101 protein-coding genes, 1 tRNA gene and 1 pseudogene are annotated in these 115343 nt (G+C 62.1%); 52 read left to right on the forward strand and 51 right to left on the reverse strand.

Annotation, left to right across the window (positions count from 1 at the left end; genetic code table 11):
* On the reverse strand, positions 1–235 hold a 235-nt coding region (locus tag MKZ40_RS07420; RefSeq protein WP_282627825.1), incomplete at its 3' end, for a transposase.
* Positions 236–363: 128 nt separating this feature from the next.
* Here MKZ40_RS07420 and MKZ40_RS07425 point away from each other — a divergent pair.
* Complete coding sequence (locus tag MKZ40_RS07425; protein ID WP_282627826.1) at positions 364–1329, forward strand: GGDEF domain-containing protein; 966 nt, start codon at positions 364–366, stop codon at positions 1327–1329.
* 78 nt (positions 1330–1407) lie between these two features.
* Here MKZ40_RS07425 and MKZ40_RS07430 read toward each other — a convergent pair whose 3' ends face one another.
* Positions 1408–2319 (reverse strand): LysR substrate-binding domain-containing protein, encoded by a 912-nt coding sequence (locus MKZ40_RS07430; RefSeq protein WP_175090090.1) that lies wholly within the window; start codon positions 2317–2319, stop codon positions 1408–1410.
* 331 nt (positions 2320–2650) lie between these two features.
* On the opposite strand from MKZ40_RS07430, the gene MKZ40_RS07435 reads away from it, so the two are divergent.
* From MKZ40_RS07435 to MKZ40_RS07455, 5 genes and pseudogenes are all read left to right on the forward strand, one after another.
* Positions 2651–3634 carry a DMT family transporter gene (locus MKZ40_RS07435; protein ID WP_175090091.1) on the forward strand — a complete coding sequence of 328 codons (984 nt, stop codon included), beginning with the start codon at positions 2651–2653 and terminating at the stop codon, positions 3632–3634.
* A gap of 302 nt (positions 3635–3936) precedes the next feature.
* Entirely contained in the window at positions 3937–4992 is a 1056-nt protein-coding gene (locus tag MKZ40_RS07440; protein ID WP_175090153.1) for a helix-turn-helix domain-containing protein, read from the forward strand.
* Between the two features lie 205 nt (positions 4993–5197).
* Positions 5198–5821, forward strand: a pseudogene (locus tag MKZ40_RS07445) (trimeric intracellular cation channel family protein); the annotation flags it as partial.
* Between the two features lie 443 nt (positions 5822–6264).
* A complete protein-coding gene (locus tag MKZ40_RS07450; RefSeq protein WP_175090093.1) occupies positions 6265–7155 on the forward strand; it encodes a LysR family transcriptional regulator in 891 nt (296 codons plus the stop codon).
* 248 nt (positions 7156–7403) lie between these two features.
* A complete protein-coding gene (locus tag MKZ40_RS07455; protein ID WP_175090094.1) occupies positions 7404–8822 on the forward strand; it encodes a nuclease-related domain-containing protein in 1419 nt (472 codons plus the stop codon).
* Between the two features lie 123 nt (positions 8823–8945).
* Here MKZ40_RS07455 and MKZ40_RS07460 read toward each other — a convergent pair whose 3' ends face one another.
* From MKZ40_RS07460 to trxA, 3 genes are all read right to left on the reverse strand, one after another.
* Complete coding sequence (locus MKZ40_RS07460; protein WP_175090095.1) at positions 8946–9929, reverse strand: alpha/beta fold hydrolase; 984 nt, start codon at positions 9927–9929, stop codon at positions 8946–8948.
* 231 nt (positions 9930–10160) lie between these two features.
* The gene (locus MKZ40_RS07465) at positions 10161–11279 is read right to left on the reverse strand and encodes an L-dopachrome tautomerase-related protein (RefSeq protein WP_175090096.1); all 1119 of its coding nucleotides are present in this window, start codon (positions 11277–11279) and stop codon (positions 10161–10163) included.
* Positions 11280–11482: 203 nt separating this feature from the next.
* Complete coding sequence (gene trxA, locus MKZ40_RS07470) at positions 11483–11806, reverse strand: thioredoxin (RefSeq protein ID WP_054557199.1); 324 nt, start codon at positions 11804–11806, stop codon at positions 11483–11485.
* A gap of 501 nt (positions 11807–12307) precedes the next feature.
* Here trxA and MKZ40_RS07475 point away from each other — a divergent pair.
* The 4 genes from MKZ40_RS07475 (at position 12308) to chrA (ending at position 16720) form a co-directional block, all read left to right on the forward strand.
* Complete coding sequence (locus MKZ40_RS07475) at positions 12308–12658, forward strand: metalloregulator ArsR/SmtB family transcription factor (protein ID WP_342357201.1); 351 nt, start codon at positions 12308–12310, stop codon at positions 12656–12658.
* Between the two features lie 114 nt (positions 12659–12772).
* Positions 12773–13822: an ArsJ-associated glyceraldehyde-3-phosphate dehydrogenase gene (locus tag MKZ40_RS07480; RefSeq protein WP_175090154.1), complete on the forward strand. Its 1050-nt coding sequence runs from the start codon at positions 12773–12775 to the stop codon at positions 13820–13822.
* Between the two features lies 1 nt (position 13823).
* The gene (gene arsJ, locus MKZ40_RS07485; RefSeq protein ID WP_175090097.1) at positions 13824–15143 is read left to right on the forward strand and encodes an organoarsenical effux MFS transporter ArsJ; all 1320 of its coding nucleotides are present in this window, start codon (positions 13824–13826) and stop codon (positions 15141–15143) included.
* Positions 15144–15457: 314 nt separating this feature from the next.
* A complete protein-coding gene (gene chrA, locus MKZ40_RS07490) occupies positions 15458–16720 on the forward strand; it encodes a chromate efflux transporter (RefSeq protein WP_175090098.1) in 1263 nt (420 codons plus the stop codon).
* A gap of 117 nt (positions 16721–16837) precedes the next feature.
* On the opposite strand, the gene MKZ40_RS07495 is transcribed toward chrA, so the two are convergent.
* The 7 genes from MKZ40_RS07495 to MKZ40_RS07525 all read right to left on the reverse strand — a co-directional run bounded on the left by MKZ40_RS07495 (position 16838) and on the right by MKZ40_RS07525 (position 23923).
* A complete protein-coding gene (locus MKZ40_RS07495) occupies positions 16838–18043 on the reverse strand; it encodes a GAK system CofD-like protein (RefSeq protein ID WP_175090099.1) in 1206 nt (401 codons plus the stop codon).
* Positions 18044–18242: 199 nt separating this feature from the next.
* Positions 18243–18917 (reverse strand): HAD family phosphatase, encoded by a 675-nt coding sequence (locus MKZ40_RS07500; protein WP_175090100.1) that lies wholly within the window; start codon positions 18915–18917, stop codon positions 18243–18245.
* Positions 18910–20097: an ABC transporter ATP-binding protein gene (locus MKZ40_RS07505; protein WP_175090101.1), complete on the reverse strand. Its 1188-nt coding sequence runs from the start codon at positions 20095–20097 to the stop codon at positions 18910–18912. Before MKZ40_RS07505 ends, MKZ40_RS07500 begins: the two co-directional genes overlap by 8 nt.
* Entirely contained in the window at positions 20097–21077 is a 981-nt protein-coding gene (locus tag MKZ40_RS07510) for an ABC transporter permease (RefSeq protein ID WP_217485891.1), read from the reverse strand. Before MKZ40_RS07510 ends, MKZ40_RS07505 begins: the two co-directional genes overlap by 1 nt.
* Complete coding sequence (locus MKZ40_RS07515) at positions 21061–21909, reverse strand: ABC transporter permease subunit (protein WP_175090102.1); 849 nt, start codon at positions 21907–21909, stop codon at positions 21061–21063. The genes MKZ40_RS07510 and MKZ40_RS07515 overlap by 17 nt, the downstream gene beginning before the upstream one ends.
* Positions 21909–22742, reverse strand: a complete 834-nt coding sequence (locus MKZ40_RS07520; RefSeq protein WP_175090103.1) for an alkaline phosphatase family protein — start codon at positions 22740–22742, stop codon at positions 21909–21911. The genes MKZ40_RS07515 and MKZ40_RS07520 overlap by 1 nt, the downstream gene beginning before the upstream one ends.
* A 92-nt stretch (positions 22743–22834) precedes the next feature.
* Positions 22835–23923, reverse strand: a complete 1089-nt coding sequence (locus MKZ40_RS07525; protein ID WP_254627134.1) for an extracellular solute-binding protein — start codon at positions 23921–23923, stop codon at positions 22835–22837.
* A 659-nt stretch (positions 23924–24582) separates the two neighbouring features.
* Between MKZ40_RS07525 and MKZ40_RS07530 the strand changes: the two genes are divergently transcribed.
* The gene (locus MKZ40_RS07530) at positions 24583–25353 is read left to right on the forward strand and encodes a UTRA domain-containing protein (RefSeq protein WP_175090104.1); all 771 of its coding nucleotides are present in this window, start codon (positions 24583–24585) and stop codon (positions 25351–25353) included.
* A gap of 151 nt (positions 25354–25504) precedes the next feature.
* Here the strand turns inward: MKZ40_RS07530 and MKZ40_RS07535 are convergent, their stop codons facing one another.
* The gene (locus MKZ40_RS07535; RefSeq protein ID WP_175090105.1) at positions 25505–26062 is read right to left on the reverse strand and encodes an NYN domain-containing protein; all 558 of its coding nucleotides are present in this window, start codon (positions 26060–26062) and stop codon (positions 25505–25507) included.
* Between the two features lie 205 nt (positions 26063–26267).
* Entirely contained in the window at positions 26268–26456 is a 189-nt protein-coding gene (locus MKZ40_RS07540) for a hypothetical protein (RefSeq protein WP_175090106.1), read from the reverse strand.
* 331 nt (positions 26457–26787) lie between these two features.
* Here MKZ40_RS07540 and MKZ40_RS07545 point away from each other — a divergent pair, with 331 nt between their 5' ends.
* From MKZ40_RS07545 to MKZ40_RS07555, 3 genes are all read left to right on the forward strand, one after another.
* Positions 26788–27873, forward strand: coding sequence for an NAD(P)-dependent alcohol dehydrogenase (locus tag MKZ40_RS07545; RefSeq protein WP_052384834.1), 1086 nt, complete (start codon positions 26788–26790; stop codon positions 27871–27873).
* 148 nt (positions 27874–28021) lie between these two features.
* A complete protein-coding gene (locus MKZ40_RS07550) occupies positions 28022–28885 on the forward strand; it encodes a PA4780 family RIO1-like protein kinase (RefSeq protein ID WP_175090107.1) in 864 nt (287 codons plus the stop codon).
* Between the two features lie 406 nt (positions 28886–29291).
* The gene (locus MKZ40_RS07555) at positions 29292–29627 is read left to right on the forward strand and encodes a metalloregulator ArsR/SmtB family transcription factor (protein ID WP_277876256.1); all 336 of its coding nucleotides are present in this window, start codon (positions 29292–29294) and stop codon (positions 29625–29627) included.
* Positions 29628–29716: 89 nt separating this feature from the next.
* On the opposite strand, the gene MKZ40_RS07560 is transcribed toward MKZ40_RS07555, so the two are convergent.
* From MKZ40_RS07560 to MKZ40_RS07575, 4 genes are all read right to left on the reverse strand, one after another.
* Positions 29717–30217 (reverse strand): DUF1456 family protein, encoded by a 501-nt coding sequence (locus MKZ40_RS07560; protein WP_153635950.1) that lies wholly within the window; start codon positions 30215–30217, stop codon positions 29717–29719.
* A gap of 107 nt (positions 30218–30324) precedes the next feature.
* The gene (locus MKZ40_RS07565; RefSeq protein WP_153635949.1) at positions 30325–31089 is read right to left on the reverse strand and encodes a YiiX/YebB-like N1pC/P60 family cysteine hydrolase; all 765 of its coding nucleotides are present in this window, start codon (positions 31087–31089) and stop codon (positions 30325–30327) included.
* A gap of 87 nt (positions 31090–31176) precedes the next feature.
* Complete coding sequence (locus MKZ40_RS07570) at positions 31177–32283, reverse strand: endonuclease/exonuclease/phosphatase family protein (protein WP_153635948.1); 1107 nt, start codon at positions 32281–32283, stop codon at positions 31177–31179.
* Between the two features lie 95 nt (positions 32284–32378).
* Entirely contained in the window at positions 32379–33308 is a 930-nt protein-coding gene (locus MKZ40_RS07575; protein ID WP_153635947.1) for a DMT family transporter, read from the reverse strand.
* Between the two features lie 372 nt (positions 33309–33680).
* Between MKZ40_RS07575 and MKZ40_RS07580 the strand changes: the two genes are divergently transcribed.
* Positions 33681–34547 carry a cation diffusion facilitator family transporter gene (locus MKZ40_RS07580; protein WP_225346721.1) on the forward strand — a complete coding sequence of 289 codons (867 nt, stop codon included), beginning with the start codon at positions 33681–33683 and terminating at the stop codon, positions 34545–34547.
* Positions 34548–34777: 230 nt separating this feature from the next.
* Here the strand turns inward: MKZ40_RS07580 and MKZ40_RS07585 are convergent, their stop codons facing one another.
* Positions 34778–36160, reverse strand: coding sequence for an NAD-dependent succinate-semialdehyde dehydrogenase (locus tag MKZ40_RS07585; RefSeq protein ID WP_153635945.1), 1383 nt, complete (start codon positions 36158–36160; stop codon positions 34778–34780).
* A gap of 345 nt (positions 36161–36505) precedes the next feature.
* On the opposite strand from MKZ40_RS07585, the gene MKZ40_RS07590 reads away from it, so the two are divergent.
* Genes MKZ40_RS07590 through MKZ40_RS07600 form a run of 3 tightly spaced genes read left to right on the forward strand, consistent with a single transcriptional unit; the run spans position 36506 to position 37634 of the window.
* Positions 36506–36946 (forward strand): low molecular weight phosphotyrosine protein phosphatase, encoded by a 441-nt coding sequence (locus tag MKZ40_RS07590; protein WP_153635944.1) that lies wholly within the window; start codon positions 36506–36508, stop codon positions 36944–36946.
* Between the two features lie 52 nt (positions 36947–36998).
* Positions 36999–37277: a hypothetical protein gene (locus tag MKZ40_RS07595; RefSeq protein WP_153635943.1), complete on the forward strand. Its 279-nt coding sequence runs from the start codon at positions 36999–37001 to the stop codon at positions 37275–37277.
* Positions 37278–37634, forward strand: coding sequence for a hypothetical protein (locus tag MKZ40_RS07600; RefSeq protein WP_153635942.1), 357 nt, complete (start codon positions 37278–37280; stop codon positions 37632–37634).
* 231 nt (positions 37635–37865) lie between these two features.
* Here MKZ40_RS07600 and MKZ40_RS07605 read toward each other — a convergent pair whose 3' ends face one another.
* Positions 37866–41147 (reverse strand): EAL domain-containing protein, encoded by a 3282-nt coding sequence (locus MKZ40_RS07605; protein ID WP_172978681.1) that lies wholly within the window; start codon positions 41145–41147, stop codon positions 37866–37868.
* A 213-nt stretch (positions 41148–41360) separates the two neighbouring features.
* Between MKZ40_RS07605 and MKZ40_RS07610 the strand changes: the two genes are divergently transcribed.
* The 6 genes from MKZ40_RS07610 to MKZ40_RS07635 all read left to right on the forward strand — a co-directional run bounded on the left by MKZ40_RS07610 (position 41361) and on the right by MKZ40_RS07635 (position 47008).
* On the forward strand, positions 41361–41882 hold the full coding sequence (locus MKZ40_RS07610; RefSeq protein ID WP_153635940.1) for a CidA/LrgA family protein: 522 nt from the start codon (positions 41361–41363) through the stop codon (positions 41880–41882).
* Positions 41879–42607, forward strand: a complete 729-nt coding sequence (locus MKZ40_RS07615) for an LrgB family protein (protein WP_153635939.1) — start codon at positions 41879–41881, stop codon at positions 42605–42607. The genes MKZ40_RS07610 and MKZ40_RS07615 overlap by 4 nt, the downstream gene beginning before the upstream one ends.
* A gap of 312 nt (positions 42608–42919) precedes the next feature.
* Complete coding sequence (locus tag MKZ40_RS07620; protein ID WP_153635938.1) at positions 42920–43795, forward strand: hypothetical protein; 876 nt, start codon at positions 42920–42922, stop codon at positions 43793–43795.
* 137 nt (positions 43796–43932) lie between these two features.
* Positions 43933–44595, forward strand: a complete 663-nt coding sequence (locus tag MKZ40_RS07625; protein ID WP_107334631.1) for a response regulator — start codon at positions 43933–43935, stop codon at positions 44593–44595.
* Positions 44592–46010, forward strand: a complete 1419-nt coding sequence (locus tag MKZ40_RS07630; RefSeq protein ID WP_153635937.1) for an ATP-binding protein — start codon at positions 44592–44594, stop codon at positions 46008–46010. Before MKZ40_RS07625 ends, MKZ40_RS07630 begins: the two co-directional genes overlap by 4 nt.
* Positions 46011–46234: 224 nt before the next feature.
* Entirely contained in the window at positions 46235–47008 is a 774-nt protein-coding gene (locus MKZ40_RS07635; protein ID WP_175090108.1) for a 3-hydroxybutyrate dehydrogenase, read from the forward strand.
* Positions 47009–47159: 151 nt separating this feature from the next.
* On the opposite strand, the gene MKZ40_RS07640 is transcribed toward MKZ40_RS07635, so the two are convergent.
* From MKZ40_RS07640 to MKZ40_RS07660, 5 genes are all read right to left on the reverse strand, one after another.
* Positions 47160–47696, reverse strand: coding sequence for a response regulator transcription factor (locus tag MKZ40_RS07640; RefSeq protein ID WP_043336058.1), 537 nt, complete (start codon positions 47694–47696; stop codon positions 47160–47162).
* A gap of 32 nt (positions 47697–47728) precedes the next feature.
* Entirely contained in the window at positions 47729–49000 is a 1272-nt protein-coding gene (locus tag MKZ40_RS07645) for an ATP-binding protein (RefSeq protein WP_153635935.1), read from the reverse strand.
* Between the two features lie 155 nt (positions 49001–49155).
* On the reverse strand, positions 49156–50703 hold the full coding sequence (locus tag MKZ40_RS07650; protein ID WP_175090109.1) for a DASH family cryptochrome: 1548 nt from the start codon (positions 50701–50703) through the stop codon (positions 49156–49158).
* Entirely contained in the window at positions 50690–50857 is a 168-nt protein-coding gene (locus MKZ40_RS07655) for a DUF2256 domain-containing protein (protein WP_084589600.1), read from the reverse strand. Before MKZ40_RS07655 ends, MKZ40_RS07650 begins: the two co-directional genes overlap by 14 nt.
* Before the next feature lie 114 nt (positions 50858–50971).
* A complete protein-coding gene (locus tag MKZ40_RS07660; protein WP_175090110.1) occupies positions 50972–51490 on the reverse strand; it encodes a MarR family winged helix-turn-helix transcriptional regulator in 519 nt (172 codons plus the stop codon).
* A 247-nt stretch (positions 51491–51737) separates the two neighbouring features.
* Here MKZ40_RS07660 and hmgA point away from each other — a divergent pair, with 247 nt between their 5' ends.
* The 3 genes from hmgA (at position 51738) to maiA (ending at position 54991) form a co-directional block, all read left to right on the forward strand.
* Positions 51738–53066, forward strand: coding sequence for a homogentisate 1,2-dioxygenase (gene hmgA, locus MKZ40_RS07665; RefSeq protein WP_153635931.1), 1329 nt, complete (start codon positions 51738–51740; stop codon positions 53064–53066).
* 109 nt (positions 53067–53175) lie between these two features.
* The gene (locus tag MKZ40_RS07670; protein WP_175090111.1) at positions 53176–54195 is read left to right on the forward strand and encodes a fumarylacetoacetate hydrolase family protein; all 1020 of its coding nucleotides are present in this window, start codon (positions 53176–53178) and stop codon (positions 54193–54195) included.
* 145 nt (positions 54196–54340) lie between these two features.
* On the forward strand, positions 54341–54991 hold the full coding sequence (maiA, locus tag MKZ40_RS07675; RefSeq protein WP_175090157.1) for a maleylacetoacetate isomerase: 651 nt from the start codon (positions 54341–54343) through the stop codon (positions 54989–54991).
* Between the two features lie 90 nt (positions 54992–55081).
* Here the strand turns inward: maiA and MKZ40_RS07680 are convergent, their stop codons facing one another.
* Positions 55082–55831 (reverse strand): cation diffusion facilitator family transporter, encoded by a 750-nt coding sequence (locus MKZ40_RS07680; protein WP_153635929.1) that lies wholly within the window; start codon positions 55829–55831, stop codon positions 55082–55084.
* A 184-nt stretch (positions 55832–56015) separates the two neighbouring features.
* On the opposite strand from MKZ40_RS07680, the gene MKZ40_RS07685 reads away from it, so the two are divergent.
* The 5 genes from MKZ40_RS07685 to MKZ40_RS07705 all read left to right on the forward strand — a co-directional run bounded on the left by MKZ40_RS07685 (position 56016) and on the right by MKZ40_RS07705 (position 62865).
* Positions 56016–56411: a helix-turn-helix domain-containing protein gene (locus tag MKZ40_RS07685; RefSeq protein ID WP_175090112.1), complete on the forward strand. Its 396-nt coding sequence runs from the start codon at positions 56016–56018 to the stop codon at positions 56409–56411.
* A 168-nt stretch (positions 56412–56579) separates the two neighbouring features.
* The gene (locus MKZ40_RS07690) at positions 56580–58169 is read left to right on the forward strand and encodes a peptide chain release factor 3 (RefSeq protein ID WP_175090113.1); all 1590 of its coding nucleotides are present in this window, start codon (positions 56580–56582) and stop codon (positions 58167–58169) included.
* A 388-nt stretch (positions 58170–58557) separates the two neighbouring features.
* Positions 58558–59040: a large conductance mechanosensitive channel protein MscL gene (mscL, locus tag MKZ40_RS07695; protein WP_175090114.1), complete on the forward strand. Its 483-nt coding sequence runs from the start codon at positions 58558–58560 to the stop codon at positions 59038–59040.
* Positions 59041–59179: 139 nt separating this feature from the next.
* Positions 59180–59947, forward strand: coding sequence for a TatD family hydrolase (locus MKZ40_RS07700; protein ID WP_175090115.1), 768 nt, complete (start codon positions 59180–59182; stop codon positions 59945–59947).
* Positions 59948–60021: 74 nt separating this feature from the next.
* Positions 60022–62865, forward strand: coding sequence for an EAL domain-containing protein (locus tag MKZ40_RS07705; RefSeq protein ID WP_175090116.1), 2844 nt, complete (start codon positions 60022–60024; stop codon positions 62863–62865).
* Positions 62866–62988: 123 nt separating this feature from the next.
* Here MKZ40_RS07705 and MKZ40_RS07710 read toward each other — a convergent pair whose 3' ends face one another.
* Positions 62989–64110 carry a folate-binding protein gene (locus MKZ40_RS07710; protein ID WP_254627135.1) on the reverse strand — a complete coding sequence of 374 codons (1122 nt, stop codon included), beginning with the start codon at positions 64108–64110 and terminating at the stop codon, positions 62989–62991.
* Between the two features lie 284 nt (positions 64111–64394).
* On the opposite strand from MKZ40_RS07710, the gene MKZ40_RS07715 reads away from it, so the two are divergent.
* From MKZ40_RS07715 to MKZ40_RS07750, 8 genes are all read left to right on the forward strand, one after another.
* Positions 64395–64586: a hypothetical protein gene (locus MKZ40_RS07715; protein WP_153635924.1), complete on the forward strand. Its 192-nt coding sequence runs from the start codon at positions 64395–64397 to the stop codon at positions 64584–64586.
* Between the two features lie 87 nt (positions 64587–64673).
* Positions 64674–65108 (forward strand): OsmC family protein, encoded by a 435-nt coding sequence (locus tag MKZ40_RS07720; protein WP_175090117.1) that lies wholly within the window; start codon positions 64674–64676, stop codon positions 65106–65108.
* 66 nt (positions 65109–65174) lie between these two features.
* Positions 65175–67202: an excinuclease ABC subunit UvrB gene (gene uvrB / locus MKZ40_RS07725; RefSeq protein WP_175090118.1), complete on the forward strand. Its 2028-nt coding sequence runs from the start codon at positions 65175–65177 to the stop codon at positions 67200–67202.
* A gap of 687 nt (positions 67203–67889) precedes the next feature.
* Positions 67890–68993 (forward strand): branched-chain amino acid ABC transporter substrate-binding protein, encoded by a 1104-nt coding sequence (locus MKZ40_RS07730; protein WP_153635921.1) that lies wholly within the window; start codon positions 67890–67892, stop codon positions 68991–68993.
* A 293-nt stretch (positions 68994–69286) separates the two neighbouring features.
* Complete coding sequence (gene livH, locus MKZ40_RS07735) at positions 69287–70207, forward strand: high-affinity branched-chain amino acid ABC transporter permease LivH (RefSeq protein WP_043336883.1); 921 nt, start codon at positions 69287–69289, stop codon at positions 70205–70207.
* The gene (gene livM, locus MKZ40_RS07740) at positions 70207–71532 is read left to right on the forward strand and encodes a high-affinity branched-chain amino acid ABC transporter permease LivM (RefSeq protein WP_153635920.1); all 1326 of its coding nucleotides are present in this window, start codon (positions 70207–70209) and stop codon (positions 71530–71532) included. Before livH ends, livM begins: the two co-directional genes overlap by 1 nt.
* Positions 71533–71644: 112 nt before the next feature.
* Positions 71645–72400 carry a high-affinity branched-chain amino acid ABC transporter ATP-binding protein LivG gene (gene livG, locus MKZ40_RS07745; RefSeq protein ID WP_263643040.1) on the forward strand — a complete coding sequence of 252 codons (756 nt, stop codon included), beginning with the start codon at positions 71645–71647 and terminating at the stop codon, positions 72398–72400.
* A 74-nt stretch (positions 72401–72474) separates the two neighbouring features.
* Positions 72475–73176 carry an ABC transporter ATP-binding protein gene (locus tag MKZ40_RS07750; protein WP_043336899.1) on the forward strand — a complete coding sequence of 234 codons (702 nt, stop codon included), beginning with the start codon at positions 72475–72477 and terminating at the stop codon, positions 73174–73176.
* Positions 73177–73332: 156 nt separating this feature from the next.
* Here MKZ40_RS07750 and MKZ40_RS07755 read toward each other — a convergent pair whose 3' ends face one another.
* Together MKZ40_RS07755 and MKZ40_RS07760 are read right to left on the reverse strand one after the other, a co-directional pair.
* On the reverse strand, positions 73333–73692 hold the full coding sequence (locus tag MKZ40_RS07755; RefSeq protein ID WP_175090119.1) for a hypothetical protein: 360 nt from the start codon (positions 73690–73692) through the stop codon (positions 73333–73335).
* A gap of 219 nt (positions 73693–73911) precedes the next feature.
* Positions 73912–74880 carry an N-acetylmuramoyl-L-alanine amidase gene (locus MKZ40_RS07760; protein ID WP_225346717.1) on the reverse strand — a complete coding sequence of 323 codons (969 nt, stop codon included), beginning with the start codon at positions 74878–74880 and terminating at the stop codon, positions 73912–73914.
* A gap of 348 nt (positions 74881–75228) precedes the next feature.
* Here MKZ40_RS07760 and MKZ40_RS07765 point away from each other — a divergent pair, with 348 nt between their 5' ends.
* The 4 genes from MKZ40_RS07765 to MKZ40_RS07780 all read left to right on the forward strand — a co-directional run bounded on the left by MKZ40_RS07765 (position 75229) and on the right by MKZ40_RS07780 (position 80518).
* The gene (locus MKZ40_RS07765) at positions 75229–76734 is read left to right on the forward strand and encodes a fumarate hydratase (protein WP_153635918.1); all 1506 of its coding nucleotides are present in this window, start codon (positions 75229–75231) and stop codon (positions 76732–76734) included.
* A 168-nt stretch (positions 76735–76902) separates the two neighbouring features.
* Positions 76903–78330 carry a cardiolipin synthase gene (gene cls / locus MKZ40_RS07770; protein ID WP_153635917.1) on the forward strand — a complete coding sequence of 476 codons (1428 nt, stop codon included), beginning with the start codon at positions 76903–76905 and terminating at the stop codon, positions 78328–78330.
* Between the two features lie 215 nt (positions 78331–78545).
* Positions 78546–79796, forward strand: coding sequence for an S-methyl-5-thioribose kinase (gene mtnK / locus MKZ40_RS07775; RefSeq protein ID WP_153635916.1), 1251 nt, complete (start codon positions 78546–78548; stop codon positions 79794–79796).
* A gap of 182 nt (positions 79797–79978) precedes the next feature.
* Complete coding sequence (locus tag MKZ40_RS07780; protein WP_153635915.1) at positions 79979–80518, forward strand: YaeQ family protein; 540 nt, start codon at positions 79979–79981, stop codon at positions 80516–80518.
* Between the two features lie 105 nt (positions 80519–80623).
* Here MKZ40_RS07780 and MKZ40_RS07785 read toward each other — a convergent pair whose 3' ends face one another.
* A complete protein-coding gene (locus MKZ40_RS07785; protein WP_172978678.1) occupies positions 80624–81715 on the reverse strand; it encodes a GGDEF domain-containing protein in 1092 nt (363 codons plus the stop codon).
* A 280-nt stretch (positions 81716–81995) separates the two neighbouring features.
* Positions 81996–82265, reverse strand: a complete 270-nt coding sequence (locus MKZ40_RS07790; protein WP_153635913.1) for a hypothetical protein — start codon at positions 82263–82265, stop codon at positions 81996–81998.
* A gap of 243 nt (positions 82266–82508) precedes the next feature.
* On the opposite strand from MKZ40_RS07790, the gene MKZ40_RS07795 reads away from it, so the two are divergent.
* Together MKZ40_RS07795 and MKZ40_RS07800 are read left to right on the forward strand one after the other, a co-directional pair.
* Positions 82509–82585 (forward strand) — tRNA-Pro (locus tag MKZ40_RS07795).
* A 503-nt stretch (positions 82586–83088) separates the two neighbouring features.
* Positions 83089–83400, forward strand: a complete 312-nt coding sequence (locus MKZ40_RS07800) for a hypothetical protein (protein WP_175090120.1) — start codon at positions 83089–83091, stop codon at positions 83398–83400.
* Positions 83401–83692: 292 nt separating this feature from the next.
* Here MKZ40_RS07800 and MKZ40_RS07805 read toward each other — a convergent pair whose 3' ends face one another.
* From MKZ40_RS07805 to arfB, 4 genes are all read right to left on the reverse strand, one after another.
* Positions 83693–83995, reverse strand: a complete 303-nt coding sequence (locus MKZ40_RS07805; protein ID WP_153635911.1) for a hypothetical protein — start codon at positions 83993–83995, stop codon at positions 83693–83695.
* A gap of 105 nt (positions 83996–84100) precedes the next feature.
* The gene (locus MKZ40_RS07810; RefSeq protein WP_153635910.1) at positions 84101–84403 is read right to left on the reverse strand and encodes a winged helix-turn-helix domain-containing protein; all 303 of its coding nucleotides are present in this window, start codon (positions 84401–84403) and stop codon (positions 84101–84103) included.
* A 41-nt stretch (positions 84404–84444) separates the two neighbouring features.
* Positions 84445–85152, reverse strand: a complete 708-nt coding sequence (locus MKZ40_RS07815; RefSeq protein WP_153635909.1) for an SIMPL domain-containing protein — start codon at positions 85150–85152, stop codon at positions 84445–84447.
* Between the two features lie 58 nt (positions 85153–85210).
* Positions 85211–85624 carry an alternative ribosome rescue aminoacyl-tRNA hydrolase ArfB gene (gene arfB, locus MKZ40_RS07820; protein WP_153635908.1) on the reverse strand — a complete coding sequence of 138 codons (414 nt, stop codon included), beginning with the start codon at positions 85622–85624 and terminating at the stop codon, positions 85211–85213.
* A gap of 401 nt (positions 85625–86025) precedes the next feature.
* Here arfB and MKZ40_RS07825 point away from each other — a divergent pair, with 401 nt between their 5' ends.
* Positions 86026–86952 (forward strand): LysR family transcriptional regulator, encoded by a 927-nt coding sequence (locus MKZ40_RS07825; protein ID WP_153635907.1) that lies wholly within the window; start codon positions 86026–86028, stop codon positions 86950–86952.
* A gap of 9 nt (positions 86953–86961) precedes the next feature.
* On the opposite strand, the gene MKZ40_RS07830 is transcribed toward MKZ40_RS07825, so the two are convergent.
* The 11 genes from MKZ40_RS07830 to MKZ40_RS07880 form a co-directional block, all read right to left on the reverse strand.
* Positions 86962–87849 carry an NAD-binding protein gene (locus tag MKZ40_RS07830; protein ID WP_175090121.1) on the reverse strand — a complete coding sequence of 296 codons (888 nt, stop codon included), beginning with the start codon at positions 87847–87849 and terminating at the stop codon, positions 86962–86964.
* Positions 87850–87932: 83 nt separating this feature from the next.
* Positions 87933–89096, reverse strand: coding sequence for a M20 aminoacylase family protein (locus MKZ40_RS07835; protein ID WP_175090122.1), 1164 nt, complete (start codon positions 89094–89096; stop codon positions 87933–87935).
* A gap of 96 nt (positions 89097–89192) precedes the next feature.
* Complete coding sequence (locus MKZ40_RS07840) at positions 89193–90488, reverse strand: DUF3100 domain-containing protein (RefSeq protein ID WP_175090123.1); 1296 nt, start codon at positions 90486–90488, stop codon at positions 89193–89195.
* A 270-nt stretch (positions 90489–90758) separates the two neighbouring features.
* Positions 90759–92033 (reverse strand): AGE family epimerase/isomerase, encoded by a 1275-nt coding sequence (locus MKZ40_RS07845; protein WP_348686676.1) that lies wholly within the window; start codon positions 92031–92033, stop codon positions 90759–90761.
* On the reverse strand, positions 92033–93376 hold the full coding sequence (locus MKZ40_RS07850; RefSeq protein ID WP_175090124.1) for a trehalase family glycosidase: 1344 nt from the start codon (positions 93374–93376) through the stop codon (positions 92033–92035). Before MKZ40_RS07850 ends, MKZ40_RS07845 begins: the two co-directional genes overlap by 1 nt.
* A gap of 205 nt (positions 93377–93581) precedes the next feature.
* Positions 93582–94616, reverse strand: coding sequence for an ABC transporter ATP-binding protein (locus MKZ40_RS07855; RefSeq protein WP_175090125.1), 1035 nt, complete (start codon positions 94614–94616; stop codon positions 93582–93584).
* 101 nt (positions 94617–94717) lie between these two features.
* Entirely contained in the window at positions 94718–95635 is a 918-nt protein-coding gene (locus MKZ40_RS07860; protein WP_205741727.1) for a carbohydrate ABC transporter permease, read from the reverse strand.
* Entirely contained in the window at positions 95635–96483 is an 849-nt protein-coding gene (locus MKZ40_RS07865) for a sugar ABC transporter permease (RefSeq protein ID WP_043334942.1), read from the reverse strand. Before MKZ40_RS07865 ends, MKZ40_RS07860 begins: the two co-directional genes overlap by 1 nt.
* A gap of 205 nt (positions 96484–96688) precedes the next feature.
* Complete coding sequence (locus MKZ40_RS07870) at positions 96689–97957, reverse strand: ABC transporter substrate-binding protein (protein ID WP_131432165.1); 1269 nt, start codon at positions 97955–97957, stop codon at positions 96689–96691.
* A gap of 85 nt (positions 97958–98042) precedes the next feature.
* On the reverse strand, positions 98043–99044 hold the full coding sequence (locus MKZ40_RS07875) for a substrate-binding domain-containing protein (RefSeq protein WP_175090126.1): 1002 nt from the start codon (positions 99042–99044) through the stop codon (positions 98043–98045).
* Positions 99045–99456: 412 nt separating this feature from the next.
* Positions 99457–100848 carry a sugar porter family MFS transporter gene (locus tag MKZ40_RS07880; protein WP_131432163.1) on the reverse strand — a complete coding sequence of 464 codons (1392 nt, stop codon included), beginning with the start codon at positions 100846–100848 and terminating at the stop codon, positions 99457–99459.
* A gap of 325 nt (positions 100849–101173) precedes the next feature.
* Here MKZ40_RS07880 and MKZ40_RS07885 point away from each other — a divergent pair, with 325 nt between their 5' ends.
* From MKZ40_RS07885 to sulP, 3 genes are all read left to right on the forward strand, one after another.
* The gene (locus MKZ40_RS07885; RefSeq protein ID WP_131432162.1) at positions 101174–102064 is read left to right on the forward strand and encodes an MBL fold metallo-hydrolase; all 891 of its coding nucleotides are present in this window, start codon (positions 101174–101176) and stop codon (positions 102062–102064) included.
* A 154-nt stretch (positions 102065–102218) separates the two neighbouring features.
* Positions 102219–103526 (forward strand): FAD/NAD(P)-binding oxidoreductase, encoded by a 1308-nt coding sequence (locus MKZ40_RS07890; RefSeq protein ID WP_217485893.1) that lies wholly within the window; start codon positions 102219–102221, stop codon positions 103524–103526.
* A 22-nt stretch (positions 103527–103548) separates the two neighbouring features.
* Positions 103549–105345 (forward strand): sulfate permease, encoded by a 1797-nt coding sequence (gene sulP / locus MKZ40_RS07895; protein WP_175090128.1) that lies wholly within the window; start codon positions 103549–103551, stop codon positions 105343–105345.
* A gap of 113 nt (positions 105346–105458) precedes the next feature.
* On the opposite strand, the gene MKZ40_RS07900 is transcribed toward sulP, so the two are convergent.
* The 4 genes from MKZ40_RS07900 to speB all read right to left on the reverse strand — a co-directional run bounded on the left by MKZ40_RS07900 (position 105459) and on the right by speB (position 111358).
* Complete coding sequence (locus MKZ40_RS07900; RefSeq protein WP_175090129.1) at positions 105459–106910, reverse strand: aldehyde dehydrogenase family protein; 1452 nt, start codon at positions 106908–106910, stop codon at positions 105459–105461.
* A gap of 94 nt (positions 106911–107004) precedes the next feature.
* Positions 107005–108657, reverse strand: coding sequence for a 5-guanidino-2-oxopentanoate decarboxylase (locus MKZ40_RS07905; protein ID WP_175090130.1), 1653 nt, complete (start codon positions 108655–108657; stop codon positions 107005–107007).
* Between the two features lie 123 nt (positions 108658–108780).
* A complete protein-coding gene (locus MKZ40_RS07910) occupies positions 108781–110097 on the reverse strand; it encodes a YjiH family protein (RefSeq protein WP_175090131.1) in 1317 nt (438 codons plus the stop codon).
* A 310-nt stretch (positions 110098–110407) separates the two neighbouring features.
* Entirely contained in the window at positions 110408–111358 is a 951-nt protein-coding gene (gene speB, locus MKZ40_RS07915; protein WP_175090132.1) for an agmatinase, read from the reverse strand.
* 411 nt (positions 111359–111769) lie between these two features.
* On the opposite strand from speB, the gene MKZ40_RS07920 reads away from it, so the two are divergent.
* Positions 111770–113425: a sigma 54-interacting transcriptional regulator gene (locus tag MKZ40_RS07920; protein ID WP_254627140.1), complete on the forward strand. Its 1656-nt coding sequence runs from the start codon at positions 111770–111772 to the stop codon at positions 113423–113425.
* A 76-nt stretch (positions 113426–113501) separates the two neighbouring features.
* Here MKZ40_RS07920 and MKZ40_RS07925 read toward each other — a convergent pair whose 3' ends face one another.
* Positions 113502–114587, reverse strand: coding sequence for a hypothetical protein (locus MKZ40_RS07925; protein ID WP_175090133.1), 1086 nt, complete (start codon positions 114585–114587; stop codon positions 113502–113504).
* A gap of 157 nt (positions 114588–114744) precedes the next feature.
* Between MKZ40_RS07925 and MKZ40_RS07930 the strand changes: the two genes are divergently transcribed.
* Positions 114745–115248, forward strand: coding sequence for an OsmC family protein (locus MKZ40_RS07930; protein ID WP_153635887.1), 504 nt, complete (start codon positions 114745–114747; stop codon positions 115246–115248).
* The last annotated feature ends 95 nt before the right edge of the window (positions 115249–115343 follow it).

Here is a 115343-nt window from a genome sequence, read left to right on the forward strand (position 1 = left end):
CTCGCCGCAGCTTGCGCTTCAGTTCCTGGATCTCACGCTGTTCCGGCGTCAGAGCCTCACCTTTCAGCGGCGCCTTGCCTGCCCGCTCAGCGCGAAGCCTGCGAACCCAATACTCCATGGTGGATTTTCCAACCCCCATGGCCTCACACGCCGCCTTCAGCGTGTAGCCCTGGTCGACCACGAGCTGGGCCGCTTCCAAGCGAAATTCCGGGCTAAAAGTTCTCTTCTTCGTCATCATCTGCACCTGATTGTCTCTGTGAGCCATCATACACTCAAAGTCAGGTGGCCAGATTCACTGTGCCACTACAAGCCATCGTCATTCGCGTCGGGGTCATGACACCCATCACCTTGTTCGGCCTATACGTGCTCAAGCGTGGCGTTTCACCGATTATGCGTGAGATGTTGATGACTGGGCTCATCTGCCTCGCGATGATTTTGACTGCCTTGTTGCTTCAGGTGTCAGCCTCTGCGCATTCCTTCCTCGACCTGTTCGCACTCGGTCTTATCGTGCTGGTGGGCAATGTCCTGTTTCAGCTGCGCTTCTGGTATGCCCTGTGCTCCTCGATCTTTCATTTCAGCGTGATGCTGTATCTGGTTACCACGCATCCCACGCCTTCCGATTCGGCGGGCTTGATGGCCTTCATGGTGTTCTTTTCCATTACTCTGTTTTCGATCATTGCCAATCTACGCAGCGAAAAGGCCGAGCGTCTTGCCTACCTGTTGCTGCTACGCGAGCAGCTCAGGGTCGAGGAGTTCACTGAAAAGAGTGAAGAGTTTCGGCGTCTGGCATCGATCGACCCCTTGACCGAAGTCTATAACCGGCGTCACTTCGACAGTCTCGTGAACTCCCTGCCCGGCAAGCAGGCCGGCAGTCGACTCCAGTGCGCTGTGGCCATGATCGATGTCGACCATTTCAAGGCCTACAACGACCACTACGGCCACGTGAAAGGGGACCAGTGCCTCAAGCGTATCGCGACGGCCATCTCTGAAAGTGTGCACCCTGATGTCGATATCGTGGCGCGTTTCGGGGGTGAGGAGTTCGTGGTGCTACTTCCATTTTGTACATCGCAGCAGGCACTGGCTCGCGCAGAAGAGATTTGCCGCCATGTTCGCGACCTGGCGCTTTCGCACGCGGGGAATTCACGCCACGATATTGCCACCGTCAGTATCGGGGTTTCTGCCACAGGCACCGGCCAGAACTGCAGCTTCGAGACCATCCTGAAGCAGGCGGATGAGGCGCTTTATCGTGCCAAGGCCTCGGGGCGAGATCGCTGCGAGCTGTTTGCTCAGCAGAATCAGCAAGCGCTGGGCCGAGCCTTCGCCGGCTAGCGTCGTGGTGATGTGGTGATGTCGTTGTGTCGTTGTGTCGTTGTGGAGTCTGGGTCGAGCGCCCAAGGGGGTGTTCGCTCACGTCTTGTGTGACAGCCCCAGCTGCTGGCGAAGCCACGGCAGCATGATCTGCTCTGCCTGATGCGCCCGTGCGCCGGGGTAGACCAGATGGAATCCCTGGCCCTGATCCGGCAGGCCACACAGGGTGACCAGTTGCCCCTTCGCGATGCCTTCCGCCGCCATCAGGCGCGGTGTCAGCGCGATACCCTGATCCGCCAGAGCGGCATCGATCGCGAGACTGGTGTGATTGACCCAGAGGCGATCGGCCTTCTCCAGGCCCGAGAAGTGCGCCGCAAAGGTATGCCACCCCTGATGGCTGTCCTCGATCAATACGCACCCGCGCATATCGAGCCTATCCAGTCGCTCGCCCAGCTGTTCCCGATAGCCGGGACTGCAAACGGCGATACGCTCAAGCCCCGTCAACCATATTGCCTTGAGTCCGGCGTCATGCTGGCCATAGCCCTGGCGGATGGCGAGATCGACCCCGTCCTGATGCAGATTCGAAAGGCCCTCGCTTGCATGTACCCGCAGTTGCCATTCGGGATGTGCGTGGCGAAAGCTTGCCAGACGGGGCATCAGCCACTTGGCGGCAAAGGAGGGGGGGACGCTCAATGACAGGGTGGTGTCAGCGGGGTCATGGATGACATCGCGCACGGCCTTATCGATATTGCCCAGCGCCAGGGCGATCTGCTCATGGAAGCGCTGGCCCGCGTGAGTCAATGCCAGACCACGCGGGAGACGATGGAAAAGCTTTATCCCGAGCTGTGTTTCCAGCTCGCGTACACGCTGCGCCACGGCGCTCTGGGTGAGCGACAGCTCTTGCGCCGCGCGGCGAAAGTTGAGATGGCGCGCTGCTGCATCAAAGGCCGGCAGCGCGCCCAGGCGCAGTTTCGTGTTCAGGTTCTTGCTCATGTTCAGGGGCGTGCTCATGTTCAGGCTCATGTTAAGCGCCATGGGCGCTTGGCCGGCCGAGGGCGACGATACCCCTTCGGCACCAGCACGCTATCCGAGCGTGAAGCCGGCGCACCACGAGTGTCGCCTAATGAGATGAGAGTGAAGATTTTCTACACGGTAATGCAAATAATGCACGCTTGTCGCGACGCGGAGCACAGCCGAACATGGCGCTATCGGCCAAACATGGTGCCGCCGGCCAAACATGGTGCCGCCGGCCTCACATGACGCTATCGCCCCCCACATGGCGCTATCGCCAGGGGTGCCATGTGGTTGGCTCCCCAAGTATCCTCGCCACAAGGAGTCCCCCATGCCTCGCTCACGATTCTCGGCACATCTTGCCTTTCTGGCGCTCGGTATCATCTGGGGCAGCAACTTCCTGTTCATGAAATGGGCAGCGGAGTGGATCACCCCGGGTCAGGTGACACTGCTGCGTGTCGTGGCAGGCTTCATCCCCTTGGCCCTTTATGCTGCCTGCCAAGGCGTCCTGCACCGGGCGCACTGGCGCCATCTACATCACTTCGTTGTCATGGCGCTGTTGGCGACGGCGCTGTACTACCTGGCATTCGCCTATGGCAGTTCGGTATTGCTGTCGAGTGTCGCGGGCATGCTCAGCGGCGCCATTCCGCTCTTCACCTTCGTGGCGGCGGCCCTGTTCCTGCGCAACGAGCCGATCAATGCACGTTCGATCACCGCCACCTTGCTCGGCATCATCGGTATCGCGTTGATTGCCCGCCCATGGCAGGGGCTGCAGGCGGATGTCTCGTTGGCGGGCGTGGCTGCCATGCTTGGCGGCGCGTTGTGTGTCGGCTTGTCATTCGTCTATGCCAAGCGCTTCGTGATGCCGTTGGCGATCCCTTCGCTGGCCCTGGCTACTTATCAGACTGGGATAGCCACTCTGCTGCTGCTCGCTGTCATTGATCTTGAGGGTATCCTGGCGCTGAGCAACGACGGCGTTGCCTTGACCGGGCTGGTAATCGGCCTCGGGGTGTTGGGAACCGGCGTGGCCTATGTGCTTTATTACTTCATCGTCGGCGAACTTGGCGCCATCAAGGCCTCTGGTGTAACCTACCTGCCTCCGGTGGTCGCCGTCATCATCGGTGTGCTGCTGATAGGAGAGCCCATCCGCGGACTCGACCTGCTGGCAATGGCGATCATTCTGGTGGGCGTCATCCTGTTGCAATCCGCGCGACAGATGCAGGAGGTAGCGCCTCCCAATCCAGATGACTTCGAAACTGAACAGGTATTGCCACGTTCAGGTGGCCTCGAGACCTCGAATCACTCGGCGCGATGATCAACACCTGGGATCACGATTGAGGCCGCAGCAGAGAAGCACGGCTGAGCATCGCAACTGCATTTCGCGATAGTGACGGGGAATGATCGAACGCCTGTTGCTGCACCCTGCCTGTGAGCGGGGTACAGCATCATGTTTCATCCGGTGTGACCTGTCTCAACCCTGTGCCACTTACCTCGAATGCATGACACGGGTAAGGTTGAGGAAAATGGCCACAGGTTGATGAAATTTGCCTCATGTCTGAACCGCAGTCCGCCCCCTCTGAATCCTCCGGGCTTTCAGAACAGCCCGCGCCATTCCTCATGCTTCCTCGAGCGTCGGCGTCGGAGTCTCTCTCTGCGCCGTATCCGCGCCCGGATTCACCGCCGCTGCTGGCGCCGGGGGCCGCCGAGCACACGCTGAATGTCTGGTTGGTGCCGCGCTTCTCGATGTTGACGTTGTTTTGTCTGCTGGAACCGCTACGGGTCGCCAATCGCTTCGGACGGCCGCTGTTCGCCTGGCGCCTGCTGTCCAGTGATGGCGAGGCTGTCGTGGCCAGCAATGGCGTACGCATCGACGTCGATGGTGCCTTGTCGTCTCTGGTCGATGAGCCGTCGTCGGGTGGCCAGGGTGGGGCGCAGACGCGCTTGATGGTGGTGTCATCCTACGGGCCGGAAGTCAGCGTCGGCAGCCAGGCGCGTGGCGTGATTCGTCATCTGGCAGCCCACGGCGCCTGGTTGGGAGGCTTGGACACCGCTCCCTTCATTCTGGCGCGCGCCGGGGTGCTCGCCGGTCATCGGGTCGCCCTGCATTGGGAGAGCGTGCCGGCCTTTCGCGAGGAATTTCCTCAACTCGAGATCAGTCAGGCCGACTATGAATGGCAGGGCGAGCGGCTGACGGGGTCTGGCGGCGCGGCCAGTATCGACATGATGCTGGCGTGGATCGAGTTTCTGTACGGGCCGTCGCTGGCGGACGCCGTCGGGTGGCAGCTGGTGCATCAGCGCGGACATCTGGCCACGCCTGCTGCGGTCAGCACTCGAGACGATTCGCTGCCACGTAGTGTGGTCAAGGCGCTGGCCGTGATGGAGGCCAATCTTGCCCAGGTGCTCTCGATCCCCGACATCTGCCGTCTGGTCGGCCAATCCCAGCGCCAGTTGACGCGTCTGTTCATGGCGCATTTTGAGGAAACGCCCAAGCAGCGCTATCTCGGCATGCGCCTGGATCATGCGCGGTGTGTATTGGCCGACAGCAGTCGCAGCGTTTCCCAGGCGGCCCTCGGCGTCGGGTTCGCGCATCTGGCGCACTTCTCGCGTGCCTATCGTCAGCGATTCGGGGAGCCGCCCAGCGCGACCGCCCGCCGTGGTCAGGTCTCGCCCTGAAGCGGCCCACCATCCTGCGCTCCCTGAAGGTGGCGCGGATGACATGAGGGCGCAAAAAAAGCCGCCAAAGGGAGTATGATCGCGCCGCTGCGCCGAAACGCCATCGCAGCAGACGACTTGGCAGAAGAGGCCATCACGGTTCGCGACAAGCATATACGCCATTGTTTCATGCGCACGCCAGCGCACTGCAGGAGGCTTCACGAGAATGAACTGGATAACCTGGCTCGACCTGGCCGGTGTGATGATCTTTGCCCTGACCGGTGTCGTCGTGGCGTGCCGTTCACGCATGGACCCGATCGGCATGCTGGTACTGGGTGCCGTGACCGGTATCGGCGGTGGTACGCTGCGTGATCTCGTGCTGGGGATCGGCCCGGTGTTCTGGGTCGAGCAGCCGATCTATCTGTGGGTCATCCTGTTGACGGTGCTGGTGGCGACGCTCGGCTTTCATTATATCCATCGCCTGACGCGGGTTTTCCTACCGGTCACCGATGCCTTCGGGTTGGCGCTGTTTACGGTGTTGGGCGCACACAAGGCGCGCATGCTGGGCGTGGATGGCATCGTGGCCGTCCTGATGGGCACCATGAGCGGCGTGGCGGGTGGCATGATCCGCGATGTGCTCGCACGTCGTGTACCGATGGTGCTGCGTCAGGAAATCTATGCCTCCGCGTCGCTGGCGGGTGGCATTCTCTATATCGCGCTTCTCGAGGCTGGCGTTGGCCTGGCGTGGGCCACCGGCGCTGCCATCGTGCTGATACTGGCGATTCGCCTGCCGGCGATCTATTGGCATTTGACCTTGCCGACCTTTGCCTGGGTGATCATTTCGCCTCCTCCACTGGCTTCGCAGCCCGCAGGTCATGGGCATGGCCCATCCTTATCGGGAGGAGAGGGCAATGGCTCGGCATCTGAGGATAGGGTCGATGGTACGGCGGCTGAGAAAGGTGGGAATTCGCACGCACCAATCGAGGACAAGCCTTCTCGGTGCTCGGAATTCGCGACGACGCTGGGCGGCTCGATCGGCACCAGCGATGTTCCCCCTTCTGATCAGTTGGAGACGCCTCCTGCGCCACCTTCATTGCCGCGGCGCACGCCCAAGGCACGCGTCAGGATGTTGCGCCCCGGAGAGCGTCGGCGTGGCGGGTTCTAGGCGATCCTTTTGCTGGGTGATTTTATCGGCAAGCAATATTGCAAAAGCGATCCTGATGCGGATGATTATTGTGATTTCTGCAAAGATGCATGGGACCATGCATCTTGCACTTTCAAGGAGATCACAGCATGCGCAGCCGTTCGGATGACCTCGAGTTGCTACTGGCCGTGGTGGATAGCGGGGGCTTCAGCGCCGCCGCCAATCGGTTGAACATTCCGGTGGCCAAGGTATCGCGGGCCATCCAGCGCCTGGAGGGTGAGCTGGAAACGCCGCTGCTGAATCGCACCACACGCAGCGTGGCACTGACCGATGAGGGGCGCGGCTTCGTCGAGCGCGTGCGCGAGGGCTTGTTGCTGCTCGGCAGTGCCGAAGAGGCTCTGTTGCAGCAGCGCGATCAGCCCAGCGGGCGGCTGCGCGTCGATGCCGCGAGCCCCTTCGTGCTGCATCAACTGGTGCCGCTGGTCGCGGAGTTCTCCCGTTGCTATCCCGGCATCGCGCTGGAGCTGTCAGCGGCCGATGACATCATCAATCTGCTGGAACAGCGTACCGATGTGGCCATCCGCATCGGCGAGCTGGATGACTCCACGCTGCACGCCAAGGTACTGGGCCGCTCCACGCTGCATCTGGTCGCAAGCCCTGCCTATCTGGCCGAGCATGGCGTGCCGTCCAGTGTCGCGGCGCTGCAGGCCCATCAGCTGCTGGGGTTCCTGCCCCCCAGTCGTCTCAATCGCTGGCCGCTCAAGGGTGCCGCACAGGGCTTCGACACGACCCCTCATCTGCCGACCACCAGTGGCGAAGTCATGCGTCAGCTGTGCCTGGCGGGACATGGTATCGCCCTGATCTCGCGCTTCATGCTGGGCAATGATCTCAAGACCGGCGCTCTGGTGGAAGTGTTGCCCGGGCAGGTCCAGAGTCCCAATCCCCGCGAGCAGATCCAGGCGGTCTATTACCGCAACAGCACGCTGTCGCCACGCATCAGCGCCTTCGTCGAGTTTCTCGCCACCCGCCTGACGCTGTGAGTGGCTGATGTCTGGCGCCCCAGACTTGCCCTGACAACAGCGGATAAAGGGGCGCTGATTTGTCCTGGCACAGAGTTTTAACGATTATCCCGCACCTGAAGCATGGCAGTGAAGTCGGGCTGATTTAAATAAAGTTTATAATCTCTTGATGAAATCTGTTTATTGACGCATGTTGCATGGCGTATTTTACGGGCAATAGCGATATATTGGGCTGAGAAGGATGTAATCAGCGCTTCAGGGACGAGCAGATGATAGCCAAGGAAAAAGAGGCCTACAGTGGCGACGATGAGCGCGCCAGATATGGTCACCGCCAGGAAGAGGATGTGGCCTTCCATCTACGGCGTGCCTTCGGGGACGACCCCGAGGTCGTGATCTTCAATGATCTGCGACTGAAACATGGTGAAGAGAATGCCCAGATCGATCATCTGGTCATGCATCCCTTCGGCTTCATCATCATCGAGTCGAAAAGCATCACTGGTGAAGTCAGGGTCAATGCGGCAGGTGAATGGCAGCGCAGCTATCGGGGCAATTGGTCTGGGCTCAAGTCACCACTGCGTCAGGCGGAATTGCAGCAGGATATTCTCAAGCGCCTGTTGATCGAGCATCGCGCTCGTTTGATGAACAAGACCCTGGGGCTGCAAGGCGGCTTTGCCGGTCGACAATGGAAAGTGCTGTGCGCCGTCTCAAGCAATGCCATCGTGCACCGTGACGATATGGCCAAGGGGGTCTCGGCTCAGGTGGTGAAGCCGGAGTTTCTCCACGAGCAGGTCAGTGGTCTGATCGGGGCGCGCTCGATGGTCAAGCGTGCCTTGCTGTTCGATACGCGTCCGGAGTTCACCAAGGATGAGCTTGAACGTGTCAGCGAGTTCCTGCTCAAGCAGGACGCTCGTTCGCGTCGCGCGCATGCCGTCGAGAGCGTTCGTCGCGAGGTGAGCCGTCGCCCGCAGCCGGCAGCGAAGACACCAGACGCCGCTGACAGTACCGCGAGTCGATGGGCGGTCAATGAGGGTAGTATCCGCGAATCTGACAGCAAAGCCCTCGCCAACAAAGACCTCGCTAACAAAGATCTCGGTAACAACGGCGCGGGCTACAGTACTCATGGCGGCAATGGCATTGGCGACAATTTTCTTGGCAGCAATGGGCGTGGCGAACAGGAGCGCGGCCGCCAGGAACGCTGTAAAAAGAGGCAGGGAGGCGATTCGAATGCAGTGGCAGTTGCCATCCCCGCTGCTGCGGCAGTCAATGAGGTGAAGGCAAGCGCCGAGAGCGTCGCTCTGCCCAAAGCCGAATCCGGAGCCGAAACATCAGCGCCGTCAGCCGAGGCACCTGTCGGGTCGCCAATGCCTGAAGCGTGTCTGGCCTCGCCACAGTTGAGCGAGCATCTCGACAGAATCACCGCACGCCTGAAGGCTTCCGCCACCACGCAAGCGCCACCGGAAGTGCGAGTCCAGTGCCAGAAATGTCAGGAAAAAGATGCACTGCTGGGGCGTTACGGCCCCTACGGCTATTACGTCAAATGTCGGGTCTGCAACGCCAATACATCACTCAAGCAGGGCTGTCCGGCCTGCGAGCATCACAGCGTACGCCTGAGCAAGTCCGGGGCGGTCTACTCGGGGCAATGCCCGCAATGTGAGCACGAGTTCGTGATATTCCGACAGCCCGATTGATGTGGTGTCTTGCAGACAGACAGCGACAGTACGACAACGGCAGAATGACGACGACAGCATGACAGCGGCAGCCCTCGGGCTGCCGTCTTGCGTATTGCGGCCATGGAACTCGCATTGGCGGCTTCATTCCTTCCGAGCGGCTGCTGCCTGGCGTTCCAGCCAGTCGATCATCAGCGGCCAGTGGCTGTCTCGATGCTGGCGGCGAAAGAACCCCATATGCCCGATGGGCCCCGTAGCGTGTTGGCGTGGGTCGATCTGATGGCGCTCCAATGTGGCTTGCGTGAAATAGCCGGTCAGCAGATCAATGCCGGGGGCCGTCGCCCAAGGGTCATCGTCAAAGCCCAATACCAGCAACGGCTGGGTGACTCTGGCGAAACGGCGCTCGGCCTGCATGGAAGGATCATCGAAGAAGTAGCGTGGCAGGCTGGTCCAGCGACTCCACTCAAGGGCGACGCCGCGGGGCAGGTTCTCGCCGATGCCGAGTCGCCGCCCCGGCACATAGCCCAGGGTGCGCGATGTCAGTGGACCGATCACCTTGAGCAGGGCCGTGACCCGAAGGCGCTCGCCAAGCGGCTTGATGAAATGCAGGCAGCCTGCGTGGGAGGCCACCAGCGCCGCGGCACTCAGCAGGCGGCTCGAGTCACTCAGGCCCACGGCGTGACCACCGATGCTGTGGCCCACTGCCAGAAGCGGCAACTCTGGCCAGCGCTGTGCGGCCCAGCGGGTCACGCCCTCGACATCCTGATCGATCCAGGTGGACATGCTGGCGGCGAAGCCACGCAGTGTGGGAGGCGCCGAGCGGCCGATGCCGCGATAGTCGTAGCGCACCACTTGGAAGCCGCGGCTGGCCAGCGCCTGCGCGAAGGCGCGATAGATGGACTGCGGCACGCCAGTGGCGGGGTGGAGAAGGACGACGCCCTTTACGCTGGCGCGATGCAGGTCAGGCTCATGCACGCTCGCCGCGAGGCGATAGCCGTCTGCCGCCGCAATCTCGTACTCGTGTTCACCATTTGAGCGGGCGGGGTGTTGTGCCGTGTCGTGATTCTGTGGCGCTGTTGAAAGCGCACTGGCAGTAGCGGGGCAGGTATCCGGCAAGCGTTCGGTCATGGCGATCTGGTCTCTTTTTTATTTTGGGCTGGGCTTGTCATTAGGCTGTCTTGACACGCTGCTGGTCAGTGCAAATTCAAACGTTTGTTTGTCGTCAGTATTGTTCAGTCCTCCTGCAAGTGTCCAGCAGGGTTTCAACAGGATGAGAAACGACAACGCCCGCATTCCTGACCAAGGAATGCGGGCGTTGTCGTTCAGAGGGTCGACTCGATGGACCTCTTTATAGCCGTCTCAATTATCGACCGGCCAGACCTTGAAGATACGGTATGGCGCCTGGCCGCTGTCCTTGCCGTCATTGAAGGGCGGCGTGCTGTCGAGCTGGTTGACGGTGACATAGAGCCAGCCGTCGGCTGCCATGCGCACGCCATCCGGCCAGTCGAGACGCTCATCGCGCACCAGCGGCGTCAGTTTGCCATCGGCGCCCAGTACATCCAGCCCATGCTGATTGAGGTTGGTGAAGTAGTGGATGCCCCCGGCGGTATCCGCGCCATCGGAAACGGGCTTGTCGCCGACGCGCGTGATGGCAGCGGCGATGGTGGCGTGATCGGCGCCTTCGCGCAGCAGTCTGGCCGGTACGCTATACCAGCTGTGGCCGGTCATGGCGCCGAAGAAGATTGTCTCGCCATCACCGGACAGCGTGATCGGGTCGACGCCGACCTTGGCAGGCTTGCCATTGAACTGGATGTCCTTGCCATTGATCTTGAGCTTGGCACCGGGTTCTGCCTCAAGCGCCGGATGCTCGCCGAAGCGGGTGGCCTCGCCGCTCTCCAGGTCAACGGTGATCAAGCCCGGATTGGCGATGTCTGCCAGATAGGCCACGCCACGGCTGCGGTCCACCGCCAGGTCCTGCACGAAGCTACCCTCGGGGGCGATATTCGCCGGCAAAGTCAGCTTGGTGATCAGCTTGCCCGAGGCAATATCGAAGCCCCACAGGCGGGTCTTGCCCAGATGCAGCCCCATGTCGGTGATCCAAAGCCCGCCTTGGCCATCCTGGTAGATGCCCAGCGGGGAATCGATGTTGGCGTCGCTGTAGCGGCCAGCATGCGTCTGCAAGGCGGGGGAGGGCCAGGCGCGGTAGCTGTTCTGGCCGGTGATCTCGACCAGCTGCACATCGTGGTCCCCATCCATCGGGTGGATGGTGGCGAAGACCTGTCCATTGGGCGTCACTGCCACATTGCCGGGGCGAATCTGCATGACGGCGACAGAGCGCATCTCACCGTAGGCAGGCCCGGCCTTGAGCGCTGAGGTGGTGGCCGGCAGCGTCGTATGGCCGTTGGCACAGCCCGTCAGCAGGCCAGTAAGCAGGGCGATCATGCCCAGATGTCGGGGCGAACGGACGGGGTCGGGCATCAATGTTTCCTTGTCGTGATAATGCTGGTGTTACTGTCGCGATGAGCGATATCTTGAAGTCAGGGATTTCTCGATGACGATAATTTCCTGAAAAATCATGGGTATAGAGTAACCTAAAGCACCGTGCAGACCAAAAAAACGCCCTCATGGAGGGCGTTTTTTTCATTGCAGCGTCTGTGCCTTGCGGCCAGCGGCCGATTCGATCAGGCGTGACGCGAGATCATGGCATCGAAGTTTTCCTTCGGCTGGACACCGGTCAGGGCTTCGAGCTTCTCGCCGGACTTGAACAGCGCGATGGTTGGCAGTCCGCGGACGCCATTCTGGGCGGCGAGGTCCGGTGCATCATCGACATTGATGGCAACGACCTTGAGAGCATCACCCTGTTCTTCGGCGATGGATTCGACGATCGGGTCGAGCATCTTGCACGGGCCGCACCACGGTGCCCAGAACTTGACCAGTACCGGCTGCTCGCTCTCGATGACTTCCTGGGTGTAGTTGCTATCGACGACTTGTGCGAAATCCGCCATTTGTCTCTCCTGTGCATCACGAGGGATGCGTGATTCAAAAGGGCACTTGGTGTGCTTGATGGGCACACACTAACGCTGCTCGACTTTTGTTCGCAAGCGCATTCGCTTTTGAGGCCAGGCAACATATGCGTGCCGTTTGCGCAACAGTGGCGAGGGTGTGGCCACCTATCCGCTGCTACACCGAGCCAAGCGACACTCTGAACGTGCTTCATTCGCCCTCCATTTACCCTTCACTCGCTGTCCATCGCTGCCATTGATTCACGCACCGGCTGTCATCCAACTTTCATGCATGTGTCACTTGATATATGGAAAAACATATATATGATATTTCATATATCACCGCGCTTCAGCCGGCTGGCAGGCAACCTGCCTTGCCATGCGTCAGGTGCCGGTGAGAGGGAATCGGGAGGGGATCAAGATGGCTCAGGCATACGCGAGGACATCGCCATGAAACCGTCAACCCATGACGCTATTGATGGGGTGGGCGGCATGGCGGCCTGCCTGACACCTTTGCAGGTCTTCAAGTGCCTTGCCGAGGATACTCGCCTGACCGTCGTGCAGCTGTTGGCTCAGATGGAAGAGTTGTGTGTCTGCGAGCTCATCTGGCTGTTGGAACAGCGCGCCATGCCCATCTCCCAACCCAAGGTCTCGCGGCATCTCGCCCAGCTGAGAGATGCTGGCCTGCTGACCAGTCAGCGGCGTGGCCAGTGGGTGCACTACCGCCTGGCACCTGATCTACCGGCCTGGTGCCATCAGATTCTCGCGACTCTCTGTCAGGCCAACGCCCGCGAGGTGTCGCGCTGGGTGGCGTGGCTGGAGACGATGCCCAACCGCCCTGTGCGCTGCTGCTGAGCGCACAGGGCGAAGAACGTTAGCCGAATCCTTTCGAACACTCTCAAGGAAATGCCCATGTGTCCTGCTCATAGCGCTCCGTCCTATTCCTCGTCCATCACCGTGCCGGAGGGCATGCCGGCCCTGCGCGTCGGCATCAACGGTTTCGGACGCATCGGTCGTCTCGCGCTGCGCGCGCTGTGGAAGCTGCGCGAGGATATCGCGCTGGACGTGGTGCGTATCAATGACCCGGGTGGCGATGCCGCGACCTTCGCTCATCTGCTGGAATTCGATTCCGTGCATGGCCAGTGGTCGTCGGGTGCCGGTATCACCAGTGACGCGGACTCCATCACCCTCGATGGTCAGCGCACGGCATTCTCAAGCCAGCGTGAGATCGGTGACACCGACTGGTCAGGCTGCGATGTGGTGATCGAGGCCTCCGGCAAGAAGAAGAGCACCGAGGTGCTGAACGCCTATCTCGAGCAGGGCGTCACGCGGGTCGTGGTCTCCGCGCCGGTAAAGGAAGAGGGCGTGCTCAACATCGTCATGGGCGTCAACGACCACCTCTACAACGCCGAACAGCATCGCATCGTGACGGCGGCCAGCTGCACCACCAACTGCCTGGCACCGGTGATCAAGGTGATTCAGGCGCAGTTCGGCATTCGTCATGGCTCCATGACCACCGTGCACGACATCACCAATACCCAGACGATTCTGGATGCGCCGCACAAGGACCTGCGCCGCGCGCGGGCCTGCGGCATGAGCCTGATTCCGACGACCACCGGTTCCGCCAAGGCGATCAGTGCCATCTTCCCGGAACTGGAAGGCCGCTTGAACGGCCACGCCATTCGCGTGCCGCTGGCCAATGCCTCGCTGACCGACATGGTGTTCGAGCTCAACCGCGAAGTGACGGTGGATGAGGTCAATCAGGCGCTGCAGTGCGCGGCAGAAGGCGAACTGGCCGGCGTGCTGGGCTACGAGACACGTCCGCTGGTGTCGATCGATTTCCGTACCGATTCCCGCTCCAGCATCATCGATGCGCCCTCGACCATGGTGGTCGCGGGTACCCAGCTCAAGCTGTACGCCTGGTATGACAACGAGTGGGGCTATGCCAATCGCACCGCAGAGCTGGCGCTGAAAGTGGGTCTGGGTGATCTGGCCGACGCCAGTACACGGGAGCGCTGACATGCTTGCCCGCCTGCGAGAGCTGCCCCATGAGGTGCGCCAGTACCTGCTGGTGACGGGGAATTACTGGGCCTTCACGCTGACGGATGGCGCACTGCGCATGCTGGTGGTGCTGCATTTCCATTCGCTGGGCTATTCGGCGCTGGATATCGCGCTGCTGTTCCTGTTCTACGAAGCCTTCGGTGTCGTCACCAACCTGGTCGGCGGTTGGCTGGGGGCAAGGCTTGGCCTCAATCGCACCATGAATGCCGGGCTTGCGATGCAGCTGGTGGCGCTCGGCATGCTGTTGGTGCCGGAGCCCATGCTGACGGTGATCTGGGTGATGATCGCCCAGGCGCTGTCGGGCATCGCCAAGGATCTCAACAAGATGAGCGCCAAGAGCGCCATCAAGGTGCTGGTGCCGAAGGGGCAGCAGGCGGCGCAGTCGCAGAGCTCGCTGTATCGCTGGGTCGCGCTGCTGACCGGTTCCAAGAATGCTCTCAAGGGTCTGGGCTTCTTCCTCGGTGGCGCGGCGCTCAGCCTCATCGGCTTCCAGGGCACGGTGTTGGCCATGTGGCTGATGCTGGCTGTGGTGCTGGTGCTGTCCCTGCGCAAGCTCTCGGCATCACTGGGGCAGAGCAAGGCCAGCCGCAAGCCGGCGTTTCGTGAGATGTTCTCGACCTCGCGAGCGGTCAATGTGCTGTCGGCGGCGCGCATGTGTCTGTTCGCTGCACGCGATGTCTGGTTCGTGGTCGCCTTGCCGGTCTATCTGGCCGAGGTACATGGCTGGAACTTCTGGACAGTCGGTATCCTGATGGCCGCGTGGGTGATCGGTTACGGCGGGGTGCAGACCCAGGCCCCGCGCATCACCGGGCCGATCGCGCGTCGCTTGCACGGTGATGCAGGCGTGCGCTGGATGACCGTGCTGCTGGCTGGTGTGCTGGCCTTGTTGCCCGCGCTGATGGCGAGCATGTCGCTGGATGTGCAGCAGGGAGTCGACAGGACTGCGGCCATCCTGCTGGGGCTGGCACCTCTCGAGTGGCTGATCATCGGCCTGCTGGTGTTCGGCGTCATCTTTGCGGTCAATTCCAGTTGGCACAGCTACCTGATCGTGCGCTTCGCGCGCAGTGAAGGCGTGTCGATGGATGTCGGCTTCTATTACATGGCCAACGCCATGGGGCGCCTGCTGGGCACCTTGCTGTCCGGCTGGCTCTATCAGGCCTATGGGCTGGAAGCCTGCCTGTGGTGGTCGGCGGCGCTGGTGGCGGCGAGCGCCGTGATGGCCATCGCACTGCCCCCTGACACGCAGCATGCCTCCACTCAGAAGACGTCGGCTACCTGATGCGCCATGACTAAAGGCGCCTTGCGCTTGATGACCCGGTGCCATAAGGCGTGTTGCTGACGCCTGAGCCAGTATGCAGAAAGCACTCCTACAGGAAGCCCTCCCCATTGATGGGAAGGGCTTCCTGTCATCTGGCGGCGATAGTCTGGTGGGTGATGCAAGGGGCGAGAATCAGGACATTGCGCATTCACCTGATGTCACCGTAGCGTCAGCAAGTGAAGAATCTTTGTATATCTCTCACATAAGTCCCTGATATAAGCTCCTGGCTGGATTTCCGGTCGTTAGCCTTTTCTTTCCGTTCCAAGAGAAACGTCATGTCACATCCGGATGAAACTGCAAGGCGTGAGCGCGACCCTGCGACGCCTGATGCCCCGCTTGCGAGCGACAAGACGCGGCGCAGTGAAGTGCTGCGCACCTTCTTCACGCTGGGACTGACCAGCTTCGGCGGCCCGATTGCCCACCTCGGATACTTCCACGATGAGCTGGTACGCAGGCGAGGCTGGTTGAGTGACAAGGCCTACGCTGAGCTGGTCGCGCTCTGTCAGTTTCTGCCGGGGCCGGCCAGCAGTCAGGTCGGGTTCGCGCTGGGCATGGTGCGTGGCGGTGGCGTGATGGGTGGGCTGCTGGCATGGATCGGCTTCACCTTGCCGTCTGCGCTGGCGTTGCTGGTATTGGCACTGGTGGCCGGCAGCCTCGAAGGGCCGCTGGCCTCCGGGGTGATCCACGGCTTGAAGCTGGTAGCGGTGGCCGTCGTCGCCCAGGCGATCTGGGGCATGGCACGCAAGCTGTGCCCGGATTTGCGGCGTACCTGTCTGGCGCTGTTGGCCATGCTGGGCCTGGCGCTGGCACAGAGCGCCTGGACCCAGGTCGGGGTGATCGCGATGGGCGCAGTGCTCGGCAGCCTGCTGTGTCGTGATGACAAGGCAGCATCCGTGCGCCAGCAAGCCCAGGCCGCGGGGCTGTCACTGCCGGTCTCGCCGCGCCTGGCGCGCTACTGCCTGATCGCGTTCTTCGTGTTGTTGATCGGCCTGCCGCTGGTGGCCTCCGGCAGTCTGGTCGATATCTTCTACCGTGCCGGGGCGCTGGTGTTCGGGGGCGGGCATGTGGTGCTGCCGCTATTGGAGGCCTCTACCGTCGAGACGGGGCATATCGCGGCCGATACCTTCCTCACCGGCTATGGCGCCGCCCAGGCGGTGCCGGGGCCGCTGTTCACCTTTGCCGCCTGGCTGGGGGCTGGCATGGCGCAGGTGGACGGCGGTTCGGCACTGCTCGGTGCCGTCATTGCGCTGTTGAGCATCTTCCTGCCGGGGATTCTGCTGCTGATCGGTGTGGCGCCTTTGTGGGGGCGTCTGCGTGCACGTGCCGGGGCGCGCGCTGCGCTCGCCGGCGCCAATGCAGCCGTGGTGGGCGTGCTGGGCATGGCGCTCTATGACCCGCTGTGGACCACCAGCGTGCTGAGCCGTATGGACATGGTGATCGCGCTGGCCGCCTTCATCGCTCTGACGCGTTTTTCGCTGGCACCCTGGAAGCTGGTGCTGGGGATGGTGATCCTCGGCGCCCTTCGTGGCGTGATCTAAGTCTCGACGTCGTATCTGGCAAAAGAACGCCCCCGTCTGCTGTTGGCAGGCGGGGGCGTTCTTGTCTGCAGAGCAGTTCATGCATAGCAACTCATGCCGAGCGTCTCGCGGTTGGTGTCACACCAGCGACAACAGCGCGGTGACCAGCAGCTCGTTGTCGTAGTAGGGTGCGCTCTGCTCGCTGATCAAACGGGTGTCGATCACGGTGATGCCCATGCGCTCGAGCGCCTCGATGCAGGGGCCGCCGGGATAGTCACCGCGCTGGCTGTCGAGGAGCACGATGTTGAGCAGGTTCTCGGTGGGGCAGTCTTCCATGCGGCCGGTCAGGTCGGCACACAGGGTGTCGAGCAACACGCTGACCAGCTCATCCATGCGTTTGCCGGTCTGCTCCGGGTCCGGGCAGCAGTTGGGGATGTAGACCTTGGGGCAGGGGTTGGCCAGCACTGCGCGCCCGACGCCCTTGGGCAGCAGATTGGCGAGCACGCTGGAGTAGAAGCTACCGGGAGGGAAGCAGATCAGTTCGGCCGACTCGATCAACTGGCGATTGTTGGCGTGCAGCTCCGGCACCACGGGCACATGCTGGTCGCCCTCTGTCGCGGCCAGGCGCATGCGCGCGATGGGCGAATCGAGAGGGGCGACTTCCTTGCCGGTGATGCGGTGCTGACCGATGATCTCGCGGCCATCTTCCAGCGTTGCCGCCAGATGGAAATCGGCATTGACCACGGCGCGCACCGTACCGCGCACGTGTACCAGCTTGGAGAACAGGAAGATGATCTGATCCAGCTGCTGGTGATGGTTCAGATAGCCACCGGCAATGATCAGGTTGCCGATGCTGGCGCCGCGCAGATCGAAGCCTTCCGGCATGGCGTCGATGAGAAAGCCCAGCTGATGGCAGATCAGGGTGCGCATCGGTTCCGCGACCGCCATGGTCAACGGATGACGTCCGGCTGCCAGCTCGCGCAGCGTGGCGTGCAGCATCTCCGGGCGCGCTTCACGCGGCAGGCGGTGGGTAAACAGGCGATAGATGTCGGGATGGCCCAGGACACTGTCATCGGCCAGCGCCATCAGGCGTGAACGCAGGTCGCCGATGGCGGGCATCGAGAAGGCGTCGCGCAGTTTGGCTGAGCTGCCACCGGAGTCGAACGGCGTCACCAGATGGATGCTGTGGTGGGTATAGCGGGTCAGGGTGCGCGAGACCCCGGTCAGTGCGGTGCCGCCACTGAAGAACAGCACGCGCGGGCCGACTTCGGGGGCTTTCAGATAGCGCCTGACGCGCATGGGATCGGGTACACGTGCGATCCGACTGACCCTGACCTTGGCCATTGCATGGCTTCCTTTATGCTTGCATTTTTGGCATAGAGTGCCTTTTTTTACGCCCAGCGTCGCCTATTATGCACTTTCTCTCAATTCCAGCGCAGGGACTCTCGATTCCCGTCCAGTCTCTCAATTCCAGCGCAGGAGCTCTCGATTCCAGCCCAGCGTCTCTTGCTGCCAGCCTCTCTCATTACCAACCCGGTTTCCTTCATTGCCAACGTAGTGTCTGCCAGGCGCGCTGTTGCGCCAGGTTGGCAAGGGTCGGGTCCGGGTGGACGGCGAAGGGGTGATCGACGAATTCCAGCAAGGCCAGATCATTGCGTGAATCCGAGTAGCCCCAGCTGGGCACTCCAGTGCTGTGGCTGGCGTGTTGCCGTTGCCATGCCTTGAGTGCCGCGAGCTTGCCCTCGCGGAAGGTCCGAATGCCACAGGCCCGCCCGTTGTAGCAGCCTTGCTCGGTCTCAAGGGCCGTGGCCAGGGCCGCGTCCAGCGCCAGGCGCTCGGCGAGGGGGGCGACCAGATGCGCTGTCGAGGCCGAGATGATCACGACCTGATGATTCTGAGCGCGGTGCCAATGGATCCGCTCCAGCCCCTCACGATACAGGCGTGGCATCAGCTCGGCATCGAGAAAGCGTGCCACCTCGGCATCGACCTCACTGACGGCCCGCCCTGCCAGCGGGGCCAGCAGGTGAGTCAGGTGGGTCTCCATGTCGAGCTCACCTGCCACGTAGTCTTGCATCTGTTGTGCCCAGATCGCGAGATATTTCTCGCCATCGACGATCCAGCCCCTCGCGATCAACCAGTCGGTCCAAAGCCCCGTGGCATCGCCCTCGAGCAAGGTGTCGTCAAGATCGAAGATGGCAAGCCCTGTGATGTCAGTCATGGGACACCTGCGTCGTGGTGGCGGTCTCGTTACCGCCCAGCGCCTGAACCTCATCCAGATCGGCGTGCAGTATCACGCGCAGATGGCGCGGCAGTAGCTGCCGAGCACTGCGATTGAGGACATCGACATTCAGGCGCAGTCCCTGACAGTCCACCTCGTAGCGCACGATATTGCCGAGCAGCTGGTGGCGGCGGATCACGCCCGGGCAGCCGGGGCCGGCATTGTCCGGCAAGGGTTGGGTCGGGAAGTTGGCATATTCATCCTGCTGTCCCTGGGGGCTGGTGTCCGGTTGCAGGTACAGCGCTTCCGGACGCACTGCCACGCGCGGGCTGTCGCTTTCGTAGCCGAGCAGCGGGCGCGCCAGCTCGCGACCGATCAGATTGTAATGCCCCATGAAACCTGCCGCCGTGGCATCCACCGGGCGGGTATACAGCGATTCGGCATTGCCCTGCTGCAGGATGCGCCCCTGATGCATCAGGAAGATGCGGTCCGACAGCAGCAGTGCCTCTTCCTGATCGTGGGTCACGAACAGGGTGGTCAGGCCGAGGCTCTTCTGGATATCGCGGATCTGATCACGCAGATGGCGGCGGATACGCGCATCGAGTGCCGACAGCGGCTCATCCAGCAGCAGGATCTGCGGTTCGACCACCAGCGCGCGTGCCAGCGCCACACGCTGACGCTGGCCGCCGGACAACTGGTGCGGGAAGCGTTGCGCCTGATCGGTCAGCTCCACCAGTCTGAGCACCTCGCTGACACGCCGCTCGCGTTCTTCCGGGCGTACCTTCTTCATGCGCAGGCCGAAGGCCACGTTGTCCGCCACCCGCATGTTGGGGAACAGGGCATAGTGCTGGAAGACCATGCCGATGCCGCGACGCTGCGGCGGCAGTGGCGTGATGTCGTGACCATCGACGATGATCTTGCCGGCATCGACATCATTGAGACCGGCGATGGCGCGCAGCAGAGTCGACTTGCCGCAGCCGGAAGGGCCGAGCAGGGTGATGAATTCTCCGCGCGCGATCTCGGCCTCTATCTCGGCGAACACCTGGGTCTTGCCGAAGCTCTTGGCCAGGCCATTGAGCTTTAGGTAGTGCTGGTCGGCGGCACGTTCGCGCAGGGCGCTGGTCAGAAGGCCGCCGGCGCTCTGGCTATCGAATGTGGTGGCGGTGTCGATGGCAAGCATCAGCGGTCCCCTCGGGGTGCGGAGTCTGACGACTGGTGAGTGGTGTGGCGCGGCTCGGGGTCGGCGCTCGGCAGCGGGCCGGGCAAGCCGTCGGTAATGGCGGTGGTCAGCGCCTCATCGGGGTCATCCGCGGGCATCTCCTGCTCGGCGGGCTGACGATTGCCGAGCCAGGTCAGGATCAGGGTGAACACGAACAGGGTGATGACCAGGGCGCTGGTGAAATGGCCGCTGGCGCCGCGGATATTGTTCAGATAGACCTGCAGGGTTTCGAATCGGGTGCCGACCAGCATGTTGGCGAACACGAATTCGCCGGCCAGGAACGAGAAGGCCAGGAAGACGGCAATCTGGATACCGACGCGAATATTGGGCAGTACGACCAGGAAGAACGCCTTGAGCGGACTTGCCCCCAGCAGTTGAGCGGCCTCCATCAGGGAGGCTACATCCAGTGCACGCAGGCTGTTGGCCAAGGCGCGGTACATGAAGGGCAGCACGATGGTGAAGTAGGTGGGTATCAGGATCCACGGCGTACCGACGATGGCCAGCGGGCCGCCTGCGTAGAGCTGCAGAAGGCCGACCGATGACACGATGGGCGGCACGGCAAAGGGTAGCAGGATCAGCCCATTCATCACGCTGTCCAGGCGCGGATAGCGTGTGTGGGCGAGAAATACCACCGGCACGATCAGCAGCAACGACAGTGCCAGCGCGCCGACGGCGACCAGCAGCGAGCGCCCGAACGCCGCCAGAAAACGCGGTGTGGTCCAGAGTTCCAGAAACCATTTCACGGTCAGGGCGTCGGGAGTCAGGCTGGCGCCCCAGCGTGTCGCCAGGGCGTAGAACAGCGTCGCGATCAGCGGCAGTGCCAGCAGCGCGAAGATACTGGTGACGATGAAGGTGTAGAGATTCACGCGGCGCAGGCGTGCCATCAGGCTGGGCAGCAAGGGCTTGCCGTGGCGATAGGGCAGTTCAGCGGGAAGTGACATGGTAGCTCCTGCGCATGAGCCATTGCTGAATCAGCGTGACGATGATGAGAATGACGACCAGCACCAGTGCCAGTGCGCTGGCCAGTTCCGGCTGCAGGAACAGGTCGCCGGAGACCAGGTTGGCGATGCGGATGGTCATCAGGTTGTAGCTGGTGTTCACCAGCGCATAGACGGTGGCGTAGGCGCCCATGGCATTGGCGAACAGCACGGTGAGCGTGCCCGCCAGTGACGGCCACAGCACCGGCAGGCCGATGTGCTGCCAGTAGGCGAGGCGATTGGCGCCCAGCAGGCTGGCGGCTTCACGCCACTCCGTCTTCAGGGTGCTGAAGGCGGGATACAGCAACAGGATGCCCAGCGGAATCTGGAACCAGATGTAGATGACGATCAGGCCGGTGCGCGAGTAGAGATTGAAGTCCTCGAGCAGGCCGAAGCGCTCCAGCATCAGGGTCAGCATGCCGTTGGCGCCCATCAGGATGATGAAAGCGAAGGCCAGCGGGACACCGGCGAAGTTGCTGGTCATGTTGGTGAAGGCGATCATCATGCGCGTCAGACGCGGGCCGCAGCGTTGCATGCTGTGACAGGTCACGGCGGCGATCGCCAGCCCCAGCACGCTGGACATGAAGGAGATCTCGAGGCTGCGCCAGATGGCCTGCCGGAAGAAGGCCGAAGAGGCGATCTCGTGAAAGTTGGCCAGCCCCCAGCCAGTAGGGGTCTTGAAGGCGCTGATCATCACCCACACCAGCGGCGCGATCTGGAAGGCGCCGAAGATCAGTGCAAACGGCAACAGCCACATGACGGGGCTGGTCAGGCGGCGCTTGAAGGCGGCAGACATCACTTGAGGCCTCGCGTGGCAGCATGGCTCGCCAGCAGCGACGGATTGCTCGCCTTGCTGTGCTCGAGTCCCAGCAGTGTGGCCAGGGTGCCGCAGAGCTCGCGTTGCTTGAGATCCGTCGCGGTGGCGTTGGCGAAGGCGGTGCCGAAGGTCCACAGCGGCACGCGACGCTCCTCTTCCAGCAGGCCGGAATGTGAGCGGTCGGCATTCATGCCGTGATCGGCGGTGACCATCACCTGATAGCCGGCTTCCAGCCATGCCGGCAGGTAGTCGGCCAGGGCGACGTCGGCATGCCGCGCGGCGTTGCGGTACTGCGGCGTGTCGCCGCCATGACGATGGCCGGCATCGTCGATGTTCATGCTATGCACCAGCAGGAGATCCGGGTCGTGACGCAGGCGCAGCATTTCGGCGTCACTGAACAGATGGTCATCCGGATAATGATCCTGCCAGTAGAAGATGCCCGCCTGGATGGCGGATTCCGGGTTGTCGAGCCAGCGATGGCGGGCCGGCACGAAGGGGGCCGCGACATAGAGTTCGCTGACCCAGTGATAGGCGGCAGCAGCCGTGCGCTTGCCCTGCTGGCTGGCAAGGTCGAACAGGCTGATGCCGCGTGAGCGGCGCACGATACCGTTGTTGACGATACCTGAGTCGACAGGCAGGTCGCCGGTCAGCAGGCATTCATAGAGCGGGCGCGACATGGCCGGCAGCTCGCAGTCCAGTGATTGATACTGGCCACGGCCGGCCTCTACCAGGGCACTCAGATAGCCCATGGCATGATGACCCACGGCATGGTTGAGGCCGTCGAGCACGACAAGAATGACACGCTGAGACATGGTGACTCCGTGAAGCTCAAGACGGCACCGCAAAGGCGATGCCGTCTGTCAGGATGGTGCGCGCTCTGCTCGCGTGAAGCAGAGGCCGGGGATCACTGCTGGTGGATCAGTACCTGGGACTGCCACTGACGCGGCAGCTGTTTGGCACTGGCTTCCCAGCCCGCGAAGTCCTGAACCGGACGAGCATTGGCGTACTGCTCGTTGGGCAGCAGCTTGGCGGCGATATCCTCAGGCAGGGTGAGGTGCTCGGCGCGGATCGGACGGGCATAGCCCTTGGCCAGATTCAGCTGACCGGCATCGGAGAGGATGTACTCACGGGCCAGCTTGGCGGCATTCGGGTGCGCGGCATGCTTGTTGATGATGGTGGCGTAGCCGGAGGTGACGGAGGCATCAGACGGAATGACGACCTCGAAGGTGTCGCGGTTGATCTGATCGCGATAGTTCAGGGCATTGAAGTCCCACAGCAGGGCGACTTCGACTTCGCCTTTCTCCAGGTTGGCGATGCTCGGCTCTGCCAGTGACAGACGGCCCTGGCGCGCCAGTTCCGCGAAGACTTCCAGGCCCGGTGTCAGGTCGGATTCCTTGCCGCCATTGGCGAAGGCAGCGGCCAGAATGGCGTTGTTGGCCTGGGAGGCCTTGCCCACGGCGCCGACGGACACCTTGTAGTCACCCTCGGCGAGATCTGAGAAGGAGGTCGGGCGCTCATCTTCGCTGACCAGCGTCTTGTTGATCATGAAGGAAATGGTGCCGGTGTAGCCCAGTACCCAGTGGCCATCCTTGTCTTTGGCCCACTCCGGGATCTGATCCCAGGTCGTGGTCTTGTAGGCTTGGGTCACGCCTTGCTGCACCGCGATCGGACCGAAGGCGAAGCCCACGTCACCGATATCGGCGGTGGCGTTCTCACCCTCGGCCTTGAACTTGGCAACTTCCTCGGCGGAGCTCATGTCGGTATCGCTATGCGCGATGGAATACTTCGACTCGAGGTCTGCCCAGGTGTCCTTCCAGTTGGCCCAGCTGTCCGGCATGCCGACGCTATCGACACGGCCTTCGGACTGAGCGGCCTCGAGAAGGTCAGCCGGCATGTCGGCGGCACTGACGGAGGCACTGCCCAACAGGGCGGCCATGCAGGTGGAAACCAGCAGGCCGGTGGAGCGGGATGAGGTAGTGGCAATCGACTTCAAGGAGATTTCCCCAGTAGGTGATGAACAATCGCTGCGCTGAAGGTAAGGCGTGACGGGTATCAGACACTCCATCGACACGCTGAGAGCACGTCCGGGTGCTCAGGTCATTGCTCAGGCCAGTTCTTGGATCATTGATCAGACCAGTGCTCTGCCAAGTGCTCAGGCAAATGCAAGTGCCGAGATAGCCGAAACTGTGTGGTCTAGTTCAGTCCGAAAGACACGATCGACTCTAGCGCTCGCCTGTGACAGTTGCGTGTCGTCAACATGTCGTTGTCATGGCATGGGTGAGGGCTCTGCCTCTGCATCCTTCATACCTTCTCCGTGCCTTCTTCATGCCTTGCCGCGGGCCCCGGTCCTCGCTATCTTCCACAGCCATAAGTCTGCAAAGCAGGGCGTGCAAGACATGAGTCAGCGCGTGATGACTGAGCTGGCGTGGCAGCCAAATCTGCGCTGTCACCGAGTTGTCACGCCAATGCCACTATTCTCCTCATGCGTGTCTCGACAAGCGTGTCTTGAAAAGACGCACTGAGCTTTGCGAGTCATCTGAACTAGACCACAGAAATCGCCTCTCTCTGACCCTTTCCATCCTGGACGCCCTGGATGTCATGCAAGTGACTCGCCAGAAATTGCTGTCTTTCATTATCTTTCAGGAACTTCGCATGCCTTCATCTTCGCTTGAGCCCCAGAGTGACGCTGCTTCATCAGCAACTCCTGACGCGGATGTCCCCGTGGCAGGGCTCAAGGGCAAGCTGCTGAACCATCTTGAGGCAGCGCCGCTACGCGCCTCACAGCGCCTGCCCTCCGAACGCGAGATGATCGAACGCTTTGCCACGACGCGGGTCACCCTGCGCGACACCCTGCTGCAGCTGGAGGCGGAGGGGCGTATCTATCGTGAGAATCGGCGGGGCTGGTTCGTCTCGCCGCCACGACTGCGCTATGACTTGCTGGCGTGCCTGCCATTTCGCGACATGGTCGAGTCACAGCAGCGGGTGGCCAGCACCGAGGTACTGGCGGCAGGAGAGGTCGCTGCCAACGCGGTGATCGCGCGGCGACTGGGGATTGCGGAGGGCTCAGTGGTCTATCGCATCACTCGCGTGCGGCGTATCGACGGGCGGCGCGTGCTGCATGTCTGCCATCACCTGCGACGTGACTGCTTCCCTGACATCCTCGATTTCGATCTCGGAGCCCACTCCCTGACCGACCTCTATCGACGCGAATACGCCATTCGTGTCAGCCGCGTCAGCTTCGAGCTGGCCTCCACGGTGTTCGACGTTGAGGCCGCCGCCGCACTGAACGCCGCGCAAGGCAGCCCCGCGCAGCGCATCACTCGCATCAACTTCGATCAAAATGGCCGCGCGGTGGACTGCGATGATGAACACTGGCGCCACGACGCCATTGAATTGACGTTGAGTGCCGCACCACAGAGCTAGTCGGCAAGTTCGCGGTAAAGCCTGAATGTCTGGCAGGCCGCTAGTGGCCCAGACGAAAACACCCGCACATCCTCTTGATTAGTGGAGGGCGTGCGGGTGTTTCTTGTGCGATGGGCAGGATTCGGACGCGGTTGAGACGCGATCGATCGTATCAGCGCATCAGCAGGCTTTCATCGATTTCGCGGAAGTGATGGGCGCTTTTCATCAGGGCAAGGGCGGTGAGGGCTTCGACGCCATAGACGCGGGTGGTGATGGCGTGGCGGGTGGCGACATGATCCAGCAGCAGGGCGAAGTCGCCATCGCCGGAGGCGAGGATGATTTCATCGACCTCGGGGGCGGCTTCCATCACGTCGATGGTGATGCCGACATCCCAGTCGCCCTTGGCCGAGCCGTCGCCGCGCTGGATGAAGGGCTTGAGTTTGACCGTGAAGCCTATCTCGCGCAGGCGCTGCTGGAATTGCTGCTGCTTGGGGTCGCCACGGTCGATCGCGTAGGCGTAGGCATGCTGGATCGAGCCGAGGCGCTCGAGCTCTGCCCACAGGCGACGATAATCGAACTGCCGGCCGAAGGTATCGCGGGTGGTGTAGTAGATGTTCTGCACATCAATGAAGACGGCCAGGTGTGTGCGTGCCCCATCCGCGTCGCGAGTGCCATGCACGCTGTGCTGGCGGGAGTCGAGGGAGCTGTCGCGCGAAGTAGAGGCTGGCATGGGCGTCGCCGTGGCGGGAGGGGCAAGGGCAGGCAAGAGGTGATTTTCCTCTCCCCAGAAAGATGCCGGCCGCTACCTGATGATGCAGGGCAGCGGCTGGAGGTCTAGCGATGAACAACGCTCTCACCAGTCAGTGACTCGATGGCAGGCGCCAGTTGAGAGAGGCGAGCAGCGCGTTCGGGCACCAAGGCTTGATGGGCAAGCTTCAGCTCTTGGCAGCAGGGTTTGACGGCTTGGTCGGCTTGACGCCAATGACCTGGCCGCTGACACCGGATTCAATCACATCCACCTTGCCACCACGGTCCAAGAAGGCCTGCATCTGAGCTTCAAGCGAGGCTGAGGTTTCGACAGCAGCCGGTGCTTTTTTCTTTGCAGTAGTACGAGTATTCGCCATGCGGGACTCCGTTCCAAGACGTGAGGGGTGAAGGTGCAGGATAACACAGTGGCAACTTTGCTGCTTGATGGCGTCAATTTGGAATCAGAAGCCTGATGTTTCGCGCCGCTTTCTCTTGTGTCTGCAAGTCTCGCGCAGCTTGGTGGGTCGCTGTTGCGATCTGACCAACACAGTGATGCAGGGCAGCCAAGCCATTGAAAAGTCGGGCTGTCGGCAAGAGGTACTTGGGCATGATCGCGATTGCCGCATGGCATGCGAATCCCTTTCACGGGCGCTGAATCATCTTTGATGGTCACGCCAACCGACGCTCAGCCAAGCAAGGAGAGACTCCATGACTAGCCCTTCCAACGGTGATTTTGACGGCCAGACTCGCGCTTATGCCGTGGCATCCGAAACGGCAGACCTGGCGCCCTGGAACTTCGAGCGTCGCCAGCCGCGTCCGGACGATGTGGCCATCGAGATTCTCTACTGCGGTGTCTGTCACTCGGATCTGCACGTCGGCCGCAATGACTGGGGCTTTTCTCAGTATCCGCTGGTCCCGGGGCACGAGATCGTGGGGCGGGTGACCCAGGTTGGCAATGACGTCAGTCAGTACAAGGTGGGCGACATGGTCGGCGTTGGCTGCATGGTGGATTCCTGCCGCGAATGCAGCGCCTGTCAGAAGGGGCTCGAGCAATACTGCCTCGACGGCATGACCATGACCTACGGCAGCCCGGACCGTCACGACGGCAGCCTCACCCAGGGCGGCTATTCCGACAAGATCGTCGTCAGCGAACGCTTCGTGGTCTCCATCCCGGACAAGCTCGACCCGGCTGTGGCAGCGCCGCTGCTGTGCGCGGGTGTCACGACCTATTCGCCGCTGCGTCACTATGGCGTGAAGTCCGGCGACAAGGTCGGGGTGATCGGTATGGGCGGCCTGGGCCATATGGGCATCAAGTTCGCCAAGGCGATGGGCTGTGAAGTGACGCTCTTCACCCGCAGCGAGAGCAAGGTCGAGGAAGCGCGCGAAAATGGTGTCGATCATGTGATCGTCTCGACGGATGACGAGCAGATGGCGGCCGCCACCGAAACCTTCGATTTCCTGCTCGACACGGTGCCGGTGCCGCATGACCTCAACCCTTACCTCAATACCCTGAAGTACGACGGCACGCATATCCTCGTCGGCCTGGTGCAGGAAGTGGACCCGGCGCTGCAGGGTGGCAATCTGGTGATGAAGCGTCGCGTGCTGGCCGGCTCGCTGATCGGCGGCATGCCCGAGACCCAGGAAGTGCTCGACTACTGCGCCGAGCACGACATTGGCTGCGATATCGAGATGATCGACATCGACACCATCAATGATGCCTGGAAGCGCATGCAGGAAGGCAAGGTCAAGTATCGTTTCGTGATTGACATGCAGAGCCTCAAGAACGCCCAATAAGCGCTGACGCTGCTGCCGATCAGGCAGTCTGTCAGTGAATGCTGAACCCCCCGCCAATGACGCATTGGCGGGGGTTTTGTCGTAAGGTATGTCACAAAATTGCTACAGGGTGATTCCCGATGTATCGCAAAACGCGTATAAGAACGCGATGAAAACGCCAAAGAGAATCCAGCCGCTCATAGATGACGGCCTGGTCGATGAAGTGCTTCGCCCCTTGATGAGTGGCAAGGAAGCCTCGGTCTACGTCGTGCGCTGCGGAGACGAGATCCGCTGTGCCAAGGTCTACAAGGATGCTGCCCAGCGCAGCTTCAAGCAGGCCGTGCTCTATCAGGAAGGCCGCAAGGTGCGCAACAGTCGCCGTCAGCGGGCGATGGAGAAGGGCTCCGGCTTCGGACGCAACCAGCAGGAAGCCGCCTGGCAGAATGCCGAGGTCGATGCGCTGTATCGTCTGGCCGATGCCGGTGTGCGCGTGCCGCAACCGTTCGGCTGCTTCGATGGCGTGCTGCTGATGGAGCTGGTCACCGATGACGACGGCAATGTGGCGCCGCGCCTGAATGATGTCTCGATGTCCGCCGAGCAGGCGCGGGAAGACCATGCGCTGATGATGCAGTACATCGTGCGCATGCTGCATGCCGGCCTGGTGCATGGCGACCTGTCCGAGTTCAACGTGCTGGTCGATGACTATGGCCCAGTGATCATTGATCTGCCGCAGGCGGTCGATGCTGCGGCCAACAATAATGCCAAGAGCATGTTGGCGCGTGATGTCGCCAATATCACCGCCTACTACGCGATGTTCGCGCCTGAACTGGCACAGACACGCTACGCCGATGAGATCTGGGCATTGTTTGAGGCCGGTGATATGGACCCGGATGTCGAGCTGACGGGCCTTTATGAGGACGACGCCGAAGCGCCGGACGTGGATGCGCTGCTCGAGAACATCATGGCGGCCATGGAAGAAGAGCAGGAGCGCAAGGCGCGCCAGAAGAGCGCCGAAGAGGGCGATGATGACTAGCGAGAGTTGCTAGCCGCTAGCTGCTGACCGGATCTCGGGTTGTTGCAGGCAGCTCTTGGAAAGAGCTCTCGAGTGGCGAGCAAATGGTGCCTCGCAACAGCATGTGCTGCTGGACCCTCTTGCACGCGCGGGAGGGGGGCGATGATTCAGGCTTGGCAAGCGATTCGATCGCTACCGGTCGCAACCCTTCGATACCGCCATCGCGAGGTGTCAAAAGGCGACGCAGCAATGCCGCCAGTGGGATGACCAGACCGATGAGCTGGCTTGCAGGGATATCGAAGGCCCGTGCAATGAGGCTACTGCCGTGTCCTGTGGGCGCGCCTTGAACGAAATTCGCACTCGCTTGCAGCTGTGGTTGGCGGCACGCTCACATCATTTAATCAGGTGGAATTCTGCATTGTCTCTTCTGACCCCCACACGTCTTTTCAAATGCCTCAGCGACGATACACGCCTTGTGCTGATGTTGCTTGTCCATGCAGAAGGCGAGCTTTGCGTATGCGAGATGACCTACGTGTTGCAGGAGTCGCAGCCCAAGGTGTCACGCCATCTGGCCCAGTTGCGCAATTGCGGTCTGCTGCTGGATCGCCGTCAGGGGCAATGGGTCTATTATCGTCTGATGCCTGACCTTCCGTCTTGGGTATTGCCGGTGCTGGTCGCGGCTGCGGAAGGGAGCAAGCACCGCATGGCGCCGTTGCTGGCGCGCCTGGCCACCATGGATGGGCGTCCCAACCGCGAATGCTGAGCTGCCGCTGGTGCCTCCATTGCCGTCATACAACAACGCCGCCCCGGAATCCGGGGCGGCGTTGTTGTTGAGAGCATATCAATGCCTGATCAGGCCGGATCGACGGCGTGCTGCTCGGTCTCGGGGTCATGGCGACGATGGTGCAGTTCGATGCCCTTGAGCAGATTGCGCAGGATCTGGTCCTTGCACTCGCGGTAGTGGCGATGGTCGGGCTTGCGGAAGAAGGCAGACAGCTCGGACTTGGTGATCAGCTCGAAACCGGCCAGTGCCAGCAGCTCTAGCATGTCGTCATCCTTGAGCTCGAAGGCAATCTTGAGCTTGCGCAGAATCACGTTGTTGTCGAGACGCTTTTCAGGCGCCGGCTGGGCGCCTTCGCGCTTGCCACGACGCACGTTGATCAGGCCATTGAGGAACCTGGCCAGGTCGATGTCCTTGATGCGCTGCTGAGCCTCATCATCATCGCGCTTGAGCCAATCGCTGATCTGGGCGCGTGAGACCTCGTGGTCCGCGGCAGCGAAGGTGTTGATCATGTCGGTGTCGGAGAGATTCAGCGCGTAGCGCAGGCGACGGATGATGTCGTTATTGGTCACGGGCGTGGTTCCGGTCGTGAAGAGTGTCAGAGGGCAGCAGGCGGCACAGGAGAGCTGATGCACAGGTGCCGGCCAGCAAGGCCGCGGATGGCGCGCAGCATACCAGATCAGGCGGGCGGTTCGCTCCACTGCAGGCGATGGGGATCGAATCCGGCGCATAGGGTCGGCTTGATGATGTCGAAGTAGGGCGAGATATCGAAGTCGCAGGGCGCAAACAGGCTGTGATGGCGGATATGCAGTAACTCCTCATAGCAGTGCAGGCATGCCGGGTCGCTGGAGGGCAGGACGTCACTGTCTGGCAGGATGGGGTAGCGCACGGCCTGGAAGGCCTCGGCGATCAGCGATGAGCAGATCGCGCGGGTCGGGTCGCCGCTGCCCAGTGCCAGCATGCGGCGCCGATAGCGGCTTGGCACCGGCGGCGTACGAATCAGATAGCGAGCCAGATCGACGATGTTGCGCAGGTCATATTGATGGCCCAGGCGCGCCTCGGCGTGGGCGATCAATGCGCTGATCTCCTCCTCCGTGAGTCCGACTGGGCGGCAGATACGCGTGTGCTGATGCCAGTAATGGTTGAGGGGTACGCGGCGCACCCCAGCGGTAACGTCCGCTTCCAGCAGGCAGTCGCCCCTGACCGGGTGACCTCTGCTGTCCAGTGGCGTGCGCACGCAGAGCGCAGCGTGAGACCAGGTCGACTGGGTGAGGTAGCGAATGGCGGTGCTGATACGCGAGGAGCCCTCGACCAGCAGGACATCGCCGCGCCGCAGGGTGGCAGCCAGCTTTTCCGGTGATGACGTGGAGCGATGCGCCGGCAGCTTGCCCGGCGCCGTAAGATGACGCGCCAGCCGCGTGCCCAGCCAGTCCAGTCCTCGCATGCCTGCCTCCCGTATGGCTCAACCCTCATCAGCCAGTCTGAGACCTTTTGGAGAATTCAGCCAAATGCCACCTCAGGCATGTCGTGCTCAGTGCCCCGGCTTCGGCACGTCCTGCTGGCTGACATTCTCATCGTTGGCGGTCTCGCTGGCCTCGGCCTGGTCGTCGGCGTCCGGCTCCGGGGCATCGAGCGTCTCGCCGGTGTCCTGGGCAGGTGTCAGTGCCAGTTCGGTGAGCAGCGGGAAGTGATCGGAGCCGAAGGCTTCCATGCGCGCCACGCGCACCACACTGAAGTGCTCGCTATGGAAGAGGTGATCCAGCGGCCAGCGCAGCAGGGGAATGTTGGCGTGGAAGGTATTGAACATGCCACGGCCGACGCGGGGGTCCAGTAGGCCGGACAGCTTGCGGAACAGGCGCGTGGTGCGAGACCAGGCCACGTCGTTGAGGTCACCGGTCACGATCACCGGCTGCTGGCTGTCGGCGACGCTGCGCGCCACGATGATCAGTTCGGCATCCCGCTCGGATGACTCGTCATTCTCGGTCGGGCTGGGCGGCGCCGGATGCAGGAAGTGCACTCGCACGCGGTCACCGCTGGCCAGTTCCAGTTGCGCATGCATCGACGGCACATCCTCTTCGACCAGGAAGTCGATGCTGGCGTCATGCAGTGGCAGGCGCGAATAGACATGCATGCCGTAGAGGTTGTCCAGCGGGCATTTGAGGGTATGCGTATAGCCGTATTGCTCGCTATCCGCCTCGAGCACGTCGAGTCGCTGCTGCCACCAGTCATCGGATTCCAGCGTCACCAGCACGTCGGGCTGTTCGCGTTCGATGATGGCCAGCAGCTTGTCACTGTCGTGGTTGCTGGTCAGGACGTTGGCGGTGAGCAGACGGACCTGGCGCTGCCGGTCATGCTGTCTGGTGCGCGCGGACTCGCAGGGAAAGAGGCGGGTATAGGGCACGATCCAGTGTGCCTGATAGACAAGACCGGCCACGGCGATCACGGCCAGTGACACCCTGAGCCCGAAGGCAAGCTCGGACACCGCGAGGTCGGCGATCAACAACATCGCCCACAATGCGGCCAGCTGCAGACGGGGGAAATCCATGATGCGTACCGACCAATGGCGAATACGCGTCAGTGGCAGCAGGGTGAAGGCTGCCATCAGCAGCGTCAGTACGCCGAGTAGCGTGGGGATCATGGTGGCTCCGGTGGCAGAGAATGGGGCGGGAAGTCGAACGCTCAAGCGTCAGACATGGTGGCGACATGCTTGACACTCAAGTCAGGACGCTTTTCTCACGAGGCAGCCCGCCGCTGACGGCACAGGCGTGAGATCCATTGCCAGCGATTGATCAACAGGGCGGTGAAGATGAGGCCGCAGCCGGTCATCTGGATCAGGGTCATGCGCTCACCGAACCAGGCGGCCGACATCAGGGCGGCCCAGACCGCTTCCAGCATCAGGATGACCGAGGCGTGGCTGGGCGTGGTCAGGCCCTGTGCGTAGATCTGCAGGAAGAAACGCAGCGTGCTGGCGATCAGGGTACTGGCCAGGAACCAGCTCAGGATGTCGAGACTGATGCCGGCGGGCCAGCTCTCGCTGAGCGCCGAGAGTATCAGGCAGGTGACGCCGGTGGTCATCAGCTGGATGGCCGTCAGCGGCAGAGCCGGGATATTGCGCACCAGGCGTGAATTGAAGTTGAACACCAGTGCGAACAGGCAGGCGGCGCCGAAGATGAGCCACTGGGCGGGCTCGATGGTGAAGCCATCGGTCGCGCCGGGCTGGCCCATGCCGAGCAGGGCGAAACCGAGCAGGGCGGTGGGCAGTGCGATCCAGGTGCTCATCGGCGGCCTGTCCTTGAACAACAGTCGCGCGAGTACCGGCACCATCAGGATGCCGAAGCTGTTGATGAAGGCGATCACGCCCAGTTGATCAGATAGTGCGACCCCTAGCGACCAGCAGGCCATGGCACCCCCGAACAGGACACCGACGCCGCTTGCGCGCAGCTTGCGCGCGGTGGACAGTTGGCCCAGTGAGCGCGCATCGAAGATGGCCAGAATGAGCCCCGCAAGCAGGAAGCGACTGCCGATGAACAGCAGAGGGGGCATGCCGGCCATCGCCTCCTTGGAGAAGATCCAGCCTGCGGCGGCGATGATGGTGACCAGCAGGAGCAGCAGATCGGCCTTGAAAGGCGAGCGGGAGGGGGTCGTCTCGGAGGAGAGGCTCATGGGGAGGGCGGGAATCCTTTATTCGTTGCTTCGCAAGTGATAACTATCCTATCAAGCTGGTGAAGTGGCTGCTGGCCTTTATCGGAACGCGAAAATCCGCCAATGCGTCTTGAAAGCCGCGCGACTTTCGACGTTACGCTGCGCATCATGCAGACACGTTTCTTTTTTCATTAGATGGCCGGAGGTTGAATGGCATCGACACCACAAGATGAGGTTCGCGATCCCTCGCATGAGTCTTCCGGGCAGCACGCACACGATCATTCTCATGGCTCCGACCCTTCAGGCAGGCACTCACATGAGCATTCACACGGGCATTCGCACAGCCACTCACATGATCATTCACACGGGCACCAGCATGATCATGCGCCTGAGGTGACCGCCGACAGCGAGCGACGCGTCAAGCTGGCCATGTATCTGACGGGCGGCTTCATGCTGGCGGAGGTGGTCGGCGGGCTGGTCGCGGGCTCACTGGCCCTCTTGGCGGATGCCGGGCACATGCTCAGTGATACCGTGTCGCTGGCATTGGCCTGGGGCGCGTTTCGCCTCGGGCATCGGGCGGCGACCCGCAAGCTGACCTTCGGCTATGCACGCTTTCAGGTGCTGGCCGCGTTCGTCAATGGCCTGACCCTGCTGGTGATCGGGGCGGCGATCGTGGTGGCCGCCATCAAGCGGCTCTGGCTGCCCTCCGAAGTACTGGCGGGGCCGATGCTGGCGATCGCCGTGCTCGGACTTGTCGTCAATATCGCGGCATTTCGTATCCTGCATCAAGGCGATCAGGACAACCTCAATCTACGCGGCGCGGTACTGCACGTGATGGGGGACCTGCTCGGCTCGGTGGCGGCCATCGTCGCCTCGCTGATCATCATGACCACCGGCTGGAATCAGGCTGACCCGCTGTTGTCAGTGCTCGCGGCGGTGCTGATATTGCGCGGTGCCTGGTCGTTGGTGAAGCGTTCGGCGCACACCTTGCTGGAAGGCACGCCGGAGCAGCTCGATCACGCCGATATCCAGGCAGGCGTTCTGGCGCTTGAGGGCGTGGAGAGCGTACATGACCTGCATCTCTGGGGGCTGACGCCTCAGTCGCCGATTGCCAGCCTGCATGTCGTCGTGGCCGCCACCAGCGTACCCGGCGATGTGCTGGAGCGCGTCCAGGCCTATCTGCGCGACGGCCATGACATCTCGCATGTCACAGTTCAGCTGGAAGGCGAGGCATGCCTGCAGGGCTGCGTGACGCGCTGATGTGATGTGTGCGATCAGCGCGCTGGTTGAGGGAGGGGGATCTCGCAAGGCAAAGCATGCGAATCCCTGACGCAAAACGCCCCGCTGAGAAGCGGGGCGTTGTTCGTTGCCGCGAATGGTCTGGAGTGAATCATCCGCTGCAGTCTCTTCAGTTGTTCAGTCTCTTCATCTGTTCAGCGTCGCTGGCGTCACGTTACGCCTTGACGTGCAACGTCCCAGTGCTCAACGGCTCAGTGCTCAGCGACATAGACGGTGCGGATATTCATGAAGGCACCGAAGCCATATTCGCTCTGCTCACGACCATAGCCACTGCCTTTGACGCCACCGAAGGGCAGCTGGGCGAAGGGCGTGGTCGGGCGATTGACGAAGCTCATGCCGGCCTGCAGCTGACGAGAGACGCGTTCACCCCGTTCGTCGTCTTTGGCCACCACGGTGCTGCCCAGGCCATAGGGGCAGTCGTTGGCAAGCTCGATGGCATGCGCTTCGTTGTCCGCAACCACCACTGAAGCGACCGGACCGAACAGTTCTTCATTGAAGGCCGGATTGCCTTGGGTGACATTGGTCAGCACGGTCGGCGGATACCAAGCACCGTCGCGATCCGGAATCTCACCACCGCACTCAAGCTTGGCGCCTGCCTTGATGGCGCGCTGGACCTGGTCATGCAGGTCATCGCGCAGGTCCTTGCGAGACATCGGGCCGATATCGACCCCTTCGCTCATCGGGTCGTCCATGCGCATGTCCTTGACCTTCTCGATTAGACGCTTGGAGAAGTCCTCGGCGAGGGACTTGTCGACGATCAGGCGCTTGGACGCGGCGCAGCTCTGGCCTGTGTTGTCGAAACGCCCGGCGATGGCGAGATCCACCGCACGCTCGATGTCGGCATCATCCAGCACGATCAGCGGATCGATACCGCCCAGCTCCAGCACGCTTGGCTTGAGCGCCGCGCCTGTCTGCTCGGCGACCTTGCGACCTGCCTCTTCACTGCCGGTCAGGGTGACGCCCTGCACGACAGGGTCATTGATGATGTCTTCGATCATCTCCGAACCCACCGGCAACCAGGTGAAGATACCCTCTTCAAAGTCGGCCTTGTGGAACAGCTGGGTGATCAGATCGGCGCAGCCCGGGACATTGGAGGCGTGCTTCATCAGGCAGACATTGCCGCCCGCCAGGGCCGGAGCCGCGAAACGGATTACCTGATAGAGCGGATAGTTCCACGGCATCACGCCGAGGACGGCGCCGATGGGGTCCTTGACGATCTTGGCACGCACGGCACCATCGACATCACGCTGCTCGGTTTCCATCAGCTTGGGCAGATTGTCGGCATAGAAGCGCGCGATGCTGGAGGAAATCTGCGTCTCGCTGATGCCCTGATCATAGGGCTTGCCCATCTCATGGGCGATCTGCGTGGCGATTTCCTTCTGATGCTCATCGATCAGGTCCGCCAGAACGGTGAGGCGCTGCGCACGATCCTGCACGGTGGTCTGGCTGAAGCTCGAGTACGCCTTACGCGTCTGCTCCAGTTTCTGCTGAACCTCTTCCTTGCTCAGCGTGGCGTATTCCTTGAGAACCTTGTCATTGGCCGGGTTGGATGCGGTCAGTGTCTTGTTGCTCATCTTGCCTCCCTAGTGGGTGCTGGTTCAGCAAGTGACTGAATGGGGATCGCGAGGGATCGAGATCGGCCCTTGAGGCAGTCACTCCATTGGCTACACATCAGGACTTGGCGATATTGCCTGAGGTCTTCAAGGGGCAGGGGCTATTGCGTCGGGTCACCTCAGTGTTGCCATATGAGCACGCTGCTGGCCCTTGAAACGCCACAGGTTGCGTCAATCGCGCCTCGCAAGCCTGCCGCGCTGGCTGCCAGCATGCGACAATGAACATTTGGTGCCGGGCGCGGGAAAGCGTCTCCAGTGCCGGGCCATCGACATGAGTGCAAGCGTCACAAGGAAGAGGAAGTCAGCGTGTTCAACAATATTCTGGTGGTGTGTACCGGCAATATCTGTCGCAGTCCGGTCGGCGAGTCACTGTTGAAACAGGCGTTGCCTGGCAAGATAGTGCACTCGGCGGGCGTGGGCGCATTGGTCGATCACCCGGTCGAGCCCACGGCAGCACGCTTCGCCGTCGAGTCGGGGCTCAAGGTAGGTGAGCATCGTGCGCGCCAGGTGTCGGTCGAGATGCTGACGGCTGCAGACCTGATTCTGGTCATGAGCGATGGCCATCGTCGCGCCATCAACCAGATGGCGCCGCAGGTCAGTGGCAAGACGATGCTGTTCGGTCGCTGGCTGGCTGGCGGCCAGGGAGAAGAGATCCCTGATCCCTATCGTAAGAGCGAAGAGGCCTTCCGCCATGCGCACCAGAAGCTGGTGGAAGCGGCTGCGCTATGGGTCAAGAAACTGATGTAATCAATATTCTGTTTTTAAAAATATTTTATGGATTTTCCCCGCCGAGCATCGCGTGGAGCAGCTGGGCTGGTGTCGCTCCGCCAGTGGTCTGGATCGCAGGCTGCTGCAGGATAGCCCAGTGGTGCAGGCCGATCTTGACGTGCAGCGCCAACGGGTCAGCGCGCTGCAAGCCGAGCAGGCGACCGGTCAGCCGGAGGCGGCATTCGCCGGCAAGGTGAACTCACTCAATCCTGCCTTGAGAGAAGGGGGCTGGGTCGGTGAGGGGGAGTGGGTGATGACGTTGTGCAATCCCTGGCAGCTAACCCTGACGACCTGGGTGGAAGAGGAATAGGTGCTGCGTGTCGATGAAGGTGCCACTGCCTGGTTCTATCCGCTGGCGCCGGTAGGCAAGCCGCTGGAAATGCGCGTGGTCAGCGTCGAACCTCAGGCAGTGGCAGTGCTTGAGCAGCCGGAAATGGCCGCGCCCTACGGAGGGGAGTTGAAGGTTCGCGAGGGCGAGGAAGGGCAGCTGGAACTGATGCGCAGCCTCTATCGGGTCACGCTTGAGCCAGTGGACTTCTCACAGGCGCTGACACTCTCGATGCCTGACCGGCGCGGCATGGTCAACGTCGAGACTGAGCCGCGCAGCCTGTTGAGCCGAACCTGGCGTGAAGTGGTGGGGGTCTGGCGTCGCGAAATCGGTTTCTGATACCGCTATCTTTTCTACATACTGCATTATGGAATTGAGCGCAGAAGCCCAGCCTTCGAGTGGCGTTTGCCGCTCAGAAGCTGGGCTTCTCTGGTCTGGCTCTGGAGAGCGGACTTGTGGAGGCAGGGCTTTTGAGGACAGGGCTTATGGAGAGCGCTGTTAGAAAGAGGGCTTTGTGTGGTATTGAGGAGATACCGCGCTCTACTCTATGGCGCGCTCCACCTTGAATCGTCAAGACCCTGATTTAGCCGCTTTAGGAGCAATAGGCTGCGCCACTCGAGCGTCATTGACCCGTGAGATCGGGCTGGAGTCCGTGCCGCCGGTATGTCCTTTGCCGTGGCCGTCATCGGTATTGGAGTAGATGGCGATTGTCTCGAGTGGCTCTGGCATGCCCAGCGCATAGCCCTGCACATAGTCGGCACCGATGGTGGCGACGGAGGCGAGCACTTGCGCACTCCCCACGAATTCCGCCACGGTCTTCATGCCCATCTCACGCGCGACCTCGGCAATGGCGCGGGCGATGGAGTAGGAGACGCGGTTGGTGTCCATGTCGCGAATGAAGGCGCCATCGATCTTCAGGAAGTCGACGGGCAGGTTTTTCAGGTAGCCGAAGGACGACACGCCACTCCCGAAGTCATCCAGCGCGAAGGAGCAGCCGAGTGCGCCGAGTGCCTCGAAGAAGGCGCGAGCGTCGCCCAGCCGCGTGATGGCGACGGACTCGGTGATCTCGAAACACAGCTTGTCACCCGGGATGCCGCTGTCGCGGACCATGGTGACCAGCAGGTCACGGAAGCTCGGGCTGCTGATGGAGTGCCCAGAGAGATTGAGAGACACCATGGTCAGTCGCTGGGCATGCGCAGGGTGCGCTGCCAGCCAGCTCAGATATTGGCGAATGACATGTTCATCGATGGCGGCTGACAGGCCATAACGCTCCGCCGCAGGCAGGAAGGCGCCCGGCGCAATGATGGTGCCGTCCCGGCCTTTCAAGCGCACCAGCACTTCGTAGTGTAGTTCGCAGTTCAGCTCGCAGTGCGGGTCGTTGCCAAGCTCTGAGTTGTCAGCTTGTGCAGTGGCGAGAGTGCTGACAATCGGCTGTTGGTAAAGCACCAGGCGCTGTTCTTCGATGGCCGCGGTGATTTCTGTCAGCCAGTGCATTTCCTGCATGCGCCGAGCTACCTCGTCACCAGATTCACTGTGGCGATGAATGCGGTTACGCCCGGCATCTTTGGCTTCATAACAGGCAGCATCGGCGGCACTCAGCAGTTGGTGCGGGTCGTTGTGATTGCTGTCGATGCTCACCAGGCCAATGCTGGTACTGATGGTGAACAGCTTGTCTTCCCACATGAATCGGAAGTTGGTGACGGACTGACGCATCTCTTCGAGCAGTGCCTCGGCGGTGTCCAGCGACATGTTGGGCATCAGCAAACCGAATTCATCCCCTCCCAAGCGCGCGAGACGGTCCGGCTTGCGCAAGCCGGCGGCAATCACGTCGACCAGCTGGATCAATAGCGCATCGCCGGCCGAGTGGCCACAGGTGTCATTGACCACCTTGAACTGGTCCAGATCGATGTAGGCGAGACAATGCAGTGCGCGAGTGGCGCGTGCATCATCGCAGAGTGTCGTCAGTTCACGTTTGAAGGCGCCGCGATTGAGCAATCCCGTCAGGCTGTCGTGGTTGGCCTCGTGGGCCATGCGCTGCGACATGGTGTGATTGAGCGTATTGTCGATCAGCGCCAGCAGCGTATAGCCCTCCTGGTCTGGCGTCGCCTCAACCGCAGAAACACTGATCTCGGCATGCACCGAGTTGCCGGAGGCGTGGATGAAGCGGCATTGCTGGGTAAAGAAGTCCTTGCGCTGCTCGATCAGAGCCTGATGTTGCTGCAGGAAGCTTTCCAGGTCCTCCGGCTCGATCAGTTCGCGAATGACACTCTGGGACAAGGTGGCGGCGGTGTAGCCCAGGATGCTCTCGAGTCGTTGGTTGACGCGCAACAGCTGGCCACTGGTGCTCAGGTGCGCCATGCCGACAGCAGAGTGCTCGAAGGTGGCGCGGTAGCGTCGTTCGTTGGCCCGCAGGCGCTTCTGAGAGGCTTGTTGCTCGAATTCGGTCATGAGCTGTGAGACGTGATCCGCCACGGAGGCAAGAAACGCCCGCTCATCATCTGCCCATTCGCGCGGGGCATTGCTTTCTGTACAGCAGATGACGGCCACCACCTGACCTGCCACACGGATCGGGCTGTCGATGATGGCCTTAACGCTGCAGCGGAAGGTCCCATCAAACAGCAACTCCTGATTGGCCTTGGTCACATCGGACAACGCGAGAGCACGCCCGGCATCCAGGGCTTCGAAATAGACCCGGTTCTGGGTGCGGGTAAGGCGAGTGGGGACTGTGCTATGCGTCGCATCGTGCGGCGGGGGGATCCACGCATCATGGACATGGGCAAGCGACAGGCAGTCGCGGTCTTCATTCATGTACCAGAAGCTGACCTTGCGTATCTGCAGGCCCTTGGCGATTTGCTCACATAGCCACGGCAGCAGGCCATCCAGTTGCGTGCTGTCATCGTGGCGGGTGTTGCCGAGCTCGATCAAGGCCGCCTGTTGGCGTTCATAGCGGCGCAGCTTGTCAGCCTGGGCCTCCTTGGCCAGATGCTGCTGATGGATGTCCAGTAATGAGCCAATGAAGCGGTAGGGCTCGCCGTCTCTGACCTCGAATTGAGCGCGTAGCTCAAACCAGCGATGGTCTCCCTGCTGAGTGCGAATCAGCAGCTCGCAATTGAAAGGCGTTCCGCTCAGTCGCTTGGCGTTGACCAAGGCCTTGAAGTCGTCACGCATGTCGGGTGCGACTCTCTCATGCAATGCTTCGAGCCCGGTGTCGAGTGTTCCGGCTTCATACCCCAATTGGTTTTCCAGGCGGGTAGAGATGGTCAGTCTCTCGTTGCCTGTTTTCCATTCGATGATGCCATCGGAGATGCTGCGCAATATCCAGCTGGCGCGCGACTGACTGTCTGCGAACTCTGCATTGAGGTAGCTTTGATTGACTTGGCGTTTCAGCGCCTCGGTCGCCAGGGTCGCGAGCTTGTCCAACCGGATGAGGACTTCCGGGCTGGGCAACTGTTGACGCGGTGCAGTGTCCGCCAGGCTCATGCAGCCGATTATCTCGCCATTGTCTGCCTTGAGGGGCAAGCCGATGTAATAACGAATGCCGTCGGCAAGGACCGAACTGCAACCGGCGAATTCGGGTTGTCGACGGGCGTCACACGTGATGAGAGGACTGGCTTGCAGTACCGCCACGCCACACAGCGCATTGCTAATAAGGACGGACTCATGCGCGTTGTCATTCAGACTCAACCAGCGCTTGAGCTGCTCGCCGTCACGCAGGTTGATCATCCCCATAGGAGCGCCAGCAAGGTCCGCAGCCAGCTCAAGAATCATCAGGGCCTGATGATCCTCTTCATGCCGCAATGTCTTGATCCAATTGGGAATAACGGAAGTATCAAGCCCGAGAGAGTCTGGCATCGTGTCGCAGCCTTCCCTGTCTGTAACGGTGTAGGAGGGGTCGAAATCGCAGACTACCACAGTAGAGCGTTGCCAAACCGTTGTTGGCGTCTTGAACATTGAGGGCAGTAAGGACGCCAGGGCAGAGAGGGGAGGTCGTCAAGGATGGCTGTGACATAATTGTCAGTATGGCAGCCTGACGGGCTGACACGGTCAAGAGGAGTATGAAAGGAAATGGCGTTGATCAAGGGGTTCTGCATCCTTCTGCTTTGCCAGTTTCTCGGCGAGGTGACGGGGCGTGCGTTGTTGTTGCCGGTGCCAGGGCCAGTACTGGGAATGCTTTTCCTGCTGCTGGGGTTGATGTTGCGAGGGCGGCTGCGCAAACGGTTGTTGCCTGCCCCGGACAGAGAAGGGGAAGGAGTGCTGCGCGTTGACGAGAGTGCGGATCGAGACTTCGGTCAACGTCAGCTGGCCCGTGCGCTACTGCGGGAACGCGTGCCGGCCAGTCTCAGGCTTGCCAGCAATGGCCTGCTCTCGCATCTGTCGCTGCTGTTCGTGCCTGCGGGCGTTGGCGTCATGGTCCATTTCGAGCTCATCGCACGCGATCTCACCGCCATCGCCATCACGCTGGTCGCGTCGATCGCGGTCACCCAGTTCGTCACGGCCTGGCTGTTGCAGCGTCTGATCGATCGAGGCTCTGCTACGCCGAGCGGCCCAGGGGGCAAGTCACCCAACGGTGATGAGGTGTCCTCATGAATCTGGCCCCGCTTGACGCCCTGTGGGTGTACCTGAGCGCTTCTCCGTTATTGCATCTGCTGCTGACGCTGGTGGCCTTTCTGCTGGCGACGGCGATCAATCGTCTGGCACGGGGCGCATCGCTGGCGCACCCGGTACTGGTCTCCATCGCGCTGATCATCGGGTTTCTGTGGCTGACAGACACCGACTATCCCACCTACTTTGAAGGGGCCCAGTTCATCCACTTCCTGCTCGGGCCGGCCACCGTCGCGTTGGCGGTACCGTTGTTTGACCATCTCGATCGGGTCAAGCAGATGCTGTGGCCACTGCTGACGGCCTGTTGCGTCGGCATCGTCACTGCCGTGACCACTACTCTGGGGCTGTCACTGTCGCTGGGAGCACACACCCAGGTGGCCTTGAGCCTGGCGCCCAAATCCGTCACATCACCGATCGCGATGGGGATCGCCGAAAAATTGGGCGGTATCCCCTCGCTGACGGCAGGGCTGGTGCTGCTGACCGGCACCCTCGGCTGTGTGGTAGGCCCCGTTGTCATGCGACTGGCAGGGGCGCGAGACGATACCGTCAAGGGCTTCACCATGGGCTTGTCGGCGCATGGCATCGGTACTGCGTTCTGCTTCTCGTCGGTGAGCACTCTGGCGGGTGCCTTCGCTGGCATGTCGATGGGGCTGACCGGTCTGCTGACCGCCTTCATCGTGCCGCCTATCGTCAGGCTGTTCGGCTTCTGAGCATCAGGGGTATTGGTGGAGAGTCGAGCTGGAGGCGAGCAAGAAGCAGGAAGGCCAGCGTTATCGTGGCATCGTCTTGTGAGAGCTTAAGTTTGCGTTAAGCGCAGCCATTCATGCTGGTGATCACTCCATGGTTAAGCTCAGCGCTTGCGTGTTGGCCATGGGAATCGTCAGCACGTCTTGTGGAAATGTCACCTCGTTGCCACATGTCTGTCAGTGAGCTGATCGATCATGCTCCTATGCAGGTCCACAAGGCGTGTCATCCACTCGCGCCTCTGTGTCTGGCAATGCCTCGACCCAAGGAAAGCCCTCATGTTCATTTCTCTTGCACGCACAGTTCTTGAACGCACTGGTCTTGCCCACACCGCTGCAAAGCTCAAGCCCGCTAGCCTAGCCGGGCATCGTGTCCTGGTCGAGGCGCCGATGGCCTCCAGTTGTCGAGAACTCTGTTGGCAGCTGGCGGCGGCAGGGGCTGCATTGATTCTGGTCGAGCGAGAGGGGGATGACCTTGCCTTGCTGTGCAGGTTGTTGCCCACCCCGAGTGGCCAGCAACACCGCCGCCTGTCACTGACGCACGCAGATGTGAGGGGTGACGCGCTATGCACGCAACTGCACAACATCCCGGCTTCGGAGCGCCCCGATACCTTGCTAAGCCTGCCGGGCGATGGCCGCTGGCATCTGGAGAGTGGCCGCGCCTGGCATGTGCTCGAGCGTGGGGGGTGGCCGGCCGAGGTGCGCGCCAAGGTACTGGAGTGTCTTGAGCTTCATGGCTCGGCGGATAGCCGACGCCCGCTGCTGGAGTTGATCGTGCAGGCAGACGGCGACTTTTTCGTTCCGCTGCCGACAGCGAAGCACTCACGTATCCGCTTGCATACCCCGGCGCTGATCACTGGTGAAGAGGACCCTCTTTTGATGCGCCTGGCGCGTCATCAGGGCAATCATCCTGTCAGTGTGGCGCGTCAGGCGCGCGCGCTGATCTTCCGACTGCGTCTGGCGCGAGCCGGGCACCCGCTCGCGTATGGCTGGTTGATGGCGGGTGAGGCGTTGCGGCGTGTCATCGGAGGACCGCGCCGCATGCTGGAGCGTGGCGCGCTCGGGCTGCGTGAGCAGAGGATGCTGCTGACGGCGCGTCTGGCCAGGTGGCGCCATGCTCGACACCCGGGGCGTCGTGCACGCAGCGGTGTGTGATGGCTGGCTGATCCATCGACACAGGCGATGTGCTATCCCGAGGTTTGCTTCCAACGTCCGTCACCTTTCGGTGGCGGACGTCTTGTCTCATGTCCTGATATGACATGGCAGAATCAGAACGATTTCAAGGAGTCCAGATGCGAGTTCTGCTCGTCGAAGATGATCCGTTGTTGGGGGAGGGGGTCAACCATACCCTGCGCCGCGAAGGCATGAGCACTGAATGGTTGAAGGAGGGCGCCAACGTTGCCGCCACGCTCAAGCATTCGCCCTTTGATGTGCTGGTGCTGGACCTTGGCCTGCCGGATCTCGACGGTCTGCAGGTCTTGAGTCACCTGCGCCGTCAGGGCCAGACGTTACCGGTATTGATCCTGACGGCACGTGATGACATCAGCGACCGGGTACGTGGTCTGGACGGCGGCGCGGACGACTATCTGGTCAAGCCGTTCGACATTGCCGAGCTGGTGGCGCGTCTGCGTGCGTTGGTCAGGCGCCATGCCGGGCAGGCCAGCGGTTGCCTGCAGCTGGGGCCGTTGCGCATTGATCAAGCTGGCCGCACTGTCACGCTCTCCGGTAGTGAGGTCGCGCTGGGACGGCGCGAGTTTGATCTGCTGGAGTTCCTGCTGCTGCACCCCAGCCGTGTCTTCAGCCGAGATCAGCTCGTCGAGCAGCTCTATGGCTGGGATGGCGATGTCGAGAGCAATGTCATCGAGGTACATGTGCACCATCTGCGCCGCAAGTTCGGCACCGGGGTGGTCAAGACCGTGCGCGGCGTGGGCTATCGGCTGGGGGAACTCACGTGAAATCCATCCGCAGTTTCCTGCGGCGCAACCTGATTGGTGGCGTCGTGATCGTGCTGGGGACGGCCGCTGCCTGGAGCTACTTCGACTCCCGCGAGCAGATTGATGAGCTGTTCGACGCTGAGCTGGCCCAGAATGCACGCATGCTGGGGCGGCTCTATCAGTCTCAATTGGCGTCGTTGACACCGGCCGCGCGTCAGGAAAAGTTGCAGCAGATGACATCGGGCCAGTTCAGCCTGCGTCCACCCTCCTTGAGCTTTGCCGATGGTCACGAGAAATCCCCGCTGGGGCATGTCTATGAAGACAAACTGATCTTCCAGATGTGGGATGCGCTGGGCCAGCCGTTGCTTGGCCTCTCTTCACCCTCTGTGGCGCTGGATTACCTGCCGGTGCCTGGCTATGGCATGCAGCATGACAATCATCATGACTGGTTCACCTTCACGCTGTATTTCCCCGAGAGTGGCATCTGGGTCACGGCGGCCCAGCGTGAAGATGTGCGCGATGAACTGACCGGCCAGATTGCGTTGCACAACGTGCTGGCGCTGGTGGTCGGGTTGCTCGTGATCGCCTTGCTGATCGGTGTGGCGGTCTCGCGGGGTTTTCGTCCCGTATTGCGCATCAGTCATCAGATCACGGCCCGTCAACCCGGGTACCTCGAGCCGCTGGATGCCAGCGAGGCACCTGACGAGATACGCGGCATGGTGGATGCCCTCAATGGGCTGCTGGTGCGCCTGGCGGACACCCTTGACAAGGAGCGGCGCTTCACGGCCAATGCGGCCCATGAATTGCGGACTCCCCTAGCGGGCATCAAGGTGCATGCCCAGAATCTGGAGGCCGATGCCAGGGATGAGGCCTCGCGGCGCTCGGCACGCATGATCGTGGATGGCGTCAATCGCATGACACGGGTAGTGGAGCAGCTGTTGACCCTGTCACGACTGGAAAGCGGGGCAGAGGCACCGCGTCGCTCCGTCGATCTCGCCCAGCTGACCAATGAGCTGGCGCGGGATCTGGGCCCCATGGCACGCCAGCGAGGCATCAAGCTGCATATCGAGGTTGAACCTGGCGCGCAGCTGGTCAGTCATGAGAACGGCCTCTACGTGCTGCTGCGCAATCTGCTCGATAATGCGCTGCGCTATACGCCAGAAGGCGGAGAGGTGCGCCTGGATATCCGCCGCGACGATGCTGGATGGCGCATGGAAGTGGCCGATACGGGCCCCGGAATCCCGCTGCGTGAACGCGAGCGCGTCTTTGAACGCTTCGTGCGTCTGGCCGGCCAGAAGACTCAAGGTTCCGGGCTGGGCCTATCCATCGTGCGCGAGCTCGCCGAACGTCTAGGCGCAGCGCTGGCGCTGAAGGAGAGCCCCTTGGGAACGCCCCAGGCCCCGGGGCTGCTGGTGCAGGTTCGCTTCCTGTCATAGCAGGTTCGCTTCTCGTCGTGAATAGCGCCTGTCGGCCGGGTTGCGTCAGCGGAGGTCAATGATTGCGTCGAATGCATCATGCGGCTGTGATGCTGGCTGGCGCTCGATAATGCCAGCGCGGAGTGCAACTCGGCGATGGTCGGGTGGTAAAGACGGCTAGATTAGCGCTATCTTCATTATATGTTGCAGAGCAGCATGACATTACCCTCTGTCAGGAGATTCGCATGAGTGAACAACAATCTTCCCCTGCCCGTGTTGCACTGGTGACCGGTACCGCCAGCGGTATCGGCGCCGCCATCATGCAAGCGATGTGCGATGCCGGGCATCAGGTGCTGGCGGTCGATTTCAGTGATGAGGGGGCAGAGGTCGCCGACAAGGCAGGGGCTGCCTTCTTCAAGGCCGACCTGACGGATGCTGAGCAGTGTCGCGCGGCGGTAGAAGAAGCCGTGTCCCGTTTCGGGCGCCTCGATATCCTGGTTAACAATGCCGGCATCCAGCATGTCGAGCGTATCAAGGACTTCCCCGAAGCCAAGTGGAATCAGATCATCGCCTTGATGCTGAGTGCGCCATTCACGCTGATCCAGGCGGCCTGGCCGCACATGGAGAAGAATGGGTATGGGCGCATCGTCAATATGGCGTCCATTCACGCCCATGTCGCGTCCCCGGGCAAGGCGGCCTACGTCAGTGCCAAGCATGGTTTGATGGGTCTGACCAGAACTGCTGCGCTAGAGGGTGGGGAAAGTGGCATTACCGCCAATGCCATCTGCCCGGCCTATGTACGCACGCCGCTGGTCGACAAGCAGATCGCCGAACAGGCCAAGCTCAATGACATGCCAGAAGATGAAGTGATCGAGAAGGTCATGCTCAAGGGAGCAGCGATCAAGCAAATGATCGACCCCTCCGAAGTGGCGGACATGGCGGTGTGGCTTGCCTCCGACAAGGCAGGTTCAGTGACCGGCTCCAGCTTCAACATGGACCTGGGGTGGACGGCGCAATAACGGCTTATCATTGAGATCCGACGCATTACAGTCAGTGCAGTGACTCGAAGCCCTCACCATCGAATCGCGCTTGCGAGCGAGGATGGTGAGGGCTTTTGCTTGGTCGTCAGCAAATTGTCGCCTAGGTGCAGGCCAGGGCAGCGGCGCTATCTCAGCGCTTGACCGGGCGCTTCTGCAGCTTGCGTTGCAGGGTGCGACGGTGCATTCCCAGGGCGCGGGCTGTGGAGGAAATGTTGCCATCGTGCTCGTTGAGCACCTTCTGGATGTGCTCCCAGGTCAGGCGGTTGACCGACGGCGGGTTGTCGGAAATCTCGGCGGCCGGGTCACCGCCTTCGCGGTTGAATGCGTTGAGAATCTCGTCGGCATCGGCGGGCTTGCACAGGTAGTTGACCGCGCCGAGCTTGATGGCTTCCACCGCGGTGGCGATGCTGGAATAACCGGTCAGCACCACGATACGCGTGTCAGGCAGCAGAGCGATCAGCTCGGGCAGCAGCTTGAGGCCAGAGCTCTGCTCCAGCTTCAGGTCGAGCGTGATCAGCTCCGGGCGGTGGCTGCGCGCCACGCTGAGTGCCTGGGCCTCATCGCGGGCCACTTCCACTTCATAGCCGCGACGCGTCATGGCGCGCGCGGTGACCTGGCAGAAGAATTCATCATCGTCGATGATCAGCAGTCGGGTTGCATCGCTCATCAGGGTTCTCGCTTGGGCGGTCTTTGCCGCCATCATGTCAGATGAAGGGGGAGGCGCACTTCCGTCAAGGTGCCGCCATCTTCGTGGTTGTACAGACTGACGCCGCCACCGAACCGATTGATGGTGGCATGCGTGAGGAACAGGCCGATGCCCATGCCCTTGGATTTGGTGGAGATGAAGGTCTCACCCAGTTGATCCGCCACCGCCATGGGCACACCTTCGCCATGATCGCGGATGTCGATCAGCACTTCCTGATCGCGTTGCTCCAGGGTGATCTCGATATCATCCGGGCAGGCGTCGGCGGCATTGTTGAGCAGGTTCATCAGCGCCTGCTCAAGCGTGGTGTCCACCAGCATGGAGGCCTGTTCAGCGCCGGGCGTCACCTCGACGCTATGCTGCACGTCCGGGCGCACTACCAGCCAGCGCTGCACGATTTCTTCCAGCCACTGGGCAGCATTGATGGGTTGAGGCTGCTCCATGCGGCGGCGGTCGGCCGCGGCCACCATCGCCTGCAGGCGTTGCTTGCAGGTGTCGACCTGGCTGCGCAGCAGGGCAAGATCATCCTCTAGCTGAGGGTTGTTCCTGTCCTTGGCATCCTCGCGCATCTCGCTCAACAGCACCGCCATGGTGGAGAGCGGGGTGCCCAGCTCATGCGCGGTGCCGGCGGCCTGGCTGGCCACTGCCAATACCTGCTCGCTACGCAGGGCGGCCTCACGCGTGGTGGACAGCGCCTGCTCCCGGGTGCGCAGCGCATGGGCCATCTTGTAGATGAAGTAGGTCACCAGAGACGCCGACAGGCCGAAGTTCAGCCACATGCCGATGACATGTAGGCTGATGCGTCCGCCCAGCTCATAGGTCGCCAGCTGCGGCACCGGCTCATAGAACACCATCAGGAAGCTGTAACAGCCCATGCCTACTGCAGCAATCACCCAGGCATAGCGCCACGGGAGCGTTGCGGCCGCCATGGTCACCGGCACCAGATAATAGGGCACGAAGGGGTTGGTGGAGCCGCCGGTATGAAAGAACAGCATCGTCAGACCGGCAATATCCACCAGCAGGTGAATCAGGTTCTCGGTGTCGGTGACAGGGTGAGATTGCCCGAGACGCCACCAGGTCGCGACATTGACCAGCCCCATCGCGATGATGATCGAGATGACGGGCAGCACGTTGAGCTGAAAGCCGATGATCTCGATCCCGAAGATGATCAGGATGAGAAAGCCGGTCCAGGTGATGCCGCGCGCGATGGTCAGACGAATGAGATTGCGGTGCGGCGTGGACAGTGGTGGCGGTAGCGGCTGATTCATGACAACTCCTGCGAGGAATGCGGCCATGATAGTGAATAAGGCGCATAAAGTGCAGCCCTGACGGACAGTTAGCGCCAAGGCGCCAGGGGATTCCCTGGGTCGCCTCCTCTGCGTCGTGACCGCTTGGTGGTGCTCTCTTCGGGATTCAATGGTTGTCAGCCCCGCTCGAAGGAGCCACTCGGCCAGGGCGTCACGCGTGTCGGTGTGATGTCGGTCAGGTGGGCCTTCCAATCCTCGACATGCGTGATTGGCTGGCGCGGATAGTGAGCCGTTGTTCTGTCGCGTCCGGCGCTGCTTGACCAGGCGAGCCAGGGCGCATGGCGCTGCATGCCGGCGGGCAGTGTCGCAAGTTCAGGTATCCAGCGGCTGACGTAATGGCCGAGAGGGTCATGCTGGCGTGCCTGCTTCATCATGTTGAAGTGGCGATCCCCGCGTGGGTCACGCCCGATACCCGCCAGATAGCGCCAGTTGCCCCAGTTGGAGGCGACGTCGTGATCCAGTAGCTGATGTTCGAACCAGGCCGCTCCCTGGCGCCAGTCCACGCCAAGGTCCTTGACCAGAAAGCTCGCCACGTTCTGGCGCATGCGGTTGCTCAGCCAGCCGGTAGCCGCCAGTTCGCGCATGCCGGCATCGACCCATGGCACCCCGGTCATTCCGGTCTGCCAGCGTTCAAGCGCTTCCGACCCCAGCTCATGGCCGTACGATTGAGCCCCGTCGTGGCTTGGAGACTCGCTCGTGAAGGTGTGTCTGCCCAGCCGCCGTGCATCCCAGTGGAAATATTCGCGCCATAAAAGCTCGACACGGATCCAGTCGCTGTCCTTGAAGGCAGCCTGCGGATGCGCGCAGTGCTCGGGCAGTGTGGTCTGAAAGCTGTGCAGTGCATCCAGTATCCGCCGCGGCGACAGGCAGCCCAGTGCCAGCCACACGGAGAAGCGGGTCGAGAAGTCCGCGCCGCAGAGGCGATTGCGGGTGGTCTTGTACTGGCCGGCGAAGGCCGGGCTCAGGTAATCCTGCAGGCGTTGCAAGCCGGCGGGCTCTCCGGGGGAAAAGTTGTATTCGCCACGGGTATCGGCCTGCCAGTGGCGAGCCTTGAGCAGATGCCTGGCCGCGCCCTGAAAGCCACGAGGGGCGGCCTCTGGCCAGCCGGGTAGCCGGGAGGGCGCTTGTCGCGGGGCAGGCATGTCGGGAAGGCTCGGGCGGGCCTTCTCCAGCTTGCGCCGAAAGGCACTGAAGCTCTCGGGGAGCGCGGTGAGCGGTTCCGGCAGCTCGTCTTCGTCCAGCAGCAAACCACCGTTCAATCGCCGCAGGCGACACTGGTTTGCCACCGCGCGTTGCTGTCGTTGTTCCACCACGCCCGTAGTGCGGCGTGTGATGACACCTCGGCAGTCATATTGCTTTGCCAGCTGCCCAATCAGTTGTGCCGCATCGCCGTGGAGGATCAGCAGGTCACTGCCCAGCGCCTGAAGTCGAGTGCGCAGCGATTCCAGACTCCCGAGCAGGGCGTGTTGCCGTCCCGTGCTGAGCGGCTGCAGGCGTGGCTCCTCGGGGCTGACGCTGCCGAAGGGTTGAAAGGTCGTCTCGGCCAAAACATGCACGACCAGCAGGTGCGAGGCTCGCTCCTCGAGTGCGGCTTGCCATACCGGGTTGTCATCGAGGCGCAGATCCTCGTTCAACCATACCAGCCAGGGGTCAGTGGACGTCATCGCGCGCCTCCCGTGCCAGCTGGCGTGCGTTACGTCGACAGCGCTGACTGCAATGGCGGACGTCATCCCAACAATCCTGCCACTTCTTGCGCCATGTGAAGGGGCGCTGGCAGGTCTGACACAGCTTGCTGGGCAGGTGCGGTTTGCGATGCATGCTGGCAAGGCTCCTTAAAAACAGTACACAACCTATACCATAATTATACATCACGCGAAATGGCGGCCAGGAAATCCCCTGTCGTTCTGTGGATGAGCGTCTTGCATGCCTGGCTCAATCGCTGCCCGGCAGTTGATCCAGTTGTCGCTCCAGGGTCTGCATGGTGAGTAGCAGATCACGGTATTGGCGTGCATTGACCGCACCGAGCAGCTCATCCTCGAAACGCCGCGCTTCGGGAATCAGCTCGGCTAGCATGGCCTCACCCTCGGTGGTGAGAACCAGCAGCTGCGCACGCTGGTCCTGCTCGCTCGGACGACGCAGGATAAGTTCACGGTTCTCCAGTGATTTGACGGCGCGCGAGACGCGTACCTTGTCCATGTGGGTGCGCAGACTGATTTCCCGTGCGGTCATCGGTATGCCACGGCTCAACCAGGCCAGCAGACGCCACTCGGCGACATTGATGGCGAAGCGCTCGCCATAGCGGGCGAACATCGCCTCACTGGTACGCTCGGCCAGTCGGTTGAGGCGATAGGGCAAAAACTGGTCAAGATCCAGCTCGCAGCGGGGCGTGTCCTGGGAGGCATCCCCATCAAGGGCATCGCGCGCTTCGGGAGTGTCATCAGTGCGTTGCATCGAGAGTTACCTGTCTCGGTGAGAGGGCTGACTTGCGTTGTCGCATCAGAGCATTGCGGCCAGATCAGGTTGCCAATGTTACCACTTTCGATGTTGGGCAAGACAAAAGTCGGCCACTTTGGCGATTGCCAAGGTATGGATCTGGCTATATGGTTTCATATGTTACTATTTGGGGCGGTGGCGGCATGTCGTGCCGTAGATGCCCCGGGTCATCAGGAGCCGCGAGCCCACAAGGAGATGAATCGTCATGCGCGAGCGCAATGCTGAGTGTCGTTATCACGCCGGTTTTCGCAATCATGTCTCCAGCGAGGCGTTGCCTGGTGCCTTGCCGCAGGGCCAGAACTCCCCCCAGCGTTGCCCCTACGGCCTGTACGCGGAGCAGTTGAGCGGCTCGGCCTTCACCGCGCCGCGTAGCCACAACCTGCGCAGCTGGCTTTACCGCATTCGGCCCTCGGTGGTGCAGGGCACCTATCAGCCCATGGAGATGCCGCAGGTCGCCACCGCACCGCTGGCCGAGGGAATGCCGGATCCCAACCCGATGCGCTGGGACCCCATCGCGTTCTGCGCTGGCGATTTTCTGGAAGGTCTGATCACGTTGGCGGTCAATGGGGATGCCCAGGCGCAGCAGGGCTGTGCCACGCATCTCTACGCCTTTACTCGCGGCATGCAGCAGCGCTTTTTCTACAATGCTGACGGCGAATTGCTGATCGTGCCGCAGCAGGGTGCCATCGAGGTGCGCAGCGAGCTGGGCCTGCTGGAAGTCGCCAGCGGCGAGATCGTCGTGATCCCGCGTGGTATCAAGTTCCAGCTCAATCCGCTGGCGGGGCACGCGGAAGGCTGTCGTGGTTATGTGGCCGAGAACTACGGCGCGCCTCTCGAGCTGCCCTCGCTGGGGCCCATCGGTAGCAATGGACTGGCCAATCCACGTGACTTCCTCGCGCCATCGGCACGTTTCGAGGACGAAGCCGGTGACTTCACGCTGGTGGCAAAGTTCGGCGGGCGTTTCTGGCGCGCGAGTCTGGATCATTCACCGCTGGATGTCGTGGCCTGGCACGGCAATTACGCGCCCTACAAATATGATCTGGCGACCTTCAATACGATCAACACGGTCAGCTTCGATCATCCTGATCCCTCTATCTTCACCGTGCTGACCTCACCGTCGGACACTGCCGGGGTCGCCAATCTGGACTTCGTGATCTTTCCGCCACGCTGGATGGTCGCCGAGAACACCTTCCGGCCGCCGTACTTCCATCGCAACCTGATGAGCGAGTTGATGGGGCTTATCCATGGTGAGTACGACGCCAAACGCGAAGGCTTCCGTCCTGGAGGCGCGAGTCTGCACAACGCCATGACCCCGCATGGCCCTGACGCTGCCACCTTCGAGGCCGCCAGTCGGGCGGAACTTGCCCCCCGCTATCAGGGAAATACGCTCGCCTTCATGTTCGAGAGTCGCTATCTGTTCCAGCCCACCCCGCAGGCCCTGTCGTCGAGCGCTCGTCAGCGCGACTATGGCTCGGTCTGGCAGGGACTCGCGTCTCACTTCACGTCCCACACCACTCCTCAATCCACCTCTTGATTCACTCCTCAATCCACCCTGCATCAGCGATGACCTTTGACTTTTCATCGTCATCCGACCCCAGGCAATTCCTGCATTCTTGCTCACGTTGCTCTTCAAGGAGGCACCCATGAAATTCGCTACCTGCCAGGATGGTTCCCGCGATGGAACACTGCTGCTGGTCTCCCGTGACCTGACCCGCGCCGTCAAGGTCGCGGATGTCGCCACGACGCTGCAGGCGCTGCTGGAAGACTGGACGTCGCTGGCGCCCAGGCTCGAGCAACGCTACGTGGCGCTAAATGATGGCACGCTGGCGGACGCTTTTGCGCTGGAAAGTCAGGCGCTGCATTCCCCGCTGCCTCGCAGTTACCAGTGGGCAGACGGCTCGGCGTATCTGAATCATGTGCAGCTGGTGCGTCAGGCGCGTGGCGCCGAGATGCCCGAGACCTTCTGGCACGACCCACTGATGTATCAGGGCGGCAGCGACAGCTTCCTGGCCCCCAGCGCCGATATCGTATGTGTCAGTGAGGAGCATGGCATCGATTTCGAAGGCGAGATCGCCGTCATCACCGATGATGTGCCGATGCATGTCAGTCCGGAGCAGGCCGAGGACCATATTCGCCTGTTGATGCTGGTCAATGACGTCAGTCTGCGTGGACTGATCCCCGGCGAGCTGGCCAAGGGCTTCGGCTTCTTCCAGGCCAAGCCGTCGTCAAGCTTCTCGCCCATCGCCGTGACGCCGGACGAGCTGGGGGAGGCCTGGCAGCAGGGGCGCGTGCATCTGCCGCTGAGCGTGCATCTCAATGGTGAGAAGTTCGGTGAGCCAGAGTCCGGGCCAGACATGATCTTCAGCTTCCCGCAGCTGGTGGCGCATGCCGCGAAGACCCGTCCACTGGGCGCCGGCGCGATCATCGGTTCAGGCACCGTGTCCAATCCCGGCAAGGATGGCGGCCCCGGCAAGCCGATCAGTGAAGGGGGTGTGGGCTACAGCTGTCTGGCGGAAGTGCGCATGGTCGAGAAGATCCTGTTCGATGAGATTCGCACTCCCTTCATGCGTTTCGGTGATCGCATCCGCATCGAGATGTTCGATCGCGATGGCCAGAGCATCTTCGGCGCCATTGATCAGCAGGTGACGCAGTTGGACGCCTGAGGGCGGCGTCGTCAGGCAGAGCTTCTCAGAGACACGTCTCGGGAAGACGTCGTGCGCCGGTAAGCCTCACGCCAACTGGGCGCGAGACAGTGCGAAGGGGCGGCCGGCATCCAACTGCGTCACAGGGGAGTTCAGCATGAGTTCAATGAGTCTGTATGGCTATTACCGTTCATCTACCAGCTATCGGGTAAGAATCGCGCTGGCGCTCAAGGGGATTGAGGTCGCTCAGGTGCCGGTCAATCTGCTCAAGGGCGAACAGCGCAGCGAGGACTATCTGGCCATCAATCCCCAGGGACTGGTGCCGACCCTGATGGTGGGAGATACCCCAACATCTGTGGTCCTGAGCCAGTCGCTCGCGATCCTAGAATATCTGGAGGAGCGCTGGCCCACCCCGGCGCTGTTGCCCTCCGCGCCTGAAGCGCGTGCGAAGGTGCGCTCACTGTGTCAGTTCATGGCTTGTGAGATGCATCCGCTCAACAATCCGCGCGTGCTCAATTATCTGACCGATCGGCTTGAGGTCACCCAGCAGCAGCGCCTTGAGTGGTATCGACATTGGGTCGCCGAGGGCTTCGCGCGTCTGGAAGTGATGCTGGCGGAAAGTGCAGGGCGTTTCTGCCATGGCGATAGCCCGGGCATGGCGGATGCCTGCCTGATGCCTCAGCTCTACAATGCGCGGCGCTTCGAGTGTGAACTTATGGACTACCCAAGGATTCTGGCCATCGAGGCGGCCTGTCAGTCACTGGAAGCCTTCCGGCAGGCTCACCCCGAGCGTCAGCCAGATTGTCCGGCCCCTTGAGCCTGGTGTTATCCAGACACGAAAGCGCCCCGTCGGTACCGACGGGGCGCTTTCGTGTTGCTGGCAGTCATGGGTCAGCGACGTCGTGCTTCAACCACAGCGCTTGCTGGAGCAGCAACTGCTGGCGTGAGATTGCTCAAGCACTACCGCAGCCGTCGGCGGGGTGCAACAGCTGCTGGTGTTGGAAGCGTCCTGGTCGTCAGGTATCTGATCGTTCTCGGCCTCTCTGGCCTCGCGCAGTTCTTCACGCGCATCGCGAATCACCTGCCAGGCGGACTGCAGGAAGAGTGCGGCAATCGCCGCCCCCAGCAGCACGTCCGGCCAGCGGGAGCCTGTCCAGCCCACCAGTATCGCGGCCCCGAAGACCGAGGCATTGGCGATGATGTCATTGCGTGAGCACAGCCAGGTGGAGCGCATGTTGAGATCATCCGACTTGAAGCGCCACAGCAGGCCGAAGCAGATGAGATTTACGACCAGTGCCAGCAGGGCGAAGACGCCCATGCCGTGGGCGGCCGGTGCCACTCCATTGAGGGCTTGGTAGCCTGCTTCGCCAAAAACGATCAGGCCTAGCGACAGCATCACGATGCCCTTGATCAGCGCACTCATTGCGCGTTCACGCACACTGCGGTGCAGGACATAGAGAGTCAGGGCGTAAACGCTGGCATCGCCGAACATGTCGAGGGAATCCCCCAGCAGCGCGGTGGAACCCAGCCACCAGGCCGCGGTGAATTCGACGAAGAACATGCTGGCATTCAGCGCCAGCAGAATCTTCAGGACCTTGCCCTGTGAGGCTCTGAGCTCTGCCAGCTCGCCGGATTTACTTTCGCAACAGCTTTTCATGGGTCTTGGCCTCCTGTCGTGTTGATGACAGCATGGAGGTTATAGTCACTATAAGGTCAAGTCGGCTGATGAAACGGTTGATGCATCGACATGCGACACACGGCGAGAGGAGAAGTCATCGATGACCGCAAGAGATTTCGCACGGAGAGGGGAATCGTTCACGTCATCGCACGGCGAGGTGACGATGGGCATCGGCCAACTGGCCAAGGCGTCTGATGTCCAGGCGGTGACGATCCGCTACTACGAGAAGCAGGGGCTGTTGGCCCCGATGCGACGCGCGTCCAATGGCTATCGTGAGTATGGCAATGCACAGCTCAGGCGTCTGACCTTCATCCGCCGTTGTCGGAGGCTGGGGTTTTCGCTGGATGACATCCGCGCCTTGCTGGGCCTGGCGGACCAGCAGTCCTTGCCGTGCGATCAGATAGACGCGCGCATCGAGGCGCAGCTGGTCGAGGTGCGCAAGCGTCAGCGCGACCTCGCCGTCATGGAGGAAGAGTTGCAGCGCCTGACGCACTGCTGTGCCGGCGGGGTGATGGCACAGTGCCATATCGTTGAGACACTGTCTGAGGTCGAGGAGTAAGGCCTTGGCATTTTCGCGCGCGTAGGGATGATCGAAGGCGTGTAGATCACGCTCGCCTCTGTTGCCGCGCCGCGCCAGCCGCTACAATGCGCGCCATTCGTCTTGTTCTGCTATTCACCCAACAGTGCGCGCGGCGTGCCTCACGTCGGGCCGGATGCCTTTCAGCTCATGTCAGATTCCCAGATTGCCAAGGCGGCGGATGTGCGCCGTACATTCGCCATCATCTCTCACCCGGATGCCGGTAAGACCACCATCACCGAGAAGCTGCTGCTGTTCGGGAATGCCATCCAGATGGCCGGCTCGGTCAAGAGCAAGCGGGCCGATCGCCACGCGACCTCCGACTGGATGAAGATGGAGCAGGAGCGTGGTATCTCCGTGACCACCTCCGTGATGCAGTTCCCCTACAAGGACCGCATGGTCAATCTGCTGGATACCCCCGGGCACGAGGACTTCTCCGAAGATACCTACCGGACGCTGACTGCCGTCGACTCGGCGCTGATGGTCATCGATGGCGCCAAGGGTGTCGAGGACCGCACCATCAAGCTGATGGAAGTCTGCCGCCTGCGCACCACGCCGATTCTGACCTTCGTCAACAAGATGGACCGCGAGACGCGTGATCCCATCGAGGTGATGGATGAAGTCGAGACGGTACTCAACATCCAGTGCGCGCCGATGACCTGGCCGATCGGCGTCGGCAAGGGCTTCAAGGGCGTCTATCATCTGCTCAATGACGAGATCCATCTCTACAAGCAGGGCCAGGGCAACCGCATTCCCGACGACGTGCGCATCAAGGGCCTCGACAGCCCCGAAGCCATCGAAGTGCTGGGCGAGGACCTGATCGAAGAGCTGAGCATGGAGGTCGAGCTGGTGCGAGGCGCCTCTCACGAGTTCGATCTCGAGGCCTATCGTCGCGGTGAGCTGACGCCGGTCTACTTCGGTACTGCCATGGGCAACTTCGGCGTGCGCGAGATGCTCGACGGCTTCGTCGAATATGCCCCGCCCCCCCAGCCGCGCGATACCGATACCCGCGAAGTCACGGCCCACGATGACCGCTTCACCGGTTTCGTGTTCAAGATCCAGGCCAATATGGACCCGAAGCACCGTGACCGTGTCGCCTTCCTGCGTGTCTGCTCCGGCAAGTACGAGAAGAACATGAAGATGCGCCATGTGCGCATCAACAAGGACGTCAAGATTCCCGACGCCTTGACCTTCATGGCGGCGGACCGCTCCCACGTGGAAGAAGCCTGGCCGGGCGATATCATCGGCCTCCACAACCACGGTACCATCCAGATCGGTGATACCTTCACCATCGGCGAGGACATGCGCTTCACTGGCATTCCGCACTTCGCGCCGGAACTTTTCAAGCGCGTGCGCCTTAAGGACCCGCTGAAGATGAAGGCGCTGCAGAAGGGCCTGCAGCAGCTCTCCGAAGAGGGCGCGACCCAGGTCTTCCAGCCGTTCGACAACAACGACCTGATCGTCGGTGCCGTCGGTACGCTGCAGTTTGACGTGGTCGCTCACCGCCTGAAGGAAGAGTACAAGGTCGAGTGCATCTATGAGGCGATCAACGTGCAGACCGCACGCTGGATCTACTGCGATGACACCAAGATGCTGGAAGACTTCAAACGCAAGGCCAGTGCCAACCTGGCTTACGACGGCGGCGGCTGGCTGACCTACATCGCGCCGACCCGCGTCAACCTGCAGCTGACCCAGGAACGCTGGCCGGACATCACCTTCCGTGCGACCCGTGAGCACTGAGAAAGTTGCCACAGCGGCGCTGCCGCAACGGCGTTGCCTCAATGGCGTTGCCCTAGCGGCGATGTAGTAATGGCGCTGCCACAGCGACGCTGCGATAGCGAGACTGTCGATCACGTCATGAAGAACGCCACCCCGAGGGGTGGCGTTTTTTGTGTCCAGATATGCGTGTAACCCTACGTTTACACAGCCAACTCATGGCGCGGCATCAGCACGGCATAATGTTTGGGTCATGTTGTCTTGCTGGCATCCGTGTGATGAAGCTTGCTGGGGCGAAGGTCGGTAGGGCGCAGACAATGACAACAACAATGGCGTGGAATGTGTCTCAGTGCGGGCCATGCATGATGCGTGGCAATTCACCGGATGGTTAGCGAGTGACAGGAGATGACAGATGTCCGGATTCATGCAGGAATTTCGTGATTTTGCCGTCAAGGGTAACGTCGTCGACATGGCCGTCGGCATCATCATCGGCGGGGCATTCACACTGATCGTCAAGAGTCTGGTGGGGGACATGCTCAACCCGCTGATCGGGCTGCTGATCGGGGGAGTCGATTTCTCGAATTTCTTCATCGTGCTCAAGGAAGGCGCTCAGGCTGCCCCCTATGCCAGCCTGGATGCCGCGAAGGAAGCGGGAGCCGTGACGCTGAATTATGGCTTGTTCATCAATGCCATCATCAGTTTTGCGCTGGTGGCGCTGGCGGTCTTCGTGTTGATCCGCCAGATCAACAAGCTCAAGAAGGAAGCCGAGGAAGCGCCCGAAGAGGTCACCGACAAGGATTGCCCGTATTGCCTTTCCAGGGTGCCGCTGGCGGCGACCCGTTGTGGTCATTGCACCTCCGAACTGGCGTCGGCAGCGCCGGTGGAGGCGGCCTAGGCCATCTGCGCCAGTCACGACCACTAACAAGCAATATCGACACTTGTCCACAAGGGACCGGCCACCAGGCCGGTCCCTTCGTTTGTTTGACACACGCTGATATAGCACGATGGCTGTACGACCATCCCTGGGAGATTCCATGCTGATCGACAGCCATTGCCATCTGGATTTCGCTGACTTCACGCCGGATCGTGAGGCGGTCATCGCGCGTGCCGAGCATGAAGACGTCTCGGCCTTCGTGGTGCCCGCCACCACGGTGGCAAGCTTCCCGGCAGTGCTGGCGCTGGCGGGTTCATCGGCGCGTATGTTCGGTGCCCTGGGGTTGCATCCCTATTTTCTGTCCGAGCATGGCGATGACGCGCTGGCGTCGCTTCATCAGGCTCTCGACCAGCATGCTGGCAAGATCGTCGCGTTGGGAGAATGTGGCTTCGATACGCGATTGGCCGATCATGACGCCCAATGGCAGCTGTTCGAGTCCCAGCTGAGCATGGCACGCGAATTCTCCTTGCCTGTCATCGTGCACTGCGTGCGCGCCAACGACGAAGTGGCCAAGCGCCTCAAGCAGGCACGACTCACCCGTGGCGGCATCATCCATGCCTTCGCGGGCAGTCAGGTGCAGGCACAGCGCTTTCTCGAGCTTGGCTTTGTGCTGGGGCTGGGCGGCAGCGTGACCTACCCGCGTGCCAACAAGCTGCGCGGAGTGGTGGCGTCACTGCCCGACGATGGCTTCGTTCTGGAAACCGATAGCCCCGACATGCCGCTGTGCGGGTTTCAGGGCCAGCGCAATGAGCCATCGCGAGTGGCGAAGGTCGCGGACGTGGTGGCGGAGCTCCGCTCGAGCAGTCGCCACGATATCGCGTTATCCACCACGACGAATGTGCAGCGTATTCTTCAACTGAACGTCTGATCTAGACTGACCTCAAAGGCCAGGTGACAGCCTGCCGACCCGGTTCAGGAGGTCGCCTCATCATCGGTAAATCAATGTCAGATTCTTCAGCACCGCGTTCCTCCTCTCGTGTGTCGTCACATGAGTCCTCTGCTGTCTTCGCGCACGCCTTCCTGCCTGCTGGCCCCCGCTATCGGATGTACCTGCTGCCGCTGCTGTTGCTGGCGGCATTGCTGGCCACCGCCTGGTTGACGGCCAGCCAGATCACGCAATCCCGCGAGGCGGATCATGAATCCGACAGGCAGCGGCTGGCCTTGTGGATCAGGAGTGAACAGCGCCTGCTCGAGGGGCAGTTGCAGGAAAACGGCTACTGGGAAGAAGCCGTGACTAGGTTTCTGCGCGAGCCCAAGCTCGACACGACCTGGCTTGAGTACATGTATGGCCCCGAATTCGCCATCAATACCGGCATACATCTGATCTCTGCGGTGCGTGGCGATGGCCAGGTGGTAGCCTGGGTCCAGCACAACGCCGGATCGCCGGGGGCCGACTGGCTGGGCAAGCAGCCGGTGAGCTGGCGACGTGCGCTCGCCCCCGTCATGCAGGTTGCCCGTCAGTCACCGACGCAGCCTCAGCTGGCCTGGTTGATCGTCGACCACCAGCCATGGCTGATCGGCGTGCAGGGGCTCTACGAGGATGAGGAGGCCTTGCCACCGCGAGACGAGCAGGGGTTGTTGATACTGGGCATGCCGCTCACGGCAGACCTGCTCGATGAGCAGGCGGCCGTACTGGGCTTGAAGGGTCTGCAGGTGGTCAGCAATGCCATGCCACAGCCCATCGCGACGCAGCAGGTCTGCGTGGCCTTGCCGGCGTCCGGCCGTGCCGATCGCTACAACCATGCCAAGGCCTGCTGGCAGAATGAAAACCGCGTCGCTCAGTTGCTGCAGGAGATGGGCGCTCCGCTGGCGGTGTTGCTGTTGATCATTTTGCTTGCGGGCATGGGGACCATCGGCATGTTGGTGCGCGACAGTCGGCGCCGCAGAGCGAGCCAGGCCTATGGCGCCTATCTCGAGCATCAATACCAGCGCCACAGCATCCTCAACCAGCAATTCCTGAGCGCCCCCTATGAAACCCACACGCCGCAGAATGCGCGAGCGTCTCTCACCCGGTATCTGCAGCGCGTGCGCGAGATGCTGGGAGCAGAGATCATCCTCTATCGGCGTGAGGTGGGAAACCCCAACGCTGGCTACCTGATCCTGCAGAGTCACGATGAGCGTGAGTGGTTGAGTGAGGAATCGTTGCGGCATGATCCTCTCTGGCGCCTGCCGGTGGGACGCGTGTGCGTGTCAGCCGATGATCGCTCGCGGCGCGAAGGCGATGGGAGCGTCGACAGGAATGCCAATGAGCCGAATGACCGCGCGCTGCTGCTGTGCCAGCGACTGGGTGCCAGCCAGCTGATGGGGTATTCGGTCTCGCCGCATCCCGGGCGCAGCGAATCGCTGCTGGTGGCCAGTCGTGGCCACCAACTCAATCCCACCGAGATGATGCCGTTGCTGGACATGACCCTCGATACGCTGGTGGTACGAGGATTGGAGCAGGAACGCGTGCTGCTCCAGCACCAGTTGCTCGAGGAGCGCGAGACGGATCTCGATACCGGCCTGCTCAGCCGTGAAGGCATGCTGCGCCTGATCAAGGTGCGGATTGATCAGCTGGGTGAGGTCGCGCCGATGGAGGGCTTCGTGCTGATGGCGCTGCGGATTGGCGGTTTGCAGGTGCTCTATGATCATGCCGGCGCCGAGCCGGGCAATCACCAGCTGGAGCAGGTCAAGAAGCGTATCGCTCCCTTGCTGGGGAATTCGGGCGATGTGGCGCGCCTCGAGACCGACAGGCTGCTGATCATGGTCCAGCGCCGGCTGCTGGAAGCGACGCGTGGCGGTATCAGTGGCTGGCTGGACAACCTGCTGAATGCCGTGCGTGACAAGGTCACGCTCAATGATGAGGTGATCTATCTGCAGCCGAGTCTGGGCATCACGCGCTACCCCGAGGATGGCCACCAGGTGGATGCGCTGGTCTATCGCGCCGAGCGTGCCTTGCACGATACCCAGCAGTGCCAACGTGAGTGGCATTTCTTCGATGAGGAGGCGGAGCGTGAGTTGCGTCGCCTCAAGCAGCTGGAGGCCGAGTTCACCGTCGCGCTGCGTGAGAATCAGCTCAGGCTCTTCGTGCAGCCGATCGTCGATGGGCGTAGCGGCCGCTTGCAGCTGTCGGAGGCGTTGATTCGCTGGCAGCACCCCGAACATGGCTTGATGGGCTCGGCGGATTTCATGGCGATCGTCGAGTCCGCACGCCTGGATGTCGCGCTGGGGCGCTGGGTGCTCAAGGAAAGCATCGCGACCTTGATGCGCGTCCACGAAAGCGGCCATGAGTTGCATCTGAGCGTCAACGTGACCGTGCGCCACATGATGGACAAGCGCTTCCTGTCAGACCTGGAAATGTTGTTCCGGCATCCGGAGCTGTGTGAGCGCCTGACGCTTGAGCTGGTCGAGAGCCAGCTGCCGGATGACATCCAGGCACTCGCCGTGCTGTTCCAGACCATCCGGGCTCACGGCGTGGCATTGGCATTGGACGATTTCGGTACGGGCTACTCCTCGCTGTCACAGCTTCAGCAGTTGCCGTTCGACAAGCTCAAGATCGATCGCCAGTTCGTGATGGCGCTTGGCTCCAGCAAGGGGCAGGCCATGATCGAAGCAATGCTGGGCCTGGCGGAGGCTTTCCATCTTGCGGTGGTAGCAGAAGGTATCGAGACGCCAGAGCAGCGGGCGGAATTGCTCGCACATGGCTGTTCGCTGCATCAGGGCTATCTCTATGCACGACCGATGCCGGTGCAGGAGCTGATCGAGCACCTTATCGCAGGGGATGGCTGGCTGCCGGAAGGGCTGTAAGGGCTGTGAGCCCCGGCAGGCGCCTGAAATCAGCAATCCCGACTGTCAAAAGCCCCGCACCTTGGCACGCGCGGGGCTTTCTTTTGGTGTCTGGGAAGCAATCAGTGCTTCAAACCGTACCCTTCAGCCCTTGAGCTGCTCCGGGTCGCGACGCTCGACGGCATAGGGCAGTGCGCTGCGCTCAAGCTCGGTGCCATCTTCTAATGCCAACGCGATCTCTTCATCACGCAGGCTGATCACGGCCAGCAGCTCCAGGCGTCCCTGCTCATCATGGGCTGCCTGCAGCACCTCGCCAAGGGACTTGCCATCGGGAGATGTGACCTTGCTGCCCACCGCCGGCAAATCGGCCGGCTGCATTGTCGTCAGGCGTTGCAGGCGCTTCTTGACCTGACCGCGGAAGTGGGCACGTGCCACGACTTCCTGACCGGTATAGCAGCCTTTCTTGAAGCTGATCGCGGCGAGGGCTTCCAGATTGAGCATCTGCGGCAGCCAGCTGTCAGTCTGCGCGGAAGTGACCCACTGCAGACCGGCGCGAATATCTTCCAGGCGCCAGCGGGTTTCGTCGCTGGCGGCCACATCGCGTGCAAAAAGCGCCGTCGCGAGGCTTGCCAGGGTGGCATGCGGGCCGACCAGTATCGCGCGCGGGGTATCGCCTGACGGCTGGCGAGCCAGCGCGCAGGTCTGCGGTTCTTCTTCCTCGCTCGACTGCAGGGGCGACTGGAGAACCGAGCGCATGGCCAGGTCGTACGCGGGCAGAGCCGGTGCCGCCAGGGCGTCGGCACAGGCCGCCAGAGTCTGTTCGCCGAGAAGGCCGAGCACGCTCAGCTCGCACGACACCTCCAGCGTCACCCTGTAGAAGGGCGCGAACTTGGCCAGATGGGCGCGCAGCGGTTCGGCGGTGCCAGCCGGCATCACCAGCCACAGGCGCTCTTCGCTGACGCGCAGCAGCTGAGCCATGGCCAGAATGCGCCCCTTCGGTGTGCAGAAGGTCGTCAGCGGCGCCAGCTCGCCATCGACCAGACTCAGCTGCTGTGAGGTCTGCCCCTGCAGAAAGCGTTCGCCATCCTTGCCGCAGACCTCGAGGACTTCGAAATTGCCCAGCGGGGTCAACCCATTTTCGGCCAGGGTGCGGTCAGCTATGCCAGCGATTGGCATGGAGGCATCGTCTGGCTCACCCAGCGTCAGGCGGCCGTCCTCGCCGAGCTGGTAGCCGTGGTCTTGCATCAGGGTCTTGAAGGGATTCATCTACCACCATCCTGTTGCGAAGGAGTGAACTGCCGGTGGCGCTCTGGCAACCATGCGGCATGTCGGATGCCCGCATTGTCACGCGCCAGCTGGCGGCTGTCAGCCCCTTGTGCCTCAAGTGGCAGTAAAAGAACGGGCAAATCTGGGCTCCCGTCCTGCCAGGCGTTTCTGCGGCCTGGCTTGCGAAGCGTCTGCTCCGCGCTGACTGCCAGGCAACCGTGCTATTCTTGACGGCTGCAATGCGCCGCGGCGCCCCTTTTTTACCGCATGACAGGAATGACACGATGGCCAGTTTTTCTCTTACTTTGATCGGCGTCGAGAGCGTCAAGGACGTCAACAAGGTCACCACGGCGCTGATGATGATGGATGGCGTCAAGGAAGCCGAGGTCGGGCGTGGCTTTGCCGAAGTCGACGGTCAGGTGCGTTATGACGCGCTGGTCAAGGCGGTCGAGAAGGCCGGTTACAAGGTCAAGTGACCGCAGTGCGGTGACGCTGGACAGGCGGCGAGCAGGCAACGTCTCATGAGCGGGATCACGGACAGATCAGCGACAGGGAGGTGACGAATGAGCATCGAGGTAATCAGCCGTCGGTCAGGCAGTTTCGTGCAGCGGGTACAGGTCGCTAGCTTTGATGAGTTGCTGGTCGATGTGCCGGCGGTGGTCGGTGGCGACGAGAGCGCTCCGGACCCGCATGACTACTTCGACCTGTCGCTGGGGGCCTGCAAGTCGATCACCGTGCAGATGTACGCAAGGCGCAAGGGCTTGCCGCTGGCGGGGATCACCACCACGGTGGACCGGGACGACAGCGACGAGCGCCGTGGCAGCGACAGCGAATACCGCCTCACGGTCAGCATGCAGTTTCTGGCCGAGGAGGGCCATGAGCTGGACGCCGAGACGCGCGCGCGTCTGATCGAGATCTCCGAGCGTTGCCCCATCCATCGCCTGATGACCAGCACCCGGGTCTTGGTGACCAGTCGAGAAGCGCCCGCGAGCGAATGATGCCGCTGGGCAATCATCTGCCTGTCGTCAGTTGAAGACCTGACTGACTGCCACCATTGAGAGCGCATGAGCAAATCATTTCGCATCGATTCCAAGTTTCAGCCGGCCGGTGACCAACCGGCGGCCATCGAGAAGCTGATCACCGGCCTGGACGCGGGTCTGGCGCATCAGACCCTCCTGGGCGTGACCGGCTCCGGCAAGACCTTCACGGTGGCCAACATCGTGGAGCGTCTGCAGCGCCCGGCCATCGTCATGGCCCCCAACAAGACGCTGGCGGCACAGCTGTACGGCGAGTTCAAGTCGTTCTTCCCCGACAACGCCGTCGAATATTTCGTCTCCTATTACGATTACTATCAGCCCGAAGCCTACGTCGCCTCCTCGGACACCTTCATCGAGAAGGATGCCTCGATCAACGACCATATCGAGCAGATGCGCCTGTCGGCGACCAAGGCGCTGCTGGAACGCCGCGATGCGATCATCGTGGTCTCCGTCTCGGCCATCTACGGCCTGGGGGATCCGGATCAATACCTGAAGATGCGCCTGCACTTCAATCGTGGTGAGCAGATCGACCAGCGTGGCTTCCTAAGGCGTCTGGCGGAGCTGCAGTACACTCGCAACGATATGGATTTCCGGCGCGGTACCTATCGGGTGCGTGGCGACGTGATCGACATCTTCCCGGCCGACTCCGAAGAGCAGGCGGTGCGTGTCGAGCTGTTCGATGACGAGATCGATTCCATCCGGCTGTTCGATCCGCTGACCGGTGAAGTAACCGAGTCGGTGCCGCGCATGACCATCTATCCCAAGAGTCACTACGTGACGCCGCGCGAGACCATCGTCGCCGCGGTTGATCGCATCAAGGAAGAACTCGTCGAGCGCCTCGATTACCTGCGCAAGCACGACAAGCTGGTCGAGGCCCAGCGCCTGGAGCAGCGTACCCTCTATGACATCGAGATGATGATGGAGCTGGGCTACTGCAACGGCATCGAGAACTACTCGCGCTATCTGTCGGGGCGTGATCCCGGCAATGCGCCGCCGACCTTCTTCGACTACCTGCCCAAGGATGCACTGGTCTTCATCGACGAGTCTCACGTCAGCGTGCCGCAGGTCGGCGGCATGTACCGCGGTGACCGTTCGCGCAAGGAGACGCTGGTGGAGTACGGCTTCCGCCTGCCGTCGGCCCTCGACAACCGCCCGATGAAATTCGAGGAGTGGGAGAGCATCCTGCCGCAGACGGTATTCGTCTCGGCGACGCCTGGCCCCTATGAGGAAGAACATGCCGGCCAGGTGGTGGAGCAGGTGGTACGTCCAACTGGACTGCTCGATCCGATCATCGAGGTGCGTTCGGCCTCGACCCAGGTCGATGATGTGCTCTCCGAGATCAAGGCGCGCACCCAGGTGGGCGAGCGCGTGCTTATCACCACGCTGACCAAGCGCATGTCGGAAGACTTGACCGAGTATCTGGGCGAGCACGACGTGCGGGTGCGTTATCTGCACTCCGATATCGATACCGTCGAGCGCGTCGAGATCATTCGTGACCTGCGTCTGGGCAAGTTCGATGTGCTGGTCGGCATCAACCTGCTGCGAGAGGGCCTCGATATTCCGGAGGTCTCGCTGGTGGCGATTCTGGATGCCGACAAGGAGGGCTTCCTGCGCTCGGAACGCTCCCTGATCCAGACCATCGGCCGTGCGGCGCGTAATGCCAACGGCAAGGCCATCCTGTACGGGGATCGCATCACCGATTCCATGCAGCGGGCCATCGCCGAGACCGAACGCCGTCGCGAGAAGCAGATGGCCTTCAATGACGAGCACGGCATCACGCCGCGCACCATCACCAAGTCGGTGGCGGATATTATGGAAGGTGCCCAGGCACCGGGCCGCAAGAGCAGCCGTCGCAAGGGCAGCGAGCGTCAGGTGGCGGAAGAGACGCCGGACTACGCCGCGCTGGCGGCCGAAGGTCCTCAGGCGCTTGAAAAGGAGATCAGCCGTCTCGAAGATGCCATGTTTGCCGCGGCCAAGAACCTCGAGTTCGAGGAAGCCGGTCGACTGCGCGACCAGATCAACGACGTCCGCAATCGCCTGATCGCGCTGGGCTGACGCTACTCTCCATCTCCCAGCTTTCGCGTTGCCAAAGGCATTACCCTGCGCGCCCGACGATGTCACCCATCGTCGGGCGCGTGGCGTTCAGGGCTGGCGTGTGCCTGTCTGCAGGCACCCTGGTACCAGCGCGCGGCGGATATGTGTTGCGCAAGCGTCATCAGTGAGTTATCCCGTTATCTTGCCTATGCTTCGCAAATCATCACATGGCAGCTCAGTGCATGGCTCAGGGGCAACCGGTTGCTCGGGGAGGGCGGCAGCATTGCTTCTCTTACAACCTTGGGCGTAGCCGGGCAGGGGGCTGCGGCGCGTCCTGATGGTGCAAGAGGAGAGGGAAATCCTGTTATCCGCGTGTTGGCATGTGCCAATGACTGGCTTTAATCGGGTTTTCCGAGGATTGTCTGGCCATATTGGGAAGCGTGGTGCTTTTCACTATTGGCAGGCTGCCGAGCCGCATTCATAAGCGCCCAAACGGTCACTTTACATGCGTATTCGCTGCTGCCAATAATGCTTTCAAGGCATTCCTGACGTGTCGACCCCCTGCCTGCAGGCTGGCAGCGGCGCACAAGGTCAGCGAATGACAGACACTGTCGCCAGCCTTTTTCGGTCAGCCCAGCGTTGGCACCAGGCGTCAGTCAGGTCTGCCCGGCCGTAGTACAACAATAATCGGGAACAGGAATTCTCATCATGATGCGCAGGTCTCTTCTCGCTCTCGGTATCGCCGCGGCGATGTCCACCCAGGCTCAGGCCGATATCACCATCGCCATGGCAGGCCCTGTCACGGGGCCGGTTGCCCAGTACGGTGACATGCAGTTCATCGGTGCCGAGATGGCCATCGAGCGGATCAATGCCGCCGGTGGCGTCGACGGCGAGATGCTCAAGGGCGTCAAATACGATGACGCCTGTGATCCCAAGCAGGCGGTGGCGGTGGCCAACCAGATCGTCAATGACGGTGTCCAGTACGTGATCGGCCACCTGTGCTCCAGTGCGACCCAGCCGGCCTCGGACATCTACGCCGAGGAAGGCGTGATGATGATCACGGCGGCGTCCACCAGCCCGACCATCACCGAGCAGGGCTATGAGCTGGTCTTCCGCACCATCGGCCTGGATTCCCTGCAGGGGCCGGTCGCCGGGCGCTATATCGCCGAGACGGTCAAGCCCAAGCACATGGCCGTGATCCACGACAAGCAGCAGTACGGGGAAGGCATCGCCACCGGCGTGCGCGATACCGTCGAGGAAGCCGGCATCGATGTGGTGCTGTTCGAGGGCATCACGGCAGGCGACAAGGATTTTTCGGCGCTGATCTCCAAGCTCAAGAAGGAGAATGTCGACTTCGTCTACTACGGCGGCTATCACCCGGAGCTGGGCCTCTTGCTGCGTCAGTCGCGTGAGCTGGGCTTCGATGCACCCTTCATGGGCCCGGAAGGGGTCGGCAATCCGGACATTTCCAAGATCGCCGGTCAGGCCTCCGAAGGGCTTTACGTGACGCTGCCGCCGGCCTTCGAGACAGACCCGAAGAACGCCGATCTGGTCGCGGCCTTCAAGGACAAGGATCAGGACCCCTCCGGGCCATTCGTCATGCCGGCCTACACCGCGGTGGAGCTGATCGCCGATGGCATCAAGGGGGCTGACTCCACCGACCCCTATGACGTCGCCGAATATCTCAAGGCCAACAGCTTTGACACGCCCATCGGCAAGGTCGAATACGACGAGAAGGGCGATCTGAAGGACTTCAACTTCGTCGTCTACAACTGGCACGCCGACGGAACCAAGAGCGAAGCGGCACATTGATCATCGGCTGGCCTCTGCTCGTCTGAGCTCAGCCTTCGCCACGGCCATGTGACATCACATCTGGCACCTCATTTGAGCGATCATTTGAGAGAGTATTTAAGACCTCATGTGGCCGTGGTGGATCACCCCCGAAACGCTTCCCGTCATGCCACCTGGCATGGCGGGCTTCTCCGTTCGGTCGAGTCCACGGTGATGCAACATCGCCGTGCCTTCCCGTTGTCGCCGCACATGCGGCATTTCCCTGACGGTCACCGGCCACAAGCCGACGACAGTCGCGGCCAAGGGTCGTTCCAATGGAAGACATCCTCTACTTCCTGCAACAGGTCATCAATGGCCTGACCATCGGCAGTACCTATGCCTTGATCGCCATCGGCTACACGATGGTCTATGGCATCATCGGCATGATCAATTTCGCCCACGGCGAGATCTACATGATCGGCACCTACGTGACCTTCATCGTCATCGCGGCGCTGGGCATGCTGGGTATCGCCAACCCCTTCTTTCTGATGGCGGCCGCCTTGCTGGTGGCGGTGCTGGTGTCCTGTGCCTACGGCTTTGCCGTGGAGAGGGTGGCCTATCGCCCGGTACGTGGCTCAAAGCGTCTGATCGCGCTGATCTCGGCGATCGGCATGTCGATCTTCCTGCAGAACTACATGCGTCTGGCCCAGGGTTCGCGGGACATGGCGATCTCCAGCCTGATCCCGGGCGGCTGGGAGTTCGGGCTGGAAAGCTTCGCAGTCAATCTCTCCTACATGCAGGTGATCATCTTCAGCGTCACCCTGGTGTGCATGCTGCTGCTGTCGTCCTTCATCTCGCGCTCGCGTCTGGGTCGTGCCTGCCGTGCCTGCTCGCAGGATGCCGGCATGGCGCGTCTGCTGGGCATCAATACCGACATGATCATCTCGATGACCTTCGTGATCGGGGCGGCACTTGCCGCCGTGGCAGGCCTGCTGCTCGGCATGTACTACGGCGTGGTCAATCCCTACATCGGCTTCCTGGCTGGCCTCAAGGCGTTCACGGCGGCGGTGCTGGGCGGTATCGGCAGTATCCCCGGCGCCATGCTGGGTGGCCTGCTGCTGGGCGTCGCGGAGGCGCTGACCGGCGGTTACCTGTCGACTGAATACAAGGACGTGGTGGCCTTCGGACTGCTGATCCTGATTCTGCTGTTCCGTCCCTCCGGGATTCTCGGCAAGCCCGAAGTGGAGAAGATCTGATGCCCAAGCTTGCGAAACAGACTTTGAATACAGCGGGTACCTCACCCGCCGAGACGATTCCGCCACAGCCTTCCTATCGGCGTCCCTGGTGGTCGGCACTTGCGGCCGCCGTGCTGACCCTCGTGCTGGGGGGCTCGGTACTGGGTGTGCAGCTCGAGTCCACCGGCATCACCACCACGGTACGCTTGATGGGCATGGACACCTGGGGATGGTTGCTGGCCGCGGCGCTGGCCGTCTTCCTGCATCAGCTGGTACGTCCGCAGATCGAGGAGTGGCGCGCACGCACGCGCAAACCTTCACGTTTCAGCGTCCCTGATGTCATGAGCGGTCAGAAGCGTCAGCTGTGGATCATGCTGGCCATCGGTGCGTTGCTGATCTTCCCGTTCCTCTCCAACCGCTCGGCGGTGGACCTCGCCACCCTGACGCTGATCTACATCATGCTGGGCCTGGGGCTCAACGTGGTGGTAGGGCTCGCCGGGCTGCTGGATCTCGGCTACGTGGGCTTCTACGCCGTTGGGGCCTATACCTATGCGCTGCTCAACAGCTATCTGGGCTTCAGCTTCTGGGAGGCATTGCCCATCGCCGGATTGATGACGGCGCTGTTCGGCTATCTGCTTGGCTTCCCCGTGCTACGGCTGCGTGGTGACTATCTGGCCATCGTGACGCTGGGCTTCGGCGAGATCATCCGCATCCTGCTCAACAACTGGACCGAGTTGACTGGCGGCCCGAATGGCATCGCGCGCATTCCCAAGCCGACCTTGTTCAATCTCGAGTTCTCGCGGCGGGCCGACGAGGGCAACATCGCCTTCCATGAGTTCTTCGGCATCGACTATGACCCGGCCCTCAAGGTGATCTACCTGTATCTGCTGGCCTTGATTCTGGTGCTGATCACGCTGTTCGTGATCTACCGCTTGCTGCGCATGCCCATCGGGCGGGCGTGGGAGGCGCTGCGCGAGGATGACATCGCCTGTCGCTCGCTGGGGATGAACCCCACCGGTATCAAGCTCTCGGCCTTCACGATCGGTGCGAGCTTCGCCGGTTTCGCCGGTGCCTTCTTCGCTGCGCGTCAGGGTTTCATCAGCCCAGAATCCTTCACCTTCATCGAGTCGGCGATCATTCTGGCCATCGTGGTGCTGGGGGGAATGGGCTCGCAATTGGGTGTGATTCTGGCCGCGATCGCCATGACGCTGTTGCCGGAGCTGGCACGCGAATTCAATGAATATCGCATGCTGCTGTTCGGACTGATGATGGTGCTGATGATGGTATGGCGTCCTCAGGGCCTGGTGCCGCTCAAACGACCGCAGATGGAGCTCGACCGTGGCTGACACACATGATAATCAGGTCTGTGACAAGCAGGTCCACGACAGGCAAGGCCTCGACAAGGCAGCACCAGCCACCTCCTCACATCGTCAGGCGCGCGCCGAGGGTAGGGCACCGTTGCTGGATGTGTGTGACCTCACCATGCAGTTCGGTGGCCTCAAGGCCGTGGATGGGGTGACGCTTCAGGTACATCCGGGGGAGGTGGTGTCGGTCATCGGACCGAATGGTGCAGGCAAGACCACCGTCTTCAACTGCATTTCCGGCTTCTATCAGCCGACTGGCGGCGAGGTGTATTTCCAGAACCGCGCCATGCATCGTCTACCGGGCTACCGAATTGCTCAGGCTGGCATGGTGCGCACCTTCCAGAACGTGCGGTTGTTCAAGGAGATGACCGTCATCGAGAACCTGCTGGTGGCGCAGCACATGCACGCCGAACGCAACCTTCTCAAGGGACTGTTCAAGACGCCGGGCTATCGACGCAGTGAAAAGGCGCTGATGCAGCATGCCGGCGACTGGCTGGAGCGAGTCGGTCTGCTCGAATTCGCCAACCGCGAGGCGGGCAATCTGGCCTATGGCCAGCAGCGTCGGCTCGAGATCGCGCGCTGCATGGTCGCCAGGCCGCGGCTGCTGATGCTGGATGAGCCGGCGGCGGGCCTCAATCCCAATGAAACGCGCGATCTGGATGATCTGATCGTCAGCCTGACCCGCGATGAGGGCATCTCGGTGCTGTTGATCGAGCATGATATGAGTCTGGTAATGGGCATCTCGGACCACATCTACGTGGTCAATCAGGGCCAGCCGCTGGCGGATGGCAGTCCGGAAGACATACGGCGCAATGATGCCGTGATCAAGGCCTATCTGGGGGAAGAGTGATCATGAGTGAGCATGTCGAAGACGTGACACCCGAGGCCACGCTTGCCGGTGAGGAGCTCGCGCCCCGGGAGGCCATGCTGGCCCTCGAGCATCTGACCACCCACTACGGGCCGGTGCAGGCGCTCAATGATGTCTCGCTGGCCGTCGGACAGGGCGAGATCGTGACGCTGATCGGTGCCAACGGTGCCGGCAAGACGACGCTTCTAATGTCGATCTGTGGCGATCCGCGTCCGACCAGCGGGCGGGTGTGGTTCGAGGGCGAGGAGATCACCGGTACACCCACGGCGCGTGTGATGCGTGGAGGGCTGTCGGTGGTGCCGGAAGGTCGCCGCATCTTCACCGGCATGACGGTGGAGGAGAATCTTGCCATGGGCGGCTATTACCAGAGCAAGGAGGAAAACGAGCGCAGTATCGAGCACGTGCTGGGGCTCTTCCCGCGCCTCAAGGAACGCTTTCAGCAGCGCGGCGGCACCATGTCCGGCGGAGAGCAGCAGATGTTGGCCATCGGGCGCGCCCTGATGAGTCGGCCGCGGCTGTTGTTGCTCGATGAGCCATCGCTGGGGCTGGCGCCCATCGTGATCGGGCAGATCTTCGAGATCGTAGAGCAGCTGCGCGAGCAGGGCACCACCATCTTCCTGGTGGAGCAGAATGCCCATCGCGCCCTGTCGATCGCCGATCGCGGTTATGTGCTGGAGCATGGTCGCGTGGTGCTGGCGGACAGCGGCAAGGCGCTGCTGGCCAATGATGACGTGCGTCGTGCCTATCTTGGCGGCTGAGAGGCCTGGCACGTGATTCGCTGTCGCGCCTCACCAGAGGAAGGCAATGCAAAAGAACGCGCCCCTGTCACTGAAACCTCGGTGGCAGGGGCGCTTTCTTGAGGATGCGATGCAGGGTGCGAGCCAGGGGGGGGCGGGTAAAGTGGCGTGAATGGCTTACGCCGAGAGAGGTGTCACGAATTCTTCCGGAGCATAGGCGACGCCGTCATGGATACGGTAATGATCGGTAGGGCCGGAGACCTGGCAATTGCTGACGCAGGCCTGGCTGGCGGGAAGCTGGCGCAAGGGATAGCGCACGCCGGATTGACATAGCTCCAGCATCTTCTTGAGCGCGCTGCGCTCACAGAAACCGCACAGGCACTCCAGGGCGTTGTCGAGGCAGTCTTCTTCGCTCATGCCCGCCCCATAGATGCGATTGTCATCACAGACGACGAATCCAAGAGCCCCGGGGGATGTGGCGGGTGTTGTCATGTCTGCTGCCGTTTCAGGTACTGCACTGAGAATGTTGTCAGCCATGATGAACCTCATTGTGATGGGGTATTCCGGCTTCTTCGAGCCAGTCGCTAGCTTGTCTGCCCATGACCCTCTCTGGTCATGCCTCATCCCAGAGTAGACGGCGGTCGTCAAACTGCCATGCAAATCTGTTTGGTGCGTCAAGGACAAATCGATGCTGCGTCAGAAATGTGACAGGGAAGTGACATTCAGGTGACTGTCCGGGGCTCATGCCTGACGTTTTCAGGGCGGCTGGCAGCCAGGCGACTGGCGGTAACGTGCGTTGAGCGCCAGCAATATCGCGATACTCTCGACATCGAAGGCCCCACTGATCGACCCGGGACGAAAGTGTGCCTGGAACGCGGCAATCGCCAGTTCGGGCCGTGCGACGTCCACTGGGTAGCCGTAATGCGTCAGCGCCGTGAGCAGAACCTCTCGTGATGGCAGCCCTTCGCTTGCCAGTTGGCGCTGGAAGCACAGCACGTCAGAGGTGCGTGGCCAGGCACCGATGCCGGCGTCATGCAGGCGTTGCCAGGGGAATCGCGGGCCGGGGTCGGTCTTGCGCTCAGGGGCGATGTCCGAGTGCCCGACGATATCCACCGCCTTGATGCCATGGCGCGCGATGATGGGCTTGAGCAGCGTGATTAATGCAGTGATCTGCGCCTCGCTCCACGGTGCGAAGCCACGTGAGGGGGCCCAGCGCCTGGCGACCGCCTCCCTGGCATCTTCCTGCTCGCCTCCCTGCAATGGCTCCAGTGCCAGGGGCCCGGCATTGACGATCTCGATACCGATGGAGGTGTCATTGAGATTGCTGCGCTCACCCCACTGGCTGACGCCGGCATGCCAGGCGCGGCGCGCTTCCGGCACCAGCGGATAGACGCGCGGCAGGCCGGTCGCGGGCATCGGCGCCGACAGCAGATAATGAGCGCTGACCTGAGAGCCCGTCAGGCTGAGCAGGGAGCCGTGCAGATCATCATCGGTGTAGTGAAGTACCAGATGGCGAACCCGTGAATTGCTCTTGCCGTGGGGGGAGGGCGTCACCCAGTCGAAGGTATCGCTCCCGACACCTGCGCCAGAACCCGACTGGGTGCCACAGCCTGCCAGCAACATCGTGAGCGCGGCAGCGGCCAGCGACAGCAGACGCCGCGAGAAGAAGCGTCGCGGGAAGAGGCGTGGCGAGAAGGAGGGGGGTGAACAGTCGCGTGGCGTCATTGAGCAATCATCGTGGCTGAAGAAGGGGAGTCTGCATGACAGGACGGTACCGCAACGGGACGGCGGCAGTCGCTTCGCGATACACGCGACTGCCGGCAGCGAAGCAGGCGGCTCAGGGCGGGAGAGCCTTGCGCAGACTGGGCCATAACCTGCTGAATTCTCATGTCTTGCGGGTTGCAGGATTCGCTCTGCCGCCGCGTGCTCGCATGAGGTATAATCCCGCGCACCTGATCTGACGCTCGCCCCGTGGCGGCGCGATTGCCGTGCCTGACAACAGTAATCGCCCCTGTGCCCTGTGCGCCAGTGTGTCTGTCTTTTCCATCGCTTGCCCTTGAGGAGCCGATCCTGATGACCGTGATCCGCCAGGATGACCTGATCCAGAGCGTCGCCGACGCGCTGCAGTACATCTCCTACTACCATCCGAAGGATTTCATCGACGCCATGAACGCGGCGTACGAGCGTGAAGAGAATCCTGCCGCCAAGGATGCCATCGCGCAGATCCTGATCAACTCCCGGATGTGTGCCCTGGGTCATCGTCCCATCTGTCAGGACACCGGTATCGTCACCGTCTTCGTTCACGTCGGCATGAACGTGCGCTTCGAGGCCGACATGAGCCTGGATGACATGGTCAACGAAGGCGTGCGTCGCGCCTATCTGCTGCCGGACAACGTGCTGCGCGCCTCTGTGCTGGCAGACCCGGACGGCAAGCGTGCCAACACCAAGGACAACACGCCCGCCATCATCCACCACAAGCTGGTGCCGGGTGACAGCGTCGAGATCCACGTCGCGGCCAAAGGTGGCGGCAGCGAAGCCAAGTCCAAGTTCGCGATGCTCAACCCGTCCGACTCCGTAGTCGACTGGGTGCTGGAGCAGATTCCGAAGATGGGCGCTGGCTGGTGTCCGCCCGGCATGCTGGGTATCGGCATCGGCGGTACCGCCGAGAAGGCGATGCAGCTGGCCAAGGAGTCCCTGCTCGAGCCGATCGATATCCAGGAACTGAAGGCGCGTGGTGCCTCCAACCGTGCCGAAGAGATCCGTCTCGAGCTGTTCGAGAAGGTCAACGCCACTGGCGTCGGCGCCCAGGGCCTCGGTGGTCTGACCACCGTGCTCGACATCAAGGTCATGGATTATCCGACCCACGCGGCCAACAAGCCGGTGGCGATCATCCCGAACTGTGCGGCGACCCGTCACGTGCACTTCACCCTGGATGGCAGCGGTGTGGCAGAACTGCCGGCACCCAAGCTCGAGGACTGGCCGGAAATCACCCGTGAAGCAGGCGACAGTGTCAAGCGTGTCAACCTCGACACCGTGACGCCCGAGGAAGTGCAGAGCTGGCAGCCGGGCGACACCCTGCTGCTCAATGGCAAGCTGCTGACCGGCCGTGACGCCGCTCACAAGCGCATGACCGAGATGCTGGCACGCGGCGAGCAGCTGCCGGTCGATCTCAAGGGTCGCTTCATCTATTACGTCGGCCCGGTCGACCCGATCCGTGACGAAGTCGTCGGTCCGGCTGGCCCGACCACCGCGACCCGCATGGACAAGTTCACGCGCACCTTGCTGGAAGAGACCGGCCTCTTGGGCATGGTCGGCAAGGCAGAGCGTGGCCCGACCGCGATCGACGCCATCCGTGACAACAAGTCCAGCTACCTGATGGCCGTCGGCGGCGCTGCCTACCTGGTCGCCCAGGCGATCAAGAAATCCCGTGTGCTGGCATTTGAAGACCTGGGCATGGAAGCGATCTACGAATTCGAGGTCGAAGACATGCCGGTGACCGTAGCCGTCGACAGCGCGGGTGTCTCCGTGCACCAGACGGGCCCGGCCAAGTGGAAGGAAATCATCGCTGAGCGTGCATGATGGCCCTGTCGTGATACGCCGTCGTATCGTGTGGATATGACCTGAAGACCCCCGCCGGTGATGGCATGCCGGCGGGGGTCTTCGTCTGTGTGCCGTCGATGTCATGGCATCGTTGCGCGCACTGCTGTGGCATACTCTGGCAACCCTGACGCCTGCAATGGAGCTGCAATGACCGCCTGGTTACTTGGCTTTCTGCTGTTGAGCAGTCACATTCTGGGTGCGATGACCGCCGTCATGGCCCTGATGTCCAGTCGTACCTCCCAGGGTGCGATCGCCTGGATTCTGTGTCTGCTGACCTTTCCCTACGTCGCCCTGCCACTGTACTGGGTATTCGGGCGTCCACGTTTCTATGGTTATGTCAGCGCTCGCGAGGAGCGCGACTCGACCATGCGCCGCGTCTTGATGCGTTTCCGTCCCAAACTGTCGCCGTGGCTGTCACGCCCGCTGGGCGGCAATCCCACCCATCTGGATGCCATAGAGCGCCTGGCGATGATGCCTGTCACCACCGGCAACCGCGCCAAGTTGTTGATCAATGGCGAGCACACCTTCGATTCGCTGTTTCATGCCATCGATACCGCCGAGGATTACATCCTGATCCAGTTCTTCATCGTGCGAAACGATGAACTGGGGGTGCGTCTCAAGCAGAAGTTGATGCGCCGCGCCGAACGCGGCGTGCGGGTCTGTTTCCTGTATGACGAGATCGGCTCGCGCAAGCTGCCCGACGGCTATCTGAATGATCTGATGGAATCGGGGTGTGAGGTCAGTGCCTTCAATTCCTCGCGGGGCTGGCGTCATCGTTTCCAGATCAACTTCCGTAATCATCGCAAGATCACCGTCATCGACGGCCGTGTCGGCTTCGTGGGCGGGCTGAATGTCGGCAATGAATATCTGGGCCATTCCGAGCGTTACGGGGCCTGGCGTGATACCCATCTCAAGCTTGAGGGCCCCAGCGTGATGGGCCTGCAGGAAGCCTTCTGGGAAGACTGGCACTGGGCGACCGGTGAGGTGCTGTCGCTTGAATGGCAGCCGCAGATCAGCTGTGACGAATGTCAGCATGTAGTGATCGTGCCTTCCGGCCCGGCGGACCGCCGCGAGACGGCCAGCCTGCTGGTGCAGCAGGCGATTCACTCCTCGGTCAGCCGCATCTGGATCACCAGCCCTTATTTCGTGCCGGACCAGGGCGTGCAGGATGCGCTCAAGATCGCTGCGCTGCGCGGGGTGGATGTGCGGGTGATGATTCCTGAGCGACCCGATCACCTGCTGGTGTTCCTGTCGGCGTTCTCGTTCCTGTCCGAGATGATTCGCTCCGGCGTACGCGTCTTCCGCTATCAGCCAGGCTTCCTGCATCAGAAGGTGATGTTGATGGATAGTCATACGGCAACCATCGGCACCGTCAATCTTGACAACCGCTCCTTCCGCCTCAACTTCGAGATCACGGCGTTCGTGCCCGATCACCAGTTTGCCTCGGAAGTGGAGGCGATGCTCGAAGAGGACTTCCGCCACTGTCGTGAAATCAGCTGCGAAGAGCTGGATGCGCGGCCGATGTGGCGCAAGCTGATCTCGCGCGCGGCCTATCTGCTGGCTCCCATCCAGTAATCCAGCATCCTGCATGCGACAAGCGCCTGCCGAGCTGAGCAAAACTCGCTCGGCAGGTCTTGCCAATCGCCGCGCCAGCAGGCATCTTCTCGCTATAACTGATCGCCTTCTTATTTCTTAAATGAATAAAGTGAGAGCCTTGAGGTGCTTCGCATGCCATGCACGCGAAGCGTCGCCGAGGCCGGCGACTTCATGATTCAGCGCTGAGACCTGCCATGACTGCTCAAGACCCCACCGCTAGCCACGCGCCTTCCATCGACTATCAGTTTCGCGATGATGCGGATGTGATCGCCTTCGCGCGCCAGCACGTCGGTGCTCGATATCCGGGCTTCGCGACCGCTGAAGCACTTCAGGTCGAAGAGATCGGCGATGGCAACATCAACTATGTCTATCGCGTCTGCACGCCGGACCGCTCCGCCTCGGTAATCGTCAAGCAGGGCCTGCCCTGGGTGCGCATCATCGGCGAAAGCTGGCCGCTGTCGCTGGTGCGTGTGCGCATCGAGGCGGAAACTCTGCAGTTCGAGGCAGACTGCGCGCCGGACCTGGTGCCGGCGCTTTATCACTTCGATGAAGCTCGTTCAGCGATCGTGATGGAAGATATCGGCGATCACCGCAATCTGCGCCATGCCTTCCTGGAGCGCGCGTCATTGCCCCGGCTGGGCGAGCAGATGGGGCATTTTCTGGCCACTACGCTTTATCGCAGCAGCGATCTGGCACTCGATGCCCACGACAAGAAGGCGCGCGTCGCCCGCTTCATCAATCCCGATCAGTGCAAGATCACCGAAGACCTGTTCTTCATCGATCCGTTCTGTGATCACGAGCGCAACAGCATCAATCCGGCGCTGCGCGCGGATGCCGAAGCCCTGTGGCAGGATGCTGCCCTGAAGGTCGAAGTGGCGGAGCTCAAGCAGCGTTTCCTCTCCGCGCCCGAGGCACTGCTGCATGGTGATCTGCATGCGGGCTCTATCTTCGTGCGTGAAGACAGTACGAAGGTCATCGATCCGGAATTCGGCTTCTTCGGGCCGGCGGGCTTTGATATTGGCAGCTGGCTGGCAGCACTGTGGCTGGCGGCCTGTGCGCATACCGAGCTTGAGGGAGAACAGGGCAACAAGCGTGACTACGTAGCGCAGCTGCGCGCCCAGGCGGTCGCCAGTTGGGAGAGCTTCGCTTGTGAGTATCGTGAGCAGGCCACCCATACATCGGATGCCAGCTTCGCTGCGTCGGGCGTGGCAGAGCATCTGTTGTCTCGCATGTTGCGTGATGCACTGGGCTATGCCGGCTGTGAGCTGATCCGCCGCACTGTGGGGCTTGCGCATATTCTGGAGCTCGAATCCATCAGCGATGAGGCCACCCGCGCACGCGCCGAGCGGCGGGCGCTGGCGCTCGGGCGCGAGTTGATCATGACGCGCGAACGCCTGAGCGATATCGATGCCATCGATGCCTTGGTGGCGCGTCACCTCGCCTGAGGGCTGGCATGCCAGGCAGGAGTCGGGCGTTCAGGGCCCGGCTAGGGTAGACTCTGCGCTCCGCACCCACGCGCTTGCATTTTCACGCGCGTGGTTCAGTCGAGGAGCATGGTGCTTTATCGGGATAGTGTCTTCCTGCCATTGCCTTTCCAAGACGTCTGCCTTTTCAAGAAGAGATTTTCATGGCCCTGTCTTCCACGCCTTACAAGGTGGATCTGTCGCTGACCGACCTGGATCGCGGCGTCTACGAGACCCTGCGCTTCACGGTGGCTCGTCACCCCTCCGAAACCGAACTGCGTCTTTGCGTGCGTCTGCTGGGCCACGCCCTGTGGTACAGCGAGAACATCGCGTTCGGTCGCGGCCTGTCCGATGTCGATGAGCCGGCGTTGTGGGAAAAGAGCCTCGATGGCCGTATCCTGCACTGGATCGAAGTCGGTCAGCCGGATGCCGAGCGCCTGACCTGGTGCTCGCGACGCACCGAGCGTACCTCGCTGCTGGCCTATGGCAGCCTGCGTGTGTGGGAAACCAAGGTCGTGCCGGCGGTGGCTGGGCTCTCCAACCTGAGCATCGCGGCCGTGCCGGAAGGGTCGCTGGACGCCATCACCGAGTCGCTGCCGCGCAACATCAAGTGGACCGTGATGATCTCCGAAGGCACCATCTTCATCACCGATGACAATGGCCAGCACGAGATCAATCTCGAGTGGCTGAAGGGCGAGCGCTGAGCGACATCAGCCTCGCACCGGCCCAGACACAACGCCCCCGCAAGCCATGCTTGCGGGGGCGTTGTGTCTGGGGGCTCAGTCGGTCCAGGTCGGGCGGGTGAAGGCTCAGATGACGCTCAGGTCCTTGTCGACCATCAGACGGCCTCGGCCATTTTCCTTGGCGTGGTAGAGGGCGTCATCGCTGCGCTTGACCCAGCTCGACAGGGTGTCATCGGCGTGCAATTCGCTGGCGCCGGTGCTGAAGAGAATCACGCCATGCAACAGGGGCGAGGCTTCGCAGCGCTCCCGCAGGCATCCATCGAACTGGCGAGCCGTCGCCAGGGTGCCGGGAATCAGGATCATGAACTCCTCGCCGCCATAGCGTCCGGCTTCTCCCGAGAACTCTCGGGTCAACTGGCTGACATGGCGTGAGAACTCTTCCAGTACCGTGTCGCCGTACGGGTGGCCGTGGTTGTCATTGATCATCTTGAAGTGATCCAGGTCGCAGATCAGCAGGCAGGCACTTTGCGAACGCCTGATCCAGGCTTCGGCCTGTTCGTGGATGGCGCGGTGATTGTAGAGGCCGGTCAGACTGTCCAGCAGGCTGAGGCGCTCGAGTCGCGCCGCATAGGCATTGGCGATATCACGCTCTTCATGGATACGTCGGGCATAGCCTGCGATCACCACGCTGAGAAGCCCGAAGGCCAGCGTGTAGCTGAAGCCCATATCGAGAAAACGCATGCCTTCGCTGGCATAGCTGCTGACCAGGCCCGGCCTTGCATGCTCAAACGCCAGCAGTGCCCATGGCATGAACATCAGGCCGATGACGATGATGCCTCGGCGCTTGGGGTCGGCGGGCAGTACCGCCAATACATAGGCCGACGCCATCAGGTAGAAGAGCAGGGTCGGGCCGGTCGCGCCATGATTGAACAGCCAGTTGCCGGGCAGCATCACGAAAGTGACCAGCGCACAGAACAGCCAGGCCATGCGCTGGAACTCGCCATGAAACCGCGAGCGATACCACATCAGGGCGATGAACGCGCTGGTGATGACCAGCACGATGTTGTACGCCGGCAGGGTGAGGCCCAGCAGGGAATTGAAGAGGGCCGAAATCAACCCGATGAAGAATGCGGAAACGAGAAAGCCATGATGGAGTGTCTCTCGGGCGGAGCCGGTCTTGCCGACCAGCCAGCGCCAGGAGGTAACTATCAATTTCAATGGGCTGACCATGTGACCTCGGGCATCGAGATGTCAGTGCACATCAGGCACCAACCGGGAAAGGCTGGATGATACACCACCTCATCATCAGCCACAGCTCGCCAGAGCCAACGAAGGCTCCGCAAACCCTATGCTAACGCAGCGTGGGTCATAACTTGTCTGACAAGAAGCTGCGCGAAATGAAGGCGTCCAACTTTCCGCATGAAGCGCAATATATTGCCTTCTCGACGCTGGCGCGATAACCCCTCATACCTTCCCGATGCTACCCGGCGTCGCTCCGTTACTTCCAGGGCGTGTAGCGGTAGCTGTCGGGGTCGTTGGCATCCGGGCTGTCGGCTTCCTTGAGGCGCACGAGGGTATTGCCATCCTCGTCCTCTTCGACTCCCGTCACTGTCACCGGAAAGTTGGGTGACAAGGCGTCGAGTGCGGGCCATTGCCCCTTGGTGATCTGGCTGCCGGCGGCAGGGGCGCTCTCGGCGCTGACCTTGATGGGGTCGCCGCTGACGCTGGTGCCGCCCTTGAGCGTGGTGGTAAGCGTGAATTGGATCATCGGTCGCGAACTCCTCTGGACGATTGTCGTTCATGGGCGTTGCATTCGAAGGTGCGCAATGAATGCCTGCTTCATGAACATGCGTCGCACCCGGTCATTTTGCAATGCCGACAGCGGATTCAGGCGTCAGTGCGACACCAGATCACGACGCAGGTAAAGAAATGTGAGATTCCTGCTTTTCTTTTTGAGATCAATGCGGTACATTACGTCTCGTCTTGAGGGGGAAGCTCTTCCAGACACTGTCGGGACGTGGCGCAGCTTGGTAGCGCGCTGCAATGGGGTTGCAGAGGTCGCAGGTTCGAATCCTGTCGTCCCGACCAGATTCAAGTGAAAAGGCCATCCGGTAACGGATGGCCTTTTTGCGTTTTCGCATGTCCTGAAGATGCCCATCTCGTCACTATTTACTCACTGCTCACTCACTGCTCTCCATCTTTCAGCTCCCGATTTCCATTCTTCATCACCATTCTCGCGATGACCCGCCTGCCTCACGTATCTCGCCTTTGGTTCGTATTGCTCACTTTCCCGGCCTCTCAGCTCAATCAGCACTGTGCTCGCGCAAGCGCTTTTCTATTGATCCAGGCAGATGCCACTGACATCTGGCCCAGAAAGCGCTGCCGCTTGAGTTGATCTGGATCAATTGACTGTCGGCTCGAAGTGCGGGGTAGGCGGGATGAGTTCTCTAAGCATGTAAGTATTAGATTTTCCGTATATACTGCGCCAGTCGATATTGGGGGTGATAATGAAAATCATAGACGTTTACACGGCATCTCGATTCAATCCCGAACGATCCATCCTCAGAGAACAGCTGGGGGGAGGCTATGTGGTGCAGACCTGCGCCGTGGCCGCCGAAAACTATTGCTTCGAGGTCTCTCAGTCGCGCCACTTCATCTTGGGATTTGAGGTCGCGGGCGCACGCAGTGCTGAATTTCTGTCGATCATCACCGAGGATTACGTCTTTCAGCATCCCGGCATCCGCCCGGAAACGCTCTCGGCCTACCTGCAGGATCGCGCCCGACATCCGCTGCGTCGTCGCGCTGCCTCTGCGCCTTCCGCCTCTGCGCCTTCCGCCACTGCGCTTTCCGCCACTGGGTCGGGCGCCGTACGGCGCAGTGTCACCAGCATTGCCGTTGGCTGATGATGCTTGAGGCAACGCTTTCCAGCGAATCTGGTTGCACCGTGCTGAGGTGAAAAGGCAGGCCAGATGTAGGCAAGAGACAGCCAGCAAAGGGCTAGCGAGGCAGCAAGGAAGACAGCCAGGAAGAGAAGGCTATAAGGACAGTCAAAACGCGCAGGGCAAGGAAGGGTAGAACGCAGCGCTGGGGGAGGGGAGCCGTTCAGAGAAGACTGCACGGGTTTTTCACTTTTTACGACGTTCACTTTTCGCCGTGCGCTTGCGCGACCCATCTAGTCGCGAGGCGGGCCGCGGATCACGCCCGGGCCAGGTAGCGCCTTAACGCCCAGACCGTACTGGCCAGGCTCACACAGCAGAGCAGTGGCAGGGCAACATCGAGACAGGAATCCAGATTCCAGTGCTGCAGCAGGCCGTAGTCCCAGTTCTCTGCCTTGGGTCCATCGCCCTTGTATTCATGCTGAGCGATCTCACGGCCCAGAAACAGGGCGACGGCGATGGCACCTGCCGACCACACGCCAAACAGCGGCCACAGCGCCAGCTGGATCAGCACGGCGATCAAGCCGTGCTGAACGGCACTGTCCAGAATCTCGGCCGTCATGGGTCAGCCATCATGCTTGAGGCCTCATGCTTGAGAGCTCATTCTCGAAAGCCATCTCTCGCTCCCCATTTCTCGGCCCTCGTTGTTCGATAAAGTTCATGCCCCTCACGCGTAGCCCAGCGCTTTCTGCAGACGTTCGGCGTTGTCGGCTACCCACTGGGCATTGATCGGCCCCCAGTCACGAATCACGTAGTGGCCGATATTGTTGCGCTGGCCCTCCTCGCGCTGGAATTCACAGACGATCTCGAGCTCACCCAGGGCGGTGATGGTGTCCTGGGCGGTACGCCGCGGCATGCCGGTGGCCGCGATGATGGCTGGCACGCTGGCGATGTCATGCGCGATGAGGTGGGCCACGAACAGGCGTCGATAGAAGCTTGTCTGGGTCTTGCTCAGCGGGGTGTCGGGCATTGGGGCTCCATACGGCGAAGAAGGGGGCTGTCGAGAGGTGATCAGTGGCTCAGGGTGTAGTCGATGGTGGTCACGACTCTGACCTTCTTGATGTCAGGGGTATAGCTGTCGAGGTCCGAGATCGAGAAATAGCCCTGGCTGGCATGCTTGATGTGGCCGACCGTGCTACCGGAATCCTCCGCGAACTGCTGGGCGGCGCGTCGGGCATCCGCGGTCGCGGCCGCGATCATGTCCGGCTTGATGGCTTCAAGCCCCGTGAACAGGAATTCGGTGCGGTAGGCATAGTCAGCCGAGAGCAGGATACCCTCGCGCACCAGTTCACCGGTCAGTGAGGCGCTTTGCTTGACGAGGTCGACCTTGGGCGAGCGCACCAGCACCGTAGCTTCGGCGCGATAGCGCTCATCCGGGCGCTGGGCGTTGTAGCTGTTGGCGTAGAGGTCAGTCACCTGGGGAGAGGTCACGCTGACCTGGTCGGCGGGAAAGCCCTGTGCGGTGAGAAAGGCGCGAATCTTGCGCTCATCATTGGCCAGCGCCTCATGAAGCCCGGTCAGCTGATTGGCATTGACGCTGAAGTGCAGCGGCCAGAGGGCCAGGTCGGCCTTGACCTCGCGCTCCGCGAGCCCCTTGACCGTCACTACACGGCTGGAAGATTCCCATACCTGGGCAGCCTGCTTGAGATAGCTGCCACTCCAGACCATTCCCGCGGCCAGCAGGCCGCCCAGCACGGCCGAGCTGATGATATTGCGCATGTATTGTTATCCCTGACGTGAATTATGAGTCGTGAACTGGCCGCCGCTTGCGGCGATGTCAGTCCTGTACCTTGCCGCGCATGGCCTTGATCTTGCCCTTGCGCGTCTTGCTGTCGACGCGGCGACGCTTGGCGCCCTTGCTGGGCGCTGTCGCACGGCGCGCTTTCTGTACCTTCACGGCTTCCAGAATCATCGCCTTGAGACGGGCCAGCGCATCTTCCTTGTTCAACTCGAGGGTGCGATGGCTCTGCGCCTTGATGATGATGACGCCTTCCTTGCTGATGCGCTGATCCGACAGCTGCATCAGGCGCTCCTTGTAGAAGCCGGGCAGCGTCGAGCGCTGTACATCGAAGCGCAGATGGACGGCGGAGGCGACCTTGTTGACGTTCTGGCCGCCATTGCCTTGGGCGCGAATCTGGGTGAGGTCGATTTCCCAGTCGGCCAGCGTTACCGAATTGGAGATGGTCAGCATATTGAATCTCCTTGTCATGGGGACTGTGTGGTGTGTCACGCAGACACAGTCAATGGAGCGATGGGCCATCTTAGCCTATTCGCGTACTGGCTTCAGAATGGCGGTGCGTCGCTTCTCCATTCGGCCGGCTCGCGACGCTGATCGCCTGTTCTCGCGTCACGGCGCAGAGGGCCGTGAGAACTGTCATGAATAGGAGGAGAGGCGAGGAGGCGAGGCGATGATCCATTCTGATATGGCGTTGAGGGTGGGGGAGTTCAACCGCGTGCTGCCCGAGACGGCAGAATATCGGGTACTCTGCTGGCTGCGTCCTGTGTGAAGACTGTCCAGTTTTCCAGACATTCCTGGCAGCACTTTTCCTGGCACTTATGTAATTCTCTCTCCCATCCTCTGCAGAGCGCCTCATGGATATCCCGCATCAGCGTCTTGTCTATTTTCAGGTCACCGTCGAAGCCGGCTCCATCCGGCGTGCCGCAGCGCGTCTGAACATCGCCCCCTCGGCAGTCAGTCGTCAGATAGGTCTGCTCGAAGAGGCCATGGCCGCCTCGCTCATCGAGCGCACCCGTGACGGGGTGCAGCCGACGCGGGTCGGCGAGATGCTGCTGGATTACATCCTGCAGCGAGAGAAGCTCGATCAGCACCTCGGCGAACGCCTCGATGCCTATCAGCGGCTGGAAACCGGGGAGATTCGCCTGATCATCGGCGAAGGCTTCGTCGGCGATATCATCAACAGTCCGCTGCGCGCCTTTCGCAAGCAGTACCCCGGCATCACGCTCAAGGTCGATACCGGCAGCATGCAGAGCATCATCGACAGCGTGATCGAGGATGAGGCGGATATCGGCCTGATGTATCACGAGCGGGTCCATCCCCAGTTGCGCTTCTGGCATTCGAGTCCGCAGCCGCTGGTGGCCATCATGTCACCGGAGCATCCGCTGGCGAGTGAGGCCCATGCGCTGACACTCGAGGAAGTGGCGCAGCACCCCATGGCGCTGTGGGGGCCGAGTCACGGCGTGCGTCAGCTGATGGACGATGGATTTCGTGAGGCAGGGGTGCGCCCGCATATGGTGGTGCAGACCAATTCCATGGAAGTGCTCAAGCAGGCGGCGCGGTCCGAACTGTGCATCACGCTGTTGCCGGCCTTCGCCGCGGCCCGAGAGCTCCAGGAGGGGGTGTTGATCGCTCGCGATGTGGAATGTGCCAGCTTCCGCCAGGCCCGCGCGCATATCATCACGCGGGTCGGGCGGCGCATGCCGCGTGCCAGCCTGCAGTTGCTGCGTCATCTCGAACGCTGGATCACGGCATTCAGCGGTCCGCGTCAGGAAGCGCGCTGACCTCGGGCCTCATGATCCAGGGGCTCTGGTTTCGGTCAGTCGAGGCGGGCGCAGCTGGGCGGGCACCCTGCTCAGCCAGCGATCACATAGATGATGGAGATCATCCTCGTCCGCCGGACACAGCTCCGGCGGCTGACAGCGTTCGAAGACCGCTTTCATCAAGCCTTCCGGCAGGTTGAGCGTGGTGACGAAACTGCGCGCCAGGCGCAGGTCGCGGCGCAGCTGACCGGTCGAGATCCCCGAGTCATAGCGGCCCGGCAGCACCCAACGCGGAAAATTCACCTCGCTCACGGCACTGCGCCCGGCACCCAGGTTGATGGCATCGATGCACGCCTGGGGTGTCACGCCTGCGCGATAGGCCATGGCGACCGCCTCGGCGGTGGTGATCAGGTGCGCGGCATGCAGATAGTCGCTGGCCAGGGCGGCGGCATGGCCACAGCCAGCGTCCCCGACATGCAGATGCTGCGTGCAGATGGCGTCAAGCAGCGCTGTCATGCGCGTCACTGTCGCCTCATCACTGCCGATCAACAGCGTCAGGCTGTCATTCGCCTCATCGGCAGGATTGCGGTTGGTGGCCGCTTCCAGCCAGTGATGGCCGGCGAGGCGTGTCTGCACGGCCAGCTCGCGGCTGAGCGTGACATCACCACTGCAGAGATCGATCACGGTACTGCCGGGCGGCGCCATGCGCAGCAGGCCTTGATTGCCTGTCAGTACCTTCTGTACCTGTTGTGATGTCGCCAGCGCCATCAGATAGACATCGGCGCTGAAGGGTGGGTGGCTCCGGGCGTCCTGCACCTCCGAGGCCGCCATTGCCATGACGCCCTCGACTCCGGCATGCGCAAGCGCCTGTATGGCCCGAGTGCCAATGGGCGCATCGCCAATCACGCAGATCTTCATGCTCAGCACTCCTCGCCGGGCCCGTGTCGCTGGTGGTCTTGATCAGTGATGATGGTTCGTCAGAGCTTCATCGCGGCCATGCGCTATCCGCCAACGGCCAGCAGCTGACGCACCAGTGACGTCCAGTAGCTGACGCCGATTAGCGTGGCAGCATCATTGAAGTCGTAGTGCGGGTTGTGCAACGAGGCGCTGTCTTCACCGTTGCCCAGCCAGATATAGGCGCCCGGGCATTCCTGCAGCAGATAGGCGAAGTCTTCCGAGGCCATCGAGGGCGGCAGATCACGATGGACCCGCTGGATGCTCGGCAGCTGCTCGAGAACGCTGGCACAGCGTTCGGCATGGCCGGGCGCATTCAGGGTCGCGGGATAGCGCGGCTGGTAATCGAAGTTGACCTTGAGACCGTGGAAGGTCGCCATGGCATCGACGGCGTCATGGAAGCGCTGCTGCAGATGCGCGCGCAGTGCCGGGTCGAAGCAGCGCAGGGTACCGCGCAGCTCGACCTCTTCCGGCATCACGTTGAAGGCATCGCCGGCATGGAACTGGGTAATGCTGAGAATCGCGGTCTGGTGCGCCGGCGTCTCGCGGCTGATCAGCCCCTGCAGCTGGGTCACCAGCTGACAGGCCGCCAGGATGGTGTCCTTGCCCAGATGCGGCATGGCGGCGTGGCAGCCGTGACCGCTCAGGGTCAGGGTGAAGACATCGAAGGCCGCCATCACCGCCTCTTCATGCACCGCCGCCTCGCCGAGTGCCAGCCCCGGCCAGTTGTGCAGGCCATAGATGGCATCCATCGGGAACTGCTCGAACAGGCCATCCTCGACCATGCGGCGGCCGCCGCCTTCGTTCTCCTCGGCCGGCTGGAACACGAACACCACGCGGCCGGCAAAGTCCGGATCGCGCGCCAGTTCACAGGCCGCGCCCAGCAGCATGGTGGTGTGGCCATCATGACCGCAGGCATGCATCTTGCCCGGTGTGTGCGAGCAATGTGAGACGGCGTTGGCCTCGGTGACATCCAGCGCGTCCATATCGGCGCGCAGGCCGATGGTCTGGCCCTTGCCCAGCTTGCCATCGAGCACCGCGATCACGCCGGTCTCGGCAAGTCCCCTGGTGACTTCCAGGCCTTCCGCACGCAGGATCTCGGCGACGCGCGCCGAAGTGCGGTGCTCCTCGAAGGCTGTCTCGGGATGCTGATGAAACTCATGACGCCAGCTGCGCAGCAGTGCCTCGTCGATCTTGTCGGGTAGTTGCATGCTGAATTCCTGTGGAAACCGGCACCCTGGAGTGCCGGCGTGAAAGTGATGAGAAGGGGAAAGCAAGGTGAGATGCAAAGGGCGAAGCTAGCGTGATCAGAGCAGTGCCTGTGCCACGACAGCCGAGCCGATATAGGTGCCAGTGAAGACCAGCAGCGAGATAATCACCAGTTTCCAGCCCGCCTGGCGGAACATGCTGAACTCGCGCTTGCTCAGCGCCAGACCCGCATAGCCGAGTACCGGCGTGACGATGGCGAGGAAGTTGACGAAGCCCAGCTGCTCGGTGATCCAGCCGCTGCCCGGGAACCACGGCAGCGTCATCAGGATGCTGACCAGCGACACCCAGGCGATGGCCGGCAGATAGAAGGGCATGACGCGGGCGACCAGCAGGCCGAGCATGGTCATCACGTACAGGATCAGCATGCCGGGGGCGGCGTCGATCAGGCTGGCACCATTGATGGTGTTGACCACCCAGCCGACCACGCAGACAGCCGCGACGACCATGGCCGTCTTGCCCAGCTGGTTTTCGGGGCGGTCTTCAGCCAGTGCCTCGGAGGCGAGCTTGGCTTCCTCGTCATTCATGACGTCTTCGCTGCGGGATCGCTTGCGGCTGAAGAAGCGGAACAGGCGCTCCGCGACCGGCAGGGCGATGAACAGCGAGACGTAGAGGCCGGTGGCATAGGTCAGCAGGTTGCTGGCGCCGGCGAAGGCCAGCAGTTCTTCGCCCATCTCCGGCAGGGCACCGGCGATGGCGCCGGAACACGCCGCCACCATGCTGCCGCTGCCGACACCGCAGGCCATGGCCAGTGCACGCGGGTCGAAGATATCCAGTGAGGTCAGGTAGCCCGCCATCAGCGCGAACCACAGGGTGCCGAACATGGTGCCCACGACATAGACGCCCATCACGCCGACACCTTCCGGGCCCTTGAGGCCATATTTGTCGGAGATGATCGCGATGTTGGGTTCACGCGCGATGGAGTAGGTCGCACCGATCGCCTCGCGGCCCATCTTGAGTACCACCACCGCGATCGGCATCGCGATCAGCATGGTGCCCAGGTTGCCCAGTTCCTGCAGGATCAGCGCCGGACCCGCCGAGATCAGCTGCTCGATGGCCGGGCCGATGGTGGAACCGAAGCGGGCGATGAACGGCATGATCGACAGCAGGATGACCGGCCCTGCCGCCGCGCTTACCACCGGCGGGATGAAGCGCCTGGTACCACTGAACAGGTGCGGATTGCACAGTACGGCGGCAATAAAGGCATAGAACAGCGGCAACAGCAGCAAGGTGCCGGGGCCGAGCGGGAACTTGAGAATACCGATCAGTTCGGCGCCGAGAGACAGCACCACGACCAGCAGGTGCAATCGCCAGTCCAGGAGTTGAGAAAGGGGCATGTGGGACTCCGCTTGTTATTGTAGTTTCTGAAGCTATTGAAACGGCTGGATGCAGCGCCTCGGGGCATGCCCGCGGCTGTCGGCTGCCACCCTCTGCCGGGGCGGTCAGCGCAATCCAGTATTGTCAGGAGCGGTGCTCTAAAGAAACATGATGGGTGTACGAATAAATAGAGCGGGCTGGCGGGTGGTGACAGGCAGTGAAGGTCTCCAGACGCCGACACCCCGCACAAGGCGGGGTGTCGGGTGGTGCGGTCGGCAGTGCGACAGGGCTCAGTCGCCGGTGATCACGCGCAACAGCTCATGGCAGGCGCCCAGGCTGTGATAGTCACACTTGGCCCCGGGCGAGCTCTTCAGGTCATCGAAGCGCTGGTTGTCGGCATTCAGCAGGCGATACCAGGCACCGTACTGGTGGTCGATGAAGTGCTGCCAGGCGTAGCCCCACAGGCGCTCGTACCACTCGGCGTAGTGTGAATCACCGGTGGCCTCGTGCAGCAGCGCCGCGGCCACCAGGCTCTCGGCCTGCACCCAGAAGTACTTGTCGTCATCGCAGATGGTGCCGTCCGGCGCGAAGCCGTAGTAGATGCCGCCGCGTTCGCTGTCCCAGGCCAGATCCAAGGCGGTATCGAACAGACGCTGCGCGGTTGGCAGCAGCCAGTCGTCATCGCGATGACGCTTGAGCATCAGCAGCAGCTTGGCCCATTCCGTCAGGTGACCCGGCTGGAAGCCCCACGGGCGATAGAGGTTCTTGGGGTCGTCGCGGTTGTAGTCCCAGTCGACGTTCCAGTCGCGATCGTAATGCTCCCAGATCAGGCCATCGGCCTTGTCGGCCTGACGCTGGCAGATGTTGCTGGCCAGGGTCATGGCCCGTTCCAGATAGTGCGCCTCGTCGGTGGCCTCGAAGGCGGCCAGCATAGCTTCACAGGCATGCATGTTGGCGTTCTGGCCACGATAGTCGGACAGCGTCTGCCAATCGGCGCTGGACTCGTCGGCATAGAGTCCTGCCTCCGGCGACCAGAACCTGTCTTCCATCAGCGCGCGGGTCTCCTCGAGCCAGCCGCGAGCCTCCTCGATGCCGGCGCGCCAGGCCGTCGCATAGGCCAGCATCACGAACGCCAGGCCGTAGCACTGGTTGGTGTGGTCTGCCTCGCCTTGTTCGCTCAGCGACCACAGATAGCCGCCGGTCTGCGGATCGAGATGGACATCGCGCAGGTAATCGATGCCGTGACGGGTCGCGGCCAGACACTGCTCATCACCGTTGCGCAGATATTCCATCGCGAAGTTGAAGACCATCCGCGTGCTGCTGACCAGATGACGCGCCGTGGGCGCATACACCGTACCGTCGTCGCGCCAGGCCTGGAAGTAGCCACCGCGCTCATGGTCTATCGCCTTGGGCAGATAGAAGTCCATGATCGAGCGGATATGCTCACCCAGAAAGTCGCGGCTGGCGAACGTTGCCGGCATGGGCGGTACCGCCTGGCATGACAGCGGTGCCTTTTGCGGTGCCTGCGCCAGTGGTGAGGCTTGCTGAGAGGCGTGCTGAGTCATCAGGAAGCCTCCACGACGCCGGCTGCGGCCTTGCTGGCGGTGAAGCTTTCCAGCGGGTTGAGCCAGTAGAGGTCCATCGCCGCGGTCCAGGAGAAGTCGCGGCCGCCACAGCCTTCGCCGGTCACCGAGTTGAAGTATTCGTAGTAGCCGGCGGCCTCGATGCACTTCTGGCTTGCTTGCTTGATCTGGTCGGCCTCGCGGGACATGCCATATTCCTCGCAGCCGGTGGCCAGCATCCAGTTGATGTGCAACCAGCTCGGTCCGCGCCAGTAACGCTTGGGCTCGAAGCGGGTGCTGGCCGGATGGGTAGAGGCGACACCGAAGGGCGCCTGTTCCAGCCATTCCTCGAGCAGACCGCCCATGCGCTGTGCCTGGGCGCCGCTGGCGACCCCGGCGAACAGCGGCAGGATACCGGCGGTGGTGATGTGCTCCAGCAGCACGTTGGCACGCGCATCACGGCTCAGGAAGCAGCCCAGCTCATCGCTCCACAGCGCCTGCACGCCTTCCTCGGTGCGCGCCAGCGACTGCTTGAGGCTGAAGAGCGCCTCGCCGTGGGTGTTGGCCAGACCCATACCGGCGGCATCCTCTTCGCACAGCGCGATCAGGTCGCGCGTGCCACGGTGCAGGATGGAGATCAGGCTGATGTCCTCGACGCGGTACGGGCAGTCGCGATACAGCACCTCGGCGTCGTGCTCGTTCTGCTGGAAGAACTTCACCAGATAGATGTAGCGATCATATTCGTACTTGTGCGGGCGCTCGGACGGATCGACCAGCCCGGTATCGCGACGCACGTATTCGGCATCGACCGGCGGCACGCCAGCCAGCGGGCCGTCCCACTGGGGGCTGTTGTCCATGCCCGATTCCCACGGGTGATAACTGCACACGCGGCCGGTGTGTTCCGGATCACGATCGCGGTAGAACCACAGGTGGTAGCGGATGACGCCGGGCAGGGTGGCGGCCAGTTTTTCCTCGGCAAGCCGGCGATCACGGCCTTCCTCGAACAGCAGCTTCATGACGCTGGCCAGCACCGGCGGCTGGGAGATGGCGCTGGTCGCCGGGCTATGCTTGACGCCCCAGACTTCCGGCCCCGGGAAGTAGGTTTCCGCGTCACCGTGGAAGACGATGTGCGGCACCATGCCGTTGTCCCACTGACCTTCCAGCAGGCGCTCAACCTCACGCCAGGCACGCGCTTCGTCACCGGCGGCCAGCCATCCCAGCGCGGTGATGGCGGCGTCCCAGTTCCACTGGAAGGGGTAGAGGCCACGCGTGGGCACGGTGTAGCCGCCCAGGTCGTTGAGCTTGAGAACGTCGTGAGCGCTGAGCGCGTCGAGCTTGGCATTCATGTGAGTCGGCTCCGTCGTGGGTCGCGGTGTAGTTACAAAAGGACTGTCACAAAAGGGCTGTGAGAGAATGGTCATCAGTGACTGGCTGTCAGCGACTGATCGCAAGTGAGCAGTCGTCAATCAGTGTCGTGTCCGGCAAGCAGCACGGGCGGCTTGCCGGGTGTTGCAGATTGCCCGGCAACTGTCTGTCAGGTGCGCGGCGCTCTTACGCCGACATCAGGTGGCCGCTGTGGTCGTAGAAGCGCACCTTCTCGGCCAGCGGGCGGATGTGGATATCGCTGCCATTGCCGACTTCGAGATCGCTCGGCACGTTGACGCGAATCATCTCGTCACCGAAACGCGCGGTCAGCTGCTTGTGCGATCCCAGCAATTCCGAGACCAGTACGCGCACCGGGGCGAAGTTCTCGGTGGGCTCGAAGCGCACCTCGAAGTCCTCGGGGCGGATACCGCACTTGTGCACCTGCTGGCTCGATTGCTCGGAGCGGGTCGGGTGATTCCAGCGTGCATCCGGCGGGATGAAGTTCATCGGCGGGTTGCCGATGAAGCTGCCGACGAATTCGGTCGCCGGGTAGTGGTAGATCTCGGAGGGCGGTGCGTACTGCTCGATCTGGCCACCCTTCATCACCGCGATGCGGTCCGCCAGGCTCATGGCCTCGACCTGGTCGTGGGTCACGTAGATGGTAGTGGTGTCGGAGGCGGCGAGGATGGTCTTGAGCTCGGCGCGCATTTCCAGGCGTAGCAGGGCATCCAGGTTCGAGAGCGGCTCATCCATCAGCAGCACTTCCGGCTCCATCGCCAGGGCACGCGCGACCGCAACCCGCTGACGCTGGCCGCCGGAAAGCTGACCGGAGTAGTGATCGAGGCGGTCCTCGATATGCATCAGTTCAGCGGTTTCCTTCACCTTGCGCTGGATATGCGCCTCGCTGTCCTTGCGCACGCGCAGGCCGAAGGCGATGTTCTCCGCCACGGTCATGTGCGGGAAGACAGCGTAGTTCTGGAACACCATCGCGATGCGGCGATCGCGTGGTGCCAGCGAGGTGATCTCACGCTCGCCGATGCGGATCGAGCCGCTGCTCTCGTATTCCAGCCCCGCGATGATGCGCAGCAGAGTCGACTTGCCGCAGCCGGACGGGCCGAGCAGCACGGTGAATTCCTTGTCGCGGATCTCGAGATCGATGGACTTGAGGATTTCCTGTTTGCCGAACTGCTTGCGTACGGCGCTGATTTGGATGGCTGACATGGTCTGACTCCTTTGATCGAGAGCGGCGGCGAGGAAGTGAACTCGCTTGCGAGAGACGATGAAGATCGCCGCCGGTCATTGGCCTGATGAGCGGGCGTACGTTAGCGGTTGGAAATGCCCCACATGCTGAACAGGTACTTCCTGATCGCGAACAGGAACAGCAGCGCCGGGACGACCAGAATCAGACCACCGGCATACTTGATCTCGGCAGGTGACTCGGAAAGGCTCTGCACCAGGAAGGCGGTCAGGGTGCGGTTCTCGACGGTGAGGATTGCCGAGGCGAACACCTCGTTCCACGAGATCACGAAGGCGAACACGGCCGAGGCGGTGATGCCCGGGGCGGCCAGCGGCAGCACCACGCGGCGGAAGGCCTGCCAGCGGTTGCAGCCCATCAGCCAGGCGGCTTCCTCGAGTTCCACCGGAATGCCCATGAACAGGCTGGAGGTGATCAGCACCGCAAACGGCAGTGCCAGGGTGGCGTGCACCATCGCCAGACCCAGGATGGAGTCATCGATGCCGACCTGGATGAAGATGACGGCCAGCGGCAGCGCCAGCAGCGGCATCGGGAAGGCCCGCGACAGGATGATGATCATGCGGTAGGCATTCATGCCCGGGAACACGAAGCGGGCCAGTGCATAGCCTGCCGGTGCGCCGAGCACGATGGCGATCACCATGGTGAAGACGGCGGCCAGCAGCGAGTTGCCCAGTGCGCTGATCACGCCCTGGTAGTGCCAGAAGAAGTCGAGGGTCTCGAAGCTCAGCGCCGGGGTCAGGGTCTTGGGCCAGCCGGTGATCTGCTCCGGCGTGCTGACGCTGTTGAGCATCAGCAGGGCGATGGGCACCAGCACCCACAGCACCAGGATCGAGACGCCAGCCCGGAACAGCCATTTCCAGGCCATGTCATTGCGCCGTGGCTTGTGGGCGGTCTGCGCCACCTGGCGTGAGGAGTCGACTGAGGAGGCGCTTGCGCGTGATGAAAGCGATGACGGCATGACGGCCTCGGAAGAAGAGGATTTCATCAGCGGGCCTCCTTCGGCACATTGAGGAACTTGATGTAGAAGCCGGTGATGACCACCGAGATCAGCATGATCAACACCGCATAGGCCGCAGCGGCACCCGTCTGCTGGTAGAGGAACTGCCAGTCGAAGGTCTCGCTCATCAGTACCGGCATGTCACTGCCGCCCAGCATCATCACTACCGCGAAGACCTCGAGTGCCAGCAGGGTGCGCAGAATCAGCGCCGACTGGATGCTGGGACGCAGCATCGGCAGGGTGATCTTCCACAGGCGCTGCCAGTAGCTGGCGCCGAACACCTGACCGGCCTCGTCATATTCCTTGGGGATCAGCCCCATGCCCGATACCAGGATCACCAGCACGATGGCGGTACCGCGCCAGATCTCGGCGACCACCACGGCCAGGAACAGCGCGAAGGCATTCTGATAGTTGAGCCAGGACGCCGGCGCATCGATCACGCTGACCGCGCTCAGGAAGCTATTGAGGAAGCCGAACTGCTCGAGGATCGCCAGCCAGATGATGCCGGCGGCCAGATCGGAGATGCCCAGCGGGATGGTCCAGATGTAGAGGATGCTGTCGCGCCCCTTGTTCATCTTGGTGACCATCAGCGCCATGCCGATGGCCAGCACCAGCTGCAGCGGCACCACGACCCCGGTCAGCAGCAGGGTGTTCTTGAGTGACGGCCAGAAGTTGAAGTCTTGATAGATGCGCGTGAAGTTGGCCAGGCCCACGTTGCCGTCACTGCTGGTGAAGGCTTCGGCGAAGATCTGGATGAACGGATAGAGAAAGAAGGCACCCATGAACAGCAGGCTGGGGGCGATCAGGTAATAAGGTAGCCAGCGATCGTGCTTCATCTTTGCTCACCTTTGGCGTTGTTGTGATGGCTTGTCGGAATGGTTTGGTGGCACCGGGTCGGCATGACAGGGGTTGGCGTACCGTCATAGCGACCCGTCGGGGGGTGCCGTTGCTGCTGCTGTATTGCGTGTGTTGCGAGTGTTGCGAGTGATGCGTGTGTGGCGAGTGTTGCGTTCTTGAGTGCTGCGTTCTGGCGCCACCGGCTTACTTGACCGGGCAGGGGCCGTCGCTGGGCGTATCCGGGAGCCAGCAGCCTGCGCCTGATGTGTTGATCAGCGTCTGCAGGCGCAGGGCGAGGATGTCCAGCGTCTCCTCGATGTCGGCGTCGCGCAGTACGATCTGCACGAAGGCATCGCGGTAGATCTTGTTGAACAGGCCCGACTGCTGGCCCAGGCCGCTGGGCAGCAGCGAGAGCACGGCGTCATCGGCGGAGGACTGGGCCGCGACCGCCTTGCCGGACATGCGAATGCTGGCGGGCAGGTCATCGGGCAGTTCAGCCTCTACCACCGGGAAGAAGTTGGTGGCCCGCAGGGTGCGAATCTGGGCTTCCGGCGTCATCAGATAGCGGATCAGCTTGCGCGAGGCATCGGGATTCGTGGCATTGGCGGGGACTGCCAGACCGGCGACCACCGGCATGTAGCCGCGTCCGCTGGGGCCGGCAGGGGCCGGGAAGGCCACGTACTGATCCGGCTGCTTGTTGAAGGCGTCCTTCAAGCGCGCGGTGTGGTCGAAGGCGACCCACACCTCGCCATTGAGCAGCGGTTCCTGCATGAAGCCGTAGGCGGTGGAGCGCGGATTGGTCACCGCCCAGATCTCGCGAAACTTCTGCCACATGGCCACGGCGTCATCGCTGCGGAACTCACGTACCACCGAGTGGGTGAAGGACGGGTAGAGATAGCCTTCCAGGAAGCGGTGGATCAGCCCCTTGCGACCGGCCGGGAAGCCCAGCTTGGGGCTGCCGGTGGCCTCCTGCATGTTGCGGCCCCAGGCCAGCAGCTCGTCATAGCTCAGCGCGTTCAGGTCAGCGCCTTCGGGCAGGTAGGGCAGCGCCTTGCGGTTGGCGGCCATGATGTAGGTCGCCTGCATCCACGGAATGTAGCGCTGCTGGGCACCGCCCAGCTTGCCCAGCGTCATGTACTGCTGGCTGATGCCCGTGTCCGCAAGTGAGCCTTGCAGGTCATCCAGCGGCGCCAGAATGCTGGGCGTCAGCGACCCCAGTTCGCCGTGCAGCCCGCCGAGCAGATCCAGCGCGCCGTCGGGGCTGGACTTCTCCGCCTCGAGACGCGACAGGAAGGTGCCCGTCTCCTGCGGCATGTAATTGATGGCCTCGGCGTAGGGTGCCAGCGCGATCTCGCGCATCTGCTGGGCCTCTTCCAGCGGTCTGGCCTGGGTGCTGAAGAAGGTGATGTCAGCGAAGGCGGACGTACTGCCCAGCAGCGCCAGCAAAGCGAGGGCGGTTGGCATCTTGCGCATGGAGGTCTCCCCGGTCGGGTGTTGTTTTTCTGGCGTCACGCTGACCACGTTCTGGCGATGGCATTTTCAGATCAGGCATGTGTGCTCAGGCAGTGGTATCGCGCAGCAGCAGGTCGTAATCGAAGCAGCGATGGCGTGGCGCGCCTTCCTGCGGTGCCAGCACCAGTTCGATCATCGCCTGACTGACGGTCTCGAACGAGACGTCCAGGGTGCTGAGGCTGGGCTGGCGGTACATCTGCGGCGGCAGGTTATCGGCGCCGATGATGGCGATGTCCTCGCCGGGTGTATGGCCGCAGGCGCTGACCGCTTCCATCACGCCGTAGGCGAAGATGTCGCTGGCACACACGAAGGCGGTGGGGGCGTTGGCCCCGGACAGCGCTTCATGGGCGACCTGATAGGCGCTGGCATAGCCGTGCGGGCAATGGCGCGAGCTGGGCGCGAGGCCGGCGTCGTGCATCGCCTGCAGATAGCCGGTCTCACGTTCGACGGCGGTGTAGAGGTCGCTGAAGAAGTTGAGGAACAGGATGTTGCGATGGCCCAGGCCAATCAGATGACGGGTGGCGCGCATGAAGCCGTCGGCGGCATTGATGTCGACCCAGTCGTGCTCGCTGGCGCGGCCGGTACGACCGTGAGTGACGAAGGGGATGCCGCTGTCGAGCAGGAAGTCGACGCGCGGGTCCTGAATGCGGGTACGGGCCACCACGAAGGAATCGACCTTGCCGCCGTCGATGAAGCGCTTGTAGGTGTCCAGCTCGTCGCGGTCCTCGGGCACCGTGGTGACGATGAGGTCATGTTCCGGTGCGGCGTCGTGCAGCGCCTGGCCCAGCGCGACCAGCAGGCGGGTGTTGAACTGATCACGAAAGTCGCCCTGGGCGCCGTTCATGATGTAGCCCACCGAGGAGGTGCGGCCTGTCTTGAGGCGGCGTGCACTCTGATTGGGCTTGTAGCCCACTTCACTGGCGTAGGCCTGTACCCGCTCACGGGTCGTGGCGCTGACATCCTCGAATCCGCCCAGTGCCCGCGAGACCGTCGTGACCGACAGGCCCAGCTGGCTGGCGAGGTGCTTGAGTGTGATGTTCGGCGGCATGGCACTTTTCCTTTGCGGTAACTGTGAGTGGAAACCGTTACCCGAAACGTTTCGGAAGCGATCTTTTCACTGTTTTGATTAGCTTGGCAAGAATGACGAGACCAAAGAATATATCCGTAATAATCCCGACATCTGGCGCTGAAAATCGCCGCTCTGGCTGGCGATTGAGCCGGCGACGATACCACGCTATTTGCACGTAGCGATCTGGCGCGCGTCAGCGCAGGAGGAGGGAGAAAGCCATGCGGACAGGCTGGTAGCGGAGCCGCTTTCATGTCGTGAGGCGACGCTCGGCTGGGGCTCCTGACAGGCATGGCTGCCAGAGCCACAAACGCCGACACCCCGCACAGGGCGGGGTGTCGGCGTCTGGAGAGCGTTATTCGAGTCAGGCTTCAAAGCCCAATCGTCAAGAACCTCAGTTGCCCTGTGGCGCGAGTGCCGCGGCCTGTTCCTGCTCCTTCTCCTTGCGCGAAGGGCGGATCAGACGGCCCTGCAGGTCCTCAAGCGAGACACCCTTGGTCTCGGGCATGAAGAACAGCACGAATATCAGTTGCAGCAGCATCATGACGGCGAAGAAGGCAAACACCGGCCCGCCGCTGAAGTGGCTGAGGATGGTCGGCATCAGCAGCGCGATCAGCGCCGCGAAGATCCAGTGCACGGAGCTGCCGAAGGACTGGCCCATGGCGCGTACCTTGTTGGGGAAGATCTCGGAGATGAACACCCAGATCACCGTGCCCTGGCTCATGGCATGCGCCGCGATGAACACGCCCAGCAGCACCGGCACACCATAGCCGCCCATGGCGGAGAAGTCCTCGAGATGGAAGGCCCAGGCGATCAGGCACAGCGACACCAGATAGCCGGCAGAGCCGATCTTGATCAGGGTGCGGCGCCCCAGTTTGTCGATCAGCGCCATGCCCAGCAGGGTGAAGACGAGGTTGATTACCCCGATGCCCGCCGTCGAGAGCAGGGCAGCACTCGCTTCCAGCTGCGCCTCGGCCAGAATGCGCGGCGCGTAATAGATGATGAAGTTGATGCCGGAGAGTTGATTGAAGGCCGCGATCAGGAAGGCGAACAGCACCGGCAGACGATAGCGCCAGGCGAACAGACGGGTGTGCTGCTTGGCACTCTCCTCGCTCTCGGTGCCGCGGATGATGGCGATTTCCTCGGCGATGTCGGCCTTGGGGTTGATCAGCGCGATGATCTCGGCGGCGGCCGCCTCATCGTTGCGCTTGAGGATCAACCAGCGCGGGCTGCGCGGCACCTTGCAGATCATCAACAGATAGAGCGCGGCCGGTACGGCTTCCACGCCCAGCATCCAGCGCCAGTTCTCACCGTCGATGAAGCCGATGAAGTAGTTGGAGACGAAGGCGATCAGAATCCCGAAGACGATATTGAACTGATAGAGCCCGACCAGCGCACCACGCCGCTTGCGCGGTGCGATTTCCGAGATGTAGATAGGCGCCGCGACGGATGAGGCCCCCACGCCCAGCCCGCCCAGCAGACGGAAGAACGAGAACACATAAGGGTCAGTGGCCAGCGCCGACCCCAGCGCCGAGACCAGATAGAGGATACCGATGCCGATCAGCGTGGCGCGGCGTCCGAAGTGATCGGTCGGCCAGTTGCCGAAGATGGCGCCGATCACCGTGCCCCACAGGGCCATCGACATGATGATGAGGCCGTGGTTGAGATCGCTGAGACCCCACTGGCTCTGCAGTGAGGTATCCGCCCCCGAGATGACGGCGGTATCGAAACCGAACAGGAAGCCGGCGAGGGCAACCGTGATCGACCATTGAAGTATTCGTGACATGGTGTAGCTCGTCCAATGAGGGCTAGGGTAAGTGACAGCAACTTGTGAAACTTAATCGTACAAGATTGTATGGATGAATCGTGTCACCGCGCAATGTCAGCATAGCGTGTGCGATTCTTCCTATCAGCTATACCTTATGGTGAAAGGCATTTCGTTGAGAGATGTCGCTCATTGCCTATTCGGAAATTTAATAGCTAGAACAATAGGTTATTGAAAACGCCTTATTGTTATTCTTTATGGTTTTAACGTTATTCTTTTTTGCGTTGTTGCCGCTTCAGGCGTAGGCTTGAGACATCAATTCTTGAGCAAAGCAGGAGGTCGAAAGATGGCAACCTCAACACAGCGCCCCCAGGTCGAGAGCTTCTTCGACGAAGACAGCAACACCTTCACGTACCTGGTGCGCGACCCGCAGTCCCGCCAGTGCGCGATCATCGATCCCGTGCTCGACTTCGATTATCCCGCAGGCCACACCAGCACCCGCTCAGCGGATGCCTTGCTTGCGCATATCGAAGCGGAGTCCCTCGAGGTGGCGTGGATTCTCGAGACCCACGTTCACGCCGACCATCTGTCAGCGGCCGCCTATCTGAAAGGCAAGCTGGATTGCCAGCTGGCGATCGGGGCGCGCATACGCGAAGTGCAGGACATCTTTGCCGATATCTTCGCCGCCGAGGCGGGCTTCGCGCGTGATGGCCGCCAGTTCGATCGCCTGCTGGAAGAGGGCGACAGCCTGGCGATCGGGGGGCTTGAATGCCGCGTGCTGCATACGCCGGGCCATACGCCGGCCTGCGTCAGCTACGTGATCGGCGACGCCGTCTTCGTCGGCGATACTCTGTTCATGCCCGATTACGGCACCGCGCGCTGCGATTTCCCCGGCGGCGATGCGCGTACGCTGTATCGCTCGATTCACAAGGTGCTCTCGCTAGCGGACAGCACGCGCATCTTCCTGTGCCATGATTATTCGGCCGAAGGGCGTGAAGGCTTCTGCTGCCAGACGTCGGTGGGTGAGCAGCGTGAGCACAATATCCATGTGCATGACGGCATCGATGAGCAGGCCTTCGTCGACATGCGTACCAAGCGTGATGCCGGGCTTGGCATGCCGCGTCTGATGCTGCCGGCGGTGCAGGTGAACATGCGTGCTGGCCAGATGCCGCCGGCGGAAGACAACGGTCGCGCCTATCTCAAGATTCCGCTCAACCTGCCGTTTGATCAGCTGTGATGGCTGCCATGCCGGCAGGGAGCATGTCCAAGCGCTTTGCCTATGTAGCTTGCTTACGTAATTTTGTGACTCAAATGGACGATTTTCCGCGATGGGAGCCTTATCGATGAGCCAGAGCACGCCAGAGACCCCGCCAGTTTCGGATTCTGCAACGATGCCTTGTGACAATCAGGGGGCTGATTCGGCCGCGGAAGCGACCCGCGCCGCCAATCACCGCCTGGCACCCAACGCCCACAAGGTGGTGATCATCGGTGGCGGGGCCGGCGGTATCGCGGTGGCGGCCAGTCTGCTCAAGCGCCAGCCGGGCATGGACATCGCCATCGTCGAACCCGCCGAGCAGCACAGCTATCAGCCGGGCTGGACGATGGTCGGTGGCGGCATCTTCACGCCGGAATTCACGCGCAAGCCGATGCACTCGGTGATGCCCAAGGGCGTGCACTGGTATCGCGATACGGCCACCGGCATCGATGCCGAGGCGCATGAAGTCACGCTCGGCAATGGTCATCGTCTGCGCTACGAGCGTCTGGTGATCGCCATCGGGCTGGAGCTGGACTGGGGCGCCATCGACGGGCTTGAGGAGACGCTGGGAATGAATGGCGTCACCTCCAACTATCGCTATGATCTCGCGCCCTATACCTGGCAGCTGGTGCAGACCCTCAAGGGCGGCAAGGCGCTGTTCACCCAGCCGCCGATGCCCATCAAGTGCGCCGGTGCGCCGCAGAAGGCGATGTATCTGGCCTGCGATCACTGGCAGCGCGAGAACGTGCTGTCGCAGCTCGAGGTCAGCTTCCACAACGCCGGCGGCGTGATGTTCGGCGTGCCGGCCTACGTGCCAGCGCTGGAAGAGGCGGTCGCGGGCTATGGCATCGACGCCAGGTTCCATCAGCGCCTGGTCGCGGTGGATGGCGAGACGCAGACGGCACGCTTCGAGGTGCCGGCAGCCGAGGAGGGCGGCGAGCCGCAGATCGTCGAGCAGGCCTTCGACATGCTGCATGTGGTGCCGCCGCAGAAGGCACCGGCGTTGATCGCACAATCCGGGCTGGCCAACGCCGCCGGCTGGCTGGATCTCGAACCCGAGACCCTGCAGCACATGAGCCATCCCGACATCTTCGGGCTGGGCGATGTCAGCGGCACCTCGAATGCCAAGACCGCCGCGGCGGTGCGCAAGCAGTCCCCCGTGGTGGTCGAGAACCTGCTGGCCACGCTGACCGGTGGCGCGCTCACGGCGGGCTATCGGGGCTATGGCTCCTGCCCGCTGACGGTGGAGAACGGCCGCATCGTGCTGGCGGAATTCGGCTACGGCGGTGAACTGCAGCCGACCTTCCCCAAGTGGGTCAATGACGGCACGCGTCCGACTCGCCTGGCCTGGCAGCTCAAGGCACGGGGGCTGCCGTTCATCTACTGGAACCTGCTGCTCAAGGGCCACGAATGGCTGGCGCGTCCGGCGTCACGCGATGTCTGAGCCGGTTCGAGAGGCAAGGGGGATGTCGCTTGCCCGCTGGCTGCCGCTGGCGGGTTGGCTTGCCCACTATGACCGTCACAGTCTCGGGCGTGATCTGCTGGCGGCGGTGATCGTCAGCGTCATGCTGGTGCCGCAGGCGCTGGCCTATGCACTGCTGGCAGGGCTGCCGGCACAGGTCGGCCTCTACGCCAGCATGTTCCCGCTGGTGCTGTATGCGCTGTTCGGCACCAGCAGCACCCTGGCGGTGGGGCCGGTGGCGATCATCTCGCTGATGACGGCCTCGGCAATCGCGGGCATGAGCGGCGCCGATGGCGCGGCGCTCTCCACGCCCGAGATGCTGGCCGCCGCGCTGCTGCTGGCCTTTCTCTCCGGCGCGATGCTGATCGCCATGGGGCTGTTGCGCCTGGGAGTGCTGGTGAATTTCATCAGCCACCCGGTGATCTCGGGCTTCATGACCGCCTCGGGCATCCTGATCATCGCCAGTCAGCTCGGGCCGATCACTGGCCTGAGCCTGAGCGGTGGCAATCTGATCGCGATGGGCGAGTCGCTGTCGGCAGGCGCGCATGAGCTGCACTGGCCGACACTCGCCATCGGGCTGGGCTGCCTGGCGTGGCTGATCCTGGCACGTCGTCATCTCAAGCACGGCCTGATGGCCTTGCGGATGAGTGAGAGCGCGGCGGGCATGCTGTGCAAGACCACGCCGATCATCGCCGTCATCGTCTCCAGCCTGCTGGCCTGGGGGCTGAGTGATCCACTCGTTCAGGGTAAAAGCGGCATGGCGCTGGTCGGTGCCGTGCCCGGTGGGTTGCCCGACCTCAGCCTGCCGAGCCTTGTCAGCCATGACTGGTCGGGTCTGCTGATCTCGGCACTCTTGATCAGCGTGGTCGGCTTCGTCGAATCGCTGGCGCTGGCCCAGACCCTCGCCGCACGGCGCCGTCAGCGCATCGACCCCGACAAGGAGCTGATCGCGCTAGGCGTCTCCAACATGGGCGCAGGCGTCAGCGGTGGCATGCCGATCTCGGGCGGGCTGTCGCGCTCGGTGGTCAACTTCGATGCCGGCGCCGCCACGCCCTTGGCTGGGGCCTTCACCGCCATCGGCATCCTGCTCGCCAGCCTGTGGCTGACCGACTGGCTGGCGTGGCTGCCGCGCGCGACGCTGGCGGCGATCATCATCGTCGCCACCACCAGCCTGATCGATATCGCGGCGATCAAGCGCACCTTCCGCTACTCGAAGGGTGACGGTGCGGCGCTGATGATCACGCTGATCATCACTCTCGCGCATGGGGTGGAGAGCGGCATCATCGTCGGCATCGCCGTGTCGCTGGGGCTCTACCTCAAGCGCACCAGCCAGCCGCACAGTGCACTGGTCGGGCGCGTGCCGGGCAGCGAGCACTTTCGCAATGTCGAGCGCCATGAAGTGGAGACCGATCCCGAACTGGCGATTCTGCGCATCGACGAGAGCCTGTATTTCGCCAACGCGCGCTATCTGGAAGACACGGTGCTGGCGCTGATGGCCGAACGCCCCTCGCTCAAGCATCTGGTGCTGGCCTGTCAGGCGGTCAACCTGATCGACGCCTCGGCGCTGGAAAGCCTGGAAGTCATCAATGAGCGCCTGAGCGCCGCTGGCGTGAAATTGCATCTGAGTGAAGTGAAGGGCCCGGTGATGGACCGCCTCAAGTGCTCGGAGCTGCCGGCCAATCTCGGTGGCGACATCTACCTCAGTACCTTCGATGCCTGGCAGGCGCTGAGCATTCACGGCAGCCATTGCGGCCAGTCCTGTGCGCGGGATGGCATCAGCCAGACGGCTGCAGTCGGCTGATAGGAGAAGTAGCTGGTTTCAAGAAAGATTTGTGAACGAAAACGCCCCGCCTCGGTGATTGCCGAGGCGGGGTGTTTTGTCATCTGGTCACACAAGATGCTCAGTCAATACGTTCAATCAAGTACTGGGCCGATGATGTGCTTGACCTCCAGATAGCCCGCCAGGCCCCACGGCCCCAGCTCACGGCCGATGCCGCTGCGCTTGAAGCCACCCCAGCTGGCTTGCACCAGCGGCAGCTGCTCGCTGTTGTACCACACCACCCCGGCGCGCAGGCGACGGCCGAGCTGCTGGGCGCGCCTGGCATCGCCGCTGACCACCGTGGCCACCAGCCCGAAATCACAGTCATTGGCGAGGCGGATCGCCTCGGCTTCATCGGCCACGCGGCGCGAGCACAGCACCGGCCCGAAGATCTCCTCGCGCCACAGACGGCTTGTCACCGGCACATCGGTGTAAAGGGTCGGCGCCACGAAGTAGCCCTTGCCTGGCAGGCTGCGATGGGTGCCATCGCGCAGCACCGTCAGGCCTTCCTCGCGCGCCACGTTCAGATAGCTCAGCACGGTGTCGCGCTGGCGGGCGCTGGTCATCGGGCCCATCTGGGTCGCGGCGTCCAGCGGGTCACCCAGCACCAGTGCATCGATACGGCTGGCCAGCGCGGCGTGCAGCTCATCGGCGATGGCCTCGTGCACCAGCAGGCGCGAGGTGGCAGAGCAGATCTGACCGGCATTGAAGTAGATGCCGGCCATCACCCAGTCGGCGGCTTCCTCGACGTCAGCATCGTCGAGCACGATGATCGGCGACTTGCCGCCAAGCTCCAGGGAGACGCCGCGCGTGCCGCAGGCCGCGGCCTGCATGACCTTCTCGCCGACCACATTGCTGCCGGTGAAGGAGATCTTGTCGATGCGCGGATGACGGGTCAGCGGCGCGCCGATACCCTCGCCATCGCCGTGCAGCAGGTTGAACACACCCGCCGGCAGACCGGCTTCCAGCGCGATCTCGGCCATCACCTGCTCCGGCAGTGGCGTCACTTCAGACGGCTTGATCACCAGGGTGCAGCCCGCGGCGAGCGCCGGCGCGACCTTCCAGGCGCTGGTGACCAGCGGGAAGTTCCAGGGCGTGATCAATCCCACCACGCCTGCCGGCTCGTGATAGGTGTGCGCGGCGTAGCCTTCGACATCATGCGCGACCTCCGCGCCCTGACGCGCATCCAGCGCGCGTGCCTGGGCGGCGTAATAGCGGTAGCAGCCGATGGCGTCATCGAGATCGATCTCTGCCTCGGCGCGAATCTTGCCGTTGTTGCGACACGACATCTCCACCAGCGCTTCCCGGCGTGACGTCAGCCCCTCGGCGAAGGCCTCCAGATAGACCGCACGCTCGGCGCCACTCAGTGCCTGCCAACCCTCGAAGGCCTCGGCGGCGGCCGCGACGGCGGCCTGTACATCACGCGCATCACCCGCCGTCACCTCGGCGATGACGGTCTCCTCGAAGGGGTTGGTGACCGCCAGACGACGCTCGCCGTGGGACTTGACCCACTCGTTGTTGATGAACTGATGATCGAGCTTGTGCATGGACATTCCTGACATGTGATTTTGCTGTCGCCTGCCACCTCGAGGGCACAGGCGGGCATTGTTCAGTGTTGTGGCGATAAGCGGCGAGCCAGACTCACTGTGCGATTGAGCGCTGCCACGCTGCCGCATCGATTTCCACCAGCAGCGGGGCGCTTGCGTTGCGCTCGCTGATCGCGGTCGCCAGCTCACTGGGGGAGTCGATCGCCACGGCGGCGCAGCCGAAGCCCTGGGCGAGCAGTTGAAAGTCGGGGGCCTTGATGTCGACTCCCAGGCGCGTGACGCCGGCGTTGTCCATGAAGCGGCGAATCTCTTCATAGCCCTGGTTGTGCCACAGCACGATCACCACCGGCAGCTGTTCTTCCACCGCGCAGGCGAGTTCGGACAGCGTGAACATGATGCCGCCATCGCCGACCAGCGCGATCACCGGCAGGTCCGGGCGGCCCAGGGTGGCGCCCATCGCGGCAGGCAGGCCGTAGCCGAGCGTGCCGTAGCCAGTGGAGGCATTGAAGTAGCGGCGCGGCGCCGGCTGGCTGAGCAGGTGATTGGCAGCGTAGACCGTCGCACAGGAATCGCCGACCCAGATCGCCTCCGGCAGCGCTTGCTGCAGGGTATTGAACAGCGGCACGTAGGGCGCGAAGGCCGGGTCAGTCGGTATCGCGAGGGCGTCAAGCGTGGCGGCGGTAATCTGCGCGCCGCGTGTCTTGCCTTTCGGGTTGCTCTCGAGGCCGGTCAGCCGGTCGGCGAGGGTCTCCAGCGCCAAGCCGGCGTCGGCGACGATGGCGAGTGTCGCCTGCTGGTTGCGCGCCAGTTGTTCGGGGTCGATATCGATGCGGATCAGCTGGCCACCGATGACGAAGCCATCATCGAACACCACGTCGTAGTCGGTCTCGCCAAGTTCGGTGCCGATCGCCAGCACCACATCGGCGTCGCACGCCAGTTTGCGTACCGCAGGCAGCGCGGCATTGGCTCCGAGATCCAGTGGGTGAGCGCTGCCCAGCAGGCCCTTGGCATTGATGGTGGTGACGGTGGGGGCATCGAGTGCCACCACCAACTGGCGGGCCGCTGCAGGTGCGGCGACACAGCCACCGCCCAGCAGCACCAGCGGGCGCTCGGCGCCCTGCAGCAGGCTCACGGCTTCCTCGAGCAGGGCCGGGTCCGGCGCCAGACGGCCGATGCGCGGGCGCGTGACGTCATGGGTGGTGCGACCGGCAGGCAGTGCCACCTCGGCATTGAACAGATCGATGGGAATCTCGATATGCACCGGTCCCGGGCGGGCGCCCTCGAACAGCGCGAAGGCGCGGGCCAGCACTTCCGGCAGTGCGGACGTGTCGAGCAGCGTGTGGCTGAAGCGCGCCACGCCCGACACCAGCTGATGCTGGCTGGGCAGCTCATGCAGACGCCCCTGGCCACGGCCGAGGGTGTCGGTGCGATTGACGCTGGAGATCACCAGCATCGGAGTGGAGTCGGCCAGCGCCTGCCCCATCGCGGTGGTGATGTTGGTCATCCCCGGGCCGGTGATGATGAAGCACACCCCGGGCTTGCCGGTACTGCGGGCATAGCCATCGGCCATGAAGCCAGCGCCTTGTTCATGGCGCGGGGTGACGTGGCGAATGCTGCTCGCGGCGGGATCGGCATCCGGTTCCAGGCCACGGTAGAGCTCGACGGTATGTACGCCGGGAATACCGAAGACGGTGTCGACGCCGTAGGTGTCACGCAGCAATCGGATCAGGAGTTCAGCACAGGTCATGGCAGTCTATCCGGCAGACGGGAGCGCCGTGGCGCTCCCTGAAGTCATGAGGAAAAGGAGTCGGTCGCGAAGCGGTGTCAGTCGAGTGCGAGTCGTCGCTCAACTAGCAGTTCAATCGATGGCTCAGAACACGAACAGATGGGCGATACCAGCGATGATCGGCAGGGTGATCAGTGTACGCAGCACGAAGATGGCCACCAGTTCCCACAGCTTGAGCGGAATCTTCGACTTGAGCAGCAGGGCACCGATCTCGGACATGTAGATCAACTGGGTTAGCGACAGGCAGGCGATCACGAAGCGGGTCAGTTCGCTGTCGATGTCCTTGGCCAGTACCGCCGGCAGGAACATGTCGGCAAATCCGACCAGCGTGGCAGGGGCTGCCTCTGCTGCGTGGGGAATCTGCAGCAGTTCCAGCAGCGGAATCATCGGGTAGGACAGCCAGGTGAACACCGGCGTGAACTCGGCCAGCATCAGCGCCACGGTACCGATGGCGATCACCACCGGCAGCAGACCGAGGAAGATGTCCGCCACATTGAAGCAGGCCGATTTCACCAGCTTGAGCGGGCCCGGCGCATGCTCGGCGCGCGCGACGGCCATGCCGAGTGAGTAGCGCAGCACGCCACAGCCGCTCTGGTTCTCTTCACTGATCTGGCAGCCGACCGGCTCGTGGTAGTCATCGCGCTTGCGTGACAGCGGCGGCAGACGCGGCACGATGACGGCGGCGATCAGGCCCGCGATGACCACGGTCAGGTAGAAGGGCACGAACAGGTGGTTGATGTTCATGAAGCTGGTGACCAGCAATGCGAAGGCGATCGAGACCACCGAGAAGTTGGTGGCGATCACCGCCGCTTCACGCTTGCTGTAGAAGCCCTGCTCGTACTGCTGGGTGGTGATCAGCACACCGACGGTGCCGGAGCCCATCCATGAGGCGGTGGCATCGATGGCGCTGCGCCCGGGCAGATTGAAGATGGCACGGAACGGACGGCGTACCAGGCTGCCGATGAATTCCATGAAGCCGAAGTCGACCAGCAGCGGCAGCAGAATGGCCGCGAAGAAGAAGAAGGTCAGCAGTACCGGCGCGAGATCATTGAGCATCACGCCGCCGGTGAAGGCCGCCGTCACTTGAGTGGGGCCCCACTGGGAGTAGGTCATCAGCGCGAAGATTGCGCCGAGGGCACGCATGCCAAACCATACCGGCGAGACATCGAACAGCTCGTGTGCAGCGCCCTGACGTGCCCAGACCGGTTTGGCGAGCTTGACGAAGCCGGTCAGCAGTACGGAAAGGCACAGCACCGCGACGGCGATGGCGGGTAGTGCGCCGCCCAGCGTCGCCTTGAGCCAATCGGCCATCAGGCCCATGCCGATGTTGATGGTGTCACCCGTGCTGAAGGGCACCAGGAAGAAGCTGACGCCGAGCAATGACGGCAGCAGAAATTTCATGACTCCGTGAGTCGTGAGCGGAACGGGACGGGTGGCGATGAGCTCTTTCTGAGCCTTCTCACCCTTGTGCACCTTGTCTGAAGGTGAATCGGCGCTTGGGCTGGAGCGGGACGGCGTGTGATCCGCCGTCGGGTCGATGCTGGTTGTCATTCGGGTCACCTAGATCTTGTTGTAATGGTCAGGCTCTAGCCGTGCATCGTGTGATGCATCATGCCGTATCGTGTCGGGTGATTCTGTGTGCGCCGAGGGCGGGACGGGCCCCCGGCGCGGGTGCAGCAGGACAGCAGGTCATTCGTGGGTCGTTCGTGGATCAGTCGCGCTGTTGCACGCCCGGCAGTACACAGAGCATTTCGTAGAGCAGGGTCGCGCCCATCAGCGCGGTGTTGCCGCTGGTGTCGTAGGGCGGGGAGACTTCCATCAGGTCACCGCCGACGATGTTGAGGCCACGCGCGCCGCGTACGATTTCCATGCCCTGGGGCATGGTCAGGCCGCCGGCTTCCACGGTGCCGGTACCGGGGGCGACGGAGGGGTCCAGTCCGTCGATGTCGAAGGTGATGTACACCGGGCGATCGCCCATCATGTCGCGCACTTCGGCCATCAACGGCGCGAGTGACTTGAACCAGCACATCTCGGCGGTCTCGACACGGAAGCCCTGCTGACGGCACCAGTCGAAGTCATCGGCGGAGTAGCCGGTGCCACGCAGGCCGATCTGCACCACGCGCTGGCTGTCGAACAGGCCTTCTTCCTGGGCGCGACGAATCGGCGTGCCGTGGGCGATGGGCTCGCCGAACATGTGGTCGTTGACGTCGGCGTGGGCATCGATGTGGATCAGGCCGACCGGGCCATGCTTCTTGGCGATGGCGCGCAGCACCGGCAGGGTGACGGTGTGATCGCCGCCCAGTGTCAGCGGCACGCAGTCGTGACTGAGCACTTCATCGTAGAACTGCTCGATGATGTCCATGCTCTTGGGCAGGTGGAAGGTGTTGATCGGCACATCGCCGATGTCCGCCACCTGCAGGCTGTCGAAGGGCGCGGCGCGGGTGGCCATGTTGTAGGGGCGCAGCATGCGCGATTCATCACGGATCTGACGCGGGCCGAGACGCGCGCCCGGACGGTTGGAGGTACCGATGTCCAGCGGAATGCCGATGAAGGCGGCATCCAGGCCTTCCGCGGTTTCCTGAGCCGGCAGGCGCATCATGGTGGCCGGGCCGCCGAAACGTGGCATGTCGTTGCCGCCCAGCGGCTGATTGAACTCGCTCATCTGTCTCTCCAGGTCTTGAGTTGCTCGCGATACGCTGACGGCGAGCGGGGTATTGTGTTCGATCGCCTGATCGCCCGACCGGACGGTGTGATGAAAGCCGGCGATCCTCCTTGGCGCATACTCCAGCATTGCAGTAACCATGCCAATTTTTAGTCAATTGATTTTATTGAGTTTTATTTGGCGGAGGTTGCTGGGTGATTCATTTGTGGATCACCAGTGCGGCATTGATGATTCAAAAATGGATCACTGATTCATTTGTGGATCACATTCAGGCATCATCGAGACTGTCTTCAGCGCAGTGCGAGAAAGACCTGCTGGAAAGAGCTGTTAGAAAGAGCTGCGAGAAAGACCTGCGAAAAGAAGCACAGAAAGCCCCGCCCGATTCACAGGCTCGACCATGAGGTACCCGCCATGTCAGAGCTCGACCGTCAGATTCTCAAGACCATCATCGACACCGCTCACGATCACTACTTCGTGGTCAATGCCGATGGCCAGGTGCTGGATGTCAGCCCCGGCGCCGCGGCGGTCTATGGCATGACCCGCGAGGAGCTGTGTGCCGCCAACGTGCATGACCTGGAAGCCAGTGGCGTGCTCAAGCCATCGATCAGTCTGGAGGTGCTGCGTACGGGGCGCGCGCTGCAGATGATGCAGCTCACCGCCACCGGGCGGCGAGTGGTGGCGCAGGCGCATCCGGTATTCGTCGCGGGCAAGCTTGAGTGCGTGGTCAGCCGCTCGATGGACCTCACCGATATCCAGCTGTTGCAGCAGGAATATGCTGTGCTCCAGCAGCGTTTCACGGATCACCTGCGCCGCAACTCGCGGGGCAGTGAGCTGGGCGGGGGGAGTGCGGGCGAGCGTGACTGGGGGACGGTGGGAAGTGCGCGCTCAGTTGCTGAGCAGACCACCCATGACGCGCAGCAGGGGCGTGCTCTGTGCGAGCAGGCCGCGCGCGAGCAGGCGGAATGCGAAGACGCCGCGCTGGAATTGGGCGAGCTGCAGGTCAGAAGCCCCGTGATGCGGGAGATAGCGCTGCTGCTCAAGCGGGTCGCGCCCACCAACGCCACGGTATTGATGCTGGGCGAATCCGGGGTCGGCAAGACGGCCTTCGCCCATCAACTGCATCGCTGGAGCCAACGCGCCGACGGCCCCTTCATCGAGGTGAACTGCGGCGCCATTCCCGAAAGCCTGTTCGAGTCCGAGATGTTCGGTTATCAGGCCGGTGCCTTCACCGGCGCGGGTAACCGTGGCAAGGCGGGCCTGATGGAGCAGGCCGAAGGCGGCACCCTGTTCCTCGATGAAATCGGTGAGCTGCCGCTGGCCACCCAGACCAAGCTGCTCAAGGTGATTCAGGACGGAATGATCACCCGCCTGGGCGACACCACCACCCGCCGCGCCGACTTTCGGCTGGTCGTCGCCACCAATCAAGACCTCGCCGCCCGCGTGGAGCAGGGACAGTTCCGCCTCGACCTCTACTACCGCATCAATGTGCTCCCCGTCAGCCTGCCACCGCTACGCGAACGCCGCGAAGACATTCCCGCCCTGATCGAGCAACACCTCTCTCGCCTTAATCAACGTCATGGTCGCCGCAAACTCCTCGACGCCTCGTTATGGCCCATCCTCATGCGCCAGGACTGGCTCGGCAATATCCGCGAACTGGAAAACTGGCTGGAACGCGCCTGGCTCAGCGCCCCCAGTGATGTCATTGACAGCGATTCAGTGAAAACACTGCTCAACACCTGTTCCACGAATAACGCTAATGGACTAGGCAGTTCATTTGGCTTCAGTAATGAAAAATCCAATGGAATAGGCGTTACTGAAAGTTTTACCACTGCCGATAACTCTCATAGTCCCAATTCCCTCTCAGCGCCTGCCGCTGAGGGGGCAGTAGCCATGCCAACCCCCAAGCTCGGCCCCAACGAAACCCTCAAGGAAGGCCTGGCACGCATCGAAGCACAATGGCTACGCGAGATGGCTGCCGAGCTGCCCAGCACCTATGCGATAGCCAAGAGGGCAGGGATTAGTCAGCCGACGGTGGTGAGGAAGTTGAAGCATATGTTGTTAAAATAATTACCATGTGTCGGATCTATGTGATGACCAATCGATTAGTCAATCATCCGGGCCCGACAGCTAAGGTACACTATATTCATTGCATCACCACCAGACTCCCCATCACTCCCTCACATAACGGCTTGATCTCGCTGAAGCCCTCGTCGACGGCGAGGTCTGTCTTGGCTTTGGCGTAGGTGGTGCCGTCGGCGGTGGGGTGGTAGCTGGTGCAGTGCAGGCGGATCAGCTTGTCGTCGAGGAAGAGGCCGTATTCGCGGGTCTGCGAGGTGATGGGCATGCCCTGGTGTCGCTGTGTCATGGCGATATCGAACCAGTAGACCTGACGGTGATCCACTCGGGTCAGGCCGGAGTCGAGCATCTGGCTGTTGATGGGCGCCCATTGCGCCAGTTGGTCCGTGGCGGCCATCACCTTGAGCTGCGCGTCGCTGACAGTCTCGCCATGCAGGTCATAGATTTCGAGGATGATCATGTCGGTGCCGGTACCCGCCTGACTCTGCCATTTCTGCACGATATGCGGCAGGCGTCCCTCGGCGGCAGACCACGAGGCGGGCAGGTGCAGCGCAAGGCTGATGCCCAGTGACTTGGGATGGCCCTTGGTGTGGAACTGCTGGAAATAGCCGTCGTACAGCTCGTACACCGGCTCGATCTGATACTTGGTCGCCAGCAGAAATTCCTTGAACGGCGAGGGCAGGTATTCCCCCTGGGCGCGCAGATGAATGGCCTCGATGAAGCGGGCCGCGAAGTCGCTGGTCAGCTTGTCGGTGGTCAGTTGCGAATCCAGTTGCGTCTTTATCTGACGGCGGATGCCATCCAGCACTTCGCGTGCGTGCTCCCGCCCCATCAAAGTGGCGAGGTTGTCCGCCAGGCGATGGGTGATGTTCGGGAAGGCATTGTCGAAATAGGCGGAGGCAAGCTCTGCATCCGGCGCGAGGCCGGGATACTCCTCGGCGATGCGTGACAGGGTGATGTCCTGGGCGATGACGAAGCCGTAGGTACTGCTCAGCGTATTGATGACCTTGGGCGTGGGGCGAAACTGTGCGGCTTCGGCGCGTGCCGAGGCGCCGGGGGTGATGAGGCACAAGCTCAGGCCCAGTCCGAGCGTCAGGGCGGCGGCGGCCAGCCCGGGAATTGCCCCAAGGGAGCGTGTTACGGCAAACGCCATGCGTGACATCCTGTCAGAGTGCGATCGATTCAATCCTATCATCGGCCTACGATGACTTCTCGCGTGCTGATGATGTTCAGATGCCTAATCAGGCAGAAGTATCAGACTGCGCGTCATGCCGCGCACGCGGTTTCCCTTCAGAGAGCAGCAGACAACGATGTCCAGACGACACCAGTATTCGGTTGAACTTGAGTGGACCGGTAATCGCGGTGATGGCACCCGCCATTACACCGCCTATGAGCGTGATTTCGTGGCCCGTGTCAGTGGCAAGCCGAGCCTGGAAGGCTCCGCCGACCCCGCTTTTCGGGGCGACGCTTCCCGCTGGAACCCCGAAGACATGCTGGTGGCCTCCGTCTCGGCCTGCCACAAGCTCTGGTATCTGCACCTGTGTGCCGAGGCCGGCATTCGTGTCATGAGCTATCACGACCACGCCGAGGGCACGATGCAGGAAGGCACGCCCGCTGTTGGCAATAGTCAGGCAGAGAACGAGGGCGAGGCGGGACGTTTCACCTCCATCGTGCTGCGCCCCGAGATCACGCTGGCCGCCGGTGACGATATCGCGCTCGCCCATGAGCTGCACCACCGGGCGCATGCGCTGTGCTTCATCGCCAATTCACTGAATTTTCCGGTCAGCTGCGAGGCGGTGATCACCCATCAGTGATGGGCAGCCCTCAGCCCGTGTCCTACAACCGTGTCGGACTGACCGTGTCTTACAGACCGTGTCAGAACCCAAAAGGCCACCAGAGCGATCTGGTG

The organism is Cobetia sp. BMC6, assembly GCF_029991385.1.
Classification (GTDB): domain Bacteria; phylum Pseudomonadota; class Gammaproteobacteria; order Pseudomonadales; family Halomonadaceae; genus Cobetia.

What these genes read in the sequence shown, in the direction of transcription:
- MKZ40_RS07515 (WP_175090102.1), bottom strand. Translation starts at nt 21,909, where the DNA reads ATGTCTGCCGCCTTCAAGCGCCGCCTGACCAGCCCCGTCATGTGGCTG.
- MKZ40_RS07885 (WP_131432162.1), top strand. Translation starts at nt 101,174, where the DNA reads ATGGCAACCTCAACACAGCGCCCCCAGGTCGAGAGCTTCTTCGACGAA.
- MKZ40_RS07570 (WP_153635948.1), bottom strand. Translation starts at nt 32,283, where the DNA reads ATGATCCCCACGCTACTCGGCGTACTGACGCTGCTGATGGCAGCCTTC.
- MKZ40_RS07660 (WP_175090110.1), bottom strand. Translation starts at nt 51,490, where the DNA reads ATGCAACGCACTGATGACACTCCCGAAGCGCGCGATGCCCTTGATGGG.
- MKZ40_RS07760 (WP_225346717.1), bottom strand. Translation starts at nt 74,880, where the DNA reads ATGACGCCACGCGACTGTTCACCCCCCTCCTTCTCGCCACGCCTCTTC.
- sulP (WP_175090128.1), top strand. Translation starts at nt 103,549, where the DNA reads ATGTCGCTTGCCCGCTGGCTGCCGCTGGCGGGTTGGCTTGCCCACTAT.
- mtnK (WP_153635916.1), top strand. Translation starts at nt 78,546, where the DNA reads ATGACTGCTCAAGACCCCACCGCTAGCCACGCGCCTTCCATCGACTAT.
- MKZ40_RS07715 (WP_153635924.1), top strand. Translation starts at nt 64,395, where the DNA reads ATGGCCAGTTTTTCTCTTACTTTGATCGGCGTCGAGAGCGTCAAGGAC.
- MKZ40_RS07540 (WP_175090106.1), bottom strand. Translation starts at nt 26,456, where the DNA reads ATGGCGAATACTCGTACTACTGCAAAGAAAAAAGCACCGGCTGCTGTC.
- MKZ40_RS07810 (WP_153635910.1), bottom strand. Translation starts at nt 84,403, where the DNA reads ATGCCCGACACCCCGCTGAGCAAGACCCAGACAAGCTTCTATCGACGC.
- MKZ40_RS07835 (WP_175090122.1), bottom strand. Translation starts at nt 89,096, where the DNA reads ATGCAACTACCCGACAAGATCGACGAGGCACTGCTGCGCAGCTGGCGT.
- MKZ40_RS07870 (WP_131432165.1), bottom strand. Translation starts at nt 97,957, where the DNA reads ATGCGCAAGATGCCAACCGCCCTCGCTTTGCTGGCGCTGCTGGGCAGT.
- MKZ40_RS07585 (WP_153635945.1), bottom strand. Translation starts at nt 36,160, where the DNA reads ATGAGCAACAAGACACTGACCGCATCCAACCCGGCCAATGACAAGGTT.
- MKZ40_RS07510 (WP_217485891.1), bottom strand. Translation starts at nt 21,077, where the DNA reads ATGTCACTTCCCGCTGAACTGCCCTATCGCCACGGCAAGCCCTTGCTG.
- speB (WP_175090132.1), bottom strand. Translation starts at nt 111,358, where the DNA reads ATGAGCGAGTTCAATCAGCCGCTGGGCGGCAACGACATGCCACGTTTC.
- MKZ40_RS07440 (WP_175090153.1), top strand. Translation starts at nt 3,937, where the DNA reads ATGCTTCCTCGAGCGTCGGCGTCGGAGTCTCTCTCTGCGCCGTATCCG.
- MKZ40_RS07465 (WP_175090096.1), bottom strand. Translation starts at nt 11,279, where the DNA reads ATGCCCGACCCCGTCCGTTCGCCCCGACATCTGGGCATGATCGCCCTG.
- MKZ40_RS07615 (WP_153635939.1), top strand. Translation starts at nt 41,879, where the DNA reads ATGAATCTGGCCCCGCTTGACGCCCTGTGGGTGTACCTGAGCGCTTCT.
- MKZ40_RS07550 (WP_175090107.1), top strand. Translation starts at nt 28,022, where the DNA reads ATGAAAACGCCAAAGAGAATCCAGCCGCTCATAGATGACGGCCTGGTC.
- MKZ40_RS07825 (WP_153635907.1), top strand. Translation starts at nt 86,026, where the DNA reads ATGGATATCCCGCATCAGCGTCTTGTCTATTTTCAGGTCACCGTCGAA.
- MKZ40_RS07750 (WP_043336899.1), top strand. Translation starts at nt 72,475, where the DNA reads ATGCTGGCCCTCGAGCATCTGACCACCCACTACGGGCCGGTGCAGGCG.
- MKZ40_RS07690 (WP_175090113.1), top strand. Translation starts at nt 56,580, where the DNA reads ATGTCAGATTCCCAGATTGCCAAGGCGGCGGATGTGCGCCGTACATTC.
- MKZ40_RS07925 (WP_175090133.1), bottom strand. Translation starts at nt 114,587, where the DNA reads ATGGCGTTTGCCGTAACACGCTCCCTTGGGGCAATTCCCGGGCTGGCC.
- MKZ40_RS07755 (WP_175090119.1), bottom strand. Translation starts at nt 73,692, where the DNA reads ATGGCTGACAACATTCTCAGTGCAGTACCTGAAACGGCAGCAGACATG.
- MKZ40_RS07455 (WP_175090094.1), top strand. Translation starts at nt 7,404, where the DNA reads ATGATAGCCAAGGAAAAAGAGGCCTACAGTGGCGACGATGAGCGCGCC.
- MKZ40_RS07855 (WP_175090125.1), bottom strand. Translation starts at nt 94,616, where the DNA reads ATGTCAGCCATCCAAATCAGCGCCGTACGCAAGCAGTTCGGCAAACAG.
- MKZ40_RS07505 (WP_175090101.1), bottom strand. Translation starts at nt 20,097, where the DNA reads ATGCTTGCCATCGACACCGCCACCACATTCGATAGCCAGAGCGCCGGC.
- MKZ40_RS07635 (WP_175090108.1), top strand. Translation starts at nt 46,235, where the DNA reads ATGAGTGAACAACAATCTTCCCCTGCCCGTGTTGCACTGGTGACCGGT.
- MKZ40_RS07650 (WP_175090109.1), bottom strand. Translation starts at nt 50,703, where the DNA reads ATGACGTCCACTGACCCCTGGCTGGTATGGTTGAACGAGGATCTGCGC.
- MKZ40_RS07545 (WP_052384834.1), top strand. Translation starts at nt 26,788, where the DNA reads ATGACTAGCCCTTCCAACGGTGATTTTGACGGCCAGACTCGCGCTTAT.
- trxA (WP_054557199.1), bottom strand. Translation starts at nt 11,806, where the DNA reads ATGGCGGATTTCGCACAAGTCGTCGATAGCAACTACACCCAGGAAGTC.
- MKZ40_RS07780 (WP_153635915.1), top strand. Translation starts at nt 79,979, where the DNA reads ATGGCCCTGTCTTCCACGCCTTACAAGGTGGATCTGTCGCTGACCGAC.
- MKZ40_RS07625 (WP_107334631.1), top strand. Translation starts at nt 43,933, where the DNA reads ATGCGAGTTCTGCTCGTCGAAGATGATCCGTTGTTGGGGGAGGGGGTC.
- MKZ40_RS07655 (WP_084589600.1), bottom strand. Translation starts at nt 50,857, where the DNA reads ATGCATCGCAAACCGCACCTGCCCAGCAAGCTGTGTCAGACCTGCCAG.
- MKZ40_RS07905 (WP_175090130.1), bottom strand. Translation starts at nt 108,657, where the DNA reads ATGACCTGTGCTGAACTCCTGATCCGATTGCTGCGTGACACCTACGGC.
- MKZ40_RS07910 (WP_175090131.1), bottom strand. Translation starts at nt 110,097, where the DNA reads ATGAAATTTCTGCTGCCGTCATTGCTCGGCGTCAGCTTCTTCCTGGTG.
- MKZ40_RS07705 (WP_175090116.1), top strand. Translation starts at nt 60,022, where the DNA reads ATGTCAGATTCTTCAGCACCGCGTTCCTCCTCTCGTGTGTCGTCACAT.
- MKZ40_RS07720 (WP_175090117.1), top strand. Translation starts at nt 64,674, where the DNA reads ATGAGCATCGAGGTAATCAGCCGTCGGTCAGGCAGTTTCGTGCAGCGG.
- MKZ40_RS07930 (WP_153635887.1), top strand. Translation starts at nt 114,745, where the DNA reads ATGTCCAGACGACACCAGTATTCGGTTGAACTTGAGTGGACCGGTAAT.
- MKZ40_RS07700 (WP_175090115.1), top strand. Translation starts at nt 59,180, where the DNA reads ATGCTGATCGACAGCCATTGCCATCTGGATTTCGCTGACTTCACGCCG.
- MKZ40_RS07865 (WP_043334942.1), bottom strand. Translation starts at nt 96,483, where the DNA reads ATGAAGCACGATCGCTGGCTACCTTATTACCTGATCGCCCCCAGCCTG.
- MKZ40_RS07850 (WP_175090124.1), bottom strand. Translation starts at nt 93,376, where the DNA reads ATGAATGCCAAGCTCGACGCGCTCAGCGCTCACGACGTTCTCAAGCTC.
- mscL (WP_175090114.1), top strand. Translation starts at nt 58,558, where the DNA reads ATGTCCGGATTCATGCAGGAATTTCGTGATTTTGCCGTCAAGGGTAAC.
- livM (WP_153635920.1), top strand. Translation starts at nt 70,207, where the DNA reads ATGCCCAAGCTTGCGAAACAGACTTTGAATACAGCGGGTACCTCACCC.
- MKZ40_RS07450 (WP_175090093.1), top strand. Translation starts at nt 6,265, where the DNA reads ATGCGCAGCCGTTCGGATGACCTCGAGTTGCTACTGGCCGTGGTGGAT.
- MKZ40_RS07805 (WP_153635911.1), bottom strand. Translation starts at nt 83,995, where the DNA reads ATGACGGCCGAGATTCTGGACAGTGCCGTTCAGCACGGCTTGATCGCC.
- MKZ40_RS07685 (WP_175090112.1), top strand. Translation starts at nt 56,016, where the DNA reads ATGGGCATCGGCCAACTGGCCAAGGCGTCTGATGTCCAGGCGGTGACG.
- MKZ40_RS07605 (WP_172978681.1), bottom strand. Translation starts at nt 41,147, where the DNA reads ATGCCAGACTCTCTCGGGCTTGATACTTCCGTTATTCCCAATTGGATC.
- MKZ40_RS07845 (WP_348686676.1), bottom strand. Translation starts at nt 92,033, where the DNA reads ATGACTCAGCACGCCTCTCAGCAAGCCTCACCACTGGCGCAGGCACCG.
- MKZ40_RS07920 (WP_254627140.1), top strand. Translation starts at nt 111,770, where the DNA reads ATGTCAGAGCTCGACCGTCAGATTCTCAAGACCATCATCGACACCGCT.
- MKZ40_RS07840 (WP_175090123.1), bottom strand. Translation starts at nt 90,488, where the DNA reads ATGCCCCTTTCTCAACTCCTGGACTGGCGATTGCACCTGCTGGTCGTG.
- livH (WP_043336883.1), top strand. Translation starts at nt 69,287, where the DNA reads ATGGAAGACATCCTCTACTTCCTGCAACAGGTCATCAATGGCCTGACC.
- MKZ40_RS07670 (WP_175090111.1), top strand. Translation starts at nt 53,176, where the DNA reads ATGAAATTCGCTACCTGCCAGGATGGTTCCCGCGATGGAACACTGCTG.
- MKZ40_RS07460 (WP_175090095.1), bottom strand. Translation starts at nt 9,929, where the DNA reads ATGACCGAACGCTTGCCGGATACCTGCCCCGCTACTGCCAGTGCGCTT.
- hmgA (WP_153635931.1), top strand. Translation starts at nt 51,738, where the DNA reads ATGCGCGAGCGCAATGCTGAGTGTCGTTATCACGCCGGTTTTCGCAAT.
- MKZ40_RS07535 (WP_175090105.1), bottom strand. Translation starts at nt 26,062, where the DNA reads ATGCCAGCCTCTACTTCGCGCGACAGCTCCCTCGACTCCCGCCAGCAC.
- MKZ40_RS07565 (WP_153635949.1), bottom strand. Translation starts at nt 31,089, where the DNA reads ATGCGAGGACTGGACTGGCTGGGCACGCGGCTGGCGCGTCATCTTACG.
- MKZ40_RS07520 (WP_175090103.1), bottom strand. Translation starts at nt 22,742, where the DNA reads ATGTCTCAGCGTGTCATTCTTGTCGTGCTCGACGGCCTCAACCATGCC.
- MKZ40_RS07435 (WP_175090091.1), top strand. Translation starts at nt 2,651, where the DNA reads ATGCCTCGCTCACGATTCTCGGCACATCTTGCCTTTCTGGCGCTCGGT.
- MKZ40_RS07815 (WP_153635909.1), bottom strand. Translation starts at nt 85,152, where the DNA reads ATGCGCAATATCATCAGCTCGGCCGTGCTGGGCGGCCTGCTGGCCGCG.
- arfB (WP_153635908.1), bottom strand. Translation starts at nt 85,624, where the DNA reads ATGCTGACCATCTCCAATTCGGTAACGCTGGCCGACTGGGAAATCGAC.
- MKZ40_RS07730 (WP_153635921.1), top strand. Translation starts at nt 67,890, where the DNA reads ATGATGCGCAGGTCTCTTCTCGCTCTCGGTATCGCCGCGGCGATGTCC.
- MKZ40_RS07680 (WP_153635929.1), bottom strand. Translation starts at nt 55,831, where the DNA reads ATGAAAAGCTGTTGCGAAAGTAAATCCGGCGAGCTGGCAGAGCTCAGA.
- MKZ40_RS07875 (WP_175090126.1), bottom strand. Translation starts at nt 99,044, where the DNA reads ATGCCGCCGAACATCACACTCAAGCACCTCGCCAGCCAGCTGGGCCTG.
- MKZ40_RS07880 (WP_131432163.1), bottom strand. Translation starts at nt 100,848, where the DNA reads ATGTCACGAATACTTCAATGGTCGATCACGGTTGCCCTCGCCGGCTTC.
- arsJ (WP_175090097.1), top strand. Translation starts at nt 13,824, where the DNA reads ATGCTTGCCCGCCTGCGAGAGCTGCCCCATGAGGTGCGCCAGTACCTG.
- MKZ40_RS07900 (WP_175090129.1), bottom strand. Translation starts at nt 106,910, where the DNA reads ATGCACAAGCTCGATCATCAGTTCATCAACAACGAGTGGGTCAAGTCC.
- MKZ40_RS07765 (WP_153635918.1), top strand. Translation starts at nt 75,229, where the DNA reads ATGACCGTGATCCGCCAGGATGACCTGATCCAGAGCGTCGCCGACGCG.
- MKZ40_RS07610 (WP_153635940.1), top strand. Translation starts at nt 41,361, where the DNA reads ATGGCGTTGATCAAGGGGTTCTGCATCCTTCTGCTTTGCCAGTTTCTC.
- MKZ40_RS07575 (WP_153635947.1), bottom strand. Translation starts at nt 33,308, where the DNA reads ATGAGCCTCTCCTCCGAGACGACCCCCTCCCGCTCGCCTTTCAAGGCC.
- MKZ40_RS07430 (WP_175090090.1), bottom strand. Translation starts at nt 2,319, where the DNA reads ATGAGCACGCCCCTGAACATGAGCAAGAACCTGAACACGAAACTGCGC.
- MKZ40_RS07890 (WP_217485893.1), top strand. Translation starts at nt 102,219, where the DNA reads ATGCCTTGTGACAATCAGGGGGCTGATTCGGCCGCGGAAGCGACCCGC.
- MKZ40_RS07860 (WP_205741727.1), bottom strand. Translation starts at nt 95,635, where the DNA reads ATGAAATCCTCTTCTTCCGAGGCCGTCATGCCGTCATCGCTTTCATCA.
- MKZ40_RS07640 (WP_043336058.1), bottom strand. Translation starts at nt 47,696, where the DNA reads ATGAGCGATGCAACCCGACTGCTGATCATCGACGATGATGAATTCTTC.
- MKZ40_RS07480 (WP_175090154.1), top strand. Translation starts at nt 12,773, where the DNA reads ATGCCGGCCCTGCGCGTCGGCATCAACGGTTTCGGACGCATCGGTCGT.
- maiA (WP_175090157.1), top strand. Translation starts at nt 54,341, where the DNA reads ATGAGTCTGTATGGCTATTACCGTTCATCTACCAGCTATCGGGTAAGA.
- MKZ40_RS07830 (WP_175090121.1), bottom strand. Translation starts at nt 87,849, where the DNA reads ATGAAGATCTGCGTGATTGGCGATGCGCCCATTGGCACTCGGGCCATA.
- MKZ40_RS07790 (WP_153635913.1), bottom strand. Translation starts at nt 82,265, where the DNA reads ATGATCCAATTCACGCTTACCACCACGCTCAAGGGCGGCACCAGCGTC.
- chrA (WP_175090098.1), top strand. Translation starts at nt 15,458, where the DNA reads ATGTCACATCCGGATGAAACTGCAAGGCGTGAGCGCGACCCTGCGACG.
- MKZ40_RS07500 (WP_175090100.1), bottom strand. Translation starts at nt 18,917, where the DNA reads ATGACTGACATCACAGGGCTTGCCATCTTCGATCTTGACGACACCTTG.
- uvrB (WP_175090118.1), top strand. Translation starts at nt 65,175, where the DNA reads ATGAGCAAATCATTTCGCATCGATTCCAAGTTTCAGCCGGCCGGTGAC.
- MKZ40_RS07620 (WP_153635938.1), top strand. Translation starts at nt 42,920, where the DNA reads ATGTTCATTTCTCTTGCACGCACAGTTCTTGAACGCACTGGTCTTGCC.
- MKZ40_RS07530 (WP_175090104.1), top strand. Translation starts at nt 24,583, where the DNA reads ATGCCTTCATCTTCGCTTGAGCCCCAGAGTGACGCTGCTTCATCAGCA.
- MKZ40_RS07645 (WP_153635935.1), bottom strand. Translation starts at nt 49,000, where the DNA reads ATGAATCAGCCGCTACCGCCACCACTGTCCACGCCGCACCGCAATCTC.
- cls (WP_153635917.1), top strand. Translation starts at nt 76,903, where the DNA reads ATGACCGCCTGGTTACTTGGCTTTCTGCTGTTGAGCAGTCACATTCTG.
- MKZ40_RS07710 (WP_254627135.1), bottom strand. Translation starts at nt 64,110, where the DNA reads ATGAATCCCTTCAAGACCCTGATGCAAGACCACGGCTACCAGCTCGGC.
- MKZ40_RS07495 (WP_175090099.1), bottom strand. Translation starts at nt 18,043, where the DNA reads ATGGCCAAGGTCAGGGTCAGTCGGATCGCACGTGTACCCGATCCCATG.